The 115,343-nt window shown below is 39.3% G+C and carries 117 protein-coding genes, 2 pseudogenes and 2 riboswitches (2 of these 121 cut by a window edge); of the genes and pseudogenes, 94 read left to right on the top strand and 25 right to left on the bottom strand.

Translation table 11 applies throughout. The features are described from left to right. The 4 genes from BN6556_RS01965 to BN6556_RS01950 form a co-directional block, all read left to right on the top strand. Positions 1-418, top strand: partial view of a GTP-binding protein gene (locus BN6556_RS01965; protein WP_066186462.1) — the 3' end only. It extends 764 nt beyond the left edge of the window; the window shows 418 of its 1,182 coding nt (coding positions 765-1,182); its start codon lies beyond the left edge, outside the window; it ends in the stop codon at positions 416-418. Positions 419-668: 250 nt separating this feature from the next. Beyond that, the gene (locus tag BN6556_RS01960; RefSeq protein WP_066186625.1) at positions 669-2,006 is read left to right on the top strand and encodes a replication-associated recombination protein A; all 1,338 of its coding nucleotides are present in this window, start codon (positions 669-671) and stop codon (positions 2,004-2,006) included. 9 nt (positions 2,007-2,015) lie between these two features. Then, on the top strand, positions 2,016-2,831 hold the full coding sequence (locus BN6556_RS01955; protein ID WP_066186458.1) for a Cof-type HAD-IIB family hydrolase: 816 nt from the start codon (positions 2,016-2,018) through the stop codon (positions 2,829-2,831). Between the two features lie 126 nt (positions 2,832-2,957). Further along, on the top strand, positions 2,958-3,971 hold the full coding sequence (locus BN6556_RS01950; protein WP_066186453.1) for an NADP-dependent oxidoreductase: 1,014 nt from the start codon (positions 2,958-2,960) through the stop codon (positions 3,969-3,971). 162 nt (positions 3,972-4,133) lie between these two features. On the opposite strand, the gene BN6556_RS01945 is transcribed toward BN6556_RS01950, so the two are convergent. After that, a complete protein-coding gene (locus BN6556_RS01945) occupies positions 4,134-5,060 on the bottom strand; it encodes a VanW family protein (protein WP_066186451.1) in 927 nt (308 codons plus the stop codon). Between the two features lie 101 nt (positions 5,061-5,161). Next, positions 5,162-6,181, bottom strand: a complete 1,020-nt coding sequence (locus BN6556_RS01940; protein WP_066186445.1) for a YeiH family protein — start codon at positions 6,179-6,181, stop codon at positions 5,162-5,164. A 124-nt stretch (positions 6,182-6,305) separates the two neighbouring features. On the opposite strand from BN6556_RS01940, the gene BN6556_RS01935 reads away from it, so the two are divergent. Further along, positions 6,306-7,202, top strand: a complete 897-nt coding sequence (locus tag BN6556_RS01935; RefSeq protein WP_066186442.1) for a LysR family transcriptional regulator — start codon at positions 6,306-6,308, stop codon at positions 7,200-7,202. Positions 7,203-7,408: 206 nt separating this feature from the next. After that, complete coding sequence (locus tag BN6556_RS22600) at positions 7,409-7,534, top strand: hypothetical protein (RefSeq protein WP_262361273.1); 126 nt, start codon at positions 7,409-7,411, stop codon at positions 7,532-7,534. A 268-nt stretch (positions 7,535-7,802) separates the two neighbouring features. On the opposite strand, the gene BN6556_RS01930 is transcribed toward BN6556_RS22600, so the two are convergent. After that, positions 7,803-8,381, bottom strand: coding sequence for a hypothetical protein (locus tag BN6556_RS01930; RefSeq protein ID WP_066186439.1), 579 nt, complete (start codon positions 8,379-8,381; stop codon positions 7,803-7,805). 368 nt (positions 8,382-8,749) lie between these two features. Continuing rightward, positions 8,750-9,370 (bottom strand): hypothetical protein, encoded by a 621-nt coding sequence (locus BN6556_RS01920; protein ID WP_066186433.1) that lies wholly within the window; start codon positions 9,368-9,370, stop codon positions 8,750-8,752. Between the two features lie 309 nt (positions 9,371-9,679). Between BN6556_RS01920 and BN6556_RS01915 the strand changes: the two genes are divergently transcribed. Then, positions 9,680-10,036 (top strand): MmcQ/YjbR family DNA-binding protein, encoded by a 357-nt coding sequence (locus tag BN6556_RS01915; RefSeq protein WP_066186430.1) that lies wholly within the window; start codon positions 9,680-9,682, stop codon positions 10,034-10,036. A 47-nt stretch (positions 10,037-10,083) separates the two neighbouring features. Here the strand turns inward: BN6556_RS01915 and BN6556_RS01910 are convergent, their stop codons facing one another. Together BN6556_RS01910 and BN6556_RS01905 are read right to left on the bottom strand one after the other, a co-directional pair. Further along, positions 10,084-10,278 (bottom strand): DUF4083 family protein, encoded by a 195-nt coding sequence (locus BN6556_RS01910; RefSeq protein ID WP_235817434.1) that lies wholly within the window; start codon positions 10,276-10,278, stop codon positions 10,084-10,086. A gap of 223 nt (positions 10,279-10,501) precedes the next feature. Then, positions 10,502-11,359, bottom strand: a complete 858-nt coding sequence (locus BN6556_RS01905) for an oxidoreductase (protein WP_066186424.1) — start codon at positions 11,357-11,359, stop codon at positions 10,502-10,504. Positions 11,360-11,904: 545 nt separating this feature from the next. On the opposite strand from BN6556_RS01905, the gene BN6556_RS01900 reads away from it, so the two are divergent. The 4 genes from BN6556_RS01900 to adhE all read left to right on the top strand — a co-directional run bounded on the left by BN6556_RS01900 (position 11,905) and on the right by adhE (position 15,980). Beyond that, entirely contained in the window at positions 11,905-12,750 is an 846-nt protein-coding gene (locus tag BN6556_RS01900) for an SPFH domain-containing protein (RefSeq protein WP_066186422.1), read from the top strand. 12 nt (positions 12,751-12,762) lie between these two features. Further along, positions 12,763-12,942, top strand: a complete 180-nt coding sequence (locus BN6556_RS01895; protein ID WP_066186419.1) for an Arc family DNA binding domain-containing protein — start codon at positions 12,763-12,765, stop codon at positions 12,940-12,942. 150 nt (positions 12,943-13,092) lie between these two features. Then, positions 13,093-13,320: a hypothetical protein gene (locus BN6556_RS01890; protein ID WP_066186417.1), complete on the top strand. Its 228-nt coding sequence runs from the start codon at positions 13,093-13,095 to the stop codon at positions 13,318-13,320. 62 nt (positions 13,321-13,382) lie between these two features. After that, positions 13,383-15,980, top strand: a complete 2,598-nt coding sequence (gene adhE, locus BN6556_RS01885; RefSeq protein ID WP_066186415.1) for a bifunctional acetaldehyde-CoA/alcohol dehydrogenase — start codon at positions 13,383-13,385, stop codon at positions 15,978-15,980. A 51-nt stretch (positions 15,981-16,031) separates the two neighbouring features. Here the strand turns inward: adhE and BN6556_RS01880 are convergent, their stop codons facing one another. Together BN6556_RS01880 and BN6556_RS01875 are read right to left on the bottom strand one after the other, a co-directional pair. Then, the gene (locus BN6556_RS01880) at positions 16,032-17,216 is read right to left on the bottom strand and encodes an MFS transporter (RefSeq protein WP_066186622.1); all 1,185 of its coding nucleotides are present in this window, start codon (positions 17,214-17,216) and stop codon (positions 16,032-16,034) included. A 73-nt stretch (positions 17,217-17,289) separates the two neighbouring features. Beyond that, on the bottom strand, positions 17,290-18,036 hold the full coding sequence (locus BN6556_RS01875; protein ID WP_066186411.1) for a nucleoside phosphorylase: 747 nt from the start codon (positions 18,034-18,036) through the stop codon (positions 17,290-17,292). Positions 18,037-18,307: 271 nt separating this feature from the next. On the opposite strand from BN6556_RS01875, the gene BN6556_RS01870 reads away from it, so the two are divergent. The 5 genes from BN6556_RS01870 (at position 18,308) to BN6556_RS01850 (ending at position 21,515) form a co-directional block, all read left to right on the top strand. Then, entirely contained in the window at positions 18,308-18,628 is a 321-nt protein-coding gene (locus tag BN6556_RS01870; protein WP_066186408.1) for an ArsR/SmtB family transcription factor, read from the top strand. After that, positions 18,625-19,914, top strand: a complete 1,290-nt coding sequence (arsB, locus tag BN6556_RS01865; RefSeq protein ID WP_066186405.1) for an arsenite efflux transporter membrane subunit ArsB — start codon at positions 18,625-18,627, stop codon at positions 19,912-19,914. Before BN6556_RS01870 ends, arsB begins: the two co-directional genes overlap by 4 nt. Before the next feature lie 13 nt (positions 19,915-19,927). Then, positions 19,928-20,329, top strand: a complete 402-nt coding sequence (gene arsC, locus BN6556_RS01860) for an arsenate reductase (thioredoxin) (RefSeq protein ID WP_066186402.1) — start codon at positions 19,928-19,930, stop codon at positions 20,327-20,329. Between the two features lie 72 nt (positions 20,330-20,401). Beyond that, a complete protein-coding gene (locus BN6556_RS01855; protein WP_066186399.1) occupies positions 20,402-20,845 on the top strand; it encodes an 8-oxo-dGTP diphosphatase in 444 nt (147 codons plus the stop codon). Between the two features lie 34 nt (positions 20,846-20,879). Continuing rightward, positions 20,880-21,515, top strand: coding sequence for a pentapeptide repeat-containing protein (locus tag BN6556_RS01850; protein WP_066186397.1), 636 nt, complete (start codon positions 20,880-20,882; stop codon positions 21,513-21,515). 81 nt (positions 21,516-21,596) lie between these two features. Here BN6556_RS01850 and BN6556_RS01845 read toward each other — a convergent pair whose 3' ends face one another. Together BN6556_RS01845 and BN6556_RS01840 are read right to left on the bottom strand one after the other, a co-directional pair. After that, the gene (locus tag BN6556_RS01845) at positions 21,597-21,842 is read right to left on the bottom strand and encodes a hypothetical protein (RefSeq protein ID WP_066186394.1); all 246 of its coding nucleotides are present in this window, start codon (positions 21,840-21,842) and stop codon (positions 21,597-21,599) included. A gap of 58 nt (positions 21,843-21,900) precedes the next feature. Beyond that, on the bottom strand, positions 21,901-24,066 hold the full coding sequence (locus BN6556_RS01840; RefSeq protein ID WP_066186391.1) for a type IA DNA topoisomerase: 2,166 nt from the start codon (positions 24,064-24,066) through the stop codon (positions 21,901-21,903). A 223-nt stretch (positions 24,067-24,289) separates the two neighbouring features. Between BN6556_RS01840 and BN6556_RS01835 the strand changes: the two genes are divergently transcribed. The 5 genes from BN6556_RS01835 to BN6556_RS01815 are packed head-to-tail and all read left to right on the top strand — an operon-like array spanning position 24,290 to position 27,813. Next, complete coding sequence (locus BN6556_RS01835; RefSeq protein WP_066186388.1) at positions 24,290-24,472, top strand: hypothetical protein; 183 nt, start codon at positions 24,290-24,292, stop codon at positions 24,470-24,472. A gap of 3 nt (positions 24,473-24,475) precedes the next feature. Then, the gene (locus BN6556_RS01830; RefSeq protein ID WP_066186386.1) at positions 24,476-25,339 is read left to right on the top strand and encodes an ABC transporter ATP-binding protein; all 864 of its coding nucleotides are present in this window, start codon (positions 24,476-24,478) and stop codon (positions 25,337-25,339) included. Beyond that, positions 25,317-26,048, top strand: coding sequence for an ABC transporter permease (locus BN6556_RS01825; protein ID WP_066186384.1), 732 nt, complete (start codon positions 25,317-25,319; stop codon positions 26,046-26,048). The genes BN6556_RS01830 and BN6556_RS01825 overlap by 23 nt, the downstream gene beginning before the upstream one ends. Before the next feature lie 56 nt (positions 26,049-26,104). Next, the gene (locus BN6556_RS01820) at positions 26,105-26,797 is read left to right on the top strand and encodes a response regulator transcription factor (RefSeq protein ID WP_066186381.1); all 693 of its coding nucleotides are present in this window, start codon (positions 26,105-26,107) and stop codon (positions 26,795-26,797) included. Beyond that, positions 26,794-27,813 carry a sensor histidine kinase gene (locus BN6556_RS01815; protein WP_066186378.1) on the top strand — a complete coding sequence of 340 codons (1,020 nt, stop codon included), beginning with the start codon at positions 26,794-26,796 and terminating at the stop codon, positions 27,811-27,813. The genes BN6556_RS01820 and BN6556_RS01815 overlap by 4 nt, the downstream gene beginning before the upstream one ends. Positions 27,814-27,895: 82 nt before the next feature. On the opposite strand, the gene BN6556_RS01810 is transcribed toward BN6556_RS01815, so the two are convergent. Beyond that, a complete protein-coding gene (locus tag BN6556_RS01810) occupies positions 27,896-28,108 on the bottom strand; it encodes a hypothetical protein (RefSeq protein WP_066186375.1) in 213 nt (70 codons plus the stop codon). A 289-nt stretch (positions 28,109-28,397) separates the two neighbouring features. Between BN6556_RS01810 and BN6556_RS01805 the strand changes: the two genes are divergently transcribed. Beyond that, a complete protein-coding gene (locus BN6556_RS01805; RefSeq protein WP_066186373.1) occupies positions 28,398-28,973 on the top strand; it encodes a helix-turn-helix domain-containing protein in 576 nt (191 codons plus the stop codon). A gap of 123 nt (positions 28,974-29,096) precedes the next feature. Here the strand turns inward: BN6556_RS01805 and BN6556_RS01800 are convergent. From BN6556_RS01800 to BN6556_RS01780, 6 genes and pseudogenes are all read right to left on the bottom strand, one after another. Next, positions 29,097-29,489: pseudogene (locus tag BN6556_RS01800) on the bottom strand (tubby C-terminal domain-like protein); the annotation flags it as partial. A gap of 277 nt (positions 29,490-29,766) precedes the next feature. Then, positions 29,767-30,282 carry a methylated-DNA--[protein]-cysteine S-methyltransferase gene (locus tag BN6556_RS01795; protein WP_066186367.1) on the bottom strand — a complete coding sequence of 172 codons (516 nt, stop codon included), beginning with the start codon at positions 30,280-30,282 and terminating at the stop codon, positions 29,767-29,769. Between the two features lie 232 nt (positions 30,283-30,514). After that, positions 30,515-31,021: a GNAT family N-acetyltransferase gene (locus BN6556_RS01790; RefSeq protein ID WP_066186366.1), complete on the bottom strand. Its 507-nt coding sequence runs from the start codon at positions 31,019-31,021 to the stop codon at positions 30,515-30,517. 13 nt (positions 31,022-31,034) lie between these two features. Beyond that, complete coding sequence (locus tag BN6556_RS22025; RefSeq protein WP_161485666.1) at positions 31,035-31,178, bottom strand: hypothetical protein; 144 nt, start codon at positions 31,176-31,178, stop codon at positions 31,035-31,037. A gap of 275 nt (positions 31,179-31,453) precedes the next feature. Then, positions 31,454-32,365 carry a TIGR01777 family oxidoreductase gene (locus tag BN6556_RS01785; protein ID WP_066186365.1) on the bottom strand — a complete coding sequence of 304 codons (912 nt, stop codon included), beginning with the start codon at positions 32,363-32,365 and terminating at the stop codon, positions 31,454-31,456. 282 nt (positions 32,366-32,647) lie between these two features. Beyond that, positions 32,648-34,552: a BglG family transcription antiterminator gene (locus tag BN6556_RS01780; RefSeq protein WP_066186361.1), complete on the bottom strand. Its 1,905-nt coding sequence runs from the start codon at positions 34,550-34,552 to the stop codon at positions 32,648-32,650. Positions 34,553-34,711: 159 nt separating this feature from the next. Here BN6556_RS01780 and BN6556_RS01775 point away from each other — a divergent pair, with 159 nt between their 5' ends. The 8 genes from BN6556_RS01775 (at position 34,712) to BN6556_RS01745 (ending at position 41,278) form a co-directional block, all read left to right on the top strand. After that, on the top strand, positions 34,712-35,026 hold the full coding sequence (locus tag BN6556_RS01775; protein ID WP_066186358.1) for a PTS sugar transporter subunit IIB: 315 nt from the start codon (positions 34,712-34,714) through the stop codon (positions 35,024-35,026). Between the two features lie 20 nt (positions 35,027-35,046). Next, positions 35,047-36,279 carry a PTS sugar transporter subunit IIC gene (locus BN6556_RS01770; protein ID WP_066186355.1) on the top strand — a complete coding sequence of 411 codons (1,233 nt, stop codon included), beginning with the start codon at positions 35,047-35,049 and terminating at the stop codon, positions 36,277-36,279. A 32-nt stretch (positions 36,280-36,311) separates the two neighbouring features. Continuing rightward, on the top strand, positions 36,312-36,662 hold the full coding sequence (locus tag BN6556_RS01765) for a PTS lactose/cellobiose transporter subunit IIA (RefSeq protein ID WP_392388581.1): 351 nt from the start codon (positions 36,312-36,314) through the stop codon (positions 36,660-36,662). 29 nt (positions 36,663-36,691) lie between these two features. Beyond that, the gene (locus tag BN6556_RS01760; RefSeq protein WP_066186620.1) at positions 36,692-38,113 is read left to right on the top strand and encodes a glycoside hydrolase family 1 protein; all 1,422 of its coding nucleotides are present in this window, start codon (positions 36,692-36,694) and stop codon (positions 38,111-38,113) included. A gap of 268 nt (positions 38,114-38,381) precedes the next feature. Next, the gene (locus BN6556_RS01755; protein WP_066186351.1) at positions 38,382-39,017 is read left to right on the top strand and encodes an accessory gene regulator B family protein; all 636 of its coding nucleotides are present in this window, start codon (positions 38,382-38,384) and stop codon (positions 39,015-39,017) included. Further along, positions 38,989-39,162 (top strand): cyclic lactone autoinducer peptide, encoded by a 174-nt coding sequence (locus BN6556_RS21445; protein WP_161485665.1) that lies wholly within the window; start codon positions 38,989-38,991, stop codon positions 39,160-39,162. Before BN6556_RS01755 ends, BN6556_RS21445 begins: the two co-directional genes overlap by 29 nt. A gap of 54 nt (positions 39,163-39,216) precedes the next feature. Continuing rightward, entirely contained in the window at positions 39,217-40,509 is a 1,293-nt protein-coding gene (locus tag BN6556_RS01750; protein ID WP_066186348.1) for a sensor histidine kinase, read from the top strand. 10 nt (positions 40,510-40,519) lie between these two features. Continuing rightward, the gene (locus BN6556_RS01745; protein ID WP_235817431.1) at positions 40,520-41,278 is read left to right on the top strand and encodes a LytR/AlgR family response regulator transcription factor; all 759 of its coding nucleotides are present in this window, start codon (positions 40,520-40,522) and stop codon (positions 41,276-41,278) included. 565 nt (positions 41,279-41,843) lie between these two features. On the opposite strand, the gene BN6556_RS01740 is transcribed toward BN6556_RS01745, so the two are convergent. Next, a complete protein-coding gene (locus BN6556_RS01740; protein WP_066186345.1) occupies positions 41,844-43,040 on the bottom strand; it encodes an MFS transporter in 1,197 nt (398 codons plus the stop codon). A 285-nt stretch (positions 43,041-43,325) separates the two neighbouring features. Here BN6556_RS01740 and BN6556_RS01735 point away from each other — a divergent pair, with 285 nt between their 5' ends. Further along, entirely contained in the window at positions 43,326-43,883 is a 558-nt protein-coding gene (locus tag BN6556_RS01735) for a DUF3267 domain-containing protein (protein ID WP_066186342.1), read from the top strand. A 69-nt stretch (positions 43,884-43,952) separates the two neighbouring features. Further along, a riboswitch (purine riboswitch) is annotated at positions 43,953-44,054 on the top strand. Between the two features lie 108 nt (positions 44,055-44,162). Further along, positions 44,163-45,470, top strand: coding sequence for an NCS2 family permease (locus BN6556_RS01730; RefSeq protein ID WP_066186615.1), 1,308 nt, complete (start codon positions 44,163-44,165; stop codon positions 45,468-45,470). A gap of 35 nt (positions 45,471-45,505) precedes the next feature. On the opposite strand, the gene BN6556_RS01725 is transcribed toward BN6556_RS01730, so the two are convergent. Then, positions 45,506-46,405, bottom strand: coding sequence for a DMT family transporter (locus BN6556_RS01725; protein WP_235817430.1), 900 nt, complete (start codon positions 46,403-46,405; stop codon positions 45,506-45,508). Positions 46,406-46,499: 94 nt separating this feature from the next. Then, positions 46,500-46,931 carry an Hsp20/alpha crystallin family protein gene (locus tag BN6556_RS01720; protein WP_066186334.1) on the bottom strand — a complete coding sequence of 144 codons (432 nt, stop codon included), beginning with the start codon at positions 46,929-46,931 and terminating at the stop codon, positions 46,500-46,502. A gap of 287 nt (positions 46,932-47,218) precedes the next feature. Between BN6556_RS01720 and BN6556_RS01715 the strand changes: the two genes are divergently transcribed. From BN6556_RS01715 to purH, 13 genes are all read left to right on the top strand, one after another. After that, positions 47,219-47,818: a DUF2179 domain-containing protein gene (locus BN6556_RS01715; protein ID WP_066186331.1), complete on the top strand. Its 600-nt coding sequence runs from the start codon at positions 47,219-47,221 to the stop codon at positions 47,816-47,818. Then, complete coding sequence (locus tag BN6556_RS01710) at positions 47,760-47,978, top strand: NETI motif-containing protein (protein ID WP_066186329.1); 219 nt, start codon at positions 47,760-47,762, stop codon at positions 47,976-47,978. The genes BN6556_RS01715 and BN6556_RS01710 overlap by 59 nt, the downstream gene beginning before the upstream one ends. A gap of 63 nt (positions 47,979-48,041) precedes the next feature. Further along, positions 48,042-48,140: riboswitch (purine riboswitch) on the top strand. Positions 48,141-48,300: 160 nt separating this feature from the next. Further along, complete coding sequence (purE, locus tag BN6556_RS01705; protein WP_066186328.1) at positions 48,301-48,792, top strand: 5-(carboxyamino)imidazole ribonucleotide mutase; 492 nt, start codon at positions 48,301-48,303, stop codon at positions 48,790-48,792. Beyond that, positions 48,779-49,906 (top strand): 5-(carboxyamino)imidazole ribonucleotide synthase, encoded by a 1,128-nt coding sequence (gene purK, locus BN6556_RS01700; RefSeq protein WP_066186323.1) that lies wholly within the window; start codon positions 48,779-48,781, stop codon positions 49,904-49,906. The genes purE and purK overlap by 14 nt, the downstream gene beginning before the upstream one ends. A gap of 12 nt (positions 49,907-49,918) precedes the next feature. Next, positions 49,919-51,214, top strand: coding sequence for an adenylosuccinate lyase (gene purB / locus BN6556_RS01695; protein ID WP_066186320.1), 1,296 nt, complete (start codon positions 49,919-49,921; stop codon positions 51,212-51,214). A 13-nt stretch (positions 51,215-51,227) separates the two neighbouring features. Then, positions 51,228-51,941 carry a phosphoribosylaminoimidazolesuccinocarboxamide synthase gene (gene purC / locus BN6556_RS01690; protein ID WP_066186317.1) on the top strand — a complete coding sequence of 238 codons (714 nt, stop codon included), beginning with the start codon at positions 51,228-51,230 and terminating at the stop codon, positions 51,939-51,941. Further along, positions 51,938-52,189: a phosphoribosylformylglycinamidine synthase subunit PurS gene (gene purS / locus BN6556_RS01685; protein WP_066186315.1), complete on the top strand. Its 252-nt coding sequence runs from the start codon at positions 51,938-51,940 to the stop codon at positions 52,187-52,189. The genes purC and purS overlap by 4 nt, the downstream gene beginning before the upstream one ends. After that, positions 52,186-52,869 (top strand): phosphoribosylformylglycinamidine synthase subunit PurQ, encoded by a 684-nt coding sequence (gene purQ, locus BN6556_RS01680; RefSeq protein ID WP_066186313.1) that lies wholly within the window; start codon positions 52,186-52,188, stop codon positions 52,867-52,869. The genes purS and purQ overlap by 4 nt, the downstream gene beginning before the upstream one ends. Then, complete coding sequence (gene purL / locus BN6556_RS01675) at positions 52,853-55,081, top strand: phosphoribosylformylglycinamidine synthase subunit PurL (protein WP_066186311.1); 2,229 nt, start codon at positions 52,853-52,855, stop codon at positions 55,079-55,081. The genes purQ and purL overlap by 17 nt, the downstream gene beginning before the upstream one ends. Next, on the top strand, positions 55,057-56,469 hold the full coding sequence (gene purF, locus BN6556_RS01670) for an amidophosphoribosyltransferase (RefSeq protein ID WP_066186308.1): 1,413 nt from the start codon (positions 55,057-55,059) through the stop codon (positions 56,467-56,469). Before purL ends, purF begins: the two co-directional genes overlap by 25 nt. A 277-nt stretch (positions 56,470-56,746) precedes the next feature. Then, positions 56,747-57,775, top strand: a complete 1,029-nt coding sequence (gene purM, locus BN6556_RS01665) for a phosphoribosylformylglycinamidine cyclo-ligase (protein WP_066186306.1) — start codon at positions 56,747-56,749, stop codon at positions 57,773-57,775. Further along, complete coding sequence (gene purN / locus BN6556_RS01660) at positions 57,768-58,340, top strand: phosphoribosylglycinamide formyltransferase (RefSeq protein WP_066186302.1); 573 nt, start codon at positions 57,768-57,770, stop codon at positions 58,338-58,340. The genes purM and purN overlap by 8 nt, the downstream gene beginning before the upstream one ends. After that, the gene (purH, locus tag BN6556_RS01655) at positions 58,337-59,869 is read left to right on the top strand and encodes a bifunctional phosphoribosylaminoimidazolecarboxamide formyltransferase/IMP cyclohydrolase (RefSeq protein WP_066186300.1); all 1,533 of its coding nucleotides are present in this window, start codon (positions 58,337-58,339) and stop codon (positions 59,867-59,869) included. The genes purN and purH overlap by 4 nt, the downstream gene beginning before the upstream one ends. 10 nt (positions 59,870-59,879) lie before the next feature. Here purH and BN6556_RS21850 read toward each other — a convergent pair whose 3' ends face one another. After that, entirely contained in the window at positions 59,880-60,134 is a 255-nt protein-coding gene (locus BN6556_RS21850) for a hypothetical protein (RefSeq protein ID WP_148436637.1), read from the bottom strand. A 73-nt stretch (positions 60,135-60,207) separates the two neighbouring features. On the opposite strand from BN6556_RS21850, the gene purD reads away from it, so the two are divergent. The 8 genes and pseudogenes from purD (at position 60,208) to BN6556_RS01615 (ending at position 68,622) form a co-directional block, all read left to right on the top strand. Next, a complete protein-coding gene (gene purD / locus BN6556_RS01650; protein ID WP_066186298.1) occupies positions 60,208-61,467 on the top strand; it encodes a phosphoribosylamine--glycine ligase in 1,260 nt (419 codons plus the stop codon). Between the two features lie 171 nt (positions 61,468-61,638). Further along, a complete protein-coding gene (locus tag BN6556_RS01645) occupies positions 61,639-62,490 on the top strand; it encodes a VOC family protein (protein WP_066186293.1) in 852 nt (283 codons plus the stop codon). Between the two features lie 393 nt (positions 62,491-62,883). Continuing rightward, positions 62,884-63,510: pseudogene (locus BN6556_RS01640) on the top strand (superoxide dismutase); the annotation flags it as partial. Positions 63,511-63,885: 375 nt separating this feature from the next. Continuing rightward, positions 63,886-65,628, top strand: coding sequence for an adenine deaminase C-terminal domain-containing protein (locus tag BN6556_RS01635; RefSeq protein ID WP_066186288.1), 1,743 nt, complete (start codon positions 63,886-63,888; stop codon positions 65,626-65,628). A 119-nt stretch (positions 65,629-65,747) separates the two neighbouring features. Continuing rightward, positions 65,748-66,773: a DUF3048 domain-containing protein gene (locus BN6556_RS01630; protein WP_066186287.1), complete on the top strand. Its 1,026-nt coding sequence runs from the start codon at positions 65,748-65,750 to the stop codon at positions 66,771-66,773. A gap of 76 nt (positions 66,774-66,849) precedes the next feature. Next, positions 66,850-67,143: a YerC/YecD family TrpR-related protein gene (locus BN6556_RS01625; RefSeq protein ID WP_066186286.1), complete on the top strand. Its 294-nt coding sequence runs from the start codon at positions 66,850-66,852 to the stop codon at positions 67,141-67,143. Positions 67,144-67,189: 46 nt separating this feature from the next. Beyond that, on the top strand, positions 67,190-68,179 hold the full coding sequence (locus BN6556_RS01620; RefSeq protein WP_066186278.1) for a Gfo/Idh/MocA family protein: 990 nt from the start codon (positions 67,190-67,192) through the stop codon (positions 68,177-68,179). 95 nt (positions 68,180-68,274) lie between these two features. Next, a complete protein-coding gene (locus BN6556_RS01615) occupies positions 68,275-68,622 on the top strand; it encodes a hypothetical protein (protein WP_066186275.1) in 348 nt (115 codons plus the stop codon). Between the two features lie 647 nt (positions 68,623-69,269). On the opposite strand, the gene ahpF is transcribed toward BN6556_RS01615, so the two are convergent. Both ahpF and ahpC read right to left on the bottom strand, forming a co-directional pair. Next, positions 69,270-70,799 (bottom strand): alkyl hydroperoxide reductase subunit F, encoded by a 1,530-nt coding sequence (gene ahpF, locus BN6556_RS01610; RefSeq protein WP_066186273.1) that lies wholly within the window; start codon positions 70,797-70,799, stop codon positions 69,270-69,272. Positions 70,800-70,814: 15 nt separating this feature from the next. Then, positions 70,815-71,378 (bottom strand): alkyl hydroperoxide reductase subunit C, encoded by a 564-nt coding sequence (ahpC, locus tag BN6556_RS01605; protein ID WP_066186271.1) that lies wholly within the window; start codon positions 71,376-71,378, stop codon positions 70,815-70,817. 379 nt (positions 71,379-71,757) lie between these two features. On the opposite strand from ahpC, the gene BN6556_RS22710 reads away from it, so the two are divergent. The 31 genes from BN6556_RS22710 to BN6556_RS01445 all read left to right on the top strand — a co-directional run bounded on the left by BN6556_RS22710 (position 71,758) and on the right by BN6556_RS01445 (position 105,467). Beyond that, complete coding sequence (locus BN6556_RS22710; protein ID WP_066186268.1) at positions 71,758-72,348, top strand: sugar O-acetyltransferase; 591 nt, start codon at positions 71,758-71,760, stop codon at positions 72,346-72,348. A 300-nt stretch (positions 72,349-72,648) separates the two neighbouring features. Then, a complete protein-coding gene (gene pcrB, locus BN6556_RS01595) occupies positions 72,649-73,329 on the top strand; it encodes a heptaprenylglyceryl phosphate synthase (RefSeq protein WP_066186265.1) in 681 nt (226 codons plus the stop codon). Positions 73,330-73,347: 18 nt separating this feature from the next. Then, positions 73,348-75,594, top strand: a complete 2,247-nt coding sequence (gene pcrA, locus BN6556_RS01590; protein ID WP_066186263.1) for a DNA helicase PcrA — start codon at positions 73,348-73,350, stop codon at positions 75,592-75,594. Positions 75,595-75,615: 21 nt separating this feature from the next. Beyond that, positions 75,616-77,631 carry an NAD-dependent DNA ligase LigA gene (gene ligA / locus BN6556_RS01585; RefSeq protein WP_066186261.1) on the top strand — a complete coding sequence of 672 codons (2,016 nt, stop codon included), beginning with the start codon at positions 75,616-75,618 and terminating at the stop codon, positions 77,629-77,631. After that, entirely contained in the window at positions 77,628-78,779 is a 1,152-nt protein-coding gene (locus BN6556_RS01580; protein WP_066186258.1) for a CamS family sex pheromone protein, read from the top strand. Before ligA ends, BN6556_RS01580 begins: the two co-directional genes overlap by 4 nt. 294 nt (positions 78,780-79,073) lie before the next feature. Further along, positions 79,074-79,364: an Asp-tRNA(Asn)/Glu-tRNA(Gln) amidotransferase subunit GatC gene (gatC, locus tag BN6556_RS01575; protein WP_066186255.1), complete on the top strand. Its 291-nt coding sequence runs from the start codon at positions 79,074-79,076 to the stop codon at positions 79,362-79,364. Between the two features lie 12 nt (positions 79,365-79,376). Next, positions 79,377-80,846 carry an Asp-tRNA(Asn)/Glu-tRNA(Gln) amidotransferase subunit GatA gene (gene gatA, locus BN6556_RS01570; RefSeq protein WP_066186252.1) on the top strand — a complete coding sequence of 490 codons (1,470 nt, stop codon included), beginning with the start codon at positions 79,377-79,379 and terminating at the stop codon, positions 80,844-80,846. Further along, positions 80,846-82,279 carry an Asp-tRNA(Asn)/Glu-tRNA(Gln) amidotransferase subunit GatB gene (gene gatB / locus BN6556_RS01565; protein WP_066186249.1) on the top strand — a complete coding sequence of 478 codons (1,434 nt, stop codon included), beginning with the start codon at positions 80,846-80,848 and terminating at the stop codon, positions 82,277-82,279. The genes gatA and gatB overlap by 1 nt, the downstream gene beginning before the upstream one ends. 156 nt (positions 82,280-82,435) lie before the next feature. Further along, on the top strand, positions 82,436-83,377 hold the full coding sequence (locus tag BN6556_RS01560; RefSeq protein WP_066186246.1) for a diacylglycerol kinase: 942 nt from the start codon (positions 82,436-82,438) through the stop codon (positions 83,375-83,377). A gap of 161 nt (positions 83,378-83,538) precedes the next feature. Continuing rightward, complete coding sequence (rlmD, locus tag BN6556_RS01555) at positions 83,539-84,936, top strand: 23S rRNA (uracil(1939)-C(5))-methyltransferase RlmD (RefSeq protein WP_066186244.1); 1,398 nt, start codon at positions 83,539-83,541, stop codon at positions 84,934-84,936. Positions 84,937-85,210: 274 nt separating this feature from the next. Beyond that, positions 85,211-86,272: a DNA cytosine methyltransferase gene (locus BN6556_RS01550; protein WP_066186241.1), complete on the top strand. Its 1,062-nt coding sequence runs from the start codon at positions 85,211-85,213 to the stop codon at positions 86,270-86,272. A gap of 82 nt (positions 86,273-86,354) precedes the next feature. Then, positions 86,355-86,549 carry a hypothetical protein gene (locus BN6556_RS01545; protein WP_066186238.1) on the top strand — a complete coding sequence of 65 codons (195 nt, stop codon included), beginning with the start codon at positions 86,355-86,357 and terminating at the stop codon, positions 86,547-86,549. Positions 86,550-86,568: 19 nt separating this feature from the next. Beyond that, entirely contained in the window at positions 86,569-86,748 is a 180-nt protein-coding gene (locus BN6556_RS01540) for a hypothetical protein (RefSeq protein ID WP_066186235.1), read from the top strand. Between the two features lie 193 nt (positions 86,749-86,941). Then, positions 86,942-87,256 (top strand): YdcP family protein, encoded by a 315-nt coding sequence (locus BN6556_RS01535; protein WP_066186233.1) that lies wholly within the window; start codon positions 86,942-86,944, stop codon positions 87,254-87,256. A 29-nt stretch (positions 87,257-87,285) separates the two neighbouring features. Then, the gene (locus BN6556_RS01530) at positions 87,286-87,669 is read left to right on the top strand and encodes a YdcP family protein (RefSeq protein ID WP_066186230.1); all 384 of its coding nucleotides are present in this window, start codon (positions 87,286-87,288) and stop codon (positions 87,667-87,669) included. Between the two features lie 2 nt (positions 87,670-87,671). After that, positions 87,672-89,009, top strand: coding sequence for an FtsK/SpoIIIE domain-containing protein (locus BN6556_RS01525; protein WP_066186227.1), 1,338 nt, complete (start codon positions 87,672-87,674; stop codon positions 89,007-89,009). A gap of 222 nt (positions 89,010-89,231) precedes the next feature. Beyond that, positions 89,232-90,449, top strand: a complete 1,218-nt coding sequence (mobT, locus tag BN6556_RS01520; RefSeq protein ID WP_042533091.1) for a MobT family relaxase — start codon at positions 89,232-89,234, stop codon at positions 90,447-90,449. 15 nt (positions 90,450-90,464) lie between these two features. Beyond that, a complete protein-coding gene (locus tag BN6556_RS01515; RefSeq protein ID WP_042533092.1) occupies positions 90,465-90,686 on the top strand; it encodes a hypothetical protein in 222 nt (73 codons plus the stop codon). A gap of 165 nt (positions 90,687-90,851) precedes the next feature. Next, positions 90,852-91,361: an antirestriction protein ArdA gene (locus tag BN6556_RS01510; RefSeq protein ID WP_042533093.1), complete on the top strand. Its 510-nt coding sequence runs from the start codon at positions 90,852-90,854 to the stop codon at positions 91,359-91,361. A 57-nt stretch (positions 91,362-91,418) separates the two neighbouring features. After that, entirely contained in the window at positions 91,419-91,919 is a 501-nt protein-coding gene (locus tag BN6556_RS01505) for an antirestriction protein ArdA (protein ID WP_042533094.1), read from the top strand. A gap of 92 nt (positions 91,920-92,011) precedes the next feature. Next, a protein-coding gene (locus BN6556_RS21440; RefSeq protein WP_392388580.1) for an IS3 family transposase occupies positions 92,012-93,579 on the top strand; the annotation gives its coding sequence in 2 pieces (ribosomal slippage) (positions 92,012-92,657 and positions 92,657-93,579; 1,569 coding nt in all). A gap of 82 nt (positions 93,580-93,661) precedes the next feature. After that, on the top strand, positions 93,662-94,042 hold the full coding sequence (locus BN6556_RS01490) for a conjugal transfer protein (RefSeq protein WP_042533096.1): 381 nt from the start codon (positions 93,662-93,664) through the stop codon (positions 94,040-94,042). After that, a complete protein-coding gene (gene tcpF, locus BN6556_RS01485; RefSeq protein ID WP_042533098.1) occupies positions 94,039-96,486 on the top strand; it encodes a conjugal transfer ATPase TcpF in 2,448 nt (815 codons plus the stop codon). Before BN6556_RS01490 ends, tcpF begins: the two co-directional genes overlap by 4 nt. A 4-nt stretch (positions 96,487-96,490) precedes the next feature. After that, entirely contained in the window at positions 96,491-98,668 is a 2,178-nt protein-coding gene (locus tag BN6556_RS01480; RefSeq protein ID WP_042533101.1) for a CD3337/EF1877 family mobilome membrane protein, read from the top strand. Then, complete coding sequence (locus BN6556_RS01475) at positions 98,665-99,696, top strand: bifunctional lytic transglycosylase/C40 family peptidase (RefSeq protein ID WP_042533103.1); 1,032 nt, start codon at positions 98,665-98,667, stop codon at positions 99,694-99,696. The genes BN6556_RS01480 and BN6556_RS01475 overlap by 4 nt, the downstream gene beginning before the upstream one ends. Before the next feature lie 17 nt (positions 99,697-99,713). Beyond that, a complete protein-coding gene (locus BN6556_RS01470; protein ID WP_042533105.1) occupies positions 99,714-100,625 on the top strand; it encodes a conjugal transfer protein in 912 nt (303 codons plus the stop codon). A 266-nt stretch (positions 100,626-100,891) separates the two neighbouring features. Further along, complete coding sequence (locus BN6556_RS01465) at positions 100,892-101,128, top strand: hypothetical protein (RefSeq protein ID WP_042533107.1); 237 nt, start codon at positions 100,892-100,894, stop codon at positions 101,126-101,128. A gap of 363 nt (positions 101,129-101,491) precedes the next feature. Further along, complete coding sequence (locus BN6556_RS01460; protein WP_042533109.1) at positions 101,492-101,860, top strand: ArsR/SmtB family transcription factor; 369 nt, start codon at positions 101,492-101,494, stop codon at positions 101,858-101,860. Next, entirely contained in the window at positions 101,853-104,009 is a 2,157-nt protein-coding gene (locus tag BN6556_RS01455; RefSeq protein WP_042533111.1) for a heavy metal translocating P-type ATPase, read from the top strand. The genes BN6556_RS01460 and BN6556_RS01455 overlap by 8 nt, the downstream gene beginning before the upstream one ends. Before the next feature lie 69 nt (positions 104,010-104,078). After that, entirely contained in the window at positions 104,079-104,699 is a 621-nt protein-coding gene (locus tag BN6556_RS01450; protein ID WP_042533113.1) for a CadD family cadmium resistance transporter, read from the top strand. A 33-nt stretch (positions 104,700-104,732) separates the two neighbouring features. Further along, positions 104,733-105,467 carry a flavin-containing monooxygenase gene (locus BN6556_RS01445; RefSeq protein WP_078059880.1) on the top strand — a complete coding sequence of 245 codons (735 nt, stop codon included), beginning with the start codon at positions 104,733-104,735 and terminating at the stop codon, positions 105,465-105,467. A 659-nt stretch (positions 105,468-106,126) separates the two neighbouring features. Here the strand turns inward: BN6556_RS01445 and BN6556_RS01440 are convergent. Continuing rightward, positions 106,127-107,080 carry an arsenic resistance protein gene (locus tag BN6556_RS01440; RefSeq protein WP_066186218.1) on the bottom strand — a complete coding sequence of 318 codons (954 nt, stop codon included), beginning with the start codon at positions 107,078-107,080 and terminating at the stop codon, positions 106,127-106,129. A gap of 123 nt (positions 107,081-107,203) precedes the next feature. Here BN6556_RS01440 and BN6556_RS01435 point away from each other — a divergent pair, with 123 nt between their 5' ends. From BN6556_RS01435 to BN6556_RS01395, 10 genes are all read left to right on the top strand, one after another. Then, positions 107,204-107,758 carry an Ada metal-binding domain-containing protein gene (locus BN6556_RS01435; RefSeq protein WP_078059879.1) on the top strand — a complete coding sequence of 185 codons (555 nt, stop codon included), beginning with the start codon at positions 107,204-107,206 and terminating at the stop codon, positions 107,756-107,758. 437 nt (positions 107,759-108,195) lie between these two features. Next, a complete protein-coding gene (locus tag BN6556_RS22870; protein WP_434059225.1) occupies positions 108,196-108,288 on the top strand; it encodes a hypothetical protein in 93 nt (30 codons plus the stop codon). 96 nt (positions 108,289-108,384) lie between these two features. After that, complete coding sequence (locus BN6556_RS01430; protein ID WP_042533119.1) at positions 108,385-108,834, top strand: MarR family winged helix-turn-helix transcriptional regulator; 450 nt, start codon at positions 108,385-108,387, stop codon at positions 108,832-108,834. A gap of 53 nt (positions 108,835-108,887) precedes the next feature. Then, positions 108,888-109,934, top strand: a complete 1,047-nt coding sequence (locus tag BN6556_RS01425) for a flavin-containing monooxygenase (protein ID WP_042533120.1) — start codon at positions 108,888-108,890, stop codon at positions 109,932-109,934. A gap of 56 nt (positions 109,935-109,990) precedes the next feature. After that, positions 109,991-111,337, top strand: coding sequence for an NAD(P)-binding domain-containing protein (locus tag BN6556_RS01420; protein ID WP_235817428.1), 1,347 nt, complete (start codon positions 109,991-109,993; stop codon positions 111,335-111,337). A 58-nt stretch (positions 111,338-111,395) separates the two neighbouring features. After that, the gene (locus BN6556_RS01415; RefSeq protein WP_042533122.1) at positions 111,396-111,593 is read left to right on the top strand and encodes a hypothetical protein; all 198 of its coding nucleotides are present in this window, start codon (positions 111,396-111,398) and stop codon (positions 111,591-111,593) included. An 88-nt stretch (positions 111,594-111,681) separates the two neighbouring features. Next, on the top strand, positions 111,682-112,026 hold the full coding sequence (locus BN6556_RS01410; RefSeq protein WP_042533123.1) for an ArsR/SmtB family transcription factor: 345 nt from the start codon (positions 111,682-111,684) through the stop codon (positions 112,024-112,026). 16 nt (positions 112,027-112,042) lie between these two features. After that, the gene (locus tag BN6556_RS01405) at positions 112,043-113,341 is read left to right on the top strand and encodes an arsenic transporter (protein WP_042533125.1); all 1,299 of its coding nucleotides are present in this window, start codon (positions 112,043-112,045) and stop codon (positions 113,339-113,341) included. A gap of 14 nt (positions 113,342-113,355) precedes the next feature. After that, the gene (gene arsC, locus BN6556_RS01400) at positions 113,356-113,775 is read left to right on the top strand and encodes an arsenate reductase (thioredoxin) (RefSeq protein ID WP_066186216.1); all 420 of its coding nucleotides are present in this window, start codon (positions 113,356-113,358) and stop codon (positions 113,773-113,775) included. Positions 113,776-114,303: 528 nt separating this feature from the next. Continuing rightward, entirely contained in the window at positions 114,304-114,543 is a 240-nt protein-coding gene (locus BN6556_RS01395; RefSeq protein WP_042533132.1) for a hypothetical protein, read from the top strand. A gap of 69 nt (positions 114,544-114,612) precedes the next feature. Here the strand turns inward: BN6556_RS01395 and BN6556_RS01390 are convergent, their stop codons facing one another. Next, on the bottom strand, positions 114,613-115,343 hold the 3' portion of the coding sequence (locus tag BN6556_RS01390; RefSeq protein ID WP_042533134.1) for a C40 family peptidase. Its footprint extends 181 nt past the window's final position; only the last 731 of its 912 coding nucleotides appear in the window; its start codon lies beyond the right edge, outside the window; its stop codon occupies positions 114,613-114,615.

The following is a 115,343-nucleotide window of genomic DNA, read 5'->3' as shown; positions in this document are numbered from 1 at the left end:
TAGCTCCTTTGTCTATCGAAGTAGAAGGCCATTCCATCCTGGACGATTTCAGGAATGGCTGGAGAATTGGCCAGATGAAATTCTTCGGGCGAAAGGTTTCTTTTGGTTAGTCACCAGAAATGATGTGGCCGGCTTTTTATCACAGGCCGGGTCGATGCTGACTTTAGAAGGTGCTGGAAGATGGCTGGCAAGCTATTCCGAAGAGGAGCAAGCGGCATTAAAGGCAGATGATCCAGGTCTGTTTGATAATTGGGATGAAGCAGCCGGTGACCGCATTACGGAACTTGTTTGTATAGGCCGTGAAATGGATAAAAATCAGATTATTGCTTCATTAAATGATTGCCTAGTGACAGAGGAAGAAGCGGACAAACCTGCCTCTGCTTTTGTGGATTCATTACCTGCATTTGCGATGACATAGAGAATATCTCCCCCCTAACGAATCTATTTTGCACTTAAGTGGTGCAAAATGGATTCGTTTTTTGTTCCGATACAATAGAGAGAGGTGTTGGACATAGGGATATGACGATCAAAAATAAGAGTCAGACTCGAAAAAAAGGCCGTTATTTTCACATGGCAAATACTTTGAACAATTTAATTAGATGCAAAACAAACATACGTTTGATACAATGGAGTTATCATAAAATTCTCATGCAAAGAGGTGACCCATGATGAAACAGGAGTCTCTTTTCTCAGAAGATAATAAAAAAAGCACTCCGCTTGCTAGCCGAATCCGTCCGAAAGCGTTGGATGAATTTGTCGGGCAGCAGCACTTGCTAGGATCAGGTAAAGTACTGCGGGATATCATTGAAAACGATCAAGTGTCTTCCTTGATTTTCTGGGGACCACCTGGGGTAGGCAAAACAACCTTGGCGGAGATTATTGCGCGAAAGACCGAGTCCACATTTATTAACCTGTCAGCGGTAAATAGTGGAATAAAAGAGATTAAACAAATGATGAAGGAAGCCGAATCCAGACGCGATTTTGGCGAAAAGACGATTATTTTTATCGATGAGATCCATCGGTTTAACAAAGCGCAGCAGGATGCCTTTCTCCCTTATGTCGAGAACGGTAGTATCATTTTAATCGGGGCGACCACGGAAAATCCATCCTTTGAAGTGAATGCCGCCCTGTTGTCTAGGAGTAAGGTGTTTGTCTTAAAACTATTGGAAACCGAAGACATTGTCAATCTTTTGAAAACGGCGATTGCTCATCCTGATGGTTTCGGGGATAAAAAGATCGATATTACGAAACAAGCTTTAACCGCTATTGCGAAATTTGCAAATGGGGATGCAAGAAGTGCCTTAAATACATTAGAAATGGCGGTGTTAAATAGTGAGGAGACAGCAGAGGGAATTGCTATCACTGAAGATCAGTTGCAACAATTAATCACCAGAACCTCCCTTCTTTATGATAAAAATGGAGAGGAACATTATAATATTATTTCTGCCTTGCATAAATCGATGCGAAATAGTGATGTGGACGCGGCGATTTATTGGCTGTCGCGAATGTTGGAATCGGGGGAAGATCCTATCTATATTGCTAGAAGGCTGCTACGTTTTGCCAGTGAGGATATCGGACTTGCCGATGCCCGTGCCTTAAGTATCACAACGGATGTTTTTCAGGCGTGCCGTTTTATTGGTATGCCGGAATGTGATGTTCATTTAACAGAAGCGGTGATTTATTTGTCCTTAGCACCGAAATCTAATGCCGTCTATACTGCACGTTTGCAAGCAAGGAAAGATGTGAAGGAATCGATTAATGAACCAGTGCCATTACAAATCAGGAACGCGCCGACCAATTTAATGAAGGAACTGGACTATGGTAAGGATTATCAGTATTCCCATCAACAAGAAGAGAAATTAACGACGATGAAAACGATGCCGCCTTCCTTAGAGGGACGGGAATATTACCTGCCAACCGATCAAGGACATGAGAAAAAATTCAAAGAAAGACTGGATTATATCAAAGCATGGCATCAAGAGTATGATAATAAAGACAGAGACTAGGAGGATAATATGAAAGTGATTTTTTTAGATATTGATGGTACCTTGGTCAACTATGAAACCCAGATTCCAGTGTCTGCTATGGAAGCAGTACAAGCGACAAGAAAAAAGGGGAATAAGGTTTACCTTAGCACGGGTCGTAGTAAGGCAGAGGTGTACAGCCATCTATGGGATATTGGGTTGGATGGCATGATTGGTGGCAATGGGATGTATATCGAAGACAATGGTGAAGTGCTGCAAGATTTGATGATGGAAAAGCAAGATGTGATCAAAACCGTCGATTGGATGCAGGAGCAAGGGATAGCCTTTTATTTAGAAAGTAAGAATGGCTTGTTTGCCTGTGAGCACTTTTTAGAAAAGACGACGGAGAAGTTATGGGGAGAAGCTTCTAAAGAGAATCAAGAACGGCTTCAAGCCATTTATCCCGACATGATTTACGGAGGAGACTTGTATCGGGATGATGTAGCGAAAATCAGCTTTTGTTTGCATCCTGATAAACTGGCGGAAGCAAAAGCTACGTTTGGTGATCATTTGAAAGTAGACACGTGGTCAGCAACCGGAGAAAAACCGGAATTTGGCGAGTTTGCCATTTTGGGATCGGATAAGGTACATGCCGTTGACCAATTATTGAATCATTTACAGGTCGGCAAGGAGCATACTTTTGCCTTTGGTGATGCGGCCAGTGATAAGCAAATGATTGAGTATTGCCAAGTAGGGATAGCGATGGGGAATGCTCAACCTAATTTAAAAGCAGCGGCTGATTATGTCACCAATCATGTCGATGCAGATGGGTTATGGAAGGCGTTTGAGAGATATGAATTGGTTTAAAAATGAACTTAACTAAACATAAAAAAGCGAATATTCTTTTTTTGTACAGTCATGTTTATCCATAGAAACCATGAGGAACAACTAAATAGAAGCATATACTAATCAGCTATCAAGGAGGACTGTGTGATGAAACAAGAGCAATTGATATTACGTGATCGACCAAATGGACTGCCAAACGAAGATACCTTTCAATTTCAGACAGTGGAAGTGGGAGAGCCAGGCGAGAACGAGGTATTGGTAAAAACACTATACGTTTCCGTCGATCCTTATATGCGTGGAAGAATGTCAGATGCCCCATCCTATGCGGCATCATTTGAGGTAGGTGAACCGTTGGCAGGTGGGGTCGTTGGACAAGTGACCAAATCCAATAGTGATCAGCTGAAGGTGGGAGATTTGGTCACAGGTGCGCTGGATTTTCAAGAGTACAATGTGGTATCAGGAGATCAGGTTCGTCAAGTCGATACAAAAGGCTTAAGCCCCAGCAGTGCATTAAGTGTACTAGGAATGCCGGCATTGACAGCCTATTTTGGGATGATGCATATCGGTGAACCGAAACAGGGCGAAACCGTTGTTGTCTCAGGAGCCGCTGGAGCCGTTGGACAAATCGCTGGGCAATTGGCCAAAAGAGCTGGAGCGCGGGTGGTTGGCATTGTAGGATCAGAGAAAAAAGCACGCTATATTACGGAGACTTTGGGCTATGATGCAGCCGTGGAATATAAAAAGGGAAATGTAAGCGACCAGTTACAAGAGACTTGTCCAGATGGAATTGATGTCTATTATGAAAACGTCGGCGGTGAGATTTCTGATGCGGTTTGGCCGTTGTTAAATGTGTTCGCACGTGTGCCGGTATGTGGATCTATTTCTTCCTACAACCTAAAGGAAGACGAACAGGATATTGGCTTGCGAGTACAGCGATTTTTGGTGAAGTCTCGGGTGAAAATGCAAGGCTTGCTTGTCGGCGACTTTGCAGCACATTACGATGAGGCTTATCAAGTACTAGGGGAGGCTGTTGCCAAGGGAGAGTTGAAGTTTGAAGAAACGATTCACGAAGGTTTTCGTGACATACCTGATGCCTTTTTAGGGTTATTTACTGGTGAGAATATTGGGAAACAGCTGGTGAAGGTGGCGGATGAAGAATAAATGACCGCAAAAACATATCTTCTGCCTATTTGTAGAAGATATGTTTTTTCTTAAAGAAGTTGATAAGTGAGAAACCATCGCTGAATTTTGATGTGTAAGGTTGGCCGCTAGAGATAAAATGTATTATTTTACAAAAAGGCATCGTCTCTTATTTCTTTCCGTTTAATCTCCTGCGCTCTCTTCTTCTGGTATTTTTGTTGGTGCCTTGGGAACAGAGCGGGAATCGTAATTAATCACATCTGATGAATGCAGAGTGATCACAACCGTTCCTTCATAACGCTTGGAACGAATCAGGATCGGTTGATTATACATGTTTTGAAAACGAAAATCAGGACCGTGCCAGCTTACCGTCGCATCACGTCCAGGTGGAACGTACTTGACACGTCGGCTATGCGCATAGCGTTCAACAATTTCGAGTCCCGCACCGTCAACAGCGTTAAACAAGGTGGATGACACTTGGCAGATTCCTCCGCCAACATCTTCTGCCAGTTCTCCTTTCACAATGACGGTGGAACGCTTGTATCCCCGCTCGACCGTTCGTTCTCCCACTACTTCGTTAAATGAAAATATCTCGTTAGGAAAGATCACATAGTTGTCTACTGCTTCTGCGGAAAGTTGAATATTGTGCGTGCGATTTTGATTATTTGCATTGAAATAAGTGACATACTGGCCAATTTTTTGCATTCGAACATTGGCGAGCAATTCACTGTCCACCTTTGGATAAATCTCCAACACGGGCACTTCCAAAGTGGCAGATTTACTTTCTATAAAATAGGCATAAAACTGTTTTTTAAATGCCTTCTTGTCCAATCCGTACCCCAGTTGTCCTGGATCGATCTCTTCTTGGTCATTAATGGTAGCATTCACTGGTTCCATGTAAATCTGTTGATCCAATTCTTCTACTAATCGATCAAGCTTTTCCATATTTATCAAAGGAGTTCCGGTAAAAGGTAAAGAGAAGTTCTCACGATCGATGGTAGCGATTATTTCTCCTTGATGCGTAATGGTTAAGCGATCAGGTTCCTCCATAGGTTGGGCAATGGGTAACACCAATGCAATAAAATAAGCGATGAAAAATGATGGCTTCATAAATGACATACCTCCCACTATCAGTATGAGCAATAGGTAAGAGGTTTATGTATGTGATTGGGATGGGTTTGGATTGTGTACGTCAACAAGTACCCATCATTTCACACCATAAAATAAGCAACAATCGATAAAACAACTGAGGTAATCCCCATGGCTAACAACGGCTTTAGCGCCCGTGCACGTAAGTCTTTGAGACTGACATTCAAACCTAATCCAACCATGGCGGCGGTTAGAATCCAGGTGGTAGCAGTGGCGGTCGCGCCCATCACATCTGAAGATACCGGAATCGCATGTCCCAGCACGTAACTGCCGAAAATGCTCATTAGGATAAATCCAAGCAAAAACCAAGGGAAAGCAACCTTGTTTCCTGCTTGCTGCCTGTTATTTTTGCGCTTCATGATATAAATCAACAGAAAGCAGAGCGGAACCAGTAAAAACACGCGTCCTAGTTTTGCTAACAAGGCAATCGCCAAGGCATCTTCTCCAGCAGGTTCTGCCGCGATTGCCACATGAGCTAATTCGTGCAAGCTGATACCCGACCAAATCCCATAATCGGCAGGGATTAATGGAAGTAATGGTCGCAAAATGGTATAGACAATCGCGAATATGGTTCCCATTAATGCGATAATACCGACTCCAATGGCTGTATCTTCCTCTTTCGCTTTGACAATCGGTGCAACAGCCGCAATGGCAGCAGCGCCACAAACTCCGGTTCCAACCCCTAATAAAAGGGAAATACTCTTATCTGCCTTAAATACCTTGGCCAGCCACATGGTTAATCCGATCGCTAAGGCAATCACGAACGCATCACGAATCAGCAACCCCCAGCCTTCATGAAATACGGTAGCTATATTCAATTTCAATCCATATAAGATAATCGCCAAACGCAAGAGCTTTTGCGTGGAAAAGGTAATCCCTTTGCGTAAGATATCTGGATAGCCAAAAACTTGTCGGTAGATTACGGCAATAATAATCGCACAGGCTAACTGGCCGACATGATTCAGGCCGGGGAACATAGCCAGTAAGCTGCCGAGTAGTGCAATCAAAAATGTAAAAGCAATCCCTGCAATATATTTTCCGGTAAAAATAAGGGATTGTTTATTGATGGCTAATGAAGTCATCTAAACACCTCCTTTTTTAAGCATAAGCGAAGTTAATGCATAAGAAAAATAATTTATTATAATAACTACGATAAGTAAAATGTTATAATAAAAGGAATAGATATTAAAGGAGGTGGAGTGAGAAATGGATCAACATTTACAAATTTTTATAACAGTTGCCGAGAAACAAAGTTTTTCAAAGGCGGCAGCAGCGCATTATATGACACAGCCAGCAGTTAGCCAATACATCCGTACATTAGAAAATAGTATGGGGGTACGTTTACTGGAGCGGAGTAACAAGTATGTCCGTTTAAATAAGGCAGGGGAGATCGTGTATCATCATGGGAAAGAAATCCTCGGTTTGTATACCACGATGCAACATTTGGTCGACGATCTAATGAACCAAGCAAATGGACCGCTCTCCATCGGTGCGAGTTATACCTTTGGCGAATATGTTCTTCCTCGGATTATTGCCAATATGCAGGAAACCTATCCTGATATTGATCCGACTGTCACGATTGGCAATACCGAACATATTGCCGAGTTGGTGGAGAGTCACCAATTGGATGTTGGGATTGTCGAAGGTCATTTCCCCCAGCAAAAGTTAATCACCGAGGAGTTTGCAGAGGATGATATGGTGATTGTCGTCTCGCCCAGCCATCGATTAGGCAAGCGTTCGAAACCAGTTGGAGTAGAAGAATTGCAACAAGAAAAGTGGATTGTGCGGGAACATGGATCGGGTACGAGGGAAGCAACAGAGACAGTTTTTGAGATGTTAGACATCCAGCCATCCCGCTTGATGCATTATAGCAGTACACAACCGATTAAAGAATCTGTAGCAGCGGGATTGGGAATTAGCTTGCTTTCTCAATGGGCGATTCAAAAGGAGATTCGATATGGCGATTTAGAGATTATTCCTGTCAAAGGGCTACCATTTTCTCGCAAATTTTCGATCATTACACCATCCCCTTTTCAAACGAAGGCATTGGAAACCTTTATCGGATTATTGCATGATAATCGTATTATTGAGACTTTGTCATGAGAAAGGTGTATGTCTTACGGGCTGGAGATCATTCCCATAAGAATCTCGTGGACTGAGGAGAGCAAATCGCGCTCCTGGGTCCATAAGAATTGGCTGGGAGTATGTAACGTGTTCGGCTTCTCTATTGTCATAAGAAAATAATTCTCTGAAACCATTTGAAATGTCATTACGTGTAAGGAATAGCAAGGCATTAGGAGGAGAGGACATTGACAATTAAAATAGAAGGACTGCAAAAAAAGTATCGTTCGTTTCAAGCATTGAAGGATATCGACCTGCAGATGGAGACGGGATTATTTGGTCTATTATCAACCAACCGAGCATCTGCATCTTAGATGAACCGTTTGTTGGTTTGGATACAGAGGAGCGGCTCTACTTCCAGCGCGTGTCAGAGCGCTTATCTTATCATAGTGTCGTTATTATCAGCACGCATTTATTGGACGAAATGAATCCATCTCAACAAAATCGGTTGCTTTACCTAAAGGAAGGTGCTCTGATTTATGATGAATAATAACTTATAAAATCCGAAAGAAGATGTTTTCCTCTAAGAAGTAGGACAACATCTTCTTCGTTTAATAAGAACAGTAATGATTCAAAAAGAAACTAATATCCATCATAACACCAGTTTAAATCGTTAGCTGCATTATCATCCCAGCTATCCATTAATACCTCATAAGTGACCCCTTCATCCTCGAAATCAAATAAATCTAATAACTGATAATAGGCCTCGAACCTTTTATTGGCATCAGAATCGATTGTGAATTCTGTTTTTTTCTTGCAAAATTGGAGTTCATAGGAAGCTTCCTCTGCTCTAATTGATCGAGCTGTTTCAATTAAAAAGGTCTCCATGGATCTTAATGTAGTTTCTATGGAATGTAGTTGACTGCGTTCTTCTTTAGAAAGTTCTCTATATTGGGATAAAAAATAAATGGATTTTAATAATTTTTCGATATCAACTCGTAAAGGCTCCCAATAACTTAGGCTGTCCTCTGAATAATTTTCTTGATCCATTACTGGTTCGATATCCTGCGATAACAGGTATGTTTCGGAAGCAATCCGCTCCTGAATAGTAGAGACTAGCTGTTGAGTGCTCTTATAATTGTTGTAATATAGCCAGGAGCAGGCAAGAGTTGTTACCAGCAATAGCACTATCGCAATAATCAGATAATTTTTCTTTTGCATATCGATTTACTCCAATACTTGATAATCCTCTTTAAAAGATTTATCAATTTCGTGAATTTTGTTTGTGTACCCTCCAAATGCACTCTTTTCGTAGATATCAAATGAGCACTTGTCATAGATTGATCAGCTACAATGTTTTCGTGATCATTACTCAACCATTTCCACGCTATTGCATTTGTTGGGAGGTTTTCTGAACCTGCTGGCCAATTAACCGTCCCTTTATAAAAACCATCTGTGTCATAAATAATTAACGATTCATTTTCAAACATATAATATGCGCGAGGTATGGTCTCTATTAAATCATCGTTACTATACAAGTCTGGGTTATTGTCCAAAGAATCTCGCGCTTCGTTTTCCAAGTACTATACCTATCCGTTCGAATGAAGATATGGCAAAAACCATGATTCCATTGTAGCAATTTGTTCTTTCTTTTTTTCAAACTCATCTTTGCTCTTAAAATGATCTAAATCCATTTCCTGAGAAAGACTTTTTATTTGATTAACTGAAAATAAGTTCGGTAATTCATCTTCAAAATACAATAATTCATTTGAGTTATTATCCACGAGTGCCATTTTGATTACGTTTTTTTCCGTTAACGTATTATAATTAATAGGTAGTAGTAATTCCTTCGGGGCATTTTCTTCTATCTTAACTGATTTAATAGTATATTTATCCGTATCACTAAAGTCTATAAGATAACCACCGGTGATTTGATTAGAAGAAGGATAGACTTTCCCGTTTGTTTGTAAATCATATGTTTCGCCATTGTAAGATAGCTTGGACTCCATATATACTTTATTTTGTTCTGTAGAAAAGCTGTTAACTGCTAGTTCGGCATCTAATTGTTTCTTATTTTCAATCTCGAATATCTTGTCCCCATATACAATGCCTTGAATATCATGATTTGCCTCATTGCTACTTGCTTGAGATGAACACCCACCCAAAAAGATAGCAATGAATAGAATGACTAAACTTATTAATTTCTTCAATCACATCACTCTCCTGTATATTTTTTTACAGTTACATATTATACGTTAATAGACTCCTCTCCTCAACCATAAATTTCCCATTAAACCTAAAAATGAAATTTGAGGTTCAAAGAGGTATGCTATTTTCAAGCGTAATGGAAATATGTCATTTTTGATAAGATATTGTAAAACTTATTAGATATTGCATAATTTTTAAGCTCTCTAAGATGTTTTTAGTTGCAAAATGCGAATGATAGGAATCGTGATTAGCATAAAGCGATGGAGGGTATGATGATTATAAAATGAATGGAATGAAAGTGAGGGAATGTTATGGTAAACAGAAGCGATGTTTTTGATTTTGTTCAAGAAACATATGACATAAAACCAGATTATCCATGGAAAACATACGCCAACTATGCTGTCTTGAGACATGAAAAGAACGGAAAATGGTTCGGTTTAATCATGGATATTACGAAGGACAAAATAGGATTGGATAGTGAAGAGAAAACGGATGTGTTGAATGTGAAAGTAAGGAAAGAATTCGTCGGTTCGTTAAGAAAAGAAGAGGGGATTTATCCGGCATATCATATGAATAAATTAAATTGGGTCAGTATTCATTTGGCTGAAATGAAGAGTATCCATCCTATTAAAGATTTAATTGCAGAGAGTTTTGAATTAACAATATAAAAACAGAATCGTATAAGCAAACAGCAGCAGTCATAAAACAAGGAAGTTTAATCACTTTTTTCCTTCACCAAAGCAATGATATCATCTAATTTCTTTTCTATGTTTTGATAATGTTCAGCTCGCTTCTGGTTATTCTCTACTATTCTTTTAACAAATAGCACAAGCGAAATGACAAACAAAACCACTAGACCTAATATGAGCAACAGGTATAATATTGGAAGTAAGTTAAGGTCAGCCATCATCACAGATTTCCGTCTCCTCTCTTTGTATCCATAAATCAACATAAATATTTACTGATAATATTATTGTATTTAGTCTTATATGTCAAAAAAGAAAAAACAACAGATAAATTTACCAATGAAAAGAGTAGCCTTTCCACTCTATATAGCTTCATTTTTTTCATTACTCAATCAACCAATTATAAACATCATGGGAGCAGAAACTCTGAGCGGGAGAAGCTTCTTGCTATTTGGATATCTCACTTGCCACAAGCAGGCTGTACACTGTATCGAGATAAGGTGTGTGTAGCGCGTGTGTTCGGCTTTTCAGATATAAATAGCCTTGAATATAATCGGTTTCCATTGGCTGTTGATGGATGCGGTCATAATACATGCTGGTGCCCATATGGGGCGGATAACCATCATAAATCGTCATAATCTCGTTGACGATCGTTGGCTTAAAATCAATTCCCTCCGCAGCGGCGATAGAGATGCCTTCTTTTAACAATTCCTCACAGATGGTACGTATCTTTCTGTCTTGCAAAATAACTGCCGTGTTTTGACTTAATGCCGTGACGGAATTGATCGCTAAATTGACGAGCAATTTATACCAGATATCATGCAAATAATCACGATGCAGCTGGATATCAAGATTGCTTTTGGATACTGCCTCTTTTAGGCCATAGGTGGCACTGTTTTCAGGCAAAATCAACGTTCGATCACGAAAATGAGTGATTACCTGTCCCTTTTTTTGTCCACTAATATAGACAACGGCTTGATAGGTGTGAGGCAGGGGAAAACGTTCTAGCTGACCATAGCCATTTTGACAAAGAATGCAGATGGTTTGTCGGTGCAAGACTTGGTCGAGATAGGGGAGGATCGTCTCCAACTGAGTGCCTTTTACGGTAATAAATACATAATCAAACGTTGTCGTCGTCTCTGAAAGTGGGGCAACAGGTAGTGTGGTAGAGGTGTTGTCGTTATGATGGACTTGTACCTTCCCAGGTTGTTTTCCTAGTAAGGTAACAGCATACCCAGCTTTTTGAAGGGATTCTCCAATCACTGCACCCACCGCGCCCGGACCGATTACGGCAAATCTAGACATTATGGTCGCTCTCCTTTTACTGATTCATTGTTTCTAGCGTTGCAATTATTGGTTAGAAAGTCAAGGATTAATTCCTTTTACGTTCTGAGAAATGATCGCAGGATGACACCAAAGAGAACTAGCTTCTATTTATTCATTAATATTTTCAATGTTATCACTTTACAATAAAATACAAAAGTGATATCATAATAATATAAATAAGATATATAAGGAGGGACGATATGCCTGCAATCTGGATGCTTTCCATTGGCGTTTTTGTCTGGGTCCTATATGCATTTGTTCGGAGCTTGAAAGGGAATGAATAATACAGCGACGGAATCTGTCAATATGGTCGCTATAGTCTATATTTATTAGCTTTTGAGCTGGTATTATTATTGCTGTTTGATCTGAGCATTTTATATCTTTGACCGGATGATTTTGTTGAGGTATTCTGCTTTATTGTAGGAATCCTCTTTTTGGAAATATACATCCAGATTTTCGAAACAAATAATAGGCAATTCGCATTCCAAGGAGCAAAAAAATCTTTGTACATAGGAGAGGATGTCATGCAAGAACGCAAGGCGTGGAGTATAAACGGTGTATTAGGAATAGGGCTTATTATATTATTACTTGCTGCTGGTGTATTTAGCTTTGTCCAAGAACAAATAGTCTTGGGAATTATTCTGGCAGTAATTGCAGTTATTCTTGCTAGTGGTATTACGTTGGTGCAGCCAAACCAGTCCGTGGTGGTCATTTTTCTCGGGAAGTATATGGGAACGGTAAGACAGGAAGGAATCGTGGTGACGGTGCCATTTTCAGTACGACGAACGATTTCATTACGGGTGCGTAACTTTAATAGTAACCGTCTTAAAGTCAATGATATCAATGGGAACCCTATTGAGATTGCCGCAGTTGTAGTTTTTAAGGTTACGGATGCGGCCAAGGCAGTTTTTGAGGTTGATAATTACAAGCAGTTTGTCGAGATTCAAAGTGAAACAGCTATCCGTGCTGTGGCGACTACGTATCCATATGATTCCTTTTCTGAGAATGAGCGAACCCTGCGTGGAAATGCAGATCTGGTATCGGGGGAGCTAACAACAGAGTTGCAACAACGTCTTGACATTGCTGGAGTCGAAGTCGATGAGGTCCGTCTGACTCATTTGGCTTATTCCACCGAGATTGCCCAAGCCATGCTGCAACGTCAGCAAGCAAGTGCGATTATCTCCGCTCGTAAGCTAATTGTCCAAGGAGCGGTTGGTATGGCACAAGATGCGATTGCCCGTTTGGAGACAGATAATGTAGTAGACTTAGACGAAGAACGCCGGGTGGCGATGATCAATAATCTACTCGTTGCGATCGTTTCGGATCGAGGAACGCAACCTGTGATTAATACAGGAACTCTTTATCAATAAGTAGGTGCCGCAATGGCTAAGAAAAAAAACTTTCCTTTACGTATCGATCCAGAACTCTATGACATTTTACAGCGATGGTCAAAGGATGAATTCCGCAGTGTCAACAGCCATGTCGAGTTTTTACTGAGGGAGTCTGCCAAGCGAGCCGGTAGATTACCGAAAAAACAAGATAAGAAAATTGGAGAAGATTAATGGGATGGGTTCGACTCATCCCATTCTTGTTTTCAAAAATAAAACGCTTTCTATTTGTGAAACATTTCACAAACTTGTAACAAAACGAGGCTCGCAAACCGAAAAAAACGTGTTATGATGAAATCAAGAAATATAAAGGGGTGATCCAATATGATTCTGAATGAGTGGAAAGAATTTAGTACCGATGCCGAATTATACACGCAGGAAAATTTTGAACAGCAAATCGGCGACGTATTCGAGGCCATGTGTTTGGATGAAAACGATGATATACCACATTATATTTGGACCAAAAATTACACGGTGGTGATAAAGCCTAACACACGTGTCATTAAGGATGTATCTTTTGTCAAAGTACCCCGTCACCCAGTCATTGGCTAGCATTTTATTTTTTGAAAGTTTATGCTCATTATTTCACAATCTTTTTTCAAGGAGGAAATACGATGATTACCAAAGAGAAGGAAAAACAGGCAGTAACCGTGGAAGAAAGCATTGACAAACTGGTGAAAAACGCACAGACAGCACTAGCAGGAATGAGGCAGTTAGATCAAGAACAAGTGGACTATATTGTGAAAGAAATGGCGCTTGCAGGATTGGACCAGCACATGCAGCTAGCCAAATTAGCCGTAGAAGAAACAGGACGTGGTGTCTATGAGGACAAAATCATCAAGAATATTTTTGCAACGGAATATGTCTATCACAATATCAAGTATGATAAAACGATTGGAGTGATAAGCGAGAATGAACAAGAAGGTATGGTGGAAATTGCAGAGCCAATAGGGGTAATTGCTGGGGTAACGCCGGTAACCAATCCAACTTCTACCACCTTATTCAAATCATTAATTGCCATTAAAACAGGAAATCCGATTATCTTTGCTTTTCATCCATCCGCACAAAAATGCAGCTCGGAAGCAGCTAGAATCGTGCATGAGGCAGCCGTAAAGGCTGGGGCGCCAAGAAATTGCATTCAGTGGGTGGAGAAGCCATCGATTGATGCGACACAGGGATTAATGAAGCATGACGGCGTAGCAACCATTTTGGCTACAGGCGGTCCTGGCATGGTTAAATCAGCATACAGTTCTGGAAAACCAGCATTAGGAGTGGGTGCAGGTAATGTGCCTTGCTATATCGAAAAATCGGTTAATGTCAAACGGGCCGTGAATGATCTGATTTTATCCAAAACCTTTGATAATGGAATGGTTTGTGCCTCAGAGCAAGCAATGATAGTGGATAAGGCTATCTATCAACAAGTAAAACAGGAAATGATCGATAACAATGTCTATTTCCTAACACCAGAAGAAAAGTCAAAAGTGGAAAAACTGGTGATCAATGTAGACGCTTGTGCCGTTAATCCTTCGATTGTCGGTATGAAGGCAGCAAAAATTGCCGAACTGGCTGGGGTGAAGGTGCCTGAGGATACCAAGATCCTCGTCGCGGAACTAACTGGTGTAGGTCCAGACCATCCGCTTTCTCGTGAGAAATTGAGTCCTGTGTTGGCTGCCTATAAAGTAAACAGTACCGAGGAAGGGCTACAGCGTGCAGAAGAAATGCTGGAATTTGGCGGTTTAGGTCACTCTGCCGTTATCCATTCCGACGATCAAGCCGTTTTGAATGCCTTTGGAAGAAGAATGAAAGCGGGTCGTATCATTGTCAATGCACCATCTTCTCAAGGTGCGATCGGGGATATTTATAATGCTTATATGCCATCTCTTACACTTGGATGTGGTTCTTATGGCGGCAACTCTGTATCTACGAATGTAGGGGCAACTCACTTAATTAACGTAAAAAAAATGGCGAGAAGGAATGTCAATATGCAATGGTTTAAAGTGCCACCGAAAATCTATTTTGAAAAAAATGCCGTGCAATATTTAGCGAAAATGCCTGATATTTCAAAAGCGTTTATTGTCACCGATCCAATGATGGTCCAACTAGGTTATGTAGACAAGGTTCTTTATTACTTGCGTCGACGTCCGGATTACGTACATTGTGAGATTTTCTCTGACGTGGAGGCAGATCCATCAAAGGATACCGTCATGCGAGGGGCAGCAGCCATGGATGCCTTCCAGCCTGATGTGATTATTTCCCTTGGTGGAGGTTCAGCGATGGACGCCGCTAAAGGAATGTGGTTATTCCATGAATACCCAGACACCGATTTTAATGGACTAAAGCAAAAGTTTTTGGATATTCGTAAACGAGTCTATAAATATCCAAAACTAGGTAAGCAAGCGCAATTTGTAGCGATTCCGACAACATCTGGTACGGGTTCTGAAGTGACCTCTTTCTCTGTTATTACAGATAAAGAAAACAATATCAAATATCCATTAGCAGAGTATGAGTTAACACCTGATGTAGCGATTATTGATCCACAATTTGTCATGACCATGCCAAAAACGATCACAGCCGACACAGGAATGGACGTACTAACCCATGCGATTGAGTCTTATGTATCTAATATGGCAAATGATTATACCGATGGACTGGCGATCAAAGCGATTCAACTGGTATTTGAATATTTACCACAAGCTTATCGTGATGGTAACAATGCCTTAGCAAGAGAAAAAATGCACAATGCTTCTGCGATTGCGGGGATGGCGTTTGCCAATGCATTCCTAGGCATTAACCATAGTCTTGCTCATAAATTGGGGGCAGAGTATCATATCGCACACGGACGTGCCAATGCCATTCTCTTGCCGCATGTGATTCGCTATAATGCCAAGAAACCAACGAAATTTGTGTCATTCCCTAAATATGAGCACTTTATCGCAGACAAACGCTATGCAGAGATTGCAAGAGTGTTAGGGTTGCCAGCAGCAACAACGGAACAAGGCGTAGAGAGCTTAGTGCAGGCCATCTACCAGCTAGCTCACGAATTGGATATTCCAATGAGCATTGCCGAAAACGGAGTCGATAAAAAAGAATTCGATAAAAAGGTAGATTATCTTGCGGACCGTGCCTTTGAGGATCAATGTACAACAGCAAATCCTAAGCTGCCGTTAGTAACAGAACTGGCAGAGGTGTATCGTCAAGCTTTTAAAGGGTAACCGTATGGTGGGAGAGTGACGCGAGTGGTCACTCTCCCATTTTATCGTACACTAAAATTCCCTTTTTTCCTTATTTCGATTCCCCTTTAAGGGAATGCCTTGTAAGGTCAGGATAATCACAAGAGAAATCAGATATAGAACGGCTAAAAAGGACATCGCCGCTGTAATTCCGTATTTATCCAAGAAAAAACCGATCGCAATCGGGGATAAACCACCTAATGCCCTGCCGGTATTAAAAATGGTGTTATTGGCGGTACTTCTCACTTCAGCCGCATAAAAGCTGCTAATTAAGGCGCCGTATCCCGCATTCATTCCATTGGCAAAGAATCCAACAATCGCCCCGCCAATTAATATTGCAATGGCGCTTTGGGCAAAGACATATAGAAAAACGGAGGCAGCTGATGCAACGAGAAAAATACCGTACGAGGTTTTCGCCCCAAACCTATCTAGTATCTGCCCAAACAACAGCATGCCAGCACACATTCCGATGATGGTACTGATCATCCAAAGAGACGATCCGGAAACACTCAAACCAAGCTGGTCTTGTAAGATAGACGGCAGCCAGTTCATTAAGCCAAAGTAGCCAGCGACTTGTACGGTAGACATAATCGTCAGCGCTATCGTTGTGTACGCTACTTTAGGGGAGCTAAAGAGTTTGGCAAGAGAGCTCCCTTTCTTTTCCCCTTGTTTAATTTTCGTTTGTGCTTGTTTCCATTCCTCGGTTTCCCCTAAGTTTCTGCGTACATAAAAGATTAAAAGGACCGGTAGTATCCCAACAATAAACAAGGCTCTCCAGCCAAATAGGGGAATGATAATAGCTGCTAAAATGGCAGCGGCCACAGCACCCATTTGCCCGCCGATCGTAACCCATGATGTCATTCGGCCACGTCGCTCTTTAGAAAAAACTTCCGCTACAAGCGCCATACCAATGCCAAATTCACCGCCACCGCCAACTCCTGCCAAAAAGCGCAGCAGATAGATCATATAAATATTATCTGCAAAGGCCATCAGAGCGGTAGCAATGGAAAATAGGAATATGGTATAAGTGAATATACGGATTCTGCCATATTTATCAGCAAGGATTCCAAAGGTGACCCCACCAACCAGCATACCGATATTGGTGATGGAAGCAATCGATCCACCTGCTGCCGACGAAATCCCAAATTCAGTGATAATAGAGCTTAAAACAAAAGAGAGAAACATGATATCCATGCCTTCTAATCCCAAACCAAGCATGGAAGAAGCTAATATCTTTTTTTGGTAGCTTTTTTTATTTGAAACTTGTTCCAACCTTAACACACCTTTACCATTATTGGATTTTGACACAAGCGTCTAACACTAATTTCGCTGCTTGTTGATGAATTGCTTGATAGTCTTGATCGGAAACCCATTGTTCGTTAAGCCGATTGACATGCACGACGAGACAATTGGCTGCGGAAATTTGATAAAGTGACGCTAATATAAACAGCACCGCGGATTCCATTTCAGCGTTTAGCACATGCCGCTCTTTCCAATAATCCATCCAGTTTTTATTTGGCTGTGGGCCATTGCTAATGCCGTGCTCGCGAGATTGACCTAAATAATAACTTTGCGTAGTCATGCCAATACCGGTATGGACGCGAAATCCGCTATTTTCTGCCTGTAATTTGATTTGTGCCAACAAGTCTGGGTCAGCTGCAGCTGGATATGTATCACTCACATATTGGTGGAGCATACCTGGATCTCGAACCATGGCATGATTGAAGAGTAAGTCACCTGCTGATAAGCGGTCGTTCCACGCACCACATCCACCTAATCGAACGAGTTTTTTTGCTCCGCTGCGAATCAATTCGATGATCGCTATTTCCGTAGAGCCGACGCCAATCCCGGTGGAACAGATAGAAACCGTTGTGCCTTTCCAAGTCCCTGTAACCAAAATGAATTCTCGATTTTCGGAGACAAGTTGATGCGTATCCCATTGACTAGAAATGAGTTCAACTCGAGCTGGATCACCAACCAAAAGTGTCACTTCTCCCAAGTCTGCTGCTCCTACCTTTTTTAAATGAATATTTTCCATTTGGCCTCCACCTCCTTCGTCTGGTATATTTTTTCCCTGCAACGTATAATCATACTCTTTCCTATAAAAAAATCAATCATAAAATCGATCATGAAAAGTACAGCAATAGTTTCCAGAAGACGATTATATCTTTGCATTTTATTATATAGACAAATATATATATAGATGATAATCTATATATAATGAGAAGTAACATGATGTTCGACTTCTCACTGAGAAAGAGGATATCGCGGATGATTGCACCAAAAATAGCTTTAGAAGCAGGTGACCTTTGATGTACCAACAGCTTTCCGATTATTTGAAAATATTAGCGGATCCAAGTCGATTAGAAATTCTTGATCTATTATCGTGCGATGAATTATGTGCCTGTGATTTATTAGCACACTTCCATTTTTCACAGCCTACTTTGAGTCATCACATGAAAGTGTTAGCCAGATACCAATTAGTCCAATCAAGGAAAAACGGGACAAAAACCATGTACCGATTGAATAAAGAGAGGTTGGAAGAAATAACGAGTCAATTATCCTCGATTGGCGCAGCTACTAGCCCATGCGTGTGTGATCAATTGGAGAAAGGTACGTGTGAAACATGACCCTCCTAGCTATCATTCTCTTTTTGCTCACCTTAATCTTTGTTATTTGGCAGCCAAAAGGATTAGATATAGGCATAACGGCAGCAGTAGGTGCTGTATTAGCCGTTATTACTGGTGTCGTTTCCTTTGCTGATGTGGTAGAAGTGACGGGGATTGTCTGGAATGCCACGCTTACGTTTGTTGCGGTGATCATCATTTCCTTGATATTAGATGAGATTGGTTTTTTTGAATGGTCTGCCCGCCATATGGTTCATATCTCAAAGGGGCATGGCGTGCGAATGTTTATCTATATCTCCTTACTAGGTGCGATCGTGGCGGCTTTTTTTGCTAATGATGGTGCAGCCTTGATCCTGACACCGATTGTACTGGCGATGGTCCGCAATTTGCAATTTGACCAGCGGGCAATCTTTCCGTTTGTGATTGCTAGTGGTTTTATTGCGGATACGACTTCCTTGCCGCTGATCGTCAGTAATTTGGTTAATATTGTATCAGCCGACTACTTTGGAATTGATTTTCTTTCCTATTTTTTGCGGATGATCATTCCTAATATTTTTTCATTATTAGCTAGTATTGTTGTACTATGGATCTATTTCCGGAAGGCCATCCCCAAGCAATTTGATGAGAAACAGCTGGAATCTCCGGCAATGGCGATTAAGGACCAGCGATTATTTGTTTATGCGTGGGGCGTGTTGGCTATTTTATTGATGGGCTATTTAATGAGTGAGTTTATTGCCATTCCCGTATCGTTTATAGCAGGTGTCGTTGCAATCATCTTTCTGCTATTAGCCAGAAAATCAAATGCCGTTCATACACGAAAAGTAATAAAAGGTGCCCCGTGGAATATTGTGGTGTTTTCACTTGGCATGTATATCGTCGTATTCGGGTTGAAGAATGCGGGAATTACGACGATGTTGGCAGATGTGTTAACGACATTGGGTGAACAAGGATTATTTGCAAGTGTGATAGGGATGGGGTTTATCGCTGCATTTCTAAGTTCGGTAATGAACAACATGCCCACCGTCTTAATTGATGCGATCGCCATCGATCAAGCGGCTGTAACGGCTGCCGTGAAAGAAGGGTTGATTTACGCCAACATTATTGGTTCCGATTTAGGGCCGAAAATTACACCGATTGGTTCCTTAGCAACCTTGCTGTGGCTGCACGTATTGACACAAAAAGGGATGAAAATTTCATGGGGGACGTATTTTAAAACGGGGATTGTGATTACGATACCGGTATTGGTATTTACCTTGTTTGGTTTGTATCTAACGTTATTATTATTTTAGGAGGAGAAGGGAAATGAAGAAGAATATTATCTATTTTATTTGCACCGGAAATGCTTGTCGCAGTCAAATGGCAGAAGGATGGGCTAGACGTATATTGGGAGACGAATGGGAGGTATACTCTGCAGGGATTAGAGCACATGGTGTCAACCCGCTTGCCATTCAAGCTATGCAGGAAGTGGATATTGATATCTCGCAGCATACCTCGGATGTCATCGATGCCGATATCTTGAATCAGGCTACGCTTGTTGTCACTTTATGCAGTGATGCCGATCAGAACTGCCCCCACATACCTGCCCATGTAAAAAAGGAACATTGGGGCTTTGATGATCCGGCAGGACAAGAATGGTCCGTATTCCAAAGGGTTAGGGATCAAATAGGTGCAAGAATAGAGACTTTTGCAGAAACTGGGAAGTAAAAGAGGATGTTTGGCTAGCAAATGTTTGTTATAATATGGATAGTATAAAAGGGATGGAGTGGGGGAAGGGAAATGGGACGTGCAGAATTAGCAATCTTTACGAATATGTGTATGATCGAGAACGAAAAAGGACAGATTCTCGTGCAAGATCGCGTCAATCCGAATTGGCCAGGCTTAACCTTTCCGGGCGGTCATATTGAAAAAGAAGAATCTTTTCACGATGCCGTTATCCGCGAGGTCGAGGAAGAAACAGGATTGCGGATAAGTCAGCCGGTATTATGTGGCAGTAAACAGTTTCAAACAGAGGCAGATGAGCGATATGTGGTATTGTTTTATCATACGACAAGATTTACTGGGGACGTGACCAGTTCAGACGAAGGGGAAGTATTCTGGATTGATCCCCATGAATTAGAGAATTACATATTGGCAGATGGGTTTCTGGACATGTACAAGATCTTTAAGGATGCGCAGCTTTCTGAATGTTACTATGATCGCAAGGAAATGTATTTGTTCTAGACGACCTCAATGGATAAAGGAAAGAAGGGATAGTGTGAAAATTACTGCTCCAAAAATATCGGAAGCATTAACACCAAGCCATTTTACCGATATTTTCTACGAGGAAGATCCTGAATTAGAAATGGCTTTTGTGACAGATTCCGAGTTTACCAATGAAATATTAGAGAGACTGCGAATCTATCATGCTATTATTAAAAACAGTCAGTTTAATCATACGGACTTTGGCAAAATCCAATTAACGGATGTCCGCTTTGAAAATTGTGATCTATCGAATGCTAATCTGCGCGAATCTTCCATTCATCGCGTCGAGTTTCATAACTGTAAATTACTTGGGACCGACTTTTCCGAATCGTCCATCGGCAATGTGACTTTCAACGATTCGATTGTGAACATGGCGATGTTTGGCAACTCCAAGCTGGAAAAGGTCCTGTTTAAAGAAGCGGTTCTCCAGCAAACTGATTTTTATGATTGTAAGTTTAAAGGTGTTGGGTTTGATTTATGTGATTTGAGTGGGACAAGCTTTGAACAAACGGCCTTAAAAGGGGTCGATATTAGTACATCTCGTTTTGACACATTAACGGTTTCCATTGAAGATTTAAACGGCTGTAAGGTATCAACACACCAGGCGGTGCAGCTTGCTTCATTAATGGGATTGGTGGTAAAGGAGTAAGTCCCTTGATTGCTAGAGAACCTTTGTCCATTTGACAGAGGTTCTTCTTAAGGATAAACAGATAAGAATCAGCCTCTACCACTATTCTTTGTTTTTCCATTTTTTAATCATGCTGTATCCATTCATGAATATTAAGATCGGAAAAAGAATGAATAATAAGATCGGAAAAAGAATGAATAATAATGTTCCGCCAAGAAAGTCCATATTTCCTTTCAAAAGGGTATTCTCAAATAGAATGAGAAATAAACCAAAAAAAGCGATGACAAAAAAGAAGTCTGCCCATTTACTGGTGAGGATTTTTTTAATGCTATTCCATATGCTCTTCACCCCTTTAACCTCCCATCATTTATAATGAACATATGATCAATTTTCAAGTGACAATTGATCACTTTAAAAATTCCATCTTCCAGCTATAATAATCTTTTTCCTCGTTCTTTTCATAGCTTAAATAGGCATTGAATTTCTTCCCGTTTTTACTGGTTAGCCCCTTCACGAATGCTTTCTTCTCCTTCAATAATGTTTTCACCATGGTCTTTGTTGGCTTCTTGCGCATCGCTGCTAAGTATTTATCATTCTTCCAAATCGCAAAATTACATCCCTTCTTCCAATTGCTGCAGCTAAAGGCTTTATAACCGTCTTTCACCTTGCCACCGCATTGAGGACAGGTACCTAATACCTCATTGGTCGCTCGTTTGGAGGCTGCCTGGTGAATGACTACGTCCTGATCTTGTTTAATTGTCGCCACGGACTCCGTTGTGAACTGAAAGACGAGACGGAGAAATGCTTGTTTGCTTGCTTTCCCTTTTTCGATATCGGATAAGGCTTTTTCAAGGCGTCCGGTAAATGCTAAATCGAATAGGTTTTTGACAGGGAAAGTGTCAACAAGTCGTTTGCCAAGCTCTGTGCACAGTAAATACTTCTTATCCGTTGTGATATAACCGATATCTTTTAGTTTTTTAATCGTTTCGGCTCTAGTTGCCGCCGTCCCAATACTGAATCCATTTAAAATACTCCCCAACAACTCTTCATTTTCATCCTCTTGATAGTCTTTTCCACAGGTTTCCATCACGCGAAGCAAGGTTCTTTCTGTATGATGCTTGGGCGGTTTGGTGACATGGGAAGTAACGTCAGACCCTATGATTTGAACGCGTTCTTCTTTGTTCACAGAAGGCAGGAAGGCATCTTTTGATTGGATGTTCTCTACTTTCTTCCAGCCTTCAACCAACTGCACCTTACCTTTGGAATGAAAACGACCAGGTAGGTCCGTGTCTAGTACTTTGGTAATCAGTTTGGTCTCTTCATATTCTGCTACCGGCATAAATTGCATAATAAATCGATTCTTAATAGCGGTATATACGATGCCTTCATCTGCTGTCAGGCGTTTTGGTTTTAGGTAAGTGGGGATGATGGCGCTATGACTTTCTACTTTTGCATTGTTAAAAACTCGCTTGGTTTTGCTAAAATGAACCTCTTCTTTATAAGGAAGGTCTTCCGAATGTACCTTTAATACATGGGCTGTTTTTCCAACTAGGCTTTCTTCCAATGCCATACTGGATGTACGTGGATAAGTGATCCATTTTTTCTCGTAAAGGGACTGCGCTGTCTTTAAGACTTTATCCGATGTCCAGCCCTTATATTTATTGGTGATATACCCTTGCAGATTAGATAGGTTAAATAAAAAAGGCGGGAATTCCTTTTTCTTCTCGACTTGTTTATCTGTAATAATGGCTGGTTTGTCTGCAATAGCTTCGTTAATCGGCTCTAATAATTCTTTTTTCTTAAACTTCTCCGTTTTGTTTTCGCGATATATTCCTTCATATTCGTGGTTATTCACGGTCTGAAACGTTGCCGCCAGTTTAAAATAATCTTCTGGTTTGAAATTCTCTATCTCTTGATCGCGATCATAAATGATTTTTAAGGTGGGGAGGAGGACCCTGCCGATATTTAACGCACCGGATTTCCCTTGTTGATACTTTAAAGTGGCAACAGATGTCAGATTAATACCAATCACCCAATCGGCCCATTGTCTGCTGATTCCGGCATCGCGGAGTGGCTGCATCGAAGCGTTTGATTGGAGATTTTCCAAACCTCGAAGCACTTCCTTTTCTGTCCATTCATTCAAAAGCAGGCGGTACACGTTTGCTTTTGGTTTTGTTCCACCGCGATAGATAATGCTGTCTGCAATCAGTTGTCCTTCGCGGTCATCATCACATGCGGAAATAATCGCCTCCACATCGCTTCTCCTCATTAAAGACTGGATGATTTTTAATTGTTTGGCAGCACCGCCATCTGTTTTTGCTCGATTTCTTGGATTACTTTTCACTTTATATTTAAAGGCAGCAGGAATAAAAGGAAAGTAATCCATTTTCCAATGGCGCATCTTCCCATCGTAATCTTTGGCATCATAAAGCTCAACAAGATGACCAAATGCCCAAGTGATACAATAGTTCATTCCTTCAAAATAGCCATCTTTTTTTGTTTTAATGTTTAGCGCGTCGGCAATGTTTTTTGCGACGGATGGTTTTTCAGCTAGAATTAATCGAACTGTCATTGTCAATTCATCGCCTTTCTTTTAGAACGATATTAGTTGGGAAGTTCCTGATAGAAACATTCGTTCGATGTTGCTACTATTATGTCATATATCATTCTTTTTTTCTAGTGTTTTTAGGTAATCCATTTATTATATTTTTTCGATCTCCTAGCAAACATTAAATGTTTTTTAATAATTATCGATTACAGTGTACTTATCCAAATTCATAGGAGGCGTGCATATCATGGAGAAATTACTGATTATGGTGTCGATTCTATCTTTTTTATTGGCGGCATCTTTGTTTATTGTAGAGCTGGTTAGAAATGGATGGAAAGACAGCAACTTTCGACCAGCCTTATGGATGTTTGTGGTTTATATAGTCAGCATTGTGGCATTTTTAATCATTTTTAATGTAGGAGGAAGATAAGGAATGGAACTTCGGGATGTGCGTTACCAAACAGGGGAGACCAGGATCCTAAAAGGGATTGATCTTGAATTAGAAAAAGGAAAAATATATGGATTATTAGGTCCAAACGGGGTAGGAAAGACCACGTTATTTAAGGCATTATTAAACACCATTGATTACCAAGGCGATATTTTACCAGAAGTGGATCAGCTGAAGATTGGGAAATTAATTGAATATCCAGCCTTTTATCCTCAGCTTACTTGTGAGGAGAATCTACAACTCCACGCTTCTTATCTGAAGATAACTGCTAGTGAGGCTGGAATCGATGACTTATTAGAAATGGTCGACCTAGTAAATGCCCAAACGAAGAAATTCAAGGAATTATCAATGGGAATGAAACAGCGTCTTGGCGTGGCCAAGGCATTAATGGGGGATCCAGATTTATTGTTATTGGATGAGCCTACCAATGGCTTAGATCCAATGGGGATGAAGGAATTACGGCAGTTGATCGAACAAAAGATTAAAACCGAATCGAGAATTATTCTAATATCGAGTCATCATTTAAATGAAGTCGCTTTGGTTGCTGATACACTCATATTTATGCGACAAGGTGAAAAAATCTTAGAATTGGAAAATAGCGATAAGGAATATATCTATGGTCCGGTTCCATCCCAGTCAAATGCTATCGCAAACGAAATGACTATCTTAGCAGATAAAAAGAACCGTCAATATTTTCTGCTAAATAAAGCTACGTACCATCGTCTGACAGCTAACGATGAAGGTACCTATGAAAATACCGAGAAATTAACCTTGGAAGATGTATATATTCGACTGATGTCATCTGACCTAGTGGAGGTGAATCCAAATGATGAAGCTGATAAACAATGAATGGATCAAAATGAAAAGTGAAAAAGTAACCTTAGTTATTGTCGCTCTCAGTCTGCTCCCCTTATTGATGAATTTGGCTAATTTTTTCTTCAATAATGGAGATACCAGTCTGCAAAATGGTTTTTACTTTACTTACTACAATCAGTATTTTATGCTATTGCCAATTATTATGAGTGTGCTGATTTCGTATGTGTTTTATATCGAGTACAAAAACAAAACCTATCTTGATTGGATCACGTATCCTGAATCACGAGTTAAACTGCTCTTTTCAAAAATAGCGGTAGCTGGTTTAATGATATTCGCCATTTATTTGCTGCAGTTGGTTATTCTCTTATTATTTTATGCGATAGTAGATGGTGATTGGGGCAATATGTGGTTGCTGACGTCTTCCTATACGGTTTTGAATGTTATTGTTGTGCTCACCATTTTGTTGGGATTTGCCGTGATTATTCAATGGACGCAGCATCTGGTGGCAAGTATCTCAATAGGCATAGGGGTTTCTTTGCTGTCCATGATTTTTATGGCTGCCCCTTTTTCTTATCTGATTCCGCCTGCATTTGGCTACAGGCTGGGCTTGGTGATGATTGATCCTACGTATTATTACGAGAATGTCGTCTCATCCACTATAATAGGGATAGGGCTGTTGATGGTATTAATGATTGGTATGCTGCTGTTAAATGTCAAGTTGGTATATCGAAAGAATTTATAAATAAAGGGCGATTATTTGCTCGTTTAATGATGACAAAAAAGACAGGTGATCCATAGATGGAAGACATACTTAAAAAGCTCGATATTTTTGTGCTGGAAGATGATCTAGATATCTCCCGTTTCTTAGATGTATTTTTAGGTGAGTATTTTCAAAAGGTGGTTGTAAAAACAGATAATCGATTTGATGATGCAATCTTTGATGAGCTCGATATCTTTTTATTGGATATTGAAATTCCATTTGATAGTGGCTACGAGATCTGTAAACGAATCAAAACAATGTATCCTGAGAAGCCGGTTGTTTTTCTTACGGCACATAGCCAAATTGACGATAAAATCAAGGGGCTTGAACTTGGCGATGATTTTATCCCCAAACCTTTTGAACCGCTGGAGCTAATCGCAAGGCTCAAAAATGTATTGCGAGATAGATATGGAAAGATCATGTACTTGGATCAAATAGCAGTGGACACACGCACCCAAACTATTTTTCACTGTGATCCATGGATGGAAATCCCACTAAGCAAAACAGAAAGTAAGCTGTTTTTTTATCTGTGTGACAACATCCACCTTAGCCTATCTAGAGAACAGATTATTCATCATATCTGGGGAACGGATGGAGCTGGCAGTCAAGCAAATAGTCTGAGTGTTTATATGAACAGTTTACGGCAAAAAATAGATGCGGAAGGTCGGCTAATTCAAACGATTTATGGCTATGGGTACAAGATGGTAAATCCAGAGGAACGAGATAGATGAATAAGAAAATTTTGTTTTTCACGTTTCTATCGATCTTATTCTTTCCATTTGCCTTGATGTTGTCTAACTATATCGTGCTGGGAACCCATCTCCTCCAAAATTATTTCAACGGCACGGACACGCCATTTAAGGCGGAAGATAACTATTTTTATGTGTTAATGTTATTTTCCACGATGATATTATTATATGTGTTTTATCTTTCTAGAATTATCGTCAATATATCATCGGAGATTACCCATCTTTCCAATTTGATTCGAGATATTGCCAAGGATCAGAACTATCCAGATCCTGTGAATACGGCAGATCTAAAATATAAGGATATGCAGTATTTAAGTGAATCGATCAATATACTCATTGATCAATTACAGTATAATCAAAGCAAATATGAGGAATCAGAAGAATTTAGAAAAAAATATCTCGATCAACTGTCGCATGATATTAAGACACCATTATCGATTATCAAAATTAATTTATATTACTTACAAACCCAACAGAACAAAGAAGAAGCCATTCAAGAAATTAATAAAAATGCGAATATTATCGCCACGCTTAGTGACCGGATTTATCATAAAAATGATATAAACACGGAGGCGATTATGACTCACTTAACGCTTATTGATTTGGAAGAGTGTATGAATGACATGGTGGACAAATGGCAGAATGCGCTTAAGCACAAAGGGATAAGCTGGCAGTTGCAGGTAACAGCTGATATGACTTGGGAACTGGATAAGGTATGGTTTGAGCGATTGATTGATAATATTTTGCAAAATGTGCTCTATCATTCTGAAGCCAGTCATTTAACCATCGAAGGAGTAGCGGATGAACAAGAACAGCGATTGATTATTCGTGATGATGGTATCGGTTTTAATCCTGACCAGAAGCTGCAGCAATCGGATCGAAAAGGTTTAAATATCATTCATGAAGTACCGAAATTACTGGGGATTGATCTCTCCATTGATAGTAATTCATCAGGTACGAAGCTGATACTGACTTATGGAATAAAGACGAAAAATTAGCGAGCAGGACCATATCAGAAAGTGCCTATCTAGGAGAGGGATGACGTTTTTAGACACTTTCTGAGATCGTAGATGGGCCAGACTATTCATTCGTTTCATGCACTACCTCATGAAGCGATTTCATAATTATTTGCTGTTCCACATAGAACAATTCGATCAGTTCAATGAGGGTAGAAATGACATCATCAATCACTCTTTCCCTATCCACCATTAGACTAAAAGTGGCATCAACGAGCTTTACCTCCATTTCTGTAAAAAATAACTTTCGGTTTATTTCTATTTCCAACTGCTCCATTCTGCTCCTCCTCTTTTTCTATTGTTTATCGATTACGTCAATCGGTTAAAAGTATGCTGTGATACTATATGAATAACAAACACGTAAAGCTAGAAAAAATTTTGTCAATTAATCGTTAAAGAATGATTTTTAAATCAAAAATAATAGGTTATAATATATATATTAAATCTATAAAGGTTATTTTGGATTCATTTAATCATAATCGCTATAGAGGTAATTGTCAAGGTTGTTTTTGGATTTACTAGTGAATAATAATCCTTGTGCGATTAACATGTGGAGGTGTATAGAAATGAGCTCAAGTTACATAGGTCAGAATTTGAAAAAAATTAGAAAGTATAAAGGCTGGACGCAGCAAGAACTGGCAAACAAAATTGGTATTAATCTACAAAACCTTTCGAAGATAGAACGAGGGGTAAACCATCCTACGTTCCAAACGTTAGAGAAGATTATGCAAACATTAGAAGTCACACCAAATGAGTTATTCGCAGAAAATTTCAAAGTGCGTGGGGTTGTAGAAAATGAACTGATTCAATTTATGGAGCGAGAAAGAGCCTGGAATATTGAAATGGAACGAAAGAAATATGAAGGTGAGTTCACCAAGGAAGAAATGGAGAAATATGAAATAGGGGAATTAAGAAAATATATCAAGGCATATATCGACGCTGATCATCGGCATCCAAGCGATCTTCACCCAATGAAAGAGGTTATTTATGAAAAGAAACTCGCTGAAGTGGTAGGACGGTACGATGAGTATTTGAGCTATGATTTATTTGGCGAAACCCTTGTAACAAAAGATAAACATCTAAACCCCTATAAGAATGAAAACGGGAATGCACAGGCAGGAGGTAACAAAGAGAGCGAGTAGTCCAGATGAAGGTGATGATTGAAGGCGAGTTTTTTAAAGCATTTTCATTAAAGAAAGCCATGTCGAAATAAAAACGTGGAAATCCACATGTTTGTTTTGCATGGCTTTCTTTAAGTGACGTCCTTAATAAATAGAAACCAAAATAAGAAACACACACATCACCAAATGAATGTCCAAGTCCTGGCTCATGATTTCTATTCGCGCTTTTCGAGGAAGTTTGAAGTTTAAAAATTTCCATTCAGCAGCTAATTGATTGCTGTCTGACTCTTGTATATGAATAAACTTATTGGCAAATTTCTTTGTGATCACATACTCTTTGTCATTATAGTGAAAATGAAAGATGGGATGACTCTTGACCTTTGTTTTATCCTCTAAAAGAAAAGTCTTTTGATTATAATGGACATCCCACTTGTGTCGTAAGGTGTAATGATGGTGTTCAGCCACGACTTTAGACTCTCCTTGCGTATCTTCGCTGGAGATATGTAAGAACAGGCCATCAATCAAGACGGTGGAGAGTTTTTGGAAGGAACTCTAGTAAAACCGCTGGATCGCTCCAACCGTTTCCCCCTTACTATTGTAATAAAACTTCTTATCACTGAATCTTTTATAAAAGGGTACCTCAAAGGAATAATACATCGTTTTCACCTTTTTCTATAAAATCATTAGGATGTGAAAGTATAAATATTCATATTTTTCTGATAAACGGTATATCGTAATAATACCATTTATTTCAACATATTTTCCAGAAAAATGCCTTGGTTGAGCCTGATTTTATAGAATGATGAAACATCTGCTAACACTTTCCCTCGCTTTCAAGTGCTAATAAAGATTCTTTCAACGCTAAACCGCCACGAAAGCCTGTCAAATCCCCCTTTTTACTCAAAACACGATGACAGGGAATAAAAAACATCAGTGGATTTGCTCCAATTGCCGCACCAACCGCTCGTACGGCTTGAGGATTTCCAATTTGCTCAGCGATATCTGTATAAGTCAACACTTGACCATAGGGGATACGGCTGAGTTCTTTCCAGACGGCCCTTTGAAAAGGTGTGCCCGTGATATCCAGTGGCAGGTTGAAGGATTGCCGTTTCCCATGGATAAATTCGACTAACTGATCGCTGTAAGGCCTGATTTTGTTCTGATCCTCGATTAATGAGGAGTCGGGTTTCTTTTTTTCTACCCAATCCTGCACTTCTCCAATGCCATGATTAGGGATACCGACAAAACATACTCCTTCGTCTGTGGTTGCAAGGTATACCGAACAATGATCGATACATAGATTTCCATAGTAGATTAGTTGTTTATTCATAGGTTGCACCTTCCTTTTGAGTAGCTGATAGATACCTATCTCACTGCCTTGATTAAGGTCATTATACAACGATTATACGAGAAAATGAGAAAAAACGAATGAAAGAGCAGGATATGAAAAGTATGAGAGGGAGATAAAAATGGGAAAGGATCTTAAGCATTTCCAATCCACTGCAAAGTGCGGTGGATTGGGAAACCAACTTGATCCGTTGAGGGGGACCATACGTTAGTCTTTATGTATGATCTGCCAGCCAATCCCGTTTAAAGATGGACATAATATAAGCATCTTTATACGCGCCATTGGTATAAAAGTGTTCTTTTAACGTACCTTCCAAAATAAATCCTTGTTTTTTGTAGATATGAACGGCCTTTTCATTGGTTGTGTCGACAAAGAGAAAGACCTTGTACATGTTTAGGATATGGAAGGCATAATCCACGGCCTGATGAAAGGCGAACTTGGCATAACCTTTGCCGCCAAACTCTGGTTTGATGATGATTTGAATCTCACAATTACGATGAATATGGTTAATCGCTACTAATTCCACGATCCCGACTAAATCCTCACCATCCTCTATCACAAATCTTCTTTCGGATTCATCTAGAAAATGCTTTTGAAAGAGATGCTTTAGTTTCGTGAGGGATTCATATGGCTCTCGAAACCAGTAGGTCATAATCGCGTGTTCGTTGTTCAATTCATGAATAAATGGTAGGTCCTTTTCTTCTAGTGTGCGTAGTTTCATTTTCTCACCTTTCTTATGATTGCTTAATGGCCAAACTTGCTTGAAATGGCGGGAGAGAGGATATACTCTTCCACTTTAACAAAACCCCAGTCTGCAATTGTTCGCGAATCTGGGTTTCCATCGTATGGCTGAATTGTAATCCATCCCTTTCTATCATATCGGCACGTTCTTCTTCTGTAAAGTCTTGCAGAGGGTATAAGGTAATCGATGAACCAGCTGTATATCCTGGATTCCCGAGAAAAACACTATTTTATAACGAGAAATGCTGATACAATAGGATTTTGGGAATTTCAAGCTCGTTATATATTCATTTATATAACGAGAGGATAATGTTGATTTGTCGCCATTTGTAGACTGTCTCGTTATACATTCCGGGAACGCAGGGTATATCTTCTAATCGCTCGGCAGTATCAAAATAAGAGAAGTGCCTAATTACGCTTTTTCTTTTGCTAAAATATCTTCAAGCGCCAAGAGAGCAGTTGGATAGTGAAACGTAAAACCTGCTCTATCCAAGCGCTTAGGCAAGACCTTCTGCACATCTAAAATAATTGTGGCCTGTTCGCCTAATAGGACTCGCAATAAAGAAGCAGGAACCGGTGCGTAATGCGGTCTGGCCATGATTCGTCCGATTAATTTACCGAGATGTCGCTGTCGGATAGGATTAGGACTGGTGATGTTATAGGCCCCTTCTGCTTGCTTGTCTGCTATTAAGTGCACGGTAGCTCGAGTGACATCATCGAGGTGAATCCAAGAAAACCACTGCTTTCCATCGCCAAGCTGACCACCAGCAAATAATTTATAAGGTAAGATAATGCGTGCCAGTGCGCCGCCTTTTTCAGAAAAGACCACACCAAATCGACCAATCACTACTCTGGTGCCGAGTGCCTCAAATTTCTTGGCGGCAGCCTCCCATTGATGAACGATCGTTGATAGGAAGTCATGCGGCTCCTCGTAAACATGGGATTCATCATAAACAGCTGATTTAGAAGGTGGATAATAGCCGATCGCACTCGCATTAAATAATACCGTTGGGGAGTACCCCTCTGTTTGAAAAAAGTTATATAATCGTTCGGTTGTATCGATTCGGCTTTGCAGCATTGCCTTTTTATGCTCTTTTGTCCAGCGCTCACTCAAGCTTGCGCCTGCCAAATTAATGACCACATCAATGTTGGGAATAGCAGTCTCCCAGCCGTTTTCTTGCCAATTGACATAATGTAATCCAGGATGTTCAGACGTTCGCTCGCTTCGTGTTAGCACAATCACCTGGTTTCCTTGATGTAAATAGTGAGCTACTAGTTCTGTTCCTACTAAGCCGGTACCACCAGTCATTAATATATTACTCATCTTGTTTACCCCTCTCTTTGAAGACAGAATTGGACATGGTAGAACTTATTTCTCCATTAAACTGCCATTTTCCTGCTTTTTAGATTGAATTTTTGCTTGAAATAAAAAATATAACTGTTGATAATGCCTAATTATTCGGACTATACATAGATAATCAATTAAATATAGATAGGATGTCTAACGTCCTTTTTTGTTCTGGTAATGTATTCCCTTTTTTAAAGAGATTAAAGCTATTTTGTGAAAAGAAAAAGCCATGTCCATCAAGGGCATGACTTTTATTTTTTATGTTTCCTGCTGATCAATAAAATCCATTAATTGGTCAATGAATGCTTCATAGGATTTGGAATTTGCAAGTTTACTCACATTTGAAGGGCTAGAAAGAATTTTAATGTATTCGTCATATATATCCCGATATATATTGCGTTCATTCTTGTTCATAGCAATTAACGAGACAATTCGAATGTTATCTGCTTCCCCCCATTTGATCGGTTTCTTGGTAATTAGTACAGCAATAGTTGTTTGCAAAGCATCCATATGGATAGAATGGGGGACGGCTACAATATTGTTGAACGAGGTAGAGGATAGCTTCTCTCTTTTTATTACGTTATCAATAAAATCGTCTTTCACTAAATGAAGCGTGGCCATTTTCTCTGTGATAAAAGGGATTACTTCAAACTCGTCATTAAATGTCTGATCACTTAACATAAAAAGACGACGGTCAAATAGAGACAGAAGATTTTGTTTTATATGTTGCTGCCGTTTTTCCTTCTTTTTCCTGTTGAGTAGTTTTTGTATATTAAGTACATCATCAGAGGTTAAAAAAGTACTAATAACTACCTGCGAAAGATTCAGATGTAATGGCACTTCTACAGTAGAAATAAGAAAATCTGTTTTTATGTCAGTTAATTCTTTATCCACTCTCGTTATTATTTTTACCACACGTAACTGGTTAGCAAAGTAATGCTCTATTTTCTCCTTTAGTTGAAATTGTAAATTATTATAAGCTGGACAAATTAGTATAACCTCAAGCTGATCATGGTGTTTTTGTTTTAATTCTAAGCAGCTTCCTACATGTAATGCAATATAGGTGATTTCATCTTCATGCAAGTCTATATCTAATTTTTCTGAAATCAAATTACTGATATAGACAGATAAATCATAAATAAGTGGAGAAGACGTTTTAATTGACTGTGTTAAAGGATTTTTGGATGAAAAGTGATTAGAAGTTCTTATCACCAAGTTCTGAACATGCAGAGCAAACTTGGTTTTAAATTCATCATCTTCCAAATTAATGAAATAATTTTCATTCACTTTTTCGATGATCTCATGAATTAGATTCCAAAATGGTGCTTTAACTATATTTCCTTTATCTTCTGATAAATTAGTCGTTTTACTACTAATCAGTGCTTGTAAATAATATAATTCATTTTTGTCCATATGAACATGGAAGTATGATTCAATTAAGTCTTGAATTTCATGGACAATGGTCATGGAAATAAATGTTTCTTTATATGGATAGGCTAGATGATGAACGTATTGATTATCCTGCATGCGTTCAATTGATATAATAATGTGATAAATAATATTACCTAATGTGTATTCGTTAATATCATAGCCATGCTGTTGAACGATTTCCAATAACTCTTCTTTAAAAGTGTGTAGCTCATAACCAAATATTTTTTCTAGATCAATAATGTTATAAAAGGTAGTATTGTATTCCTTATAATAAATAAAGCTCATTATTTTTCGTTTGTCAATTTCTTTTCCATGCAGAAAGAGACGATCTTGAGTGCGATCAATGCTTAAGTTGTAATCTGAGGTCAGTTTCCGGCATTCGATAAGGTCTTTTTCAATAGTCGGTACGCTTACAAACATATACTCACTCAAGTCAAATATATCGAGCCCCTCTTCTACTAAAATCAATTGCTGAAGGATATAGTATACTCTGTTTTTCGGATTCATATCCATCGGTTGAAAGATAACTTGTTCATGGTCTGTTTTTAAACGATATCCAGCACTGGACGATTCTATCGAAAGCGATGGTCGATATTGTTCATTAATATACTGGATATAATTCCTCAATGTACGGGAAGAAATATTTAAGTAATGTAATATTTCATTTGTAGTCAGCCAGTCCTGCTGTTCCTTCAGTATTTGAATCAGCGCTTCGATATTTTTCTCTTTCATAAACCATATCCCTCCTTTTCAACCATTGATTTCATTATAGTTCAATTCAATTCTATCTCGAAAATAAAGTTATTTCCAATGGGTAGGCAAGATAGATATTGGTTAGCATGCCACCAATTTGCCATAATATAAGTACACAAAAACAAGGAGGATTTAGAAATGAAAAAAACCATCTTATTAATTTGTAGTGGAGGAGCCTCAAGTGGTTTTCTTGCACAGAATATTCGAAAGGCAGCTAAGAAAAAAAGTTTAGAAGTGGAAGTAATTGCTCGTGGAGAGTCAGAATTAAATGATTATATGGACAAGATTGCGATGGTGTTAATTGCCCCCCATCTAAGCTATATTCAAGACGATATTGCCGATCAGCTTGCTGGTACAAATATCCCGTATCAAATCATTGATCAGATGACATACGGCACATTGAATGGTGAGAAAGGTCTGGACATTATTGTAAAAGAATTGGGTTTAGAATAATTCATTAAGGTGGGATAAGCATGAACAAACTAATTGAATATATGAATCGATCATTTGCACCTAAGATGAACAAAATCACACGAAATGCTTGGGTATCAGCCATCCAAGAATCTATCATGGGCGTATTGCCTTTGATACTTGTTGGATCATTAATTACCTTAATTATGATCCTAAACGATGTGATACCTAATATGCCGAATTTACAGCCTATTAGTGATTTTTCGTTTGGTTTAATGAGTTTATTTATCTCATTTTTAGCACCATATTTTATTATGGAAAAGTTGAAGAAGAATGATCGGAAACTAATTGCCGGATTGACTGGTGCAGCGATGTTTTTATTATTACTTTCACCAACCTTTAATGAAGATGGACAAATAATTTTTTCCTTTGAGAGATTCGGTGCTAACGGCATGTTTGTTGCTATTATCGTTGGTTTATTAGTAGGATTTGTTTTTAATTTATTTAGTAAGATCTCATTTTTTAAAGAATCAAGCTCCTTACCTGATTTTATTATTGTTTGGTTTGATACAATTGTACCGATTACCCTTTTATTAGTAGCTGGATGGCTTGCTACTATTGTTGGGAGTTTCGATCTTTATGCTTCGATTCTTAGTCTATTTGAACCGCTGAATAGTATTGGTCAAAGCTTTGTTGGTTTTGTTATTCTTACTTTTATTTGTGTGTTTTTATATACTTTTGGTATCAGTCCATGGGCCTTGTACCCGGTTGTGTTTCCGATGTGGATTGCAGGAATTGAACAGAATGCAAGTCAAGTGGCACAAGGCTTGAATCCTGCTAATATTCATACGTTTGAAACGTTAATGGCATGGATTTGGATTGGTGGTATGGGAACCACATTGCCATTGGTAATTATCATGCTTGTTATTGCAAAATCGAATCATTTGAAGGCGATTAGTCGAGTGACTATTGTACCATCTATTTTTAACATTAATGAACCTGTGGTATTTGGATCTCCTGTTGCCTTTAATCCAATCTTAATGATCCCGATGTGGTTAAATGGTATTGTGATGCCTGCCATCACTTATCTGGTGCTTTCATTTGGAGTTATTACATTGCCAGCAGAGGTGTTGCAGTTATGGTATTTACCAATTGGGATTTCCACCTATTTAGTGAATACAGACATTAGTGGCTTACTACTTTTACTTGTTAACTTCATTGTATCATTTATTATATGGTATCCATTTGTCAAGGTTTATGACAAACAAAAAGTAGCAGAAGAAGCAGAGGCGTAAGCCTAATTTATCAATTTTGGGAGATGATCCATTTGAGTCAAGATAACAAAGAGGCATTACAAGAAGTCGCGATGCAAATCATATTAGGGGCAGGTAATGCACGTGCAGATATTCAAGTTGCTTTAAAACACATAGAAACATTTGATTTTTCATTAGCTGAAGAATCGTTGGCACAAGCGAAAAAGCATATGTCTCAAGCCCACTCTGTACAGACAGATACAATCCAAAAAGAGGCAAAAGGAGAAGAGATTATTTTCTCAACGTTATTTACTCATGCACAAGATCATTTGATGACGGTTATGAGTGAATGGAATATAGCAAAGAATTTATTGCAAATCTCTCGTTCATTCGATCAAAGAATAAAAAAATTAGAAGAACAGTAATAAACCGATTGGAAGTGATAAAGGTGTCTATGCAAATAAATAAACGATTTCCAGATTCCTTTCTTTGGGGGGCAGCAACCTCTGCTTATCAAATCGAAGGTGAACATCTGACTCATGGGAAAACATTATCGGTTGTCGAAAAGAATATGAACAGTAATTATGCAGATCCTAGTGTCGCTTCTGGTCATTATCAGCACTGGGAAGAAGACATTGAGCTTATGAGAGAGCTTGGGTTAAAGGCCTATCGTTTTTCTATTGCTTGGCCAAGAATTTTACCCAACGGTCGTGGAGAGATAAATCAAGAGGGAATATCATTTTATCGTCGTATCTTGGATAAATTAAAAGCATATCAAATAGAACCTATTGTTACTATTTACCATTTTGATTTACCGCAATGCTTACAAGAGGAATATGGTGGGTGGTCTTCTAGGAAAGTAATTGTAGATTTTGAGGAATTTTGTGAGGTGCTTTTTACTCAATTTCCTGATGTGAACTACTGGCTAACTATTAATGAGCAAAGTAATATGTTTCAGTTACCGTATTTAATGGAGTTTGCGCCTGACGTGCCATTAGAGAAACAGAAATATGAAATGAATCATATTATGACTTTAGCGCATGCAAAAGCAGTAAAACTGTGCCGTGAAATGTTGCCAGAAGCAAAGATAGGACCAGCTCTAGGTATCATTCCAAATTATCCAGCAACATCTAAACCAGAAGATGTTTTAGCAGCCAGACATGCAGATGATTTAAGAACATATTTATTTATGGATCTATATATGAAAGGCGAATATAGATCTTTTGTGTGGAATTATCTAGTAGAAAACGGGTTAGAGCCTACCATTGAGAGAGGAGATATGGCTATAATAAAATCTGCGAAACCAGATTTTATTGGAATTAATTATTACCAATCCCGTGTTGTGAAATATATTTCAGCAGAAGCCGAGAAAAAAGAATTAAAGCTTAATTATGATGGTGAAGATGACGATACACAATTTGATAATATACCTGGTATTTTTGAAGGGGCTGCCAATACATATACAGACAAGACCAGATGGGATTGGGAGATTGATCCAATCGGTTTTCGTTATCTGTTAAATGAACTTTACGATCGATATCATATTCCGATAATGATTACGGAAAATGGTATTGGGACCTTGGATCAAGTAACGGGTGATCAAAAAATTCATGATCAAGAGAGGATAGATTTCTTAAACAAACATCTGCAACAGTTGCAATTAGCAATGAAAGATGGAGTAGAAATATGGGGATATATGGCTTGGTCTTTTATAGATTTACTGAGTACATCTAGTGGTTTTAGAAAACGTTATGGTTTTGTCTACGTGGATCGCGATGATCATGATGTGAAAAAACTAGAAAGGATAAAAAAAGATAGTTTTACTTGGTACCAAGAAGTAATTGCTTCTAATGGACAATATTTAATTGATCGTTAAGATGAAGACATTGTATTTTCATTGATGAACATTGTCTTGATTAAGGCAGGATCCGGCAAATGCTGGGGCATTTTATTTCATCAGAGCGGTACCTGGATTATTTTTCTAATACTAAAAAACTCCAATATCGACAAAAAACATGTCATTAGACCTAAAGGCATCTTTTTCATTCGTTTAGGAACAAAAAGTGATCATTTAGGAATAGGCATAAATATTTTGTAGAAAGTTGTGATAAACTGATAGAAATTTAGTTGATGGAGTGATAGTCTTGCTATCCAAACTTGAAAGAATTGAAGCAATGCCAGAAAGAGCTGCCAACAGGATGTCTTTATGGATAAAAGGGAAAAATAGTATGGAAGAGCTAGACTACCTCAAGATGAAGCTAGGGATAGAGGTTATTCTAACGAATCTAACCAAAGGAATTATCGTATATGGTTTAGCTTTCCTCTTACAGGTTTTTTGGGAAACATTGATCCTCCATGGCGCTTATGTGCTACTACGCAGATATTCTTTCGGGTTACACGCTAAATCAAGTATTGTGTGTACCATAGTAAGTGTTGTACTGTTTGTTGTAATCCCTTACTTTTTAAGGGATGTGGTACTTGGCAATTATGTGATAGGGGCTCTATTTTTGTTAAGTATTCTAAGTATCTATTATTTTGCCCCGGCAGATACAGAAAAGCACCCGTTAATTGGGGAAAAGAAGCGCAAGAAGTTACGTAATAAGTCGGTTCTTACATGTATTATACTAATGATCGTTGCGTTGGTTGTACCAATAGCGATGATAAAAACCATGGTGATAGCTGGAGTGGCTATTCAAGTGATTAGCATACTTCCAGTTTCATATAAAATTTTGCAAAGGAGCTATGATAATTATGAATCTTATGAAGAACAAGTTGGCTGATGGCATGAAGCAAGGTGTGGCAAAGGTTGCAGGAAACGTTGCAATGAAAGTTGGCAAGGATTCGATCGGCTCTCAATGTATTGGTTTTTCCTATGAACCAGAAGTTCCTAAAGAATTATTGCGACAAGATCGTCTAGATAAGTAAATTTTCATAGAAATATGTGCTATACTGTAAGCATAAAACAAGGTGGTGATGTTTATGCTTACTTTTTTTGTGATCTTTTTTCAATTATTAGCTATTGTGTTAGGTATATATATCTTATCTGAAAAACCATTTGGATTACGATTATTATCCTTTATGTTTATCGTTTCTCAAATAGTTGGTTACATATTGTTTACAATCATAGGTATTATGGGTATTTTTCCTCTATTAATATTCTTTATCGCATGTTTGTATTTAAAGATCGGTCAGCCAATTCTTAGTATTTTGATTACTTTTATACCAGTTATTTTATTTGTATTAGGTGATTATATTGCGCAAATGTTTACTTTTTTTGTAGAAAGCATGAATATATTGGACTTGAATGCTGAACAAAGAATTGTTAGTGTCCTTATCATACAATTTCTATTAATAATTGCGTTATCTTTACTACTAAAAAAACTATTCACTAAATTTCAAATATATCGTTTTCTTAAAGGAGTATATGGGAAGTTAATTATTTCCTTTGTTGCTATGACTATCATCATCTTTTATGTAAACATCTTCATGGGTAAACAGCAAGGCTTCAGCCATGAAAATATACAAGCGAATAGCATTTTATTTCTCTTTTATACCATCTTATTATTCAGTATGTTTATCGTCCTCATCCGTACAGCAGCCAATAATTTTCGCATGGAGAATGAAAGAGTGCAAAACGAACAACTTCGAGAGTACACGGAAGCATTAGAATTACAGTATGACGAAATTAGAAAATTCCGCCATGACTATATCAATATTTTATCCACCATGTCTGCATACTTGAGTTTAAACGATTTAGAGAAACTAAAGAAATATTTTTCCGAAAAAATTATCCCCATCGGTCAGAAATTTGAATCCAATAATTATCAATTAGGTGCGATATCGAAAGTAAAGGTTCAGGAGGTAAAAGGCATCGTCTCTAATAAGATCATCAAGGCACAGGATCTTAATATTCCAACGATTGTGGATATTACCGAACCAGTTGACGATTTACATATCGATACCATGAAGTTATGTCGTAGCCTGGGAATTATACTGGATAATGCGATTGAGGCTGCGATGAACGCGGAAGATCCGCGAATCCAGGTCGCCTTTATTGAAAAAGAACATGCTCACCTTATTATTGTGAAGAATAGTTACCGTGATGTACCACCGATTCACCAAATTTATCAAAAGGGATTTTCAACTAAAGGAGAGAACAGGGGGTTAGGATTAAGCAACTTAAGAGAAATACTAGCAGAATGCGAAGGAGTGACATTGGATACCTATACAGCAGAGGATTATTTTGTACAAGAAATTGGAATAGCATATTAGAAAGTACGTGATGATAATGCTGGAAATATTTATCTGTGAAGATGATAATCGCCAGAGAGAAGAGTTGACACGATATATTCAAGCTTTCATTGAAGGTTCCTCACTAGATATGTCTATCGCTATTTCTACGGGAAATCCGAATGATATTATCGATTATGTACAAATGCATGATGTAAGTGGCATGTATTTTTTGGATGTGCAGTTACAGACGAAAACAGAAGGAATCGAATTGGCCGCAAAAATTCGTGAGTACGACGAGAAAGGGGCGATGGTATTTATCACTACACATCCGGAATTAATGGCACTAACCTTTTCCTATAAAGTGGAAGCAATGGACTATATAACAAAAGGAGACTTTCAGCATGTTAAGAAGCGGGTAAGTGAATGTTTGAAGCTTGCCTATCAACGATTGATGACAAAAGATACGAAACAAACTATTCATATCAAAAATAAAAGTAAATTTATTATTGAAGAATATGATAATATCATGTTTTTTGAGACCTCTCCTAATAAACACCGCATCGTTCTTCATGCCAGAAATCGTCAAGTCGAATTCTATGGCAAACTGAACAAGATTGAAACATTACATGAGTGTTTGTATCGCTGTCATCGTGCCTTTGTCGTTAATAAGCAGAATATTGTAGAGGTGGACCGAAGCAGTGGTCAGGTTGTGATGAAGAATAATGAAATCTGCTTTGTATCGCATCGGCTGATGAAGAAGTTACTGAAAGAAATAAAAGAAGACGTATCATCTGTTTCTAATTATTAAAGGGCTGTGGCAAAATGCATGTGTTGCATTGGCTGACAGCTCCTTTTGTTTTTAAGCCGTCTTTAATGAATGGGAATGGCGATATATAAACAGAGATGTTCTTTAAGAGGATGTTCAAAAAGATCAACAAAAATGACGCAGCGAATTTCTGCGTTGGCGATGGCGATATAGGAACTTCTACTAAGACCGCCCACGTCCTGTAGGCAACGCAGAAGTCAACACATCCTGCGTGAGTTCGTTCCTCACGTATTGTTCCGGTACCGGGAGACTGCGCCGCCTTGAACTTTCGACGTACAGGACGTACTAGTGTTGGCGTTGCAACAAATGGGTTCGGTGGGGCGAGTAATCGCAGTCCCAGGACGCCTGAGGTTTTAGCCAACGAGGTCCTATTTATCGGCATTTTTGAACATGCACTTTAAGATGGTGGAATCAATTTGGTGTGTACATGACAATGGAATACTTCACATTAAATGTACATTCCATAAAAAAGACCCATTCAAAGATATTTGCTCAAATACGTTGAATGGATCTTTATGTTCAAGATACCTCTTGTACACTTTTTGTCTTAAGATGATTCCTGCTCTACCATTTGATAGACAGATTTATCTTCAATAAAATGAGTGAGGACGGTTAAGGCTAAACCAAAGGCAATCATACAACCAGCGATCGTAGTGATGGCAACAAAGGAGAAGCCATGATCTAACAGCAGACTTCCAAATGCCGCTCCAATAAAATTAGCCAGATTAAAGATGGAAGCTGCAATGGTACCAGATAATAAAGGGGCCTCCTTAGCCGCTAGGATGATTTTGGCGTTTAACAATGGGGTTGTACCAAATGTCCCAGCGCCAAACAAGAAACTAAAAACAAATGCCAATAGTGAAAAAGAGATAACGTGTGTAAATAGAATCAACACAATGGCCAAAAATCCAAGTGACCCCATTAAATATTCGGTTAGCCGATTTTCACTAATTTTTCCTGACGCAAAGTTGCCGATAACAGCCCCAAGACCAAAGAAGAACATTGCTCCAGTTACACCAGCTACACCAAAGTTAGCAAATTCACGAAGAATTGGTTCCGTAAAGGTATAGGCCGTAAAGACGCCAGAAAATCCAAAGACAATGACTAATATCATCATGATCACATTTCTATTTTTGAACATTTTTAGTTCTTGTTTTAAGTGAGGTGCTTTTACCAATTTTTCTGTAGGTGTTACGATGGTGAGCCCTATCAATGTGACTAAACCTAGTAATGCCATAAACCAGAATACAAGTCTCCAATCTAGCATACCGCCAAGGAAAGAACCGAATGGAACACCAAGCATAATCGAAATGGTTAGACCTCCCTGTACCGCGGCAATTGCTCCTGTACGCTTGTATGGTGCAGATATATTAACCGCAATCGCCATACATAGTCCAAAGAACGGGGCATGCATCGTTGCCGAAAGCAGTCTGGACAATAATAAGATTTCAAATGTTGGAGCGGTAGCCGCAATGATATTACTGATTACAAATACGCCCATTAATCCTACCAATAATGGTTTAGGGGGATATTTTAAGGTGACAATCCGCAGAATCGGTCCACAGATGGCCACACTAATAGCATAAACACTTAGCAGCAGTCCTGTTGTGGATACAGAGACATCCAGGTCACTGGCAAATTGCGTCAAAAGACCAGTTACCACGTATTCTGTCATACCAACGACAAAGGTGCCAAGCATAAAGACGATAAGGATCATATTTCTTGATGGGTTGAGTTGAGTCATGTTAAATGCTCCTTTCTGCTTTATATAAAATAAATCTAGCCCAGTAGAAGATCCAAGGCTAGGAAGACATAGAATTTGTGTTTTTGACACGAACTATATTATTAAATCACAAAGAAGAATCGCTTGTAAATCATCTTGCTTGAAATGTGAGTGAAAAAATGATAGACATCATTTTCATTATGACGAGAGAAGAAAATCCTGTTCTTCGAAGCTTTATCATCGTTGTGGAAAAGTATCGATTTACAATGAAGTTATGATAGAATAAGTGGGAAGAGGTGAATACATATGAATTTGGAACTACTAAAAGAAATCAATATCATACAAAACAAAAAACTAGTCGTATGGCTGAATATATGGTCGATTATTATTTTCGTCCTCTTGATCGCATTAGGCTTATTCATATTACCAGCTGCGACTATTGCAATCCATATTATTCCGATGCTCCTGTTTTTGTTGGCTATGTTTGTGATGTTTTGTTTTCATGAGCTGATTCATGGCATGTTTTTCAAGATGTTTGCGCCTGGATCAAAGGTAAAGTATGGAATAAAAAGCGGTATGTTTTATGCGGCAAATCCTGGAGTAACCTATTCCAAGCTTCCTTTTGTTGTTATTATTTTAATGCCTTTCTTCATTATTTCCTGTTTATTAGTTATGCTGTCATTATTTCCGATTAATCTGCATGCTTTGTACGTTCTTTTTGCTATACATACAGCGGGCTGTGTTGGGGACTTCTACTATATAGGAGTATTAAATAATCGTTCCCTTTTCCGGGAACAGCTAGTTGTTGAAGATACGGATACGGGAATCAAGATTTATAGAAACGGTACAACACTCGAACAATAATAAGTGATTCTGTTGGAATGTTCGTATGTTATATTGACTTCTTTCAAGCAGACTAGTAATATTAAAATGAAATGAATGATTATAATCTGTCGTATATTATTGGGAATATGGCCCAAGAGTTTCTACAGGAGCACCACAAATGCTCTAACTACGATGTGACGAGATCCTGACATAGGCTGTCAAATCTCTCCATGGTGTGGAACACTCTTGGCTGGTATCCAAGGGTGTTTATTTGTATTGGAAAAAATAACGACTGATAAAAAAGGAGAGTTACCTAACGTGAAAAAGTATTTTGAATTTGATCGGCTTGGTACGAACTATCGCCGCGAGACCATGGCAGGGGTTACCACCTTCTTGGCTATGGCGTATATTTTGTTCGTCAATCCGGCGATGTTATCGGCAGATGGGGCGACAGGAATGGATCCGAATGCCGTATTTGTGGCTACTGCTTTGGCGGCGGCTATCGGTACGATGATCATGGGAGTATTTGCAAGATATCCAATCGCTCTAGCACCTGGAATGGGCTTAAATGCGTTTTTCGCTTATACCGTTGTGCTTGGTTACGGTATTCCGTGGGAAACGGCATTAGCTGGCGTATTGGTTTCTGGACTTATTTTTATTGTGTTAACTCTTACAGGTATACGTGAAAAGGTTATAAATGCGATTCCGTCGGTATTAAAAATGGCAGTAGGTGCTGGTATTGGTTTATTTATTGCCTTTCTTGGCTTCCAAAATGCCGAAATCATTGTGACCGATCCTGATACAATGGTTGCATTGGGAGATTTGACGAATCCTGTTGCAGCACTGGCTGTTTTTGGAGTGGTGGTAACCGTTGTTTTGATGGTACTAGGTATTAAAGGTGGCGTATTCTATGGTATGATTTTAACGGCGATTGCTGGTATGATCTTTGGTCAAATTGATATTCCAGAGAAAATCGTCTCCTCTGTACCAAGTTTAGCGCCTACATTTGGAGCTGCATTTTCACATTTTGGTGAAGTATTTACCTTGCAAATGCTGGTGGTAATCCTGACGTTCTTATTCGTCGATTTCTTTGATACGGCAGGTACGCTCGTAGCTGTAGCTTCGAAAGCAGGGTTGTTAACAAAAGACGGTAAATTGCCACGTGTTAGCAGGGCGCTGTTTTCTGATTCAGCTGCCACGGTAGTAGGTGCATCTTTAGGAACTTCGACTACTACTTCTTATGTAGAGTCTGCCACGGGTGTTGGAGCTGGCGGTCGTACTGGATTCGCCTCTGTAGTAACAGCCATCCTGTTCCTGTTAGCATTATTCTTTTCACCTTTACTTGCAGTGGTCACCAATTCAGTAACTGCACCAGCATTGATTATCGTTGGGGTGCTAATGGCGTCGACCTTAAAGGATATTCCTTGGGACGAATTTCATGTGGCTGTACCGGCATTTTTAACCGTAGTTACCATGCCGCTTACGTATAGTATTGCGACTGGTATTGCGATCGGTTTTGTATTTTATCCCATCACCATGGTAGCGAAGGGTAAAATAAAAGAAGTCAATCCGATTATGTGGGGATTGTTTGTTATCTTTATTTTGTATCTTATTTTCTTACATTAAATAAAAACAAGCCTCAGCTAATGCCGAGGCTTGTTTTACGTTTTTCTGTAGACCTTTCGCTTAGGGCGGATAACGGTAATAAAAGCTGCGCCGATAACCAATCCGATGCCTAAACCCTGCAAGAGTGTCAGATTGTCTTGAAAGACCAATACGCCAAGTATAATGGCTACAATGGGTTCCATTGCTCCCAGAATAGCCGCTTTACTTGATTCAATATAAGTAAGGCCGTAAGTGTACAGAATATAGGCACCTAATGTAGACAACAGTGCTATTCCGCTAATATGAATCCAAACATCAAGCGATTGAAAGGCTTCTATCTTTTGCCACAGTCCACTGGTTGGAAAAATAAATACACACCCCATCATTAAGGCATAGAAAGTGACCGTCAAATAATGATAGTACTTTCCTACTTCTTTTCCAATAAGACTGTACAATCCACAGAAAAAAGCCGAGCACAGTCCTAAACCGATACTGCTGGCAGAAAGGGACATGTTCCCAATTGGCAGTAACTGAATGGCTAATGCACAGCCAACCAGGGTCATCGCCACAGAGGTTATTTTTCTAGGTGTAATCTGCTCACGAAAAAAGATGCGTGATAAGACGGTCACAAAGATAGGCATCGTATATAGTAAGACAACGGCAATCGATAAGGATGCCTGCTTCATGACAGTGAAATAGCACCAATTAAAAAAGACAATTCCCAGTACACCTAAGCCAACAAAATGGAGAATATGTCTTTTTTCTATTTTGAGCAGGGAGGGTTTCGCGATCCCCAGCACCACAAGTAAGATCACCGCAGCCACGCTTAAGCGAATAGCGACAATTTCCCAAGCACTGAATCCGTGATTGTACAGGCCATCGACAAACAGACCTGTCACTCCCCATAAGCTTGCACCAATGAGAGTAATTACGTACGATACATAGTGTTTCATCATGTTCACCTTCTTTTCTCTCTCTATTTTCAAAGGTTACGATAATGAAGAGCATGCTCATCTTAACATATTTACTGGATATTGCAAGCTTATACCGCTATTCCTCAAACTCGCTAATATCAATGACTCGTTGATCTTCCTGTTTGGAAACCAGGCGATGTAAATGAACGGTGAGCAGTCCTTGCCTTAAAGAGGCAGATATTTGGTCCTTACGCACAGGAAAAGGCAGGTCAATATCACGTGAAAACTCTCCTTGTAGAATTTCTTGTTTGATCAGGCTCCCCCTTTCTTCTATTGGAAATAGACTGCCGCTTAAGCTTAATATGGAGTTGTTTATACGTAGTTGTATCTGATTACGATCTTTAATGCCGGGTAAGCTAGCATAAAGAAATAATTCGTTTTCACTTTGATAGAGATTTACCGCTGGAATAGGTGGTTTAACCATATGTTCAAATTCATTCCAAAACGTATCGCCAAAAAAAGAATCCATGTTATCCTTCCATTCATGCATCTGTTTGAATGGATCCAAGATTGCTCTCCTCCTCTCTATATAAGTTGAACTTATAGATGTAACAAAAACGTGTGACAAGCCATTCTTTGCCCGCATGATTTCCTGATAATACCTCGTTTGAACCATGTTTGATCCATTCGTGTAAGTGACCCATTCACACTGCGTAAATGGATCAAGAGCGTATATCAGATCCATGAGAAATTATTTCATTCAACTTATATAATAAAGCTATGGTAAAATAATTTCGCTATACTATACTATAAGGTATGGAATGGCAATAGATTATGTGCAAATGGGGTGTACGTATGCTGGAAAATGCAATCATTATGGTTGTTATTATTCTGATTATTAACATTGTGTATGTTTCATGTTCCACAGTAAGGGTTATCTTAACATTAAAGGGAAGGCGTTATATTGCTGGAACTATTGGTGTTTTTGAGATTATTCTATATACGATTGGGCTAGGCATCGTTTTGGATAATGTAGGCGAAATTCAGAACTTGATTGCCTACGGATTAGGGTATGGTATTGGTGTTGTCGTCGGTTCCATGATTGAAGAGAAGCTAGCACTTGGGTATATTACAGTGAATGTGATATCGTCAAATCCTGATATTACGTTTACGAAACAATTACGGGAGAAAGGTTTCGGTGTGACAAGCTGGTATGCATATGGAATGGATGGAGACCGTTTATCCATGCAGATTCTTTCTCCGCGTAAATATGAACTGCATCTATATGAAGCTATAAAGGTGATTGACCCAAAGGCTTTTATTATTGCCTACGAGCCCAAGCAAATCCATGGCGGTTTCTGGGTGAAGCAAGTCAAGCGAGGGAGGATAAAGAAAAGTGTCCAAGAAGAACAAGAAGAGCCCAAGCAAGAAGAAGTTTTACGTAGAGAAGAATGAAAGCCTGGACGAGTGTCTAGCTCGTATCCAACAGGAAGGCTATCAACCGGTCAGACGAATGGAAAAGCCGTTATTTATTGAAAAGAATGGGCAGCCTGTTCCAGAAGGTCGAGAAATCATTTTTGAGGCAAAGAAGATAAAAGACGAACATTCAAAATAAAACCCGAATAAAATGTTCGATTTTAATTGACATGTTTCAACAGCTCTTGATATCATATGAATGTAGAAAAAAGAATAAACACCTCATATAATTTGGGAATATGGCTCAAAAGTTTCTACCCGTTACCGTAAATGATGGACTATGAGGGAAGATGATTGATGATTGTGAAGACAAGCATCAGGATAGTTATGTGATTGAAACCTATTCATCTTCTCTCCTGATTAGAGAGTATGAATAGGTTTTTTGTTTGTGATAAGACGATCGCAACAGCACTCATGAAATAAAATGGTTCACTACAATACATAAGAAATGAGGGAAAAACATGACACAAGCAGGCGTGATTATGGGAAGTATCTCAGATTGGGAAACGATGCAGCATACTTGTGCCGCATTAGATGATTTAGGAATTTCTTATGAAAAAGAAGTTATCTCCGCACACAGAACTCCAGAAGATATGTTTGCTTATGCCGAAAATGCCCGTGATAAAGGCTTGAAAGTCATTATTGCCGGGGCCGGTGGGGCGGCACACCTACCAGGGATGGTCGCTGCCAAAACTACTTTACCTGTTATCGGTGTACCAGTAAAAACCAGCACGCTAAGCGGGGTAGACTCCCTCTATTCCATCGTGCAAATGCCAGGCGGTGTTCCCGTTGCAACGGTTGCGATTGGAAAGGCTGGTGCAACGAATGCAGGCATCCTCGCAGCACAAATAATCGGAACAAGTGACCCAAGCACGGCAGAACGATTATTCCAACACCAACAACAACTAAAAGAGAAAGTAGCAGAAATGAGGGAAAACCTTGCAGATAAATAAACAATTATTCGGCTCAACCATTGGCATTATTGGTGGTGGGCAATTGGGAAGAATGATGACAACAGCGGCGAAGCATATGGGTTATCGCGTAGTTGTCTTAGACCCCACACCAGATTGTCCTACGGCGCAGGTAGCGGATCGACAAATTGTAGCAGCCTATGATGATTTAACAGCCATTCAGCAATTGGCAGAGGCAAGTGATGTTGTCACCTATGAGTTTGAAAATGTTGACCTGGAAGCAGCGGAAATTCTTGAAAAAGCAGGTCTTCTTCCGCAAGGCGCTCAGTCTCTACGTATTACACAAGACCGTGAATTAGAAAAACAAGCGATGGTCGACAGTCTTCAGCCGGTAGCAGATTACTCGATTGTGCGGACGAAGCAGGAATTGACAGCATCCGTTCAACGGTTAGAATATCCAGTCGTTGCCAAGACCTGTCGAGGCGGATATGATGGAAAGGGTCAAGTAAAACTGACAAGTGATGCCGACTTGGTCAGTGTAGAAGAGATGTTGGAACAGACTGGGCGCTTAATCATCGAACAATGGGTACCTTTTGATCAAGAGATATCGATTGTCTTTACGAGAAGCGCAACCGGAGAGATTACTTACTTTCCAGTCGCTGAAAATATCCATCGTGATCATATTTTACATGCAACGATTGTTCCAGCTCGTGTGTCAGAAGAAATTACCGAAAAGGCCCATCAAGCAGCCAAGGCAATTGCCGAAACAATCGGGGTCGTTGGAACGTTTGCGATTGAGATGTTTGTATGTGTGTCAGATATTCTTATTAATGAATTGGCGCCTCGCCCGCATAATTCCGGGCATTATACGATTGAGGCTTGTAATGTATCGCAATTTGAACAGCATATACGTGCCATCTGCGGTTTACCGCTGATCCCAATTCATGCACATCAAGCGGCGGTTATGGTCAACCTGCTTGGCAAAGATATCGAGCCATTTTTTGACCAATTAGAGGATAATCCAGACGCACATATTCATATGTACGGTAAGGAAGATGCGAAAGCCTTACGAAAAATGGGGCATGTTACGTTTATTGGAGAGAATGTATCCAGCTTGTACCAACAATTACTAGATAAGAAGATAATCGAAAACTAGGAGGACACAGCAATGATCGAACGTTATACAAGAGAAGAAATGGGAAAGATTTGGACAGATAAAAACCGTTATAATGCCTGGCTGGAGGTTGAATTGCTAGCATGTGAGGCATGGAGTGAGTTAGGTATCATTCCCTCGGAAGATGTTAAGAAGTTAAGAGAGCATGCGGGATTTGATATCGATCGAATTTTGGAAATTGAGCAGGAAACGCGTCATGATGTGGTTGCCTTCACACGTGCTGTTTCTGAAACACTAGGGGAAGAGAAGAAATGGGTGCATTATGGTTTAACGTCAACTGATGTCGTTGATACGGCTCTTTCTTATATATTGAAGCAAGCCAATACGATCATTCGTCGTGATATCGTTCGTTTTATAGATATTTTAAAGGAAAAGGCAGTCGAACATAAACATACGGTGATGATGGGACGTACCCATGGTGTCCATGCAGAACCAACAACGTTCGGTCTAAAAATGGCTCTATGGTATGAGGAAATGAAACGTAACCTGAAACGATTTGATGCCGCTGCTGAGGTGATCGAAACAGGCAAGCTATCAGGAGCAGTCGGTACTTATGCCAATATCGATCCATTTGTCGAGGAATATGTTTGTGAGAAATTGGGACTGCAGGCGGCCCCAGTTTCCACTCAGACCTTACAGCGTGATCGACACGCTCAATATTTATCTACGCTTGCTCTTGTTGCCAGTTCGATTGAAAAATTCGCCACAGAAATCCGTGGTTTACAGAAAACAGAGACCCGTGAGGTAGAAGAGTTTTTTGCTAAAGGTCAGAAAGGTTCCTCTGCTATGCCGCATAAACGGAATCCAATTGGCTCGGAAAATATGACAGGCATGGCTCGTGTGATTCGCGGCTACATGGTGACAGCCTATGAGGATGTGTCTTTATGGCATGAACGTGATATCTCTCATTCCTCCGCTGAACGTGTGATTTTACCAGATGCCACGATCGCCCTAAACTATATGTTGAATCGCTTTAGTAATATCGTGAAGAATTTGACGGTGTTCCCAGAGAATATGAAACGTAATATTGATCGTACCTATGGCGTGATTTTCTCACAACGTGTGTTATTATCCTTGATTGACCAGGGAATGAGCCGGGAAGAGGCTTATGATATGGTACAGCCCAATGCGATGAAAGCTTGGGAGACAGCCACCCCATTCCGTGAATTAATCGAGCAGGAAGAACGAATTACGAATACTTTGTCAAAAGAACAATTGGATGATTGTTTTGACTATACCTATCATCTGAAAAATGTCGATCAAATCTTCCGAAAAATCGGTTTAGCATAAGGAGCGTGCCATAATGAAGGACAAGCTGTTGTATGAAGGAAAAGCGAAAAAGGTATACACGGTTGCTGATGACCCAGAATTGCTGATTTTGTCTTATAAAAATGATGCAACGGCCTTTAATGGAGAGAAAAAAGCAGAATTTCAAGGCAAAGGACGTTACAATAACCTGATTTCTGCCAAGGTGTTTGCTTTTTTACACCAACATGGTATTAGCAGCCATTTTAAAAAAGCTTTAAACGAAACCGAACAATTGGTAGAAAAAACAACGATTATCCCGCTGGAAGTAGTGGTGCGTAATGTCGCCGCCGGAAGCATTGTTCGGCGTACAGGCTTGGCTGAGAAAACCATCTTTCAACCAGCATTAGTAGAACTTTTTTATAAAAAAGATGAGCTTGGTGATCCGTTAATTAACGATGAACATGCCCTATTGCTTACCGATGTGACAGCTGCTGAGCTAAATCAAATCAAAGAGATGGCACGAGATGTGAATCAACAGCTGCAAGCCTTCTTTCAAGAAATCAACTTACAGCTTGTCGATTTTAAATTAGAATTTGGTCGTAATGTACAAGGGGAGATCGTGTTATCGGATGAGGTCAGTCCGGATACCTGCCGTCTGTGGGACATGGCGACAGGGGAGAAAATGGATAAGGATGTCTTCCGCGAAGATTCAGGCGATTTGCTGACTGTATATGACAATATTCTATCACGACTGGAGGAGAAACAATGAAACTAGTAAAAGTTCATGTGACATTAAAAGAAGGCGTATTAGATCCACAAGGGAAGGCCGTCCAAAATTCGTTGAATACATTAGGGTATAACAATGTACAAGAGGTACGTGTCGGTAAATATTTGGAATTAACCGTGCAAGATAACGCTGATATCGAGCAAGAAATAGAAGATATGTGTAACAAACTGCTTGCCAATCCCGTAATTGAAAATTATTCTTATACGGTAGATGAGGAGGTTGCCCAGTGAAATTTGCTGTCGTAGTTTTCCCTGGTTCCAACTGTGACCGCGATATGCATTACGCAGCGCAAGAGGTACTAGGAGAAGAGGCTGATTTAGTCTGGTATAAGGATGCCAATTTGGATGGCTATGATGCTATTCTAATTCCTGGTGGTTTTTCTTATGGTGATTATTTACGTTGTGGTGCGATTGCCTCTACCTCTAGCGTAGTGACACAATTACGTGAGAAGGCAGAAACCGGGGTGCCGATTTTAGGTGTCTGTAATGGTTTTCAGATTTTGCTAGAGGCAGGATTACTTCCAGGTGCTCTATTACGTAATAAAAATCTTAAGTTTATGTGTCATTTTGAAGATTTGATTGTGACAAACAATCAGACACAGTTTACGACAGAATATCAAGAAGGCGAAGTCATCTCGATTCCGATTGCTCATAATGAAGGAAACTATTATTGCGACGAGGAAACACTTTCACGTCTTCAAGCAAATAACCAAATTGTATTTACGTATCAAAACAATCCAAATGGCTCGGTGGCTGATATTGCCGGTATTATCAATGAACAAGGCAATGTTCTTGGGATGATGCCACACCCAGAACGTGCCGTGGAGGCTATTTTGAATAGTGAAGATGGCCGGAAGTTATTTCAATCCATGTTGGTAAATTGGAGGGAACGTTATGTTGCAGGCGTCTGAAATCAGTCCAGAGCAAATTGAACAAGAGAAAGTCTATCAAGAAATGGGTTTAACCGATAAAGAGTATGACATGATTAAGGATATTATGGGACGTCAACCGAACTTTACCGAGATCGGTATTTTCTCGGTGATGTGGTCGGAGCATTGTAGCTATAAAACTTCCAAACCATTACTGAAGAAATTCCCAACCGAAGGACCTCAAGTTGTGCAGGGTCCGGGTGAAGGAGCAGGCATTGTTGATATTGGTGATGGTCAGGGTGTTGTGTTTAAAGTAGAAAGTCATAACCATCCATCTGCGGTAGAGCCGTATCAAGGGGCAGCAACTGGAGTAGGCGGTATTATCCGTGATGTATTCTCGATGGGGGCTCGTCCGATTGCTTCCCTGAATTCCTTGCGTTTTGGTAATTTAACGAATGGTAGAGTCAAATACCTGTTTGAAGAAGTGGTCCACGGTATTGCCGGGTATGGGAATTGTGTCGGTGTCCCAACAGTTGGCGGAGAAGTCCAGTTTGATGATTCCTATCAGGGGAACCCGTTAGTTAACGCTATGTGTGTCGGCTTGATTGATACCAAAGATATTCAAAAAGGAATCGCTGACGGAGAGGGTAACACGATCATGTATGTCGGGTCTAAAACGGGTCGTGACGGTATTCATGGGGCAACCTTTGCTTCAGAAGACTTGACCGAAGATTCCGAGAGTAAACGGTCCAATGTTCAAGTCGGGGACCCTTTTATGGAGAAGTTATTGATCGAAGCCTGTCTTGAAGTGATCCAATCGGATGCGTTGGTTGGTATTCAGGATATGGGCGCCGCCGGTTTAACTTCTTCAGCAAGTGAGATGGCAAGTAAGGCCGGCATGGGAATGGAAATGAACCTTGACTTTATTCCTCAGCGTGAAGAGCAGATGACAGCTTATGAAATGATGTTATCCGAGTCCCAAGAGCGGATGCTCTTATGCGTGAAAAAAGGGGAAGAACAAGAAATCATCGATATTTTCAAAAAATATAATTTGGATGCCGTCGCAGTAGGAAAGGTAACGACAGATAACAAGTTCCGCTTGCTACATAAGGGCGAAGTGGTGGCAGATATTCCTGTTGATCATTTAGCGGAAGACGCGCCAATTTTTTATAAAGATTCCAAGGTACCGGCTTATTTTCAAGAATATCAAGCGATGGCGCCTTATCAGCCGCAAGTAACCGATCATGCGGAAACATTAAAACAGCTATTACAGCAGCCGACAATCGCAAGCAAGGAATATGTCTATGATCAGTACGATTCCATGGTGCAGGCCAATACGGTATTTTCACCAGGATCGGACGCAGCGGTTGTTCGGATTCAGGGTTATGACAAGGCGATTGCGATGACGACGGATTGTAATTCTCGCTATATTTATTTAGATCCAGAGACGGGCGGAAAGATTGCCGTAGCAGAGGCGGCACGTAATATTATCGCATCAGGAGCTAAGCCGCTTGCTTTAACCGATGGATTAAATTTCGGTAATCCAGATAAGCCAGAGAACTTCTGGCAAATGGAAAAAAGTGTCGATGGAATGAGTGCGGCAAGCCTTGAACTGGACACCCCAGTGATTAGCGGAAATGTTTCCTTATATAATGAATCCAACGGACAAGCCATTTTTCCAACACCGATTGTAGGGATGGTTGGTTTACATCAATCACTTGCCGATATTACACCTTCTCATTTTCAACAAGCGGGTGATTTGATCTACGTTATCGGGGAAACCAGCCCAGAATTTGGCGGAAGCGAATTGCAGAATTTATTAGAAGGTCGTTATTTTGGGAAGGCCCCAGCGATTGATTTAGAAGTTGAAAAAACACGTCAGTCACAAGTATTGGCTGCAATTCAAGCAGGATTAGTGGTTTCTGCTCACGATCTATCCGAAGGTGGATTGGGCGTCGCCTTAGCAGAGAGCTTATTTAGTTCTCATGTTTTAGGAGCGGATTTGGAACTACGCGGTGACCTGACTAGTGCTTTATTTAGTGAATCTCAGTCACGCTTTCTAGTGAGTGTCTCTGAACAAAACAGCGAGGCATTTGAAGGACAAGTCGATGCTGCGCAACGGATTGGAAAGGTTACAGATACGAATCAATTGGTTATTCATATAGATAAAACGGAAGCAATCACAGAAGATGTATCAGCATTACAACAGCTGTGGAAAGGAGCTTTACCTTGCTTGCTGAAATCAAAGGCTTAAATGAAGAATGTGGTGTCTTCGCCATCTGGGGACATGAGAAAGCAGCAGAAATGACCTATTATGGACTGCATGCCCTCCAGCATCGTGGACAAGAAGGGGCTGGAATTGTCACCACAGATCGCGAGAAATTACATTTGCATAAAGGAACAGGTTTAGTGAATGAGGTATTTTCAGAGGATAAGTTCTCTGGTTTGCCGGGACATGCAGCGATCGGACATGTGCGTTATGCTACACAGGGAGGAGGCGGTTATGAGAATGTACAGCCGCTTGTCTTCCGATCCCAAACAAATAGTATGGCACTTGCACACAACGGAAATTTGGTGAATGCCCATCAATTGAAAAGCCAGCTGGAAGCACAAGGAAGTATTTTACAAACGACCTCTGATACAGAAGTCATCGCCCATTTAGTCAAGCGCAATGGTCATATTCCGATGGAGGACGCGATTGCCTCCGCTTTAGGTATGATAAAAGGAGCCTATGCTTTTGCTCTTTTAACCGAGAAGCAGATGTTTGTTGGACAGGATCCACGTGGATTGCGACCGTTGTCGATTGGGCGGTTAGGTGATGCCTATGTGGTAGCCTCCGAAACATGTGCCTTTGATTTAATTGGTGCGACGTATGAAAGAGAGGTTCGCCCTGGGGAATTGATTATCATTGATGAAGATGGTTTGCGAGCCAAGGAGTTCACGTCACCAATGGAGCGTACCTTATGCTCGATGGAATATGTTTATTTTTCCCGCCCGGATAGTGATTTGAATGAACTCAATGTCCATGCTAGTCGGAAGACAATGGGTAAACAATTGGCACAAGAGGCACCGATTGAAGCGGATGTGGTTACAGGTGTGCCAGATTCCAGTATTTCTGCAGCGATCGGTTTTTCAGAGGAAGCGGGAATCCCATATGAACTAGGACTGATCAAGAATCGTTACGTTGGCCGGACCTTTATTCAGCCCTCACAAGAGCTTCGGGAGCAAGGTGTGAAGATGAAACTTTCCGCTGTTCGAGGGATTGTCGATGGTAAACGAGTGGTAATGGTGGATGACTCGATCGTACGTGGCACCACGAGCCGCCGAATTGTACGGTTATTAAAAGAAGCGGGAGCTACCGAGGTACATGTGCGTATCGCCTCACCACCAATTCAGAATCCTTGTTATTATGGGATTGATACATCGACAAAAGGAGAGTTAATTGCCGCCAACCATTCGATCGAAGATATGCGTGAGATTATTGGCGCTGACAGCTTAGCTTTTTTATCTACCGAGGGTTTAGAAGCCTCCATCGTATCAGATCGTGATCGCCAGCAGCATGGTATTTGCCAGGCATGTTTCACAGGCAATTACCCAACGGAAATCTATCCAGATACCGTTATTCCTGCTTATAAAGATTGACCAAGCGGGTCTTGGAAAATGATTGATAGTTTTAACTAGATCTTCCGAAAGCTCGCCCATTTTGAAATCTAACGGACAAAAAAAGCGGGGAACGCGAAATACTGTCCGTAAGAATGGATCTAACGGACAAAAAAAGCGGGAAATGCGAAACACTGTCCGTAAGAATCTTCTAACAAATAATAAAGGGGTATCGCCCCTATTTTGTCGGTAAATGAAGTTAATGAACAGATGGCGAACCACTCTCGATTGATTTTATAACAAAAGGAGTACATCTAATATGAGTGATATTTACAAAGACGCAGGTGTCGATGTGCAAGCGGGCTATCAAGCAGTAAAGCTAATGAAAAAGCATATTGCTAAGACGAATCGTTCCGAAGTAATGGGCGGAGTCGGAGCTTTTGCTGGTTTGTTTGATATCAGTAAGTTTTCTTATCAAGAACCCGTGCTTGTTTCTGGTACTGATGGAGTGGGCACAAAATTGAAACTTGCATTTACCATGGATAAACATGATACCGTGGGGATTGATCTTGTGGCTATGTGTGTGAATGATATCATTGCCCAAGGTGCGGATCCGATTTTTTTCTTGGATTATATTGCCTGCGGGAAAAATCAACCAGCCAAAATCGAACAAATTGTCAAAGGGATTTCGGAAGGCTGTGTGCAAAGTAATGCTGCTCTTATTGGCGGGGAAACGGCCGAAATGCCAGGTATGTATAGTGAAGAAGAGTATGATCTTGCCGGTTTTGTTGTTGGTATCGCTGATAAAGCTCAATTAATCACTGGTGAGTCGGTGGAGCCTGGTGACAAGATTATTGGTCTATCCTCCTCTGGTGTGCATTCTAACGGTTTTTCTTTGGTTAGGAAAATCATCGAACAGCAAGGTTTAACTTATCAGCAAGAAACGGCGGAGCTAGGAACTACATTGGGAGAGGCTTTACTTACACCAACGAAGATTTATACTAAGGCGATTCAACAGCTAAAACAAGACCTCACGATTAAAGGTATCAGCCATATTACGGGCGGAGGTTTTTATGAGAATCTGCCAAGGGCTATTCCGGAACATCTAGGTGTCCACATGAAGCAGGGTTCATGGAAGCGTCCTGCCATCTTTGATTATTTGCAGCAGCAGGCCTCCCTATCAGACGAAGAAATGTACGGCGTCTTTAACATGGGGGTTGGCATGGCTGTCGTAGTAGAGGCTCATGAAGCGGAGCTGGCCTTGCAATTACTGGAGGATATTGGCGAACAAGCCTACCTAATCGGTGAAGTGACAACAGAAACCGGGGTGAGTTTCTCTCATGACTAGGTTAGCGGTATTTGCTTCTGGTACAGGCAGTAACTATGAGGCATTGCAAGAAGCAATCGAACAAGGAAGCCTCGACGCGGAGATAGCACTGCTTGTATGCGATAAGCCACATGCAGCTGTCGTGGAGAAGGCAAATGGAATCGATACATTTGTATTTGAACCGAAACAATTTTCTAATAAAATAGCCTTTGAAACAGAAATAGTCAAACAGTTACGTGAAAAAGGGGTTGAATGGATCATTTTGGCTGGTTATATGCGCATAGTGGGAGAAACGCTTTTGCATGCATACGAAGGTAAGATGATTAATATTCATCCTTCGCTGCTTCCTTCATTCCCAGGATTAGATGCGATTGGTCAAGCTATGGAAGCAGGCGTGAAAGTTACTGGTGTGACCATTCATTATGTGGACGCTGGGATGGACACAGGAAAAATTATTGCACAGGAAGCTGTAGCTGTTGCAGATGATATGAAAAAAGCTGATTTGCAGGCAGCCATTCAGCGTGTAGAACATACACTTTATCCAACAACCATACAGAAATTGATCAGGGAAGGAGAATCATCTTGAAAAAACGTGCACTATTAAGCGTATCAGATAAAAGCAATCTAGTACCTTTTGCAGAAGGATTAGATAAATTAGGTTATGAGCTTATCTCAACCGGAGGAACATTACGAGCATTACAGGAGGCAGGGCTACCAGCTAAGGCTGTTTCCGAAATTACCCATTTTGATGAGATCCTTGACGGTCGTGTGAAAACATTGCACCCTTTTATTCATGCGGGATTATTAGCTCGACGTGACGAAGAATCTCACCTGCAGCAATTAGCAGAACGTGATATTGCTCCAATTGATATCGTTGTGGTGAATCTTTATCCATTTAAAGAAACCATTGCGAAACCAGATGTAACGGAAGAAGACGCCATTGAAAATATTGATATTGGCGGGCCAACCATGCTGCGTGCTGCTTCGAAGAATTTTCGTGATGTCACGGTGGTAGTTGATCCAACTGATTATGACGCCGTCCTTGCAAGCCTGGAAGGAGAAGGATCGCTGGAATTCCGTAAGACATTGGCAGCGAAAGTGTTCCGTCATACCGCAAACTATGATGCCATGATTGCGAATTATTTTGTTGATATTACCGAGGAACAAGACCCGGAAACCTTCACACAGACCTTTGAAAAGGTACAATCATTGCGCTATGGCGAAAATCCACATCAAGAAGCTGCTTTTTATAAAGAAGGCAATGTAAGCGGAGCTTCGATTGCCAATGCTGAACAGTTACATGGAAAAGAATTATCTTACAATAATATTCAAGATGCCAATGCGGCATTGGAAATTGTCTTGGAATTTGAGGAGCAGCCTGCAGCCGTTGCCGTGAAGCATATGAACCCATGTGGTGTAGGGATCGGCGATAATCTTTCTGATGCTTTTCAAAAGGCATATGATGCTGACCCGGTATCGATTTTTGGCGGTATTGTTGCCTTGAATCGTGAAGTAGATGAAGCAACAGCCAATCAGCTGAAGGAAATTTTCTTAGAGATTGTCATTGCACCTAGTTTTTCAGAGAAAGCTTTAGAAATATTAACGGTGAAGAAAAATATTCGTTTATTAGAAATACCAATGACGATGAATCAAGGCGATAAGAAAAAAGTTGTCAGTGTGATGGGTGGTTTGCTTGTACAGGATCGTGACAAAGGAGCAGTTACGGCAGATGATTTAGAGGTCGTCACCGATCGAAAACCAGATGCAAAAGAAATCGAAGAATTATTATTCGCATGGAAGATTGTCAAACACGTCAAGTCGAATGCGATCGTTGTGGCAAAGGCAGATCAGACGTTAGGCGTTGGTGCCGGACAAATGAATCGAGTCGGAGCAGCAGCTATTGCCTTTGAACAAGCTGGTGAAAAGGCCGAGGGTGCCGTACTCGCTTCTGATGCTTTTTTCCCAATGCCAGATACCGTTGAAAATGCAGCAAAAGCAGGCATTCGTGCGATTATTCAACCTGGTGGATCCAAGCGTGATCAGGATTCAATTGACGAATGTAATAAACATGGCATTGCGATGGTGTTGACAAGTATGCGCCACTTTAAACACTAGGAGCGTTTTGTTATTTATTTGATGTTGCAGAAAATGAAATGACGCCCAAAATCCGAGGCAAAGCCGCAAAAATGGCCGTCATCGTGGAAATGACGCCCAAAATCCGAGGAGAGATCTGAGAAATGGCCGTCATCGTGGAAATGACGCCCAAAATCCGAAGAGAGAGCTGAGAAATGGCCGTTATCGCGGAAATGACGCCCAAAATCCGAAGAGAGAGCTGAGAAATGGTCGTCATCACGGAAATGACGACCATAATCGTAAGCATATACTAAATGTTGTCCGACATGACCGTATTACCAGATAAGACCATGTAATGTTTCGAAAAAAGGAGGCCTTCTATGAAAGTATTAGTAATCGGCGGTGGTGGCCGTGAGCATATCATCGTGAAAAAGTTGATAGAGAGCAAGCGGGTGACCGAGATTTTTGCGGCACCGGGGAATGGCGGTATTGCCCAAGACGCTGTATGTATTCCCATTAAAGATGACGCGATCGGTGAATTGGTAGACTTTGCGGAGAAGGAAGCGATCGACTGGACGATCGTCGGTCCAGAGATCCCATTAACTAAAGGGATAGTCGATGCCTTCCGTGCCAAAAATTTAAAGGTATTCGGCCCGTCTAAAGCCGCTGCCATGATTGAGGGAAGCAAAGATTTTGCCAAAGGCTTTATGAAAAAATATGGTATTCCTACGGCCGATTATGCCACTTTTACCGATGTAGAGGAGGCCAAATCCTACGTTAGAAAACAAGGTGCCCCTATTGTGATTAAGGCAGATGGTCTAGCGGCTGGAAAAGGGGTAGTGGTTGCCACGACGGAACAGCAGGCTCTAACGGCTGTGGAGGAAATGCTCATTGATAATAAGTTCGGTGCTGCAGGCAGTCATGTGGTCATTGAAGAATACTTAGAAGGAAAAGAATTCTCCTTGTTTGCTTTTGTAGATGGCGAAAATGTATATCCAATGGTGCCTGCTCGCGATTACAAACGTGCCTATCCATTGGATGAGGGCCCCAATACTGGTGGAATGGGAGCATTTTCACCAGTGCCGGATCTTGATCCAAAAGATGTAGAATATACCGTCGAACAGATTTTAAAACCTGTAGCAAAAGGTATGCAACAAGAAGGCAGAACCTATACGGGTGTGCTATATGGCGGCTTGATTGAAACGGAAACTGGTCCAAAAGTGATTGAATTTAATGCTCGATTTGGTGATCCTGAAACACAGGTAGTTCTGCCACTACTCGAAAATGATTTGCTGCAGGTGATTGAGGATGTCACTTCTGGCCGTGATCCACAGTTAACATGGAAAACGGGTTACGCTATTGGTGCCGTCGTTGCTTCCACAGGTTATCCAGGTACTTATGAGAAGCATATCAAACTTCCAGATTTAGCAACGGATAAAGATGTCTATGTGATTCATGCCGGTACTGTACAGACAGAGGATGGCAGTTTTTATTCCACTGGCGGCCGCGTCCTATTTGTCGGTTCCCTTCAAGAGACGCCTGAGCAGGCTCAACGGGAAATCTATCAATATTTAACGAAGTTTGCTCCATTAGATTCGTTCTTTTATCGTATTGACATTGGAATTGCTGGAAAAGAATAAAGGTAATCCCGGAGGTGATAGCCTTCGGGATTTTTTATGTCTATTTTGATTACGTTACTTGATCAAAAAGATATGCAATTGTTCAGCTCGATTCTGCTGGGAGCAAACCTTTGACATTTTCTAATTACAAAAGTATAATAACTTACAAAAAGTAATTAAAGGAGTTTGTCCATGCAATTTCATCAAAAACCAACTACCTATGTAAGTCACGTTACGATCAAAGTAAGCAGTCTCGAACGATCCTTGTCTTTTTATAACGAGCTATTAGGATTCAAGATTCTAGAAAGAACCACTACCACTGCCTCACTCACTACGGATGGTGTGACAGCTATTCTCACGTTGGAGCAGCCAGATAATGCCCAGCCTAAGAAGCACAGAACAACCGGTCTTTATCACTTTGCTATCCTGTTACCGACTAGGAAGGACCTTGCTAACTTTATTTATCATAGTGCAGAAGCAGGTTTAGCCTTAGCGTCCGCAGATCACCTAGTAAGTGAGGCGCTATACTTCAATGATCCCGATGGTAATGGTATTGAAGTATATCGTGATCGAGCACCGGATACATGGGTGTGGAAGGATGCACAAGTAGAAATGACAGTTGATCCGCTAGATATCGAGGATTTGTTAAAAGAAGGAGAGCGAGGGGCATGGCGTGGCCTTCCAGTACAAACGGTTATGGGACATATTCATCTACACGTGACCGACCTGTCAGAGAGCAAAGATTTTTATGAAAAAGGTTTAGGTTTTGAAACCGTTAGTCAACTGGGAAATCAAGCATTATTTATCTCAACAGGAAATTACCATCATCATATAGGTTTGAACACATGGAATGGTTATGATGCTCCAGCTCCAGCCGCTGACAGTGTTGGGCTGCGTTCTTTTACTGTTTTGTATCCGGATGAGGAGGCGCTGATACGAGTAGTCAATCATTTACAAGCAATCGATGCCTTTGTTCAAATGGAGAAGGATGTTTTTTACACGAAGGATCCATCAGGTAATGTCATTCAATTAAAACATGGCTAGCATGGCGAGATAGTGTACTTCATCGTTGGGAAAAAGAATATTGTTGATCTAAAAACCGATGTTAAACTATTCCGAATCTTAGCATATAGTGTTAATGACTAATATTTGGGAGGGTTTATATTGTCGTCATATCTTTCATCAGTCCAGTTGTGGTGTGAGGAAATTCAAGCATTTTACCACACATCGATCCAAGTATTTCGAGAACATGCTAACCCGAAGGAATTACAAGATTGGGAAGAAAAATTAGCACAATTGCAACAGGATCTTTCAAGTAACACCTCACTGCAAGATTGGCAAGCTTACCAACAGGCAAGTGAATTGTACACACAGTTAAATAACTACTTGACGGAGACCAATCATCCACAATCAACGAATCAGGATCGAATAAACAACCAAGTGCCGATTGGTGGACATACGCTGCCGCCATTGCCATACCCTTATGATGCGCTAGAGCCATACATTGATCAAGAAACGATGCGATTGCATCATGATAAGCATCATAAAAGCTATGTAGATGGGCTGAATAAAGCAGAAAAAGAACTACAAAAGGCACGTGCAACGAATAACTTTGATCTTATTAAGCATTGGGAAAGAGAGCTCGCATTTAATGGTGCTGGTCACTATCTCCATACTATCTTTTGGTGTGTAATGAGTCCACAAGGAGGCGGGCAGCCTTCAGGTGATTTAATGAGAGAAATACAGCGATCATTCGGAGGTTTTGAGCCGTTTAAGAAACAGTTTACGGAAGCGGCCAATGCCGTCGAAGGAGGAGGATGGGCTATTTTAGTATGGTCTCCACGGGCGAGACGCTTAGAAATCCTTCAAGCTGAGAAGCACCAAAACTTGAGTCAATGGGATGTGGTTCCATTACTCGTATTGGACGTGTGGGAGCACGCCTATTATCTTAAATATCAAAATGAACGAAAAAAGTACATCGAGAACTGGTGGAATATCGTTTATTGGCCAGAAGTGGAAAAACGTTTTGAAAAAGCAAAACAATTAAAGTGGCAGCCTTATTAATAGTTATGGCGGAGATGACAGACAAAGTTAGGCAATATCCCTATACTTTGTCTGTTATTTTTTTGTGGACACAGGAACAGAATTTTCACTCTCTCGTTCGTGAAATGCAATCTTACGGTCCCAGTAACGAGATTTGCACTCTCCAGTCCGCAAGATTCAATGATTGTTCATCCATTCAAAGCACATCTAGTAAAAAAAGGGGGTATGACTGCCTCTAAAATGGGAATAAAAAGAATAGCTAGTATCTATCAACTGGAAAAACATCAGCAATCTGCCCAAAAAAACGTCATATTTTTGTCAACGGCACACAATGCAAACGTTAACAAAAAATGCTAAAATAGGAGTTAATTAAATTAATAAAGAAGGAGATCAGTAATGAAGGATCATTTATATAGATGGCGGAATAAAGAAATACGCCGACAAGTTGCCGTAATCGATCAAAAAGAAGTACCAACCTTAATTTTACAAAATGCTTTTTACTTAAATGTTTTTTTGAGAAAATGGGTAGAAGCCCATATTTGGGTATACCGTGACCGCATTGTCTATGTAGGCTCTAAACTACCTGAGACATTGCAAGGAGTGGAGGTAGTTGATTGCACAGGAAAATATATTGTACCGGGATATATTGAGCCACATGCTCATCCTTTTCAATTATATAATCCTTATGAATTGGCGATGCATGCCGGACAAACCGGTACTACCACTTTAATGAATGATAACCTGCCATGGCTTTATTTGACTAATCGGGAGAAAGCGTTTTCTTTGATTGAAGATTTTATGAAGCTACCTGTTTCAATGTATTGGTGGGCCCGATTTGATTCTCAATCAGAAATAAACGAGGAACAAGACCTATTCAATGATGAAGAAGTGCATGCCTGGTTGCAGCATGAAGCAGTTGTTCAAGGTGGAGAACTGACGGCATGGCCTGAAGTAATGCGTGATGATGATCGCATTCTTTATTGGATTCAAGAAGCCAAGCGAATGCGTAAACCTGTGGAAGGACATTTTCCAGGCGCTTCGGAAAACACGCTTGTTAAATTGAAGTTATTGGGAGCTAGTTCCGATCATGAAGCATTATCAGGAGAAGAAGCGTATCAACGAGTTTCGATGGGATATCGAGTAGGGTTACGCAACTCATCGATTCGTCCAGATCTAGGAAAAATATTGACTGAGCTACAAGAGTTAGGCTTAGAAAAATATGATTTCTTAACGATGACGACAGATGGTTCCAGTCCCTCGTTTTATGAACATGGTTTAATTAATCAATGTATCCAAATTGCGATTGATCATGGTGTCCCAGAAATAGAAGCCTATATGATGGCTACCTATAATGCAGCTGAACACTTTCATTTAGAGGAACGGTTGGGAGGCATAGCACCGGGCAGAGTGGCCCACTTGAATATTCTCAGCTCTCCAGATAATGCCACCCCGGAATCTGTTATTGCCAAAGGGAAATGGTTAAAACGAGAGGGAGAACTAGTACATCACGACATCACGATTGATTGGGAAAAATATGGTTTAGGTAAATTGGATTTAGCTTGGCAATTAACCGAAAATGATCTGCAATTTTCGATGCCAGTGGGCTTAAAAATGATCAATGATGTCATCATGAAACCATACCCGATTTCAATTGATTCCAATACCGATGAAATTGAAAGTGCAGCAGATGAATCATTTATTATGCTAGCTGATCGGGAAGGTGAATGGCGGGTAAACACGATGATCAAGGGATTTACCAATACCCTAGGCGGGCTGGCCAGCTCCTATTCTCTCACTGGTGATATTGTCTTGATTGGAAAAAGTAAATCAGATTTGATGCTGGCTTTTACCCGTATGAAAGAGATTGGCGGGGGCATTGTACTTGCACATCAAGGCAAAATTATTTTTGAACTGCCATTGCAAATTGCTGGAATGCTATATAAAGGCGAATTGTCCACATTAATAGAAAGGGACAAAGCATTAAAAGAGATTTTGATTGATCATGGCTATCAATTTCAAGATCCGCCATATGGCTTGTTATTTCTATCTTCCATGCACTTGCCATTTGTACGTATCACACCGATGGGAATTATGGATGTAAAAAAAAGGGAGATCATTTTTCCAGCCATTATGCGTTAAAGGAGTAGTCAAATAACCTTATTTGCTATATAGTTAAATAAAGATTGACAGACTTCGAGTATCGGCATGTGCATGAACATGTCGATATTCCATTTTTAGAAGAAAGGTGATGGAAAGTTATGAAGAGGATATTCTTACTATTCGTAATAGCTTTATTGGCAGCATGCTCTAGCAATGATGAAGAGCAGCAAACAGGAGAAGAGAATCCCTCGTCTGATCAAGAAGATCCTTCTGCAAAACAACAGGAGGCATCTGTGTATCCATTAACAGGTGAAGAAACGGATGCGGAGGTAATGGATCGTATCGTTGCGGTGATGGTCAATAATCATCCGAAAGCAAGACCTCAGACGGGGTTGGCTCAGGCAGATATTACATTTGAAATTTTGGCAGAAGGGAATATTACTCGATTTTTGGCTTTATATCAAAGTGATATGCCTGATCGGGTTGGGCCAGTTCGAAGTGCCCGTCCTTACTATTTTGATTTGGCAGAAGGATATGATGCTATCTATGTTTACCATGGCGCTGCTAATTTCATTGAAGAAATGATTCAAAATGGATCTGTGCAAGGGTTAAATGGTATGTATTATGATAATGACAAGGCATTATTTGAGCGATCTGCCGAACGGGTAGCACCTCATAATTCCTATACGATCTTTGACGGTATTTATCAAGAAGCGGAAGAACAAGGATATTCCTTAGAATCTAGTTATCAGCCTCTATCTTTTTTAGCGGAGGATGAAGAGGTCACTGGTGAGGAGGCAACGGAGATTGCTTTTGCCTATGCTTCTACCAACCGCATTCGTTATCAATATAATTCAGATTCGGAAAAGTATCAAAGATACAGCGATGATGAATTAACGGTAGAATATGCGGATGATCAGCCTATTGAATTGGATAATATCTTATTTATAGAGGCGGCACATCAAGTGGTAGATGATGCAGGTCGTCGTGAAATAGATTTGGAATCTGGCGGAGATGCTTTACTGCTACAGCAAGGTAAAGTGCAATACGTGCAATGGGAGCGAAATAATGGTAGAATAATCCCAATGAAAGATGGAGAGCCTGTATCATTTGTTCCAGGGCAAACTTGGATTAATGTGATCCCCAAACAGATTGGAATTGATGAGATAGAGCTTACTCCATAACCTATGTAAAAAGTTCCCTTAGCGGTCCGTTTTTCATATGACGATTAGCACGGTGACAAAAAGGAGAGGTGATACCATGCAAATCGATAAATTGCGTGGCGAACAATTAGATCAACTATTCGATGCCATTCTATCGTTAGAAAACCGAGAAGAATGCTATCGCTTTTTTGACGATATCGCGACCATGAATGAGATTCAAGCCTTGACCCAGCGCTTGCAGGTGGCAAAAATGTTAGATGAAGGAAGCACTTATACGGCGATTGCCAATGAATCCAATGCTTCTACTACTACCATTTCACGTGTGAAGCGGTGTCTCACCTATGGGAATGATGGTTATCGGGTGGTATTAGACCGTTTAAAAAAAGACTAAGTATGCAACCATTTTTGCAAAACAGGATACAACAGGAGGAAATAGTATGATACGTTTTGGTGTAATCGGAACGAATTGGATTACCGATCGATTTATTGATGGAACAAAGGATATTGATAACTTTCAATTACAAGCTGTTTATTCACGCACACGAGAAAAGGCGGAAGAATTTGCTGCCAAGTATCAAGTAACAAACACTTATACCGATTTAGAAGAACTGGCGGCAAGTGACCAGGTGGATGCAATCTATATTGCTTCCCCAACGGCTCTACATAGTGAACAAGCCATTACCTGTATGAAGGGTGGCAAGCATGTCATTGTGGAAAAGCCATTTGCCTCAAATGAACAAGAAGTCCAAGCCATGATCGAGGTTGCCAAACAACAGCAAGTGACGCTTATGGAAGCAATGAAGACAACCCATTTACCTAATTTTCAGCTGATCAAAGAGAATTTAACAAAAATTGGTCCGGTTCGTCGTTACGTGGCGAACTTTTGCCAATACTCTTCAAGATATGATAAATATAAGGATGGAATCGTGTTAAATGCTTTTAAACCAGAGTTTTCCAATGGTTCTTTAATGGATATTGGGGTTTATTGCATCTATCCAATGATTAATTTATTTGGTGCCCCGAAAGACGTGCAGGCAACAGCATTTATGTTGGATTCGGGAGTAGACGGGCAAGGTACAGTAACAGCTGATTATGGTGATTTTCATGGTGTGTCTATGTTTTCTAAGATTACCGATTCTGCACTGCCGTCAGAGATTCAAGGGGAGCAGGGTTCGATTGTGATTGATAAATTCTCTGGTATGTTAGATGTCAAGATTATCTATCGGGATGGTACAGAAGAAGTGCTCGACGCTGGTCAAGTAGAGAACAATATGTATTACGAGGCAAAATCATTTGTCGAATCGATCGAGAATCAACAAAGTGAAAATATGGTTAATACATGGGAGGATTCCTTGCGCACTATGCGTGTATTAGATCAAGCGCGCCAACAACTAGGGTTACGTTTTCCGGCAGATTTGAAAAATTAGAATGTTTAACACACAACCTCCTGCACTACGAGGTTTAAACCAATTTCGATCTACATCTGGATGACCAATTATTTTGAATGTAGAAAGGAGATAGAATGAAAGCTTATTCATGGAGAAGTTATTCGTTTTTGGCTATGAGTATCATCGTCTCTCTTTCCTTTTTGTTTCTTTTATATACAACAACGGCTTATAATAAATGGATCTTACCCTTTGTCCTAGCGATTATTGTACTAGGCGCCGTATTCTCACTTATTATGTTGTTTCTCACCTTATTTAATAAAAAGGAAAAGAAAATGATCGCCATTTTTGCTTCTATTATAACCATACTAAACACGGCATTAATCGTTTTTGTTTTGTGGTTAATGATGGTTTATCCATGGTGGTTTTTTGGTGGGTTTGCTCATGTTAAGGATAGTGCGGATATCATTGTAGGAGTAGCGTAAGGATGGGATAACAGGAAAAAGTGCAAAACAGATCCTGTTCTTTTATCGCAAAAACAAGGTAGCTAGCCACACGCCGAATAGCTTAGCAATGCAGTGTAGTTCATTTTTTTGAATGCTTTTTGTGCAAAGGAGCATTTTGGGAGAATGGACTACGCTATCACCCACAGAGCCATAAGTCTAAAACTGACTGAAGCATATTAATCGTCTTCCTCCATAAACCCATTCTCTTCGATTAGCCTCTCCATATTTGAACCATTTGTTTGATTGGATAAAAACATATATTGTATGACGAATTTGTCCTACAACTGTCATAAACGGTTCATAAAACATTATTATCTACACAAAATTCTTTCAGGGTTTTTAACAGAATGGTTTTCTCCTTTACAAAGTTCTTTTCTTGTTGGGGTTGCCTATATCCTATTTGCATTCATTTTTATGATAGCATTTAGAAGTGTTCATTTTTATGATTCCATACGAAAACTACAAAGGATAAACCATTGCTAAGTAAATGGTGTCTGCGGAATCCTTCTCTAGGCTTATCGAACATACTATCCAGCTGATATTATCCTACTATATCAGCACTTATCATCTATGGAACGTAAAGTCCCACAAAAAATGACTAGCGGGATCCCGCTAGTCATTGATAATTAATTTCGAATCATATAATCAAATGCACCTAAAGCTGCGGTAGCACCAGATCCCATCGAAATAATAATCTGTTTGAAGGCACTATCGGTACAATCGCCGGCTGCAAAAACGCCAGGGAGGTTAGTACCGCCACGTTTATCTACAATGATCTCACCGAATTTACTGCGTTCAAGTGTTCCTTCTAACCATTCCGTATTTGGTACAAGACCGATTTGTACGAAGACACCTGCCAGTTCAATCGAATGTTCCTCTTCGGTGTCACGATCGACATAACGAAGTCCTTGTACTTTATCAGCGCCATATATTTCTGATGTGCGGGCATTGGTAATAACCGTCACATTCGGCATGCTGAATAGGCGTTCTTGCAATACTTGATCGGCTTTTAATTCAGGCAGGAATTCCAACACTGTAACGTGTTTGACAATTCCCGCAAGATCAATTGCTGCTTCAATACCAGAATTACCTCCACCGATTACCGCTACTTCTTTTCCTTCAAAAATAGGTCCATCACAGTGTGGACAATATGCCACACCTTTATTTTTGAATTCTGCTTCACCAGGTACACCGATATTTCTCCAGCGTGCCCCAGTAGATAGAATCACGGTCTTACTTTTTAGGGTAGCGCCGTTCTCTAGCTCTAATTCAAAAAGGTCATTTTTCGCTAATGATTTAGCACGCATCGAGTTCATGATATCTACCTTATAATCACGAACATGCTCTTCTAAGTTAGCGACAAGTTTTGGTCCTTCTGTATAAGTGGTCGTAATAAAGTTTTCGATTCCTTTTGTATCCTGAACTTGACCGCCAAAGCGCTCTGCTACGATACCAGTACGAATTCCTTTTCGCGCTGCGTAGATGGCCGCACTTGCTCCAGCAGGTCCACCTCCAACAACCAATACATCAAAGGGTTCTTTCTCATTAAGTTCTGAAATATCTACTGTACTTCCTAACTTCTCTAAAATGCTTTCTAACGTTTGACGACCGTTAATAAACGATTCGCCATTTAAGAAAACAGCTGGTACAGCCATGACATCCTTGTCTTCTGCCTCTTCTTTAAAGGCAGATCCCTCTACCATGGTGTGAGAAATATTTGGATTGATCACACTCATAAGGTTAAGTGCCTGAACAACATCCGGACAGTTTTGACAAGAAAGGCTGACATATGTTTCAAAATGCAATGGACCCTCTAATTGTTGGATCTGTTGGATCGCTTTTTCATCTGCTTTTGGTGGGCGACCACTTACTTGTAATAAAGCTAAAATAAGGGAAGTGAATTCATGCCCAAGCGGAACCCCGGCGAAAGCAACGCCAGGGTCCTCCCCACCTGCAGGGCTGATGCTGAAGGTAGGTGTTCTTGGGAAATTTCCCTGTTCTAAGCTGATTTTATCGGACATGCTAGCAATTTCCTTAACTAGCTCGTCCACTTCTTTCGATACATCATCTGTACCAACCTGTGATTGAATAACAATGTCGTTCTCTAATAGTTTCAAGTATTCATTAAGTTGAGCTTTTATTTCTTGATCAAGCATGTTGAACCTCTTTTCTTATATTTTACCCACTAGATCAAGGCTTGGTTTTAAGGTTTCTCCACCTTCTTGCCATTTAGCAGGGCAAACTTCATCAGGATTGTTACGTACATATTGAGCTGCTTTGATTTTGTTAATTAAGGTACTAGCATCGCGACCGATACCTTCTGCATTGATTTCGACAGCTTGGATAATACCATCTGGATCAATGATAAAAGTACCGCGATCCGCTAGGCCTTCCTCTTCTCTTAACACCTCGAAGTTACGAGAAAGCTGTTGAGATGGGTCGCCAATCATCGTGTATTCGATTTTGCCAATCGCATCTGAGCTTTCATGCCATGCCTTGTGTGTAAAATGTGTGTCGGTGGAAGCAGAATAAACTTCTACACCTAATTGCTGAAGGTCAGCATATTGATCTTGTAAATCCTCTAGTTCTGTTGGGCATACGAAGGTGAAGTCTGCTGGATAAAAGCAAACAATGCTCCATTTCCCTTTAAAGTTTTCCTCTGTGACATCAACGAATTCTCCTTGACGGAATGCCGATGCTTTGAATGGTAGTACTTCTTTACCTACTAATGACATAATGATTGTCCTCCTTAAATATTCTCTATTTTAGTATTATTTTATTTACCAGCAATGAAGTAAATAAAATAATTATTACTCTAGAGTCATTATTAATAATAAATGATCAAAAGTCAAGAATTATGCTAGACATCTGAGTTGCTTGATTCTCAATTGTCAATAAATTGTGAACATGTAGAGGGGCGAATTGGTTTGCAACATGAAAAAATCCAATATACTATATAAGTTGAATGAAATAACTTCTTATAGATTGAATAGAATGGATCAAACGAGGTATTATCAGGAAATAATGTGAGCAAAGCCGGGCTTGTCACACGATTTTGTTACATTTATAAGTTCAACTTATATAGTAAGCAATGAAAAAGGGGAGGATGTACAGATGAATATCGAAGAGATAAAACAAATGGTGAATACTGGTGAAATGTACAACGATGCCCATCCAGATGTGGATCGAATCCGCAAAGGGGCGATAGCTGTGTGCAGGCGCTATAATAAAAAGGTAAATGATGATAATGAATATGATCTTACTATTTTGCAGGATTTATTTGAACGAATAGGGGAAGATGTGCTAGTAGAATCCAACTTCCGCTGTGAATTTGGTTTTAACATTCGAATTGGTAATCATGTCTATCTGAATCACGATATGATCATATTAGACTGCCATCGAGTGTCTATCGGGGATGATGTCTATGTTGGACCAAGAGTTGGCTTGTATGCCGCAAACCATGCAGAAGACCCTATCGAACGTATTAATGGTGGGGTATACGCCAAGCCGATTACAATTGGTAATAAAGTGTGGTTAGGAGGCGATGTCCAAGTCACACAAGGGGTTACTATAGGTGATAATTCGATTATCGGCGCCGGCAGTGTTGTTACCAAGGATATACCGGCCAACGTGATGGCAGCAGGTAATCCTTGCCGTGTCATTCGTGACATTCAGGAATCTGAGGTGAAATGGACAAAGCAATAAGGAAAAGGACGTGCGTTGTCGTCAAAAACAGGTAGCGCACGATTTCCGAATCCAGCGCGGCACTCCCCCGAATACGTGCCCAGCACAGAAAAGTGATCAGCCCCACCACTTAGGAAAATAACAATTCAACCCCATTAATCCATAAAGAAGCAAAGGTGTCCCTATCAAAGAGAAAATGAACATAAACACCCCACTTCCACTTTTTCTGATAAATTACTTAGATATCACTCTAAAATAGTGAAGATTTTTGTTATAATGTAATAATGGGTAGAGAAACGCGATTACTGGAGGATTAAAGCCGTGTATAACATAGATGAATGGAAGCATATCTTCAAGTTGGATCCTGCCAAAGAACTTTCCGAGGATATGATCAATAAAATATGCGAATCAGGAACCGATGCGATAATAGTTGGGGGCACAGATAGCGTTACGTTAGATGGTGTCCTGCAGTTGCTTAGTTCGATTCGCCGTTATCCCGTACCGGTTATTTTGGAAATATCAAATATCGAATCGGTGACACCAGGCTATGACTATTATTTTGTGCCAATGGTATTAAACAGTCAGGCAAAGCAGTGGATGATGGATAGGCAGCATCAAGCGGTGGTAGAGTATGGTGATATCATCAACTGGGAAGAATTGTACGCAGAGGGATACTGTATTATGAACGAAGAATCCAAGGTGTACCAACATACTAATTGTCAATTGCCTACGCCAGATGAGGCGGTAGGTTATGCAAGGATGGCAGAACATCTATTCCATTTGCCTTTTTTCTATTTGGAGTACAGTGGAACCTATGGTGAGGTTACCTTAGTGGAAAAAGTCAGCCAGCAGTTAGATAAGACAAAATTGATTTATGGAGGCGGCATTGAAACAAAGGAACAAGCCGCTGAAATGGGGCAATATGCCGATATTATTGTAGTAGGGAATGCTATTTATGAACATCCCAAACAAGCCTTGACAACGGTAAAGGCGATTAAGTAAAAGAAGGACGGTGTTAAGATGAGTCGGACGATGCGTGATTTGTTACAAGGGTTAAATGAGAAGCAGCGTGAAGCGGTGAAGCATACAGAAGGTCCACTCTTAATTATGGCAGGTGCTGGTAGTGGTAAGACAAGGGTGCTTACTCACCGGATTGCCTATTTGTTAGATGAAAAGGAAGTATCACCACGAACGGTGCTGGCCATCACATTTACCAACAAAGCAGCTCGAGAAATGAAGGATCGTGTAGCGGCTCTTGTGGGACCGTCTGCCCATCACATGTGGATATCCACCTTTCACTCGATGTGTGTCCGTATATTAAGAAGAGATATTGACCGCATCGGTTATAGCAGTAATTTTTCGATCTTAGATGGTGCCGATCAATTAACAGTGATTAAGAATATTATGAAGGATAAGAATATAGATAAGAAGAAGTTTGATCCAAGAGCGATGCTTGGTGCTATTTCCAGTGCGAAAAATGAGTTAACAACACCGGAAAAATTTGCAGAATCGGCAAACGACTTTTACAGCAGGCAAGTAGCTGATATTTATACCGAGTATCAAAAGCGGCTGCGTAAAAATCAGTCCTTAGATTTTGATGATTTAATCATGCAGACGATCCATCTGTTTAAACGGGTGCCAGAGGTATTGGAATATTATCAGCGCCGTTTTCAGTACATCCACGTGGATGAGTATCAAGATACCAATCATGCCCAGTATTTCTTGGTGAAACAGCTTGCCAATCGTTTTCAAAACTTGTGTGTGGTAGGAGATTCGGATCAGTCGATCTATGCTTGGCGTGGTGCGGATATTAGTAATATCTTATCCTTTGAGCAAGACTATCCAAGTGCACGTGTCGTTCTCCTGGAACAAAACTATCGTTCCACCAAATCAATTTTGCAGGCGGCGAATGGTGTGATCAAACACAACATGGAAAGGAAGCCGAAGAACCTTTGGACAGATAATGATGACGGGCATCGTATTCATTATTTTAAAGCGTCCACGGAACGAGAAGAGGCATTATACGTTACGGAAAAAATTGAAGAATTGACTCGTGGAAGCTATCGTTACAATGATATGGCTGTCCTTTACCGCACCAATGCCCAATCCCGTGCGATTGAAGAAACCTTTATGAAGGCCGGTGTCCCTTATCAAATGGTAGGAGGAACGAAATTCTACGATCGTAAAGAGATTAAGGACTTACTTGCTTATCTGCGGTTAATCGTTAATCCGGATGATGATATTAGTTTCACTCGTGTGGTGAATGTGCCAAAACGAGGCATTGGTAAGACAACCATCGATAAATTGACAGCTTATGCCCAAATGAATGATATTTCATTGTATACGGCAGTTCAGGAAGTGGATTTTGTCGGCGTCAGTGCCAAGGCAGCTAAAGCTTTGATGGCATTTGCGCAAATGATTAAAAATTGGGTGCAGCAGCAAGAATTTCTAACCGCTACAGACATGGTAGATGAAGTCATTGCCACAACAGGCTATGAAGAGATGTTGATCAACGAACGAAGCATTGAGGCCCAAACACGACTGGAAAATATTGAAGAATTCAAAACGGTTACGAAAAATTTTGAAGAGACGGCAGAAGAGGATACGACACTTGTGAACTTTTTAACCGATCTGGCCTTGATTTCTGATATCGATCAAATGAATGATAATTCGGATGAAGAAGATAGTGTAACGATGATGACTCTGCATGCAGCGAAGGGGTTAGAGTTTCCGTCTGTATTTTTGATTGGCATGGAGGAAGGGGTTTTTCCTCATAGCCGTTCTTTAATGGATGAAGCACAAATGCAGGAAGAGCGACGTCTCGCTTATGTAGGGATTACAAGGGCAGAGGAAGTTCTTCATGTGTCCCATGCACAAATGCGCACCTTATTCGGACGCACGAATATGAATCCGCTCAGTCGTTTTATTGATGAGATACCGGAAGAATTACTGGAAGGGAAAGAGCCAGCAGTAGAACCGTCGTTCTCCACAAGTAGCGAGCGAATCCCTCTTCAGGACCAAGCATTACCATTTGAAAAGCCGCAGCCAAAACAAAAACGACAGGCGATTCGCCATGTAAATCCGACAATCGATGGAGAAAAGCAGGGCTGGCAAATTGGAGATAAGGCGAGTCATACTAAATGGGGACAAGGCACAGTGGTGAAAGTCAGTGGCGAAGGAGAAGATCTGGAGCTGGATATTGCTTTCCCAGCACCAGTTGGTATTAAACGATTATTGGCCAAGTTTGCTCCGATAACCAAAGCGTAAAACAAGGAGGTGTTTTCCTGCATGACAGAACAAGAGGCACGTGAGCGCTTAGAGGCACTGCGTGACGAACTGAATACGCATAATTATCAATATCATGTATTGGATCAGCCAACGATACCTGATATAGAATATGATAAAAAAATGAAAGAATTAAAAGATATTGAAACGGAATTTCCTTACCTTGTGACAGGAGATTCCCCTTCCCAACGAGTAGGGGGACCGCCGTTAGATGCATTTGAGAAAGTGACACATCGAGTCCCGATGCTTAGTCTTGGCAATGCCTTTAATGAAGGTGATCTGGTTGACTTTGATCGCCGTGTCCGTGAAGGTCTCGGTATCGACAATGTGACTTATGTATGTGAGTTGAAGATTGATGGTCTGGCGGTTTCCTTGCGTTATCAAGATGGACTTTTTGTACAAGGTGCTACTCGTGGGGATGGCGTCACAGGAGAGGATATTACCAGTAACCTCAAAACGATTAAGAGTATTCCGCTTCGGATTAAGGAACATTCTCCAGTAGAGGTACGCGGGGAAGCCTACATGCCGCAACAGTCTTTTGCTGCTTTAAATGAAGCGCGTGAGCAAGAAGGAGAAGCACTTTTTGCTAACCCAAGGAATGCTGCCGCTGGATCCTTACGTCAATTAAATCCGCAAATTGCAGCCAAGCGCCACTTGGATATTTTCTTATATGCCGTTGGGGAATGGGAGGCAGGTACGCTAGAGACGCATAGCGAACGGTTAAACTATCTACAAAAGTTAGGGTTTAAGACCAATCCCGAATGGCGTAAATGTATAGGAATAGAACAAGTATTGGATTTTGTCCATCAATGGGTGGAAAAACGGGCAAGACTTTCTTACGATATTGATGGCATTGTCGTCAAAGTAGATAACTTAGAAGCACAAGAACAGCTCGGTTTTACCGCCAAAAGTCCACGATGGGCGATTGCCTATAAATTCCCTGCTGAAGAGGCTGTCACTCGATTAGTTGATATTGAATTGAGCGTCGGGCGTACCGGAGTGGTTACACCTACAGCCATTCTCGAAGCCGTCAAGGTAGCAGGAAGCACGGTACAACGAGCTTCTTTGCATAATGAAGATTTAATTAAAGAAAAGGACATCCGCATCGGAGACACCGTTATAATCAAAAAAGCAGGAGATATTATCCCTGAGGTCGTAAAGGTTGTTATGGAAGAACGCAGCGATGATTTGGAGCCCTTTTCGATGCCAAAGCACTGTCCATCTTGTCAGGACGAGCTGATTCGTTTAGAAGAAGAAGTTGCCTTGCGTTGCATTAATCCCAATTGTCCGGCCCAATTACAAGAGGGGCTGATTCATTTTGTCTCCAGATTAGCGATGAATATTGATGGCTTAGGGGAAAAGGTGATTGAGCAACTATTTAAAGAAGGTTATGTCCAGACGATTGCCGATTTATATCGATTAGACCACGACGAGCTGATTCAACTAGAGCGAATGGGGGAAAAATCAACCGCCAACTTGTTGTCTGCTATTGAAGCATCGAAAGAAAACTCCTTAGAGCGCTTGTTATTTGGACTAGGCATTCGTTTCGTAGGATCCAAAGCAGCCAGGACACTCGCTGCTCATTTTGATTCGATGGATCGACTGCAGGAAGCAGATTTGGAGGATTTGATTGCCATTGATGAAATAGGCGATAAAATGGCCGATTCGATTGTTCGATATTTTGCCGATGATAAGGTCCAGGAATTAATGGCAGAATTAAAAGGACTGGGATTAAACATGACCTATCTCGGTCCGAAATTAGCAGAAGTGTCTTCCGATAGTCTATTTGCGGATAAAACAGTTGTATTAACTGGAAAATTATCGATATATACGAGACAAGAGGTGAAGCAGCGAATAGAAGCACTTGGTGGTAAAATAACAGGAAGTGTAAGTAAAAAGACTGACTTGGTTATTGTCGGAGAAGATGCTGGTTCTAAGTTAACAAAAGCAAGAGAATTAGATGTAGAGGTTTGGGAGGAGTCACAACTTCAAGCCGCCTTAGAGGAGGAAACACCGTGAAGAAGAGTCTAGCCGTGCTTATGGTAATGGTACTTCTAGCAGCAGGCTGTTCCCCCGATTTTGGTGATCAACCGGAGGATGCAGTCATCGATGACAATGTCGAGGATTCACTAGATGATACAGCGATTATTCCAAAGTATAATGTGACTGAGGAAAATTATCGTGTCTTGATTGATTCCAATTTAAGTCAGGCTAGAGGGGTTATTACCAATCAAATTGCCAATCGTGTGGACATAGACGAGCTAGAAGAAGGATTGCGTCGCCATTCGAAAGAACCATTTAACCCGGAAGATTATTATTTTCAGGAGGGACAGTATTTAACAGATAACGTTCTGTATTCCTGGCTCGAACGTTTTGATTCAGAGGAAAGCCCGGAAGGATTAAACCCGGAATTAGAAGAAGCAGATTCCGCGCGAGAAGCAGAAGAAAATAATCCAAGGTACCTTTCTCATATCTTGGAACAAAATTATTTAAGAAAGACAGAAGATGACTCAGTTGAATTGGCTGGTATGTCGATTGCGATTGCGATGAAATCGGTCTATCGTTTTCAAACGGAAACCGGCGGACCTTACTATTATGAAGACATTTCCGAATCTGAAATGCGAACAGAGGCCAATCGAGTGGCAAATGAGGTCGTGCAACGAATTCGAGAAATGGAAGACATCCCAAATGTACCGATCCGTTTAGCTATATACCGGGAAGCCGATCAGAACTCGTTAGTTCCAGGACATTATGTAGCAGTAAGCAATGTTCCTGCCGATAGCGCCTCTGTAGATGATTGGGATGATATTAACGAGGAAACCGTGTTATTCCCGTCTAATCATGCGCAAGAGGTTAGCCCAGATATAGCGGCAACGTTAGTTGATTTTGAATCAGATGTTGCTTCGTATTTTCCCAACTATGTAAGTGTAATAGGCAGAGGCTTTTTCCAAGATGGCAATTTGCGCAGGTTAACGGTTGATATTCCAGTTTCTTTTTATGGTAAGGCGGAATTGATTGGTTTTACGCAATATGTCTATGGTCTGGTGCTATCCGGTTTTTCCAATGAATATCCGATTGAAATCAATATAAAATCCGGTGAAAGGCAAGAAGCAGTAATTGTCAGGGAAGCAGGAGAAGAAGAGGGATTTGTGCATATTTACCGTTAAATCTATTTATTCTGCATTAAATGTTCGTACGTTTTCCTACAATACATTCTGATCAGTCTAGCTAAGCATCAATGAAGGCTTTATGAAAACTTATGGCACAAAACGGTTTTAGAAAAGCAGAATTAATGGTAAAATATACGTTATGTATTTTATCATGGTGCAAACGTCCGAACCTCCTTGCTTCCAGACTTGAGAAGGTAAAAAAGTTTGGAAGTAAGGGATAGTGGACGGATTCCTCGATAAGTCCCACTAACAAATTTATTAATATGAAAATAATACATGGAGGTGAAACACGTGGCGGAGATTTCAAAAGAACAAGTAAAGCACGTGGCAAATTTAGCTCGTCTTGCATTAAATGAAAAAGAAGTAGAGATGTTTACCCAACAACTAGGGGATATCATTAATTACGCAGAGTTACTTAATGAATTGGACACTAGTGAGGTAGAACCAACGACACATGTTCTCGATTTAAAGAATGTGCTGCGTAAAGATGAAGCAGCAGAATGGATTACCAAAGAAGACGCGCTCAAAAATGCGCCAGATCAAGCGGATGGTCAGTTCCGTGTACCATCTATCTTAGAATAAGGAGGGTTTCATTTGTCACTTTTTGATTATTCATTAAAAGAATTACAAGACAAGCTACATAACAAAGAAATTACCGTTAGTGATCTTGTACAAGCCTCGTTTGATCGTATCGATGAAGTCGATGATCAAGTCAAGGCATTTATTACATTAAATAAAGCGGAAGCAGAGCGACAGGCAAAAGAATTAGATGAACAACTGGGAACAGAGGCTGCTATTCTGTATGGTATGCCAATTGGAATTAAAGATAATATCGTTACGAAAGGATTACGCACTACATGTGCTAGCCAAATCCTCGATAATTTAACCGACCCGCTGTATGATGCAACGGTTATTCAGAAATTGAATAAAGAAAAAACTGTTACAATTGGAAAACTGAATATGGACGAGTTTGCGATGGGCTCTTCTACTGAAAATTCCAGTTATCCTAATACGCGCAATCCTTGGAATACCGATTATGTACCAGGTGGCTCCAGTGGTGGTTCTGCAGCAGCCGTGGCAGCAGGAGAGGTACTATTCTCTCTAGGTTCTGATACAGGTGGATCGATCCGCCAGCCTGCAGCCTTCTGTGGTGTCGTTGGCTTAAAACCTACGTATGGTTTGGTTTCTCGCTTTGGTTTAGTGGCTTTCGCTTCTTCCTTAGATCAGATTGGTCCGATTACGAGAACCGTAGAAGATAATGCTCACTTATTACAGGCGATCGTTGGCCATGATAAGATGGATTCAACATCCGCAAATGTGGATATTCCTTCCTATAGTGAGGCACTTAATCAGGATGTCAAAGGTTTGCGCATTGCCGTTCCGAAAGAATATCTGGCAGAAGGTGTTGATCCAGAAGTAAAAAATGCCATATTAGCTGCACTGAAGCAATATGAGGAGTTGGGAGCAACTTGGGAAGAGGTTTCTCTGCCACACTCTAAATATGCCGTTGCTGCTTATTATTTATTGGCATCTTCAGAAGCAAGTTCCAACCTTGCTCGTTTTGACGGTGTCCGCTACGGTAAGCGTACCGAGAAGCCTGTTGATATGATAGACATGTTTAAAGAATCCCGTGCAGAAGGCTTTGGCGACGAAGTAAAACGTCGGATCATGCTGGGAACGTTTGCCCTCAGCTCTGGTTATTATGATGCCTATTATAAAAAAGCACAGAAGGTACGTACGTTGATTAAACATGATTTCGACAAAATTTTTGCTGATTATGATGTGGTTGTAGGTCCAACAACACCAACCCCTGCCTATAAAGTTGGGGAAAAAATCGATGACCCGTTAACCATGTATACAGATGATGTATTAACAACGCCAGTTAACTTAGCTGGTTTACCAGGTATCTCGATACCGTGTGGTTTCTCGAGCAAAGGTTTACCAATAGGGTTACAAATTATTGGTAAGCATTTCGATGAATCGATGATCTACCGTACCGCATATGCCTTTGAAAAAGCAACAGATTTTCATACCAAACGCCCTAGCTTGGGAGGTGACCAATAATGACAAACTTTGAAACAATCATCGGTTTAGAGGTACACGTAGAATTGAAAACAGCTTCAAAAATCTTTAGCCCTGCCTCCAACGCCTTTGGGTCCGAACCAAATAGTAATGTAAATCCAATTGACTTAGGTTATCCAGGGGTTCTACCTGTATTGAATGAAGAGGCCGTAAACTATGCGATGAAAGCTGCGATGGCGATTAATTGTGAGATTGCTACAGATACTAAGTTCGATCGGAAGAACTATTTTTATCCAGATAACCCTAAAGCATACCAAATTTCGCAATTTGATCAACCGATTGGAGAACATGGTTGGATCGAAATTGAAGTAAATGGTGAAAAGAAAAAAATCGGTATTACCCGCCTTCATTTGGAAGAAGATGCCGGTAAATTAACCCATGGTGACGATGGTTATTCGCTTGTAGACTATAATCGTCAAGGTACACCGTTAGTGGAGATTGTATCTGAGCCTGATATCCGTACACCAGAAGAGGCCTACGCCTATCTCGAGAAATTAAAAAATATTATTCAGTATACCGGTGTATCTGATTGTAAGATGGAAGAGGGCTCCCTTCGTTGTGATGCCAATATCTCCATTCGCCCAGTAGGTCAGGAAGCATTTGGTACCAAAACCGAACTAAAAAACTTGAATTCCTTCTCTTTTGTGCAAAAAGGCTTGGAATTTGAAGAAAAGCGCCAGCGTGAAGTATTACTTGCCGGCGGTGAAATTCTTCAAGAAACTCGTCGCTATGATGAACAAACCAAGGAAACGATCTTGATGCGTGTCAAAGAAGGTTCTGACGACTATCGTTATTTCCCAGAACCAGATTTGGTACCTTTATATATTGATGATGCATGGAAAGAACGTATTCGTGCAGAAATTCCTGAACTTCCTGATGCCAGACGAGAGCGTTATGTGCAGGAGTTAGACTTACCAGCTTATGACGCAGCCGTCTTAACGAGTACCAAGGAAATGTCTGATTTCTTTGAAGGAGCCATTGCCGCAGGTGCAGATGTCAAACAAGCATCGAACTGGCTGATGGGTGAGGTATCTGCCTTTTTAAACAAAGAACAGGTAGAACTTCATGAGTTGAAAATGACCCCTGAAGCCCTTGCGAAAATGATTCAGCTGATTGCGGATGGTACGATCTCATCGAAAATGGCGAAGAAAGTGTTCGCCGAGCTAGTGAAAAATGGTGGCGATCCTGATCAGATTGTGAAAGACAAGGGACTTGTACAAATATCAGATGAAGGACAGTTACGCGAGATTATTAGTAAGATTCTTGATGAAAATGAACAATCGATCGTTGATTATAAGAATGGTAAGGATAAGGCACTCGGATTCCTAGTTGGCCAAACAATGAAGGCTACCAAAGGTCAAGCCAATCCGCCAATGGTAAACAAAATCATTCTAGAGGAAATCAACAAGCGGTAAAGGCTTGGAAAAGGAGTGTGCAGAGCCGCACAGTCCTTTTCCCTGCCTTTCCTATTATGTTAAGCGGAATGATGAAACGGATCTTCTGCAAGTTTGCTTTTAGGCGGAAAAGGATTATGATAGAAGGTAGCAACTTACGTTGAAGGAGAGAACAAGATGAAGCGTGCACGCATAATCTACAACCCAACATCTGGGCGGGAGGCATTTAAAAAAGAACTGCCGGAAGTACTTCGAAAGTTTGAAGAGGCAGGATATGAAACTTCTGCACATGCAACGACATCCGAAGGAGATGGGATAAACGCTGCAAGAAAGGCTGTAGAACAGCAATTTGATTTGATTATTGCTGCAGGTGGAGATGGAACCGTAAATGAGGTGGTTCATGGAATAGCAGAACAGCCCAATCGCCCTAAATTAGCAATTATTCCAGTGGGCACAACGAATGACTTTGCCAGAGCGTTAGGTATTCCCCGTGAGATTCATAAGGCAGTAGACACCATATTAGAACATCATACGATGCGACTGGATATCGGGAAAGTCAACGATCATCACTTTATGAATATTGCCGGTGGTGGTAAACTGACAGAGCTAACCTACGAGGTGCCAAGTAAGCTAAAAACGATGTTAGGACAGTTGGCTTATTATTTGAAAGGGATGGAAATGTTACCATCCTTGAAACCAATCAAAGCAACGATTGAATACGATGGTCATATATTTGAAGATGAGATTATGCTCTTTCTCGTTTCGAATACGAATTCGGTTGGTGGTTTTGAAAAACTCGCCCCTGCTGCTCAAATGAACGATGGTTATTTCGATTTATTGATCCTTCGCAAAACAAATCTTGCTGAATTTGTACGCATTGCTAGTCTCGCAACAAAAGGGGCACATCTAGAAGACGATCATATCTTTTATGCCAAGGCAAATCGTATTAAGGTACATGCTGAAGAAAAAATGCAATTGAATATCGACGGGGAATTTGGCGGTATGCTGCCAGGAGAATTTGAAAATTTGTATCAGCATATTGAGTTTTTTGTCTCCTCGACATTTATGGAGAAACAGGAAACCATAAAAAGAATAAGTAATGAGGCACATTCTGAGTAAGAGTGTGCTTTTTTTCGCATATTATAGGATCAAGCCTGATTATTATTTCCCAGGAAATGATCTATTTAGACAGGCTATTTCCTATTTGTAGATAGCTATGATAAAATTTGGACAAGATACGATAAGATCTAATGTCGACTGATGAAAAGGAAGTAGATAACATGACAAAAACAACCCCTCCTGTACAGAAAAATCAAACCCTTGAAATAAGATTTGAAGATATTACCCATGAAGGCGATGGCGTTGGAAAAGTGAACGGCTATCCCTTATTTGTTCCTTATGGACTGCCAGGCGAAACGGCCGAGGTAAAAGTTATCAAGGTGAAAAAGAATTTTGGCTTTGGTCGATTAACGAAACTCATCGAACCAAGTAAACATCGAGTAGATCCTCCTTGTAATGTTTATTACAAATGCGGCGGTTGCCAATTGCAGCATATGGATTACGAGATGCAATTGGACAGGAAACGCACACAGGTAGTCAGCGCATTAAAAAAATTTGGTCAGTTCGACCATATTATGGTCCATCCAACGATCGGAATGAAAGACCCATGGCGTTACCGAAATAAGGTGCAGATCCCTGTCGGCGACAAAAATGGGGAATTGATTACCGGTTTTTACCGCAAGAAAAGCCATGATATTATCACAGACATGGATCGCTGTATTATCACGGATCACGCCAATGATGAAATGGTCGGTCACATCCGTGAGATTGCCAATCGCTTAGGTATCCCTGCCTATGATGAAAAACAGCATCGTGGCGTGCTGCGACATATTATGGTTCGTTCAGGTCAAGTGACTAAGCAAATGATGGTCGTGATTATTACTAAGCCAAGCAAAGTACATGGTCTTGATCAGTTAGTTAAGGAAATTACCGAACATTATCCAAATGTAAAGTCGATTATTCACAATGTCAACCCAGATCGTACCAATGTGATTTTGGGTAAGAAAACCAAGGTACTATGGGGCGAGGAATATATTTATGATGAAATTGGTGATATACGTTTTGCTATTTCCGCTAAATCCTTTTATCAGGTCAACCCAATCCAAACGAAAAAGCTTTATGACAAGGCTTTGCAATATGCCAACTTAACCGGCAGCGAAACAGTGATCGATGCCTATTGTGGAATTGGAACCATTTCACTCTTCCTGGCTCAGCAAGCAAAGCAAATATATGGAGTCGAGATCGTACCAGAGGCGATTAACGACGCAAAGGCAAATGCCAGATTAAATCATATCGACAACGCCGAATTCTTTGTTGGTCAAGCTGAAAAGGTCTTACCATGGTGGCAGGCACAAGGATTACACCCAGATGTCATCGTCGTCGACCCACCACGAAAAGGCTGTGATCAGGCCCTATTACAAGCAATGCTGCAAATGAAACCAGAGCGGATTGTTTATGTTTCCTGTAACCCATCTACACTGGCACGAGACTTGCGCATATTAGCAGATGGGGATTACGAGGTGAAAGAAGTGCAACCAGTGGATATGTTTCCGCAGACGACACATGTGGAGGTTATAGTTTCGATACAACGGAAGAATACGTCGAAATCCTTAGTATGACAGTGTTTCACAAGCATTACCAATTTATACCTGATGGTCAAAATGGGCGAAAAAAAGTGCTAAAACATCATGTTGACGTTTCAGTGGGAATCAATCTGGTATATGGAGACACAACAAAATAAAAATTCCATAATAAGTAAGTTTAAAAATTTTAGGCGTTCAGAAAAATGAACGTCTATTTTTTTATGTCAAAATTGGAAATTTATTTTGAGAATTTATTGATTTTCTTATAAAAAATGAACCTCTAATAAATGAAATAAAGGTTGTGATTGATATGAAACTTCTTACGTTAGGAAGTTTATTTGATGGAATCGGTGTATTTCCTTTAGCTGCTTCTTTTTATGGAGTGAAACCTGTTTGGGCAAGTGAAGTTGAGAAGGCACCAATTGCAATTACGAAACGTCATTTTCCTAATATGCTTCATCTTGGAGATATTACAAAAATAGATGGTGGAGAAATACCACCTGTTCATATCATTACCTTTGGTTCTCCTTGTCAGGATTTATCTAACATTGGTAAGCGAGAAGGCCTTGCTGGAAGTAAATCCAACTTATTTTATCAAGCATTACGAATTATTGAAGAAATGAGGTGTGCAACGAATGGTGTCTATCCAGTTATCGCTGTTTGGGAAAACGTCATGGGAGCTTTTTCATCAAATAACAGGATGGATTTTAAAGCCGTGCTGGAATCTTTCACAGGTTCCAAAATTCCAATGCCTACTTCTGGAGGATGGGCAAACGCCGGAATGGTTCGAGGGAACAACGTTGATGTCTGTTGGCGATTGTTGGACGCCCGATATTGGGGAAAGCCCACTCTCGCTCAAAGAAGAAGACGTATCTTCCTCGTGGCAGATTTTAGAGGAAACCGTGCCAAAGAAATATTATTTAAAGCCCGTGATTTGCAATCGTTTCCTGCGTCTTGCGGAAAAAACAGGCTGTCCTCCGCCGGCTCCTGTGGAATACCTGTTAAAGAAACAAGGAGGAACATACCCATCATCCGACCCTTTCAAGAAAGACGTATGCGAAGTGCCGCAAAAGAAAAAAACGAAACAGGATTCATTGGAAGTTTCGGAAAGACAGATGACCCTTTTCCAACAATGCTAGCTGGTTCCGTTAATCTTTTTTCGTTTTGGTATGAAGGGAAAGAAAAAGAAGGTTTTATTCGGCAGCTTACTCCATTGGAATGTGAACGTTTGATGGGATTGCCCGAAGGCTGGACAGCTTTTGGAGAACAAGAAAAAGCAATCAGCGATTATGCCAGATATAAAGCACTTGGAAATTCAATTGCTGTACCATGTGCCGAATATATTATGGCTGGTGTTGCAGAAAGTTTATAGATAATTAATTTCTTAGCTTGTTGGATTATGGTCATCTGACATGCTTTTTTAATGGATAAAGACGCAGGAAAGGAGAAGGAACATGATGTCTTTGAAAGAGGAAGAAATATACGAAGATAAGGTCATGGAATGGATTGATGACCATTTTGTGCTGAATGAGGTTGAGATTGAAGAGTATCCGTTTTTTCTTCATGGAAAATTAGTGCGTGATAAAAAAGGGGAATCCATGATTGTTTTTTGGTGTGTAATATACGGACGTGTTGATTATCGTTTTTAATTATAAAAGGAGAATGATTATGAATATCACAACTTTTATTTGTGTACTTGATGATAATGTAAAGGCAGAAATAGAAAAGGATTTAAGAGCAGCAGGTCATTCAGAAGAAGATGTGCAAAGAGGATTGGATAGCCGTCTTTGCGATTTAGAAGACACAATAGATATTCAAAAATATAAAGAAATGCTTCAAGATAGTTAATTTATGTAGCTTAAAGATTCTTTTATAGAATTCTTTCTGTATAAAAAGAATACAGAGAACAAGTATTTGGTTAAGAAAATGAAGTGACAGGAGGTCATTTGATATGATTATTTATTATTCACGTTCTCCTCCGCTTTTATCGTTTTTGTTATGTATTTAAGAAATAAAATAATAAAGAAAAGAGGTCATTATTATGGAACTAAAATATGTCATCCCAAATATGGAGAAAACATTTGGAAACTTAGAATATGCAGGAGAAGGAAAAGTAGAACAACGACGGATTAATGGACGTATGACAACATTATCCCGCAGTTATAATCTGTATTCCGATATTCAACGGGCAGATGATATTGAGGTTGTTCTCCCGAATGAAGCTGGGGAAAAATTCTTTGAACATGAGGACAAAGTAAAACTGGTGAATGCACGTATTACCGCAGAAGGCTATAAAATCGGTGATCGTGGTTTTACAAATTATATACTACATGCTGACAACATCGTCAAAGCATAACATAGTCAACATATAAGGAGGAATATCACATGAGATTAGCACAAGGAATTGTGATTGATAAGGAAAAAACATTTGGGGTATTGAAATTTTCTGCTTTACGACGCGAAGTGTTCCTTCAAAATGAAGATGGTACTGTTTCTACAGAGGTAAAGGAACGCACGTATGATTTAAAGTCCAGGGAACAAGGACGCATGATACAAGTAAGTCTTCCTGCTTCTGTTCCATTAAAAGAGTTTGATTATAATGCAGAAGTAGAAATTATGAACCCTATTGCGGATACGGTCGCCAATGCTACCTTTCGTGGTGCGGATGTCGATTGGTATATAAAAGCCGATGACATCGTGTTAAAAGGAAAAGCAACTTCAACTATTGGAGAAAAACCATCAAAAACACCACCTAATAAGGATAAATAAGAATGAAACCTTTCAAAAAACGAGGGAAACGTATTAGAGAAAAAGACGCTTCTCTCGTTTTTCAATTTGTGTTTATATCGCTGGTTGGTATATGGCTTCTATTCTTCCTCCCTTTTCACTTATCTTTTTTATTGTCTACAACATGGGAACTTGAAGAACTACAAGCACATTTTATTAGCAAGTATGGATTAGTGGCGTTGTGTATTAGTCTCGTTTTAACGGCAGCTTGTGCTTTTGTTTATTATCGTTATTGCTATAACCACTTCAAACAGCTTATTCATCGTCAAAAACTTGCTAAAATGGTTTTAGAAAACAGCTGGTACGAAACAAAACAAGTCACGCAAGAGAGCTTCTTTAAGGATATCCCATCTAATAAATCAAAGGAGAAAATCAGTCATTTTCCGAAAATCTATTATCGGTTTGAAAAGGGTTTGTTTTACATTCAAGTAGAGATTACACTTGGCAAGTTTCAAGAACCATTATTAAATTTAGAAACCAAACTGGAAAGCGGTTTGTATTGTGAATTGGTATCGAAGGAATTACGTGATTCCTACGTGGAGTACACGCTTTTCTATGATATGATTGCGAACCGCATTTCCATTGATGAGGTTATCGCACAGGATGGAAGTTTAAAATTAATGGAGTCTTTTTATTGGGAGTATGATAAGTTACCGCATATGTTGATCGCTGGCGGTACAGGTGGCGGAAAAAGCTATTTTATTCTGACACTGATTGAAGCTCTACTCAAAACAGACGCAAAACTATATATCCTAGATCCTAAAAATGCTGATTTGGCAGACTTAGCTACCGTTATGCCTGACGTGTACTACAAAAAGGAAGATATGACAGCTTGTATTGATCAGTTCTATGAAGACATGATGAAACGGAACGAAGAAATGAAGCAAATGCCAAATTATAAGACTGGTGAAAACTATGCCTATTTAGGCTTGCCAGCCCGTTTTTTAATCTTTGACGAGTACACCTCATTTATGGAAATGGTCGGGAAAGAAAGCGTCAAAGTCATGAGTAAACTGAAACAGATTGTTATGTTGGGTAGGCAGTCAGGCTTCTTCTTAATTCTTGCTTGTCAAAGACCAGACGCAAAATACCTTGGGGATGGGATTCGTGACCAATTTAATTTCAGGGTAGGTTTAGGGCGTATATCAGAACTGGGGTACGGAATGCTTTTTGGGTCAGATGTGCAAAAGCAATTTTTTCTTAAACAAATCAAAGGACGCGGCTATGTAGATAAAGGAGATAATGTGATCTCTGAATTTTACACAGCATTTGTCCCTAAAGGACATGACTTCCTAAAAGAAATAGGTAAACTCACAAACTAAAGGCTGCCCAGTGCGGCGCCGTGCGAAGCGAAAGGCGCTGTGCTGGGTTAAGCCTGCGTGGCGACAGCCACGCTTTAACCCCCCTTATCTAACAGGGGGGTAGAAAAACAATTGAAAACTGTTCCAAAAGCCAATAAAGCCTGATGGCACAACGGTTAGGGATATATCACAAAGATGTCAGCTTTTAAGTCAAAGTTGACATCTTTTTTTTAGTTAGGAGGAATGCAAGTGTATCAAATGCCTTGGTATCACGTATTAAGAGAAAAGAGATTGGAATATGGCGTATCCCAAAATAAATTGGCGATACACGTTGGGATTTCAAGACAATATCTAAGTGAAATTGAGACAGGAAAAGTGACACCTTCAGAAGCTATTCAAACTACTTTGTTTGATATTTTAGAACAGTTTAACCCAGAAGCACCTTTGGAGATATTATTTGACTATGTGCGAATTCGATTTTTAACAACGAATCCTACACCAGTGATTGAAGATATTTTGCAGTTAAAAAAGAGTTATATGCTTCATGAAGATTTTGCTTTTTACTCGTACTTTGAGCAATATGTCTATGGAGATATTGTGGTAATGGTATCTCCTGACGAGGACAAAGGATGTCTGCTTGAACTAAAAGGGAAAGGTTGTCGTCAATTTGAAAATTTCCTTTTAGCCCAACAACGCACATGGTTTGATTTTTTTATGGAAGTGTTTCGTGTGGGTGGTGTCTTTAAGCGAATTGACCTTGCCATTAATGATAAGACAGGAATTTTGGATATCCCCTTTCTCACTCAAAAATGCAGAAATGAAGAATGTGTCACGGTATTTCGCAATTTTAAAAGCTATCGTTCGGGTGAACTAGTTCATGCAGAAGATAAACCTGACATGGGTCATACCTTATATATCGGTTCGTTAAAAAGCGACGTATATTTTAGTATCTATGAAAAAGATTATGAGCAGTATGTGAAATTTGGTACGTCTATCGAGGACACCGAGGTGAAAAATCGTTTTGAAATTCGACTTAAAAATGATCGAGCCTACCATGCGATTGTTGACTTAATGACTTATGAGGACGCAGGAAAAACCGCCTTCTCCATCATTAACCGTTACATTCGTTTTGTAGATAAGGATGAGAAAAAACGGCGGAGCAGTTGGAAAATGAATGCAGATTGGCAACGCTTTTTGGATTTAGGTGTGAATCGAAAAATTTCTTTAACGACAAAACCAGAACCGTACACATTTGATAAAACGTTGAGATGGTTAGCTCATCAGGTTGCTCCTACTTGGAAGTTAGCAACAGAAGTGGATGAAATCAATCAAACCACTGTCATCAAAGATATGTTAGCACAAGCAGAGTTATCGGACCGTCATCAAAAGATACTTTTGCAACAAACTGTTCCTGTAGAGAAAGCGATTCGCCTTCCGTCCACTAAAAATGATGAAAAATAGAAAGGAGACAGTCAAATGAATTTCGGGCAGAATATTTATAACTGGTTTTTGGACAACGCACAATCCTTAGTGTTAATGGCTATTGTTGTGATTGGCATTTATTTAGGATTTAAGCGTGAGTTTTCCAAATTGATAGGTTTTCTGATTATTGCTCTCGTTGCTGTTGGACTAGTCTTTAACGCTTCAGGTGTAAAAGATGTGTTATTAAACCTATTTAACAGGATAATAGGGGCTTAAATTGTACCGTTTGTCTGTGGAAGATAAGTGCTTTCCTTATGTTCTGCAGACAAATGGTGATCCAAGCGGTAGCGCGGAAGGGATAAATAAGTTTATGTGATGTACCAGTAAACACCTTGCTGGTGCTTTTTTTATGATTCTTTTTTAGAAAAGAGGTGAATTTCCATGAGAATGCAAGTTTTTATTGTGAATCTTGATAGATATAAGGAGGATCAAATCAGAGGATCTTGGTTTGAACCACCTATTGATTTGGAGGAAATGAAAGAACGTATAGGTTTGGACGGGGAATACAAAGAATATGCCATTTTTGATTATGATTTACCCTTTGAAATAGACGAATCCACACCTGTTTCTGAAATCAATCGTTTATGCGGAATGGTGCAAGAAATGGAAGGTTCCCCCTTATACGACGCTCTTCCCGAAGTACAAAAACATTGGTTTAATAGCTTAGAAGAATTACTTGAAAATCAGTATAAAATCCTTTATTACCCTGATTGTACCGATTTAATAGATATAGCGAAATTTTGGATGGAAGAATCAGGTATAACCCGTCTATTTGCAGAAGTCCCTTTTAATCTTGAAGACTATATTGATTATCAAGCTATTGGGCGAGATTTTGAGATTCATGGCAATTTTCTTGTGACTGCCAATGGTATATTTGAATATCTAAAATAAATGGAAAAGCAGCTTGTACTAACAGGCTGTTTTTCTTTTGTTAGGAGGCTTTAAAACATGGAAATGCAAGTGTATATAGCAAACCTCGGAAAATATAATGAAGGAGAAACGGTTGGTGCTTGGTTTACGCCACCTATTGATGTAGAGGAAGTAAAAGAACGAATTGGGTTAAACGGTGAATATGAAGAATACGCCATACACGACTTTGAATTGCCGTTTGAAATCCATGAGTACACGCCGATTTCCGAAATCAATCGTTTATGTGAAATGGTACAGGAAATTGAAGGCACTCCCTTGTATGACGCTCTCTCCGAAATACAGAGTTATTGGTTTAATAGCGTCGAAGAATTATTGGAACATCAAGATGCTATTGAATGTTACTCTGATTGTGAAAGTATGGAAGATGTAGCTCGGTATTATATAGAGGAAACTGGAATGCTTAGTGGTGTAGATCCCAGTTTACAATACTATTTTGATTACAGTTCATACGGACGTGATCTTGAAATCAATGGTGATTTTCTTGTTACCTCCCATGGAATCTTTGAATATAAGCAATAAATAGAAAGGCAGCTTGTTTAGATGATATGCTCCCTTTATAGTAGACAGAGAAATAATAAAAATTCTCTCCTACTAGGAAGGGAGTATTTTTAATGTCTAAAAGAATAACCAAACATACGCTAGAAGAACGTATGGAGATTGTACAAAAGGTGACGGAAGAAAAGAAACCGATTAGTGCTATCGCAAGAAAATATGAAATGTATGAAAATACGGTGAAAGAATGGGTTCGTAAATATAAAAGTAATGGGATAGATGGATTGAAGGAGTCAAGGAATTGGAAACAGTACCCAGAGGAATTAAAAAGACAGGCTGTAGCGTTCTATCTTGAACAAGAAAATAGCCTCAAGGTAACATGTGAACAATTTAATATTTCGTCCACTTCCGTTTTACGTCGTTGGATAAAGCTTTATACTAGTGGTAAAGCAATAAAATCCACTAGTAAAGGAAGCGTTAAAATGAGCGAAGGACGTAAAACCACATTCAAAGAACGGATAGAGATTGTCCAATATGCGATTGCCAATGATTCCAATTATCATCAAGCAGCGGAGAAGTATAAAGTTTCCTATCAACAGGTTTATAGCTGGGTTCGTAAATATGAGAAAGACGGAGAGCAGGCTCTTCAGGACCGCCGCGGGAAGACATTAGAAACTAAGCCAAATCTAACGGAAGAAGAAAAATTAAAGCTTCGGATTAAGGAATTAGAACACCGTAATCAATATTTGGAGGCAGAAGCTGGTCTCTTAAAAAAGTTAGAGGAAATCGAAAGGAGAGGATCGAACGATTAAGGAAACAAGTCCCGGCATTTGAAGCCATTCATGCCTATCATGAAGAAACAGGCATGCCGATTCAATTACTATGCGATATTTTAAAGGTGTCCCGCTCTGGATATTATAAGTGGCTGCATCACATACCAGGCGAACAAGAAGACGAAAATGCATGGCTAATCAAGAAAATCCAAATGATTTTTAAACAGTACGGAGGAATCTATGGCTATCGGCGAATCAGAATGGTGATTGATCGCAAATACGGAAAACGATATAATCTGAAGCGCATTCGTCGTTTGATGATTTTATTAGGCTTAAAATCATTTATCCGTCGTTCGAATGGATATTCCACCAAAACAAGCTACGTCAACATGGAGGAGAATATTTTGAACCGGGAATTTACGGCAGACAAGCCAAATCAGAAATGGGTAACGGATATCACACATTTAAAATACAGCCTGAGTCATAAAGCTTATTTAAGCGTCATTAAAGACCTTTATGATGGTTCGATTGTTGCCTATAAGGTTGGTTATTATAACGATAATGAGCTGGTTATGGAAACCATTAAAGCAGCACTGGAAGCAAATCCAGGTGCCACGCCTTTACTGCATAGTGATCGGGGTTCGCAATATACATCGAGGGAATATCGTTTGGTGACAACAAAAGCCGAGATTACACGCAGCATGTCCCGTGTTGGGAAATGTATTGATAATGCGCCTGTAGAAAGCTTTTTTGGCCATTTTAAAAGTGAATCTTATGATTTAAAACGATATAAGAGCTTTGAAGAATTAGTAGAGGATATTGATCGATATATCCAATTTTATAATGAAGAACGTTACCAGGAGAAATTAAACAGCCTGACACCGTTGGAATATCGGGACCAGGCTGTTGCATAGAGTTTTTGTTTTTTTACTGTCTACTTGACGGGGCACAGTTCAAGACACAGGCTGCTTTTTTCTTTGGAAAGGATGTTAAGACGTGAAAAAATTAAAGAGCTACACACGAATTTGGTCGGTGGAAAAAGTCATTTATGCGATCAACGATTTTCGTTTGCCCTTTCCTGTCACTTTTTCGCAGATGACTTGGTTTGTGCTTTCTCTTTTGGCCGTTATGTTACTTGGAAACCTTCCTCCCCTCTCTTTGATTGATGGAGTACTATTAAAATATGTTGGTGTTCCAGTAGCGTTGACATGGTTTATGAGTAAAAAGAGCTTTGACGGCAAAAAACCTTATGGTTTCCTAAAGTCTGTTATCACGTATTGGTTTCGCCCTAAAGTGACCTATGCAAACAAGCCAGTCAAATTTAAAAAACAATCGGTCAATGAAACCATTACAGCGGTAAGGGGGAAAATCGTATGAGTTATCCAATTAAATATATCGAAAATAACCTTGTTTTTAATCATGATGGAGAAGCATTTGCTTATTACGAATTATTGCCATACAACTATTCCTTCTTATCTGAAGATGAAAAAATGCAAGTACACGAACACTTTCGTCAACTCATTGCCCAAAATCAAGATGGAAAAATCCATGCCTTACAGATAAGCACCGAGAGCAGTATTCGTTCGGTACAAGAACGAAGTAAAGAACTTGTAACAGGAAGGCTGCAAGAAGCAGCTTACAATCGAATTGACGATCAAACAGAAGCCCTTGTTTCCATGATTGGAGAACATCAAGTCGATTATCGTTTCTTTATTGGATTTAAGCTTTTGTTGAATGAAGAAGAAGTCAGTATGAAATCGATGGGAGAATCAGTAACGGCGTCTCTCTCAACCTTTGTTCGAGACGTGAATCATCATTTAATGGGTGATTTTGTTTCTATGCCACATAGTGAAGTTGCTCGTTTTCTAAAAATGGAACAATTATTACAAAATAAAATCACTAAGCGTTTTAAGGTTCGGCCTTTAACGAAAAATGACATGGGGTATTTAATCGAACACTTACACGGACAAACGGGTATTGCCTTTGAAGATTACAGTTATAACCTCTCTTATGAGAAAGGTGAAAAAGAAACTTACGTCAAACGTTATGACCTCATTAAACCCACACGCTGTCTGATTACAGAAAAACAGCGTTACATCAAGTTGGAACAGGAAGATACAACAACTTATGTTGCTTACTTTACCATTAATTCCATTGTTGGTGATTTGGAATTTCCCAGTGATGAAATCTTTTACTATCAGCAACAACAATTCACGTTTCCAATCGACACCTCTATGCATGTCGAGATAGTCACCAATAAAAAAGCATTATCAACCGTACGCAATAAGAAAAAGGAATTAAAGGATTTAGATAACCATGCGATGGATTCAGATAATGAAACGGGAAATAACGTGTTGGAAGCTTTGGAACAAGTCAATGAATTAGAGGATGTCCTCGATCAGACGAAAGAATCCATGTATAAGTTAAGCTATGTCATTCGGGTATCTGCTTCTAGTTTGGATGAACTCAAACAACGCTGTAATGAAGTCAAAGATTTTTATGATGACTTAAATGTAAAACTTGTTCGCCCATTTGGCGATATGTTGGGTTTACATGGTGAATTTATTCCTGCCAGTAAACGCTATATCTCCGACTATGTACAGTATGTCACTTCGGATTTTTTAGCTGGCCTTGGATTTGGTGCAACGCAAATGTTAGGAGAAAATGAAGGCATTTATTTTGGGTACAACTTAGATACGGGAAGAAATGTCTATCTCAATCCTAGTCTCGCTAGTCAAGGTGTAAAAGGCTCTGTCACGAACGCTTTGGCCTCTGCTTTTTTAGGTTCACTTGGTGGTGGAAAATCGTTCTCCAATAACTTACTGGTATACTATGCCGTTCTTTTTGGTGGTCAAGCATTGGTTGTCGACCCTAAGGGCGAACGTGGCGGCTGGAAAGAAGCTTTACCTGATATTGCTGATGAAATTAATATCGTTAATTTAACCAGTGAAGAAAGCAATCAAGGGCTGCTTGACCCGTTTGTCATTATGAAAAATAAGAAGGATTCGGAAAGTTTAGCGATTGATATTCTTACCTTCTTAACGGGTATTTCCAGTCGGGATGGTGATAAGTTTCCTGTCTTACGACGAGCTATTCGAGCAATCGGTCAACAAGAGGAACGCGGCTTAATGCTGGTGATTCATGAACTAAGGAGTGATCCAAATCCGCTTGCTTCCACTATTGCAGATCATATCGAAAGTTTTACCGATTATGACTTTGCCCACCTTCTCTTTTCAGACGGAACGGTTCAAAATTCTATCAGCTTAGAAAAACAGCTCAATATTATACAGGTGGCAGATTTAGTATTGCCTGACGCGGAAACCAACTTTGAAGAATACACGACAATGGAATTGTTGAGTGTCGCCATGTTAATTATTATTTCTACATTTGCCTTAGACTTCATTCACTCTGATCGCAGTATTTTTAAAATTGTAGATGTTGATGAGGCCTGGAGCTTTTTACAAGTGGCACAAGGGAAAACACTTTCTAATAAACTGGTACGTGCTGGCCGCTCCATGAATGCAGGTGTGTACTTTGTTACCCAGAACGCTGACGATCTAACAGACGAAAAATTGAAGAATAATATTGGTGTGAAATTTGCGTTTCGTTCCAGGGATAGTACAGAAATTAAAAAAACGCTGCAATTTTTTGGCGTGGACGCGGAAGATGAAGCCAATCAACGTCGATTAAGAGAATTGGAAAATGGACAATGCCTTATGCAAGATTTATATGGACGAGTTGGGATTATTCAGGTTCATCCTGTGTTTGAAGATTTATTTGACGCTTTCGACACTCGACCACCTGTCCTAGAAAGGCAGTGATAAGATGAACAAACCAAAACTGAAAAAGATTGTATGGATGACGGTACTCATTGGTGCGGTCATTTTTTTATTGTTTCTTTCCCTGTTTACTGTAACACAGGCTGCTGGATTAGTTGATGATACGGTATCAGAGGACAATCTTTATTCCTTGTATCCACTCGACCATTATCAGTTAGATTTTTTTGTGGATTCGGGGTGGGATTGGCTGCCGTGGAATTGGGATGATGGAATCGGAAAACAAGTCATGTACGGACTGTACACGATCACCAATTTTATTTGGATTATCAATTTATATCTTTCCAATGCCACTGGTTATTTAGTACAACAAGCGTATTCTCTTGATTTTATTTCTGAAACAGCAACCGCCATCGGACAGAATATGCAAACATTGGCTGGAGTTACTGCACAAGGTTTTGGAACAGAAGGTTTTTATGTTGGTTTCCTTCTTCTCTTTGTATTGATTGTTGGAATTTATGTTACCTATACAGGTCTCATGAAACGAGAAACAACAAAGGCTTTTCGTGCTATTTTGAATTTCCTAGTGGTGTTTATCGTATCAGCGGCTTTTATTGCGTTTGCCCCAACCTATATTACAAAAATTAATGATTTTTCCGCAGATGTAAGTGAAGCAGCACTTGACTTAGGTACAAACATTCTTATGCCTAACTCCAACAGTCAAGGAAGTGATAGTGTCGATATGATTCGAAATAACCTTTTTTCCATTCAAGTGGAGCAACCATGGTTATTATTGCAGTTTGATAACTCGGACAAAGAAGCGATTGGAGAAGAACGAGTGGACGCTTTAGTTTCCATCAGTCCTGATACAAACAATGGAGAAGATCGAGAAGCAGCCGTGCAAGCAGAAATTGAGGATCACGATAATAAAAATTTGACCATTACCAAAACGACTACTCGCTTAGGGATGGTTTTTTTCTTGTTTATATTTAATATCGGGATTTCCATATTTGTATTTCTTTTATCGGGGATGATGATTTTCTCCCAACTTCTATTTATTGTGTTTGCGACATTTCTACCTATTAGTTTTCTGCTTTCCATGATACCGACTTTTGAAAACATGGGTAAACAGGCCATTTTAAAACTGTTTAACGTGATTATGCTGCGTGCTGGAATCACACTCGTGATAACGATAGCTTTTAGTATTTCGTCCATGCTGTATAGCTTAACCAGCTCCTATCCGTTTTTCTTAATTGCTTTTCTGCAAATTGTGACTTTTGCAGGGATTTATATGAAGCTTGGCGACATCATGAGTATGTTTCGTTTACAAAGCAGCGACACCCAACAAGTTGGACGGAGCGTTATGCGTCGCCCGAAACAGATGGCCTATCGCAGTGGTCGAAGGTTACAACGTTCCATTAGTCGTACGTTAACAGGTGTAACGGCTGGAGCAACCGTTGGCAAAATGATGAGTAAATCAGGAAAAACACAACATTCTTTCTCTCTCCGTCGACCTATACAAAGTCTGCACTCTATGCGGTCAAACAAAACAGAGAAACCTAATCAGGAGCGAAAATCATTTAGTCAAAAGATCGGACAAACCACTGGAAAAGTGTTAGACACGAAAAATCGTGTACGAGCGAATATCAACCACAGAAAACAGCAAGTCAAAGATTTACCAACCACAACGAAATACGCTTTGGCTCAAGGAAAAGAAAAAATTCAACGGCCAGGCAAGGATTTTAAACAAGGAGTGTCACAAGCCAAAGAGCAGCGACAACGTGAAAACACCGAACGCACAAGTAAACATCGAAAGACGATTGCGGAAAGACGACAAGCTTTGGATAAAAAGAAGAAAAATATCACTGCTTACTCCAATAAGCCTACGGTACAAAAGAATTCTCCTTCCTCATTCACAAAAGAGAAACAGAAAATGAAGCCGAAAGAAAGTCTGAATCCTGAAAGTCATAAAAGAAAACAAGTGCCTGTGCAAAAAGAAAAAATTCAAAGATTACAGAATCAAAATAGAAAAGTGAATCAGCCTTATCAAGTATCCACAAAAAGAAAGAAGCAAAGCCAAAGAACACACCCTACCCGACTGCCGAAACAAACATCGAAAGGAAAAGAACAACAGGTGATTAAGCGACCTGTCCTTCCTAGAAAACGAACACGTCAAAAAGTGAAACCTCCACGCCAGAGACAAACCGTTAGGAGGAAAAAATCATGACATTCTTAAAGCTTAAAATCATGCTGATTATCGGTGGGATAGGTTTCTTGGCATTCTTAGGATTACTTGCCTTTGTTGCTATCTTTATTTCCGATGAAGCAGGAGATTTTGATTCTTCCATGGATTTAGGTTCACCAAATGATTGGCAAAATGTATCTCTATCCAAAGATGTGCTGGCTCATCAACCAATGGTGGAAAAATACGCAAATGAATATGGAATCAGCGACTATGTGCCGATTTTACTTGCGATTATTGCTGTTGAAAGTGGTGGTAATGCCGAGGATGTTATGCAATCAAGTGAATCATTAGGATTACCACCGAACACGTTAGATACGGAAGCTTCTATTAAACAGGGAACGAAATACCTTGCGAACTTATTGCAGTCAGCAGATACAAAAGGTGTCGATGATTCGACCGTACTTCAAGCTTATAACTATGGCGGGGCTTTTATTGATTATGTGGCAGGACGAGGAAACTCTTACACTTTTGATCTAGCTGAAAGCTTTGCGAAAGAGCGATCAGGAGGAAAGAAAGTCAGCTACTCTAACCCCATTGCGATAGAGAAAAACGGTGGTTGGAGGTACGGCTATGGCAATATGTTTTATTTAGATTTACTTCAACCTTATCTTCGTGAAACGCCGTCCTTTGATGATGATACCTTTCGACTGGTGATGGAAGAAGCCTTAAAATATGAGGGTTTCCCATATGTTTTTGGTGGGGCTCATCCTGATACTTCATTTGATTGTAGTGGACTTATACAATGGATTTTCCGTGAAGCAGGAATTAATTTACCTCGTACCGCTCAAGAACAGTATGAAGCTACAGAACACATCCCTCTATCAGAAGCAAAGCCAGGAGATTTAGTATTTTTCCATTCGACTTACAACACCGCCAACTACATTACGCATAATGGAATTTATGTTGGAAACAATCAAATGTTCCATGCGGGGAATCCGATCGGTTATGCGGATTTAACATCTTCTTACTGGCAAGAACATCTAGTAGGTGCTGGACGTATCAAAAACTAAGGAAAGGTTGGGATAACATGAAGCTGCCTTTTAGTATAAAAGAAAAGCAAAAAAACCCGAAGAAAACGAAAAAGATAAAAGTAAGAACGATTGGGAAACGAAAAAAATCCGTGTTGTTTTTATGGATATTGCTTCTTAGTAGTCTTGCGTTTGGGATCTACAAAAACTTTACAGCGATTGACCAGCATACGATCCATGAAAGAGAAATTATAGAAAGCCGTATTCAAGATACAACTGCCATTGAAAGTTTTACAAGAAACTTTGTAACAGACTACTATTCTTGGGAAAATGAAACTGAAGCATTGGAAGAACGAACCGAAAAATTGAAAGATTATTTAACCGAAGAATTGCAAGCTTTAAATAGTGATATGATTCGAGAGGATATTCCTACTAGTTCTACTGTAAAAGATATAAATATTTGGTCAATAACGGAAGAAACAGAAAATACGTTTTCCGTCATTTATTCCGTACAGCAAGAAATCATGGAAGATAAAGACAGCTCATTAACAAGTTCAACTTATCGTATTGTACTCTATCAAGATGAACAAAAGAATCTGGTCATTACGCAAAACCCTACTCTGTGGAATAAGCCCGAAAAATCTAATTTTACACCAGAACAAGTGGAAAGTGATGGAACGGTAGAATCAGAAACGGCAGAAGAAGTCATGGAGTTTTTAGTGACGTTCTTTTCCTCTTACCCAACAGCAACGAATCAAGAACTTGCTTATTATGTGAAGAACAATGCCTTACCAGCCATTGAAAAAGATTATACGTTTTCTGAGCTTGTAAATCCAGTATTTCAAGAACAAGATAATCAAATTAAAGTATGGGTTACTGTAAAGTATTTGGATAATACCACAAAAGCAACACAACTTTCACAATATGACCTCACATTAGAGAAAGATTCTAACTGGATGGTTGTTGAATAAGAAGATTTTTAGCCGGAAAGTATAAAGAATCACTACCTGTTCAATCTACAATAAATAGGTGATGATTGCCATTTGTTATTATCAGATTTAAATGCTCACCATGAAGTTTAGTGAATGGATAGTTTTTTAACACTAAATTGTTGTCTATAGATTATAGAGTGTGGTTATATCAAAATCTCCTTAAGTGCTGACTTTATACTAGAGGGCACAGTATAATTGATTAAACATTTTTTCACAATGTATGATTAAAAAATAGTAAGGATTTGATGTTATTTAAAAAAACAGAAAGGAATCTACTTGCTCATCAGTTAAATCGAAAGTTATATTTTGCAGAAATAGAAGAAAAATTAATTAAAGTCACCTATTGCCTAATGGCAGATGATCTATATACGGTAGATCATGCTATTCCTGAATTAATTAAGATAATTGACCAATTAGAACTAGAAAAACGGGCAATAATGAATGAAATTGGACGATTAGAGGATTCTGATGGTCGAGCATAGTAATATAGAAATAAAAGAAATTTTGTATAAAGAGTATGAAAAAATGTATAAGCGATCATCACTTGCTCTGTTTGGTACTAGACAAGTGGTGATCGCTTTATACAACCAAATTTCATATATTTTCTTAACATCTTAATTACTTAAAATCAATGATTTATTCTAATGTAAATAAATATGCCATTTGTGAGGAGTCATAAAGCAAATTATCAATACTTATTTTGGTTGGGTAGGAAACTCATATTCCAAGATTTAATAATTGAAAGAAATTTATCCTTCATGATATTCAAATAAATACTTGAATGATTAGAAGAAAAGGACTATACTATAATCAAATAAACATTTGAATGTAATGGAGTGAAGAAAATGAGTAATAAAGATATGTGTGAAATTTTTTGTTATGACGAAGAAAAAGTCAATCGAATACAAGAAGATTTGCTACAACATGATATTTATAGTATTTCTCGATTATTTAAAATACTTGCAGATGAAAATAGAGCAAAGATTTCCTATGCTCTATGTCAAGAGGACGAGTTATGTGTATGTGACATCGCCAACATTATTGGTTCTTCGATAGCTACAGCTTCTCATCATTTACGAACTCTTCATAAACAAGAAATTGTGACATATCGCAAGGAAGGAAAATTAGCATTTTATTCATTGGAGAATGAACAAATTAAACAATTAATGGCCATTACGCTGGTTCAGAAGAAGGAAGTGGAAGCAAATGTCTGAATCATTACCGAAAGAAACAATGAGCACTTATCGTGTGCAAGGGTTTAGTTGTGCAAGCTGTGCCCAAACCTTTGAAGATAACGTAAAAGCATTAGAAGGTGTACAAGAGGCCAAAGTAAACTTTGGAGCCTCTAAAATTTCCGTTTACGGGGAAGCAACAACAGAGGATCTAGAAAAAGCAGGAGCTTTTGAAAATCTTAAGGTGACTGCTGAATATGGAGGGAAAGACCCAAAAAGTGAAGAGCTTGATAAGGAGGAAAAAATTCCATTTTATAAAAAACATAGTACATTACTGTACTCGACCTTATTTATGGCTTTCGGTTTCCTTTCTATGTTTGTAAACGGAAATGAAAATATCGTTACAGCATTGTTATTTATCACATCTATGTTAGTAGGCGGATTATCGCTGTTTAGAGTGGGTTTGCAAAACTTAATTCGATTCCAGTTTGACATGAGAACCCTCATGACAGTTGCTGTAATCGGTGGTGTCATTATTGGGGAATGGGCGGAGGTTGCCATTGTCGTTATACTCTTTGCTATTAGTGAAGCGCTGGAACGGTTTTCCATGGATAGAGCAAGGCAATCCATCCATTCATTAATGGATATTGCACCAAAGGAAGCTATTGTCAGACGGAATGGACAAGAAATAACTATTCATGTAAATGATATTGCAATTGGGGATATTATGCTTGTTAAACCAGGGCAAAAAATTGCTATGGATGGTGTCATTGTAAATGGATATTCGTCTATTAACCAAGCAGCGATAACAGGCGAATCGGTTCCTGTTGAAAAAGCCGTTGACGATGAAGTATTTGCAGGAACGCTTAATGAAGAAGGGCTGCTTGAGGTCAAAATTACAAAGCTTGTTGAAGACACAACGATATCAAAAATTATCCATTTAGTGGAGGAAGCGCAAGGAGAACGTGCGCCGTCTCAAGCTTTTGTGGATAAATTTGCTAAATATTATACGCCAAGCATTATGGTTATTGCAGCATTAGTAGCTATCGTGCCGCCTTTATTCTTTGATGGAAGTTGGGGGAACTGGGTGTACCTAGGTCTAGCCACGCTGGTTGTTGGATGTCCTTGTGCGTTGGTTATTTCGACTCCCATTTCGATTGTTTCAGCAATCGGCAATGCTGCAAAAAAAGGTGTTCTGGTCAAAGGCGGTGTCTACTTAGAAGAAATAGGCGGATTAAAAGCCATTGCATTTGATAAAACAGGAACACTCACGAAAGGCGTTCCCGTTGTAACAGATTTTAACTTATTAAATAAACAGGTAGAAGAGAAAGAGCTGCTTTCCATCATTACAGCGCTTGAATACCGTTCGCAACACCCTCTTGCTTCAGCAATTATGAAAAAAGCAGAGCAAGAAAATATCCCGTACTCAGATATAAGTGTAACAGACTTTTCTTCTATTACAGGCCGGGGTATAAAAGGAATTGTAAAAGGAACAACCTATTATATAGGAAGCCCAAAACTCTTCAAGGAATTATTTGTTCCTGATTTTAGCCAAGATTTTGAAGATAAGGTTAAAAATCTTCAAAATCAAGGGAAAACGGCCATGATTATTGGAACGGAAGAAAATATACTTGCCGTTATTGCAGTTGCTGATGAAGTACGTGAAACCAGCAAACATGTGATTCAAAAGTTACATCAGTTAGGTCTCAAAAAGACAATTATGTTGACTGGTGATAATAAAGGTACTGCTGATGCAATCGGTACACACGTAGGCGTATCTGATATTCAAGCAGAATTAATGCCGCAGGATAAATTGGACTATATTAAACAATTGAGAGCGGAGTATGGTAATGTAGCCATGGTTGGTGATGGTGTCAATGATGCCCCAGCATTAGCAGCTTCTTCAGTTGGAATAGCAATGGGCGGTGCTGGTACAGATACAGCACTTGAAACGGCAGATGTTGCTCTTATGGGTGATGATTTAAGAAAGCTTCCGTTTACTGTTAAACTCAGTCGTAAAACACTAAATATCATCAAAGCGAACATTACCTTTGCTATTGCTATTAAAATAGTGGCCTTACTGTTGGTTATTCCGGGTTGGTTAACTCTGTGGATTGCCATTCTATCTGATATGGGAGCAACCCTTTTAGTTGCTTTAAATGGATTGAGGCTTATGAGGGTAAAAGAATAAAATGAACAGAGCTCTCTATACATCGGGAGCCCTTCAAGATTATATTTAAAATTAAGCGGGTGCATGCTAATGGGTACAACAGTCTTATCTGCTATTGTAGTTTATATAGCGACAGGAATTGATTATTTAATTATTTTAATGCTTTTGTTTACGCAGTCAGTTAAACAAAAGCAAACAAAGCATATCATTGTAGGGCAATATTTAGGTACAGCAATCATTATATTGATAAGTTTGTTGGCAGCTTTCGGTGCAAACTTTATTCCACAACAGTGGGTTATAGGCTTGCTTGGACTATTACCAATATATTTAGGTATAAAAGTATGGCTTAAGGGTGAGGAAGATTCAGATGAGAGCAACATTTTATCTCTTTTATCATCTGAACGATTTAATCAACTATTTCTAACTGTCACCTTTATTGTATTAGCTTCTAGTGCTGATGACTTTTCCATTTATATTCCGTATTTTACAACATTAAATATAGTTGAAATTGCAGTTGTCAGTCTCGTCTTTTTCATCATGGTGGGGGTCTTATGTTATGTCAGCTATCAAATGGCATCTATGAAATATATCTCAGAGAAAATTGAGAAATATGAACGCTGGATTGTCCCGATTGTTTTCATAGGTTTAGGGATTTATATTATGATGGAGAATGGCACCTTCAGCGCATTATTTTCGATTTTCTCAAATTAGAAGATAAAAATATTTCTTATAGGGAGATATTCAATGGAATATGAAGTTATTGTAATTGGTGGAGGGCAAGCAGGGTTAGCTATGGGATATTCGCTAAAACAGAAAAATGTAAGTTTTATAATTATTGATGAGAATGAGCAAACGGGCATTTCTTGGCGAAAACGTTATGATTCATTACGCTTATTTACTCCTAGGAATTACAGCCAATTACATGGGTTTCATGTTCGAGGAGATCCAAAAGGCTTTCCAGATAAAAATGAAATGGCAGATTACTTAAACGTATTTAGAATAAAGAATGACTTGCCGATAGTTCATAATGAAAAAGTCATAAAACTATCAAAAAATGGGGAGAAAAAGTTCTCAGTAATCACTCAAAGTAAAACGTATAAAGCTAAACAAATAGTTGTTGCCACTGGAGCTTTTTACAATCCTTTTGTTCCAAACATTCATGATGGTACAGCAAGTTTTGATATCCATGCTTCTAAATATCGTAACCCTTCCCAAATACCTAAAGGTAATGTTTTAATCATAGGTGCAGGTAATACAGGCGTTCAAATTGCGGCGGAATTAAATAAAACACATCAGGTTACATTGTCCCAAAGTAAACCAATGAAAAGTGTTCCTCAGGTTATTGCTGGAAGAAGTCTCTTTTGGTGGTTAGAAAAATTCCGAATTGGTCGGGCAAAGCCAAATTCTTTTATAGGAAAAATATTAAGGGAAAGAGAGCCGTTAATAGGAAATGACTATAAAACGGTTAAAAAAATGTAGAAATCGTAGGCAGGCTAATAGAAATTAAAGAAGGTAAGGCATGCTTTAATAATGGTATATCTAAACAGGTTCAAAATGTGATATGGGCAACTGGTTATCGCAATGATTATTCATGGATACAAATCGAAGGAGCTTTAAGTAGTCACGGGAGACCGTTACACTGTTTTGGTGTTACTAATGTAGTTGGATTGTATTTCATAGGGCTAAGCTGGCAGAGTAAAAGAAGCTCAGCCCTTCTATATGGTGTTAGTGATGATGCAAAATATATAGCTGAAAAAATTCAGCAGCAAGAAATGTAAAAGCAAAAACTATCGAGATATTATTATGAGCAAATTAAGGAAACTTTCATTATAGTTAAATTTGCTATTAATTATAACATGTATATATAGGCAGTAACTTAAGGTCAGTAAAAGCTATAGATTTGAATAGATGTAAAGAAAATTACATATATCTATAATCACACCTAAAACGTCATCTGTCGGTAAATACCGTTCAAATGACGTTTTAAGTGTGATTATCTAATGAGAAATCAAGTGATTTAATGTGAACTTTCTTTGCTATCGGTTCTCTCTTTTTATGCAATTTAATAAATAGAAAGATGAGATAAGAAAATATAGAACCTCGAAAGGAGATTATTCTTACATTAAACTAAAGAACATTTACTTTACTAGTTTTCTAATTCTCAATAAACTTTGAGATACTATCGCCAATACTGGTAATTCTATTAAGGGACCAATTATAAGTGCAAGAGCAATTAGTGGTTGGTCTGGGAAAGCTGTTACTACTATTGCTAAAGCAACAGGTGAATTTCTTGCAATAGTTGTCATATTTAAACTTACTGTATCTTCATAGCTAAACTTAAATACTTTTCCTACCGTTTGAGCAACAAAAAAGTTTATTATGAAAAATAGTAAAAGTGGAATAAGGATTAAAAAGATCACTTCCAAATTATTTATTAAATAATAGCCTTGCGAGGCAAACATTGCTACAATAGCTAAACACAAAAATACAATTTGTGATAAGGAAAAAAATGGAATTAATTTCTTTTCTAAGAATGCCTTCTTCTTATTAAATAAATAACGTGTTATATTGGCTAGTAAAAATGGGACAAATAAGACAAAGATGACACTTTCTATTATAGTGGATAACCCAACTGTCTCCATTGTGCCTGCAAAAATGAATAAATAAGCCGGCAGCAACATAACTTGCAAAATTAAGTTAACTGGTAATACCGATGTGGAAAGAGACATATTCCCTCTCGCAATGGATGTAAAGATTAAATACCAATCTGTACATGGAGTAACAAGAAATAAAATAAAACCGAGCCATAAAGCTGGATGATCAGATAAAAAAATTGCTCCTAATCCCCATGCTAACATTGGTGTCCATACAAAATTAAGTACAGTACTTGTACCTAAGAATTTTACGTTTTTTAAAGCAGCTTTAAGGTTTTGTAATGGAATAGTTAAAAATAACCCATACAGCATGAATAATAAAAATGGAAGAATAAAAGTTTCTGCATTCTTTTCAAAGATACTATACTGTCCTAAAAATAGTCCTACTCCTACAGCTATCAAAATCACTACGGATTGAAATTTTTCAATAAAATTCATATAATAATCTCCTTCACATAATGGAGGTAGATGTGCACAACCGACCTTTTGTTTTAACTGTACATGAACTTTTAAAATATAGCATTATAGATATTGACTCCGAATTTAGAAGGAGAGATTGAATTGAACAAGGAACAATGGAAAGCAATCAAAAATAACGATGAAAAATATGATGGTATGTTTTATTATGCCTTATCGACAACCAAAACAGTGTGTCGTCCTTCTTGTACAGCTAGAACTCCTAACCCAAAACATGTCATTATCTATAAAGATTTAAATTCAGCTATTAACGAAGGATTCAGACCTTGTACTAGATGTAAGTCAAATCAAATGGATTGGCTAGGATATAAAGAGGAAATCACAAAAGATGTACTGAAATATATACAAGAACACTATAAAGAAAAGATAACTTTAAAATTGCTAGGTAATATTTTGAATAAAAATCCCTACTATATACAACGTAGTTTTAAAGAAATAAAGGGAAAAACTCCCTTAAATTATATACACGAACTAAGAATGGAAGAAGCCAAAAGGTTATTTTTCTTTAAAGAATTATCAATAACAGATATTGCCTTAGAAGTTGGGTATAGTGACAGTACTCAATTCTCTGTAAAGTTTAAAAGACATCAGGGAGTCTCGCCAACTAATTATAGAAATTCATTATTGGAAAAACAATAGTAATCAAAACAGACTACATGTTTTTATAGAATTATAAACCTTTATTACAAAACCAATAAATACACTTAAAACGTCATTTGATCGGTATTAACCGACAGATGGCTTTTTTGATGTTAGCTAAAAAATAATAGGAGTGATTTACAATGAACGTTTCTCATTCTCGTCCTCTCCTTGTTCTAGTTTTTTTGTAGCTCTATTAAATGAAAAATAAAATTATGAAGAAAAGAGGTAATCTAGATGTAATTAAAATATGTGATTCCGAACATGGAAAAAAACTTTGGAACTATGGAATTGCAGGAGAAGGTCAGATGAACAAAGTTGCATTAACTTACATATGAAAACATTTTTTCGACGCTATAACCTTTATTGGGATATTTAGCGAGCGGATGATATTGAAGTAAGAAGTTGAAGAACAATTTTTAAAAGCCGAACGAGAAATAAAATTAGTCAATGCACATATTACCGCAGAAGGTTATACAATCGAAGATCATGGTTTTACAAATTACATTTTACATGCTATGGCAACTTGATTATGTTAAACTTTAACCTATTAAAGTTCAATTAATAAAATTTACTTGCATTTTGCAAATAAATATTGTATAACAAATAAAAGAGGTGATTTAAATATGGAAAATACTCGTGACCTTTTTCAAATGATAACACGTCGATTTGGTCTTTTGAATAAAAATTGTTGTTCAGCAGATGGACTTGATATCTCATTAATTCAAAGCCATATTCTTTATGAAATCAATCGTCAACTCGCTCCGTCTGTCCAAGAAGTTGCAGAAGCCTTAGGGACGGATATTACTACTTTTAGTCGTCAGGTTCAATCTTTAATAAAAATGAATTTAGTTAATAAGACACCAAGTCTAAATGATCGCCGTATTCATACGCTTGAGTTAACGGCGGAAGGAACGAATATAGCTGAAATCATTGACGAACAGATAAATACTTATTTAGAAGAAATATTTGCCCATATGACTGATTTTGAAAAAGAAACGGTGCTTCGCTCTATTCAGCTACTTAATAATACAATGGGTAAAATTGGTTCTTGCTGTGCTCCTGCTCCAAGATAGATAAATTTATAAAAAAATAATGCTTGCATTTTGCAAATAAAAGGAGGAACAAAATGATTTATGACTCTATCATCATTGGTGGAGGACAGGCTGGCCTTGCGTCGGGGTATTACTTAACAAAATACGGATTGAATTATTTAATACTTGAGGCAAATACGCAAGCAACTGGTTCATGGTCTTATTATTATGATAGTTTAAAGCTCTTTTCTCCTGCACGTTTATCTTCTTTACCAGGCATGAGAATGAAAAATGACAAGCGAGGTTATCCAACCAAAAAAGATGTTATAAGTTACTTGAACACCTACACCAAACGTTTTAAATTGCCCATCTTAACTAATCAACGGGTTTATGAGGTCAGTCGTAACCAAAAAGGATTTTCTATTGAAACTTCTGACGGAAAATCCTATAAAGCAAAAACGATTATTAATGCTACCGGTTCTTTTCATAATCCTTATTTACCACAAATGAATGGCATGAATACTTTTCGTGGCAATTATCTTCATTCTTCTTCCTATCAAAAGCCTGATCAGTATATTGGTCAAAGAGTAATCGTTGTTGGAAGTGGAAACTCAGCTGTTCAGATTGCTATGGAATTATCAGAAGTGAGTAACACTACACTTGCAGTTCGTAAGTCTGTGCAGTTAGTAAAACAAAAAATATTAGGAATAGATTTACACTATTGGGTGAAGGCAATCGGCTTTGATAAGTTTCCTTTCTGGAGGTTCGGAAAAGCAGTTCCAATTCCTAGCTCAACAGTTGATTTGGCTGGATACAAAGAAAAGTTAGAAGTTGGTAACCCTAATCAAAAAAAGATGTTCGAACGTTTCTATTCTGATGGTGTTGTCTGGTCAGAAGGCAACCAAGAGCCTGTAGACACTGTGATTTTCGCTACAGGATATCGTTCTGATTTTGGATATCTAAAGACAATAGAAAAATTTGATGTGGAGGGAAGACCACTACAGAAAGCTGGTATCAGTCAAAATACTCCCGGACTTTATTATGTTGGACTTGAAGGGCAACGATCTTTTTCTTCTGCGACATTAAGAGGGGGAGGCTCTGATAGTAAGTTCGTAATAAAGCATATAAAACAGAATTTATAAAGAAGATAGGATAACAATGGAGAAATAATTAGTGAAAATTTAGGAGGATGATGAACGTGAAACCTATAGAAATTAAAACAAATTGTTGTCAACCGCAAGAAGAACTACAACAAGTAAGCAATCATCAATATAACAAACATTTACCTATTGCAGTCATTGGTGCTGGACCAGTAGGTCTTGCCGCGACAGCCCATTTAGTTAGTTACGACCAACCTTTTATTTTATTAGAATCCGGCTCTAAAGTGGGAGAGAATATTTTAACATGGGGGCATGTCCAAGTCTTTTCACCTTGGAAATATAATATTGATAAGACGGCATTGAAGCTTCTTAAAAAACAAGATTGGAATGTACCGAATCAAAATGAATTACCTACTGGTAAAGAGTTAGTTGACCAATACTTAAAACCGTTATCGAATACACCAGAAATCAAAAATTCTTTGTTTATGAATACTAAGGTTATTTCCATTAGCCGCAAAAATACAGATAAAATGAAAACAGCTAATCGAGATCAACAACCTTTTGTGATTTATGCAGAACAAGGTAACGAACTGGTACAATTTGAAGCAAGAGCAGTCATAGATGCGACCGGAACTTGGGGAAACCCTAATCCTGCAAATTCAAATGGAATATGGTTAAAAGAAGAGAAAGATATAAAAAATCAAATTTTCTATGGCATTCCAGATATTCTTGGTAAAGATAAGGACCGTTATCTAAACAAACGTGTTGCTGTTGTCGGAAGTGGTCATTCTGCTATTAATTCGTTATTGGAATTAGCAAAATTAAAAGAAGAACATCCTGCAACGGAAATTATATGGATTTTAAGGAAAAACAGCGTAAAAGATGCATTTGGAGGAGAAGAACTGGATGCACTTGAGGCAAGAGGAGCATTAGGAAGTCATATACACAATTTAGTAGATGCAAATACATTTGAAGTAATTACTCCTTTTAGAATTCAACGTATACATGAAAAAGAAGGCAAAATAGAGCTTATAGGAGAATCGAAAGGAGAGTTAACAACGATTTCAGATATAGATGAGATGGTTGTTAATACTGGCAATCGTCCAGACTTCTCCAATTCAAGTGAGCTGAGAACCCGTATTGATACAGCAACAGAAAGTGTTAAAGACCTTGCACCTTTAATTGATCCAAATATACACAGTTGCGGAACAGTACGCCCGCATGGAGAAAAAGAATTGCGACAACCTGAAAAGGATTTTTATATCGTGGGAGCAAAAAGTTATGGTCGGGCACCAACATTCCTAATGGCAACTGGACATGAACAGGTTCGATCCATTGTAGCTTATTTATCGGGGGATTATGAAGCCTCTGAGAAAGTCGAACTGGAATTACCTGAAACTGGTGTATGTAGTACGAATTTAAATGCTGCCAATTCGTGTTGCTGAAATAAAAAACAAAGGGAAAGTATCATTTACTTTCCCTCCCTTTTTGGAGGTGGTCTGAATGATTATTAATAAAGGCGGAGATTTAAGCAAAGAATACTTTATGGCATATTTTTCTTTGCTTATGAACAGCAGACAATGTACTTTAGAGAAGGCAAAGGAAATCACGTTTGATCGTCTATTTCGCAATGATGAAAATACGTTTGGAAACATTTCTTTTCAACATTTTATGGAAGCCTATGAGGAATTAAAAGAATAGGAAATAAGATTGCACTAAATTTTTTATTTGAATATATAAGTGTATAGTTATATACTTATATTATTATTTCATAAAAAGGGGGATTTAAATGCTGCAAACTACAATTGAATTGGAGAAAGCTGCTGGTATTTTAAAATTACTTGGCGATAAAACAAGGCTGACTATGCTGAAATTAATTAATGAACAAACTTGTTGTGTTTGTGAGTTCGTTGAAATATTTCAGTCCAGTCAACCATCCATTAGCCAACATTTACGCAAACTGAAAGATTTGGGGTTAGTGAAGGAAGAAAGAAAAGGACAATGGATATTTTATACGGTTAATAGTAAGAGTGAGTATTATTCATTTATCAAACCGATTTTGAATCAATTACCCGATCAAGATGATAAATTAAAAGAACTGGAAGAGAAAGGCACACGAATTTCTTGTTGTTAGGTTTGGAGGTCTTATTTTGTCAGCAACACTTATACTCGCCATTATAATATTTGTTTTAACCCTAGTCCTAGTCATTTGGCAGCCAAAGAATTTAAATATTGGATGGTCTGCCATGGGAGGAGCTATTATTGCTTTACTCGTAGGAGTAGTGGGATTTAGTGATGTACTTGAAGTTATTGGCATCACTTGGAATGCAACATTATCATTTGTCGCCATTATTCTTATTTCATTAGTATTAGATGAAATTGGATTATTTGAATGGGCAGCATTACATATGGCACGGATAGCAAAAGGGCATGGAATAAAGATGTTTGTATATATTAGCATTTTGGGTGCAATTGTCGCAGCTTTATTTGCGAATGATGGTGCAGCACTCATTCTAACACCGATTGTACTTGCGATGGTACGTCATTTGAATTTCAAAGAAAAAATGATTTTTCCATTTATCATGGCAAGTGGGTTTATCGCTGATACGACATCTTTACCGTTTATTGTTAGTAATTTAGTTAACATCGTTTCAGCCGATTTCTTTGGTATCGGTTTTGTCGAATATGCTTCTAGAATGATTATTCCAAATTTATTCTCTTTAATCGCAACGATTTCGGTATTATTAATTTATTTTAGAAAAAACATACCTAGAGATTATGATGTATCAAAATTAAGAACACCAAATGAGGCGATCAGGGACTTAAAAATGTTTCGCCTATCATGGCTTATACTTGGTATATTAGTAATTGGGTACTTTACGAGTGAATTTGTTAATGTACCTGTTTCTATTATTGCTGGGGTCATTGCGATTTTCTTTATTTTGATGGCAAGACGCAGTACCGCTGTTAATACAAAAGAAGTAATTAAAGGGGCACCATGGAATATTGTATTCTTCTCCATTGGAATGTACGTGGTGGTCTATGGATTAGGGAATGCAGGGCTTACATCGGCACTTGCAAGTATGATTCAAACCGTAGCTGACCAAGGTTTATTTGTTGGAACGGTTGCCATGGGATTTATTGCAGCATTCCTATCCTCCATTATGAATAACATGCCTACCGTAATGATTAATGCATTAGCCATTGCGGAAACAAATACATCTGGTGTGTTACGTGAAGCACTTATTTATGCGAATGTAGTTGGATCAGATTTAGGTCCCAAAATCACACCGATTGGTTCTCTGGCAACATTAGTATGGCTGTATGTATTATCACAAAAAGGCGTTAAGATTTCATGGGGAACTTATTTTAAAACAGGTATTATTTTAACCCTTCCTATCTTATTGATTACATTAGTAGGACTATATTTAACACTGATTCTATTTTAACAAGGAGAATGATTATGTCTAAAAAAACAATTTATTTCTTATGCACTGGAAACTCTTGCAGAAGCCAAATGGCTGAAGGCTGGGCGAAAAAATATCTTGGAGATGCTTGGGAAGTGAAAAGTGCAGGTATTGAGGCACATGGTTTAAATCCCAATGCAGTAAAGGCAATGCAAGAGGTCAATATTGATATTTCGAACCAAACATCTGATATTATCGACCCGGAAATCTTAAACAATGCGGACTTTGTAGTCACTTTATGCGGAGACGCTGCGGATAAATGTCCAATGACACCGCCACAAGTGAAACGTGACCATTGGGGTTTTGATGATCCAGCCAAAGCTCAAGGGAATGAAGAAGAAAAATGGATTGTATTTCAACGGGTTCGTGATGAAATAGGGAAAAGAATCAAACGTTTTGCTGAAACAGGAGAATAGTATATGTATATGTTTATTTCATATTGAAAGGTGAAAACTAGATGATTGTAGAATAAAGAGGAATCGTTTCATAAAAAATATATGTTATCTAGTGAACTTGCCTATTATGTAAAAGATAATGCTTTGCCCTTAATTGATCAAGAATATGCTTTTTCTGAGTTAATCAACCCTGTATAAAGAGAACCAAATAAAGGCCTGGGTAACAGTGAGATATTTAGATTAGACAATAAAGGCAGTGCAATTTTCACAGTATGAATTGACCTTGGAGAAAGATAGGAACTGGTTGATTATAGAGTGAAAATAATCATTTTTTATTATTCTTCGTTATAACTAGATAAAAAAGATGATTCTAATAATAGGAAACCCACATGGATTCATTGTTTTTTATTTATAGGTCTGCCTTATGCAGTTAAACGAATACTTGTTTTAAATTCCTTTTTTATGCTGACTTTCCGTTTTAAGGCACGATATAATTAAATAAAATTATGTGTATGTGCTAGGAAATAGGTTAATTGAAGGAGGAATTAGATGGTTAAAGATAATGAAAAAGGCCGCTTATTAACACATGAATTGAATCGGAAATTGTATTTTGCGGAAATGGAAGAAAAATTGGTTAAGGTCACTTACTGTTTGATGGCAGATGACCTGTATACGGTAGATCATGCTATTCCTGAATTAATAAAAATAATTAACTTATTAGAACAAGAGCAGAGAGCTATCATGAATAGTATTATTTGTATAGAGAAGCAAATAAAAATAGAAAATTGACAAAAGTGTGAGAGTATTATAAAAGCCATCAAATTATGATGGCTCATTTTTTGTTTCAATCGTTTTTTATTATCTATAAGATTTTGCACCAATATAGTGACTTTGCCAGTAATCAATGCTAATATCTGCTACGACAACCCCATTATCTCCGGAATGAATCATTTGATTGTTTCCAATATAGATACCGCTATGGGACGCACCTTGTACGTCATAAGTACCTTCAAAGAATACAACATCCCCCACACTAGGAGAGTTAACACGTACACCAGTATTTACCCAATTATCACGGTGTGTACGAGCAACATCAATGCCTACTTGATTAAATACATATTGAATAAAACCGCTACTATCTAATCCGGAAGCAGTAGTTCCACCCCATACATAAGGTGTTCCGAGAACACTCTCTGCTGCAGCAACAATATTATCATGACTAGGGGAAATAGCTGCCGATTCGCTTGATTCACTAGATACATTTGTGTTAGTTAATTCATTGGAATTTCCAGTCTCTTCAAGGGCAAGTTCCTCATCATTAGTCTCAGATATGGTGTCTTGAGGTAAAGAAGGTGTATCAGCAGGTAATGCTAATGCATTCTTTGTATTTGACCCAATAATACCATCTACTTGCAAACCTTGATCCGCTTGGAAATCTCTCACTGCTTGTGCAGTAATATCACCAAAAACCCCATCTACTTGATAAGAATAGTAACCAAGTGATTGTAGAGTATTTTGTACATGTTCTACCTCAGATCCTACACTGCCTTGTTGGAGTATAGATGTGTTTACAATTTCAGTTGTAGTTG

Source organism: Gracilibacillus timonensis, from assembly GCF_900086715.1.
Lineage (GTDB): Bacteria > Bacillota > Bacilli > Bacillales > Amphibacillaceae > Gracilibacillus > Gracilibacillus timonensis.
Note: the sequence above shows the minus strand (reverse complement) of the source record. Positions and strands in the feature narration are given on the sequence as shown.

Bases quoted from the DNA above. Each gene is read 5' to 3' on its own strand.
- BN6556_RS01960 (WP_066186625.1), top strand. From the start codon at position 669: ATGAAACAGGAGTCTCTTTTCTCAGAAGATAATAAAAAAAGCACTCCG.
- BN6556_RS01955 (WP_066186458.1), top strand. From the start codon at position 2,016: ATGAAAGTGATTTTTTTAGATATTGATGGTACCTTGGTCAACTATGAA.
- BN6556_RS01950 (WP_066186453.1), top strand. From the start codon at position 2,958: ATGAAACAAGAGCAATTGATATTACGTGATCGACCAAATGGACTGCCA.
- BN6556_RS01945 (WP_066186451.1), bottom strand. From the start codon at position 5,060: ATGAAGCCATCATTTTTCATCGCTTATTTTATTGCATTGGTGTTACCC.
- BN6556_RS01940 (WP_066186445.1), bottom strand. From the start codon at position 6,181: ATGACTTCATTAGCCATCAATAAACAATCCCTTATTTTTACCGGAAAA.
- BN6556_RS01935 (WP_066186442.1), top strand. From the start codon at position 6,306: ATGGATCAACATTTACAAATTTTTATAACAGTTGCCGAGAAACAAAGT.
- BN6556_RS01930 (WP_066186439.1), bottom strand. From the start codon at position 8,381: ATGCAAAAGAAAAATTATCTGATTATTGCGATAGTGCTATTGCTGGTA.
- BN6556_RS01915 (WP_066186430.1), top strand. From the start codon at position 9,680: ATGGTAAACAGAAGCGATGTTTTTGATTTTGTTCAAGAAACATATGAC.
- BN6556_RS01910 (WP_235817434.1), bottom strand. From the start codon at position 10,278: ATGATGGCTGACCTTAACTTACTTCCAATATTATACCTGTTGCTCATA.
- BN6556_RS01905 (WP_066186424.1), bottom strand. From the start codon at position 11,359: ATGTCTAGATTTGCCGTAATCGGTCCGGGCGCGGTGGGTGCAGTGATT.
- BN6556_RS01900 (WP_066186422.1), top strand. From the start codon at position 11,905: ATGCAAGAACGCAAGGCGTGGAGTATAAACGGTGTATTAGGAATAGGG.
- BN6556_RS01895 (WP_066186419.1), top strand. From the start codon at position 12,763: ATGGCTAAGAAAAAAAACTTTCCTTTACGTATCGATCCAGAACTCTAT.
- BN6556_RS01890 (WP_066186417.1), top strand. From the start codon at position 13,093: ATGATTCTGAATGAGTGGAAAGAATTTAGTACCGATGCCGAATTATAC.
- adhE (WP_066186415.1), top strand. From the start codon at position 13,383: ATGATTACCAAAGAGAAGGAAAAACAGGCAGTAACCGTGGAAGAAAGC.
- BN6556_RS01880 (WP_066186622.1), bottom strand. From the start codon at position 17,216: ATGCTTGGTTTGGGATTAGAAGGCATGGATATCATGTTTCTCTCTTTT.
- BN6556_RS01875 (WP_066186411.1), bottom strand. From the start codon at position 18,036: ATGGAAAATATTCATTTAAAAAAGGTAGGAGCAGCAGACTTGGGAGAA.
- arsB (WP_066186405.1), top strand. From the start codon at position 18,625: ATGACCCTCCTAGCTATCATTCTCTTTTTGCTCACCTTAATCTTTGTT.
- arsC (WP_066186402.1), top strand. From the start codon at position 19,928: ATGAAGAAGAATATTATCTATTTTATTTGCACCGGAAATGCTTGTCGC.
- BN6556_RS01855 (WP_066186399.1), top strand. From the start codon at position 20,402: ATGGGACGTGCAGAATTAGCAATCTTTACGAATATGTGTATGATCGAG.
- BN6556_RS01840 (WP_066186391.1), bottom strand. From the start codon at position 24,066: ATGACAGTTCGATTAATTCTAGCTGAAAAACCATCCGTCGCAAAAAAC.
- BN6556_RS01835 (WP_066186388.1), top strand. From the start codon at position 24,290: ATGGAGAAATTACTGATTATGGTGTCGATTCTATCTTTTTTATTGGCG.
- BN6556_RS01830 (WP_066186386.1), top strand. From the start codon at position 24,476: ATGGAACTTCGGGATGTGCGTTACCAAACAGGGGAGACCAGGATCCTA.
- BN6556_RS01825 (WP_066186384.1), top strand. From the start codon at position 25,317: ATGATGAAGCTGATAAACAATGAATGGATCAAAATGAAAAGTGAAAAA.
- BN6556_RS01820 (WP_066186381.1), top strand. From the start codon at position 26,105: ATGGAAGACATACTTAAAAAGCTCGATATTTTTGTGCTGGAAGATGAT.
- BN6556_RS01815 (WP_066186378.1), top strand. From the start codon at position 26,794: ATGAATAAGAAAATTTTGTTTTTCACGTTTCTATCGATCTTATTCTTT.
- BN6556_RS01810 (WP_066186375.1), bottom strand. From the start codon at position 28,108: ATGGAGCAGTTGGAAATAGAAATAAACCGAAAGTTATTTTTTACAGAA.
- BN6556_RS01805 (WP_066186373.1), top strand. From the start codon at position 28,398: ATGAGCTCAAGTTACATAGGTCAGAATTTGAAAAAAATTAGAAAGTAT.
- BN6556_RS01795 (WP_066186367.1), bottom strand. From the start codon at position 30,282: ATGAATAAACAACTAATCTACTATGGAAATCTATGTATCGATCATTGT.
- BN6556_RS01790 (WP_066186366.1), bottom strand. From the start codon at position 31,021: ATGAAACTACGCACACTAGAAGAAAAGGACCTACCATTTATTCATGAA.
- BN6556_RS22025 (WP_161485666.1), bottom strand. From the start codon at position 31,178: ATGATAGAAAGGGATGGATTACAATTCAGCCATACGATGGAAACCCAG.
- BN6556_RS01785 (WP_066186365.1), bottom strand. From the start codon at position 32,365: ATGAGTAATATATTAATGACTGGTGGTACCGGCTTAGTAGGAACAGAA.
- BN6556_RS01780 (WP_066186361.1), bottom strand. From the start codon at position 34,552: ATGAAAGAGAAAAATATCGAAGCGCTGATTCAAATACTGAAGGAACAG.
- BN6556_RS01775 (WP_066186358.1), top strand. From the start codon at position 34,712: ATGAAAAAAACCATCTTATTAATTTGTAGTGGAGGAGCCTCAAGTGGT.
- BN6556_RS01770 (WP_066186355.1), top strand. From the start codon at position 35,047: ATGAACAAACTAATTGAATATATGAATCGATCATTTGCACCTAAGATG.
- BN6556_RS01760 (WP_066186620.1), top strand. From the start codon at position 36,692: ATGCAAATAAATAAACGATTTCCAGATTCCTTTCTTTGGGGGGCAGCA.
- BN6556_RS21445 (WP_161485665.1), top strand. From the start codon at position 38,989: ATGAATCTTATGAAGAACAAGTTGGCTGATGGCATGAAGCAAGGTGTG.
- BN6556_RS01750 (WP_066186348.1), top strand. From the start codon at position 39,217: ATGCTTACTTTTTTTGTGATCTTTTTTCAATTATTAGCTATTGTGTTA.
- BN6556_RS01745 (WP_235817431.1), top strand. From the start codon at position 40,520: ATGATAATGCTGGAAATATTTATCTGTGAAGATGATAATCGCCAGAGA.
- BN6556_RS01740 (WP_066186345.1), bottom strand. From the start codon at position 43,040: ATGACTCAACTCAACCCATCAAGAAATATGATCCTTATCGTCTTTATG.
- BN6556_RS01735 (WP_066186342.1), top strand. From the start codon at position 43,326: ATGAATTTGGAACTACTAAAAGAAATCAATATCATACAAAACAAAAAA.
- BN6556_RS01725 (WP_235817430.1), bottom strand. From the start codon at position 46,405: ATGATGAAACACTATGTATCGTACGTAATTACTCTCATTGGTGCAAGC.
- BN6556_RS01715 (WP_066186331.1), top strand. From the start codon at position 47,219: ATGCTGGAAAATGCAATCATTATGGTTGTTATTATTCTGATTATTAAC.
- purE (WP_066186328.1), top strand. From the start codon at position 48,301: ATGACACAAGCAGGCGTGATTATGGGAAGTATCTCAGATTGGGAAACG.
- purB (WP_066186320.1), top strand. From the start codon at position 49,919: ATGATCGAACGTTATACAAGAGAAGAAATGGGAAAGATTTGGACAGAT.
- purC (WP_066186317.1), top strand. From the start codon at position 51,228: ATGAAGGACAAGCTGTTGTATGAAGGAAAAGCGAAAAAGGTATACACG.
- purS (WP_066186315.1), top strand. From the start codon at position 51,938: ATGAAACTAGTAAAAGTTCATGTGACATTAAAAGAAGGCGTATTAGAT.
- purL (WP_066186311.1), top strand. From the start codon at position 52,853: ATGTTGCAGGCGTCTGAAATCAGTCCAGAGCAAATTGAACAAGAGAAA.
- purM (WP_066186306.1), top strand. From the start codon at position 56,747: ATGAGTGATATTTACAAAGACGCAGGTGTCGATGTGCAAGCGGGCTAT.
- purN (WP_066186302.1), top strand. From the start codon at position 57,768: ATGACTAGGTTAGCGGTATTTGCTTCTGGTACAGGCAGTAACTATGAG.
- BN6556_RS21850 (WP_148436637.1), bottom strand. From the start codon at position 60,134: ATGCTTACGATTATGGTCGTCATTTCCGTGATGACGACCATTTCTCAG.
- purD (WP_066186298.1), top strand. From the start codon at position 60,208: ATGAAAGTATTAGTAATCGGCGGTGGTGGCCGTGAGCATATCATCGTG.
- BN6556_RS01645 (WP_066186293.1), top strand. From the start codon at position 61,639: ATGCAATTTCATCAAAAACCAACTACCTATGTAAGTCACGTTACGATC.
- BN6556_RS01635 (WP_066186288.1), top strand. From the start codon at position 63,886: ATGAAGGATCATTTATATAGATGGCGGAATAAAGAAATACGCCGACAA.
- BN6556_RS01630 (WP_066186287.1), top strand. From the start codon at position 65,748: ATGAAGAGGATATTCTTACTATTCGTAATAGCTTTATTGGCAGCATGC.
- BN6556_RS01625 (WP_066186286.1), top strand. From the start codon at position 66,850: ATGCAAATCGATAAATTGCGTGGCGAACAATTAGATCAACTATTCGAT.
- BN6556_RS01620 (WP_066186278.1), top strand. From the start codon at position 67,190: ATGATACGTTTTGGTGTAATCGGAACGAATTGGATTACCGATCGATTT.
- BN6556_RS01615 (WP_066186275.1), top strand. From the start codon at position 68,275: ATGAAAGCTTATTCATGGAGAAGTTATTCGTTTTTGGCTATGAGTATC.
- ahpF (WP_066186273.1), bottom strand. From the start codon at position 70,799: ATGCTTGATCAAGAAATAAAAGCTCAACTTAATGAATACTTGAAACTA.
- ahpC (WP_066186271.1), bottom strand. From the start codon at position 71,378: ATGTCATTAGTAGGTAAAGAAGTACTACCATTCAAAGCATCGGCATTC.
- BN6556_RS22710 (WP_066186268.1), top strand. From the start codon at position 71,758: ATGAATATCGAAGAGATAAAACAAATGGTGAATACTGGTGAAATGTAC.
- pcrA (WP_066186263.1), top strand. From the start codon at position 73,348: ATGAGTCGGACGATGCGTGATTTGTTACAAGGGTTAAATGAGAAGCAG.
- ligA (WP_066186261.1), top strand. From the start codon at position 75,616: ATGACAGAACAAGAGGCACGTGAGCGCTTAGAGGCACTGCGTGACGAA.
- gatB (WP_066186249.1), top strand. From the start codon at position 80,846: ATGACAAACTTTGAAACAATCATCGGTTTAGAGGTACACGTAGAATTG.
- BN6556_RS01560 (WP_066186246.1), top strand. From the start codon at position 82,436: ATGAAGCGTGCACGCATAATCTACAACCCAACATCTGGGCGGGAGGCA.
- rlmD (WP_066186244.1), top strand. From the start codon at position 83,539: ATGACAAAAACAACCCCTCCTGTACAGAAAAATCAAACCCTTGAAATA.
- BN6556_RS01550 (WP_066186241.1), top strand. From the start codon at position 85,211: ATGAAACTTCTTACGTTAGGAAGTTTATTTGATGGAATCGGTGTATTT.
- BN6556_RS01545 (WP_066186238.1), top strand. From the start codon at position 86,355: ATGATGTCTTTGAAAGAGGAAGAAATATACGAAGATAAGGTCATGGAA.
- BN6556_RS01540 (WP_066186235.1), top strand. From the start codon at position 86,569: ATGAATATCACAACTTTTATTTGTGTACTTGATGATAATGTAAAGGCA.
- BN6556_RS01535 (WP_066186233.1), top strand. From the start codon at position 86,942: ATGGAACTAAAATATGTCATCCCAAATATGGAGAAAACATTTGGAAAC.
- BN6556_RS01530 (WP_066186230.1), top strand. From the start codon at position 87,286: ATGAGATTAGCACAAGGAATTGTGATTGATAAGGAAAAAACATTTGGG.
- BN6556_RS01525 (WP_066186227.1), top strand. From the start codon at position 87,672: ATGAAACCTTTCAAAAAACGAGGGAAACGTATTAGAGAAAAAGACGCT.
- mobT (WP_042533091.1), top strand. From the start codon at position 89,232: ATGCAAGTGTATCAAATGCCTTGGTATCACGTATTAAGAGAAAAGAGA.
- BN6556_RS01515 (WP_042533092.1), top strand. From the start codon at position 90,465: ATGAATTTCGGGCAGAATATTTATAACTGGTTTTTGGACAACGCACAA.
- BN6556_RS01510 (WP_042533093.1), top strand. From the start codon at position 90,852: ATGAGAATGCAAGTTTTTATTGTGAATCTTGATAGATATAAGGAGGAT.
- BN6556_RS01505 (WP_042533094.1), top strand. From the start codon at position 91,419: ATGGAAATGCAAGTGTATATAGCAAACCTCGGAAAATATAATGAAGGA.
- tcpF (WP_042533098.1), top strand. From the start codon at position 94,039: ATGAGTTATCCAATTAAATATATCGAAAATAACCTTGTTTTTAATCAT.
- BN6556_RS01480 (WP_042533101.1), top strand. From the start codon at position 96,491: ATGAACAAACCAAAACTGAAAAAGATTGTATGGATGACGGTACTCATT.
- BN6556_RS01475 (WP_042533103.1), top strand. From the start codon at position 98,665: ATGACATTCTTAAAGCTTAAAATCATGCTGATTATCGGTGGGATAGGT.
- BN6556_RS01470 (WP_042533105.1), top strand. From the start codon at position 99,714: ATGAAGCTGCCTTTTAGTATAAAAGAAAAGCAAAAAAACCCGAAGAAA.
- BN6556_RS01465 (WP_042533107.1), top strand. From the start codon at position 100,892: ATGTTATTTAAAAAAACAGAAAGGAATCTACTTGCTCATCAGTTAAAT.
- BN6556_RS01460 (WP_042533109.1), top strand. From the start codon at position 101,492: ATGAGTAATAAAGATATGTGTGAAATTTTTTGTTATGACGAAGAAAAA.
- BN6556_RS01455 (WP_042533111.1), top strand. From the start codon at position 101,853: ATGTCTGAATCATTACCGAAAGAAACAATGAGCACTTATCGTGTGCAA.
- BN6556_RS01450 (WP_042533113.1), top strand. From the start codon at position 104,079: ATGGGTACAACAGTCTTATCTGCTATTGTAGTTTATATAGCGACAGGA.
- BN6556_RS01445 (WP_078059880.1), top strand. From the start codon at position 104,733: ATGGAATATGAAGTTATTGTAATTGGTGGAGGGCAAGCAGGGTTAGCT.
- BN6556_RS01440 (WP_066186218.1), bottom strand. From the start codon at position 107,080: ATGAATTTTATTGAAAAATTTCAATCCGTAGTGATTTTGATAGCTGTA.
- BN6556_RS01430 (WP_042533119.1), top strand. From the start codon at position 108,385: ATGGAAAATACTCGTGACCTTTTTCAAATGATAACACGTCGATTTGGT.
- BN6556_RS01425 (WP_042533120.1), top strand. From the start codon at position 108,888: ATGATTTATGACTCTATCATCATTGGTGGAGGACAGGCTGGCCTTGCG.
- BN6556_RS01415 (WP_042533122.1), top strand. From the start codon at position 111,396: ATGATTATTAATAAAGGCGGAGATTTAAGCAAAGAATACTTTATGGCA.
- BN6556_RS01410 (WP_042533123.1), top strand. From the start codon at position 111,682: ATGCTGCAAACTACAATTGAATTGGAGAAAGCTGCTGGTATTTTAAAA.
- arsC (WP_066186216.1), top strand. From the start codon at position 113,356: ATGTCTAAAAAAACAATTTATTTCTTATGCACTGGAAACTCTTGCAGA.
- BN6556_RS01395 (WP_042533132.1), top strand. From the start codon at position 114,304: ATGGTTAAAGATAATGAAAAAGGCCGCTTATTAACACATGAATTGAAT.